We start from the raw sequence: 112,558 nt of genomic DNA on the forward strand, positions 1-112,558 counted from the left end.
GGCCTGCGGAGCTACAACCGCGAGATGCCAGAGGAGGTCAACCGCGAGCTCACCGACCACGTCTCCGACCTGCTGTTCGCGCCGACCCGCCGCGGCGTCGAGAACCTCCGGAAGGAGGGCGTCGGGAACGTCCACCTCACGGGCGACGTGATGTACGACGCCATCCGCTGGGCGCGGTCGCGCGCCGCCGAACACTCCGCGGTGCTCGCGGCGAACGACCTCGCGGACGACGAGTACGTCCTCGCGACCGTCCACCGCGCGGGCAACACCGACGACCCGGACCGATTGGGGGCGATCATGGGCGCGCTCTGTGAGCTCGACCGAGAGGTCGTCTTCCCGATCCACCCGCGGACGATGGAGTATCTCGACGAGTACGGCCTGCGCGAACGGGTCGAGTCGTCGATAACCCTGATCGACCCCGTGGGCTATCTCGACTTCGTCCGGCTGCTCGACGGGGCCGAGCGCGTCGCCACCGACTCCGGTGGCGTCCAGAAGGAGGCGTTCTTCCTCGACACCCACTGTGTGACCCTCCGCGAGGAGACCGAGTGGGTCGAGACCATCGACGCGGGTTGGAACGTCCTCGTCGGGGCCGACCGCGAGGCCATCACCCGCGAGCTCACCGCGCCGGTGTCGTTGCCCGAAAAGCCCGAGCTCTACGGCGACGGCGACGCCGCCGAACGGATGGTCGAGCTGATCGAGCGCGACGCGGGGTCGACGGACGGCGCGGATGGCTGAGTTCGCGCTCTGTCTCACCCACGACGTCGACCGACCGTACAAGACCTATCAGGCCGTCTACGACGCGATCCGCGAACGCGACCCGAGCCGTCTCGGCGCGCTCCGGCCCGGCAACGACCCCTACTGGCAGTTCGAGACGCTGATGGGGATCGAGGAGGACTTCGATGTGCGCTCCGCGTTCTACTTCCTCTCGGAACCCGGTCTCGGAGCGCACGCCCCCTCGAAACGGCTCCGACCCCGCTACTGGCTCGAACACCTCGGCCGGTACGACGTCGAAGCCCCACGGATGGCGAACGTCATCAACGCGCTCGACGAGGGCGGGTGGGAGGTCGGCCTCCACGGCTCCTACGACACCGCCGACGACCGCGAGCGATTGCGAGTGGAAAAGGAGCGTATCGAGGGCGTCGTCGGCCATCCGGTGCGGGGCGGCCGACAGCACTTCCTGCGCCACGGCCCCGACACCTGGGCCCACTACCGTGCGCTCGGGCTGGAGTACGACAGCTCGCTCGGGTCGAGCACCACCTACGGCTTCGACCACGGCTACGACCTCCGCCACCCGTTCGACGACGAGTTCGCCGTCTTCCCGCTGACGGTCATGGAGGTCGCGCTCGTCGAGGGGACCGCGGACTTCGATGCGGCGTGGCGGGAGTGCGAGCGGCTGCTGGAGGAGGCGGCCGCGAACGACGCCGTGATGACGGTGCTCTGGCATCCGCGCTACGTCGGCCCCGACTTCCCGGGTTACCGTGAGCTCTACGAGCGCCTCATCGAGCGCGCCCTGGAGATGGACGCCTGGGTCGGCTCGCCGGGTGCGTATCTCGATCGTGTGAACGGAGCTTCCGACGACACGACACCGGATGACACCGCACCGGAACTCACCGACTGAGCGGCGAAAGGGAAACCCTTTATCGGGCCGCCGGAGTGAAAATTCCACGATGAACAGTAGCTCCCTCGCTCCGATCCGGCCATGAGATTCGAGCGGCTCGACCTCGACAGCTGGGAATCGGGACTCCCCGCCTCGGGCTTCGAGGTCTTTCACACCCCCGACGCCCTCGACGTCCTCGACCGCCACGCCGCGGGCGACCGACTCCTCGTCGGCGGCTACCGCGGCGAACAGCTCGTGGGGATGATCCCCCTGTTCGTTCGCCGCGTCGCGGGACTCCGGGTGGTCTCCTCGCCGCCGCCGGGGATGGCGATCCCGGGTCTCGGCCCGCTGGTGATGCCGACGAGCCCGAAACGACGCAAGCGGGAGAAGGTCAACCGCGAGTTCACCGCCGGTCTGCTCGACGCGATCGAGGCCGACGACCCCCGAACGCTGGTTCGGTTCATCGGCCATCCCGCCTACCCCGACCCACGACCCTACCGCTGGGAGGGGCTCTCGGTCGACCCGAGCTTCACCTACCGGCTCCCGCTCGACGAGCGCTCGTCCGACGAGGTTCTGCAGTCGTTCAGCCGGAGCCTCCGGCGCGAGATCGGGTCGGCGGAGGAGTCGGCCGTCGAAGTCGAGACGGCCGAGCACACCGTCGAGGCGGCACACGAGGTCTACGACGACGTCGCGGCTCGCTACGCCGAACAGGACGAACACTTCGGGCCGAGCTGGGCGTACGTCGAGGACCTCGTGCGGAGCCTCGACGAGCGGTGTCGGGTCTACGTCGCGCGCGAGGACGGTGTCTACGAGGGCGGTATCATCGCGCTCTACTCGAACGACGCGGCCTACTACTGGCTCGGCGGCGCGCGCTCGGGCGGCAACTCCGGGGTCAACAGCCTGCTCCACTGGCGGCTGATCGAGGACATCGTCGCCGACCCGCCCCTGGGGTCGGTCCACGAGTACGACCTGGTGGGGGCGAACACCGAACACCTCTGTCGGTACAAGGCGAAGTTCGGGGCGGACCTCGCGCCGTACTACACCATCGAGTCCGGCGGGGCCGCGATGGCGGCCGCGAAGGAGGGCTATCAGCTGGTGAACGGCGTCGCCGACCGACTGCTCGGCTGAGCACTCCCGACGCTCTTTCTTCCCGGCGGAACGTGGCCGAGTCCCGATGTCCGCCACCCGATCGTCTTCCCCGAGTTTCGGCGGTCAGTGTTCGATCGGACGCGTCTCGCGCCGGTAGGCCGGCGCGTCGTCGCGCGAGAGCCCCTCGACCGCTGAGGGCCCGTCGGGGTTGGTGGCGAGGTCGACGATGACGTCGGTGAGGTTCACCATGTCGGCCATGTAGGCGTCGCGCTTCTCCGCCCACCGCCCCGCGACCGAGTCGTCGTCGAGCAGCGAGCACGCCCGGTCGAGCGCGGCGTCGAACGAGGCGATGTTGTAGATCAGCCCCTCGCGTTCGAGTTCGATGAAGTTGCCCATGTCCGACTCGCCGACGAAGGAGTTCGAGCGGATCGCGGGGGTCCCGAGCAGGGCGGCCTCGGTCACCATCGTCTGGGTGTCGGCGACGAGGAGCGAGGCCTCGGCGAGGGCGTCGTGGAGCAGCCCCGGGTGGAGGTCGAACGGGCGCGCGTCGACGTCGTCGAAGCACATCTTGCCGCCCTCGTCCGAGACGAACACCGTCGCGTGGGGCGCGAGGCGTTCGACCAGCTGGCGACGTTTCTTCGGTCCGATCCCCGACTGGCTCACGTCGTGGTGGGAGCCGAAGGCGTTGAGCCGGCAGATCACGTAGCGCTCGTCCGGCCCGACGCCGAGCTTCTCGCGGATGTCCTCGCGCGGCGTGAAGACGTCCGGGTGGAGGTAGGCCGACTCCTTGAACCCGCGAAAGCGGTAGTGGTTCGGCCCGAGGTCCTTCCCGAAGGCATAGGGGGTGAGGATGGTGTCGGCGAAGGGCCGCGAGACGGCGTGGTCGAGCGAGGTGGGTTCGGAGTCCAAGATCAGCGTCACGGGCGTCCGCGAGAGCGCGCCGGCGTGGGCGGCGTAGGCTCCCATCCCGAAGACCGTGTCCGGGTCGTACTGGCGGGTTTGCCGGACGATCGACCAGTAGTGGGCGGGAAGGTGGCGCACCAGCGACCACTTCGTGGTCGCCAGCCGGCCGTAGAGCCGGTAGGGCAGGTCGTAGTAATCGAGGAGGGGTTTCGTGACGCCGTAATCACGGCCGAGCACCAGGACGTCGTGACCGCGCGATTCGAGGGCGTTGATGGCGTGCTTGTAGAGATGGACGTGAGCGGGGGTGTTCGTAAAAAAGAGGTGGTTCATGTACCGTTGGCTGGAGGGATGACCCCGACGCTTCTAAACACGTCGGTCGAACCTCGTGAAAAGATCGTCGCTGGTTCGTCCCCGACCTGGCGACGAAACCCGGGTCGGGGCGGTACTGCCCGCAGACGATGGGATCGAAGGCTGTGTACGAAAATTACTTTTTGGGATGGGGTGAACACAGGTCGACTCCGAGCCGTCAGTGCTATACCACAGGCCTACGGGGTATCATTCGATACGCCCGACGAACTGGCGGATTCAACACAGATGACAGGAACCAAACGCAGTCTAACGGTAGCGGTGGTGGTAGTGCTTTCGGCGGTAGTCGGGACGGTCGGCTTCGCCGGGTCGGCGGCCGCGCTCGATGCGGGTGCGTCCGCGACGTATCCACGGACGCCGGGGTCGGACACGCTCGGCACGTTCGTCTACGTCGCTCGACCGAACGACACCGTGGCTGACAACGGCATCGACACGGTCACCCTCCGGACCGAGTCCGGGAGCTTCCAGAACGTGACCGACGACGACATCTTCATGGTGATCCGGGGCGGTGAACGCATCGAGATCGCCAACCGGCAGAGCTCGATCGTCGACGTGGCGGGTATTAACACCTCCACGAGCGCCAACGGAAAGGAACTCACGATCCAGCTCCCGCGGCCGGTCCAGCCGAAGTTCGCCTCCGACAGCCCCGGAACGGGTGCCGAGGTGGCGTTCAAGGTCGACAACTTCACCACGCCGAGCCAGCCCGGTGACTACGCGGTCAACGCCACCTTCACCGACCCCTCGGGGGCGAGCGATGGCCCGACCGCGACCGACAGCTACCCGCTGAGCCAGCCCGCGATCTCGCTCTCCAACCAGAGCGTCTCGCAGTTCGACGACGACCAGAGCCTCAACGTCTCGGCGGCGGTGCCGGGCAGCGGCTACGTCGGGCTGTTCACCACGGGTCCGAACGGAGCGCCCGACCAGCTGGTGGGCTCGACCAACGTCTCCGACAACACGACACCGCAGTCGTACACGATAGACGTCGGCAACAACATCTCCGAGAGCCAGGAGATCGTCGCTGTCGCGTACACCGAGTCCCAAGGTCGCTCACAGACCCTCCGTGACGAGGAGACCTTCGACCCGACCCAGGACGACCGGCTCGTCGTCAACGGCAACCTCGTGAACGCGACGGCACAGGTCTCGACGCTCGACGTCGACGCCCAGGTGGCGGCGGGTGACGAGTACGACCAGGGTGCACGTCTCCTGTTCTCCCAGGGCGAACCCTCGACGAGCTACCAGGTCAGCACGGTCGACAACGGGAGCCTCGGGTCGAGCGTGACCAACTTCGAGACCGCGGCCAACGGCACCGCGGTGATCGACACCGCGGACCTCGAACAGGGTCAGTACGCGATCTCGCGGGTCGACGACGGTTCGATCGTGGGCCTCGACAACGACAGCACCACCGGCCCGGGCGACGACAGCTTCGTGATCACCGGCCAGCAGCTCGCCACGACCAGCGACGCGAGCACGGCGGCGACGGCCGGCGGGTCGACGGCCGCCACCAGCGGCGAGTCGACGCAGGCCGGTGCGTCGACCAGCGGGTCGGCCGGCGGTGAAGCGACACAGGCCGGCGGTGACGGCAACGCGAGCAGCGGCAACGAGAGCGGTGGCGGCAGCGGTGCAGGCGGACCCGGCTTCGGCGTCGTGGTTGCAGTGGTCGCGCTCCTCGGCGCGGCCCTCATCGCGACCCGGCGACGCTGAACCGGTCGCTTCGATTTCTTCGCTTCGTTTCGGTCTCGACCCCGCCTTCGGCGGCAGGTATGATGAGGATAACAAAGCCCTTCTGGAGTGAGATCCGGATCGACGACCATCGCGCGGGGTCCATCGGGACCACGCGCGGGTCCCGAACCGTACGACAATGAGGCAGACAAGCGAATATCCATGACGACGCGACGTACCGTACTCATCATCGCAGTGGCGCTGCTCACCGGGCTGGCCGGCGCGGCGACCGTCAGCGGCCCGGCGGCCGCGCTCAACGCGAGCTCCTCCGCTCCGTTCCCGCACTCGCCGGGCACCACCGTCGACTCCTTCCCGGTGTCGGTCACCGTCCAGCAGGGCGACGCCATCGCCCAGAGCGGGATGGGGTCGATGACGCTGAACTACGCGGCGAGCGACGGGTTCGACGGCAACCTCGCCAACGTGAGCCCGAGCGACGTTTCGGTCTACGTCTCGAACGGCACGGGCGTCGAGCCGGTGACCGCGTATCAGGTCTCGAAACAGGGTAACGGGCGGCTGGCGCTCGACTTCCAGCAGCCGGTGGGGGTCCAGCCCGGCGACCGGATCATCGCCGACGTCGGCAACGTGACGACGCCCTCCTCGTCGGATAGCTACGCCATCGGCGTCTCGACGACCGGGGCCGACGGCGGGACCGACGGTCCGGTGCCGGTCGGCTACGAGGTGGTCGCCGCCAACATCTCCTTCCCGAACCAGAGCGCCTCGCAGTTCGCCGCGAACCAGTCGGTGAACATCACCGGCGTAGTGCCGAACGCGGGCTACGTCGCCGTCTTCAAGCAGAACGACGACGGCTCGCGCGGGGAGCTGGTCGGCAACACCCGCCCGATCCTCGCGACGTACAACGAACGCAACTACTCGGTGAACCTCGGTGGTCGGGTCACGCAGAGCCAGCCGCTCGAAGCGGTGGTCTACTACGAGACGAGCGGCACCACCCAGACCGAGCGGCTCAACGGGAGCTTCGACCCGGACCAGGACGCCGTGGTCACGAACAACGGCGTGCCGGCCAACGCCACCGGCTACGTCACGACGCTCGTCGCGAGCGGCCGGCTCACGGCCGGCGAGGAGTACCGCCAGGGTGAGCGGCTCCTGTTCGCCGGGGAGCCCGGCGCGAGCTACCGTGTCAACGCGATCGACAACGGGAGCGTCGGCGGTATCCAGAGCCAGTTCCAGACCGCGGCCAACGGCTCCACGACGATCGACACCGCCGACCTCGGCGAGGGCCAGTACGTCGTCACCCGGATCGACAACGGCTCGGTCGTCGGCCTCGACAACGACAGCACCACCAGCCTCCAGGACGACAGCTTCTTCGTGACGGGCGAGACCGTCTCGACGGCCACCAGCCTCGACGCGAACACGAACGCCAGCGGCGAGGGTAACGCGAGCGACGGCACGGCGGGCGGCGCGTCGACGGAGGCCGCCGGCGGGAACGCCAGCGGCGAGGGTGACGCGAGCAACGGCAACGAGAGCGGTGGCGGCAGCGGTGCGGGCGGACCCGGCTTCGGCGTCGTGGTCGCGGTGGTCGCGCTCCTCGGTGCGGCCCTCATCGCGACCCGGCGCACGCGCTGACCGACCTCTCCCACCCCGGCCGCTTCGCCGACCGAGATCGACCGATCCGGATCCGATGGATGGATTTACCGCGAGCGTGTTCGCCGGAACGACATGAGTGATACGAGCGAGCCCCGAGCCGGTGTCGCGGGGCGAGTGCTCGGCGAAACGCTTCGGTACGCGCGCGAGCGCGACTACACCGGCTGGGACTACGGCGACGGCATGAGCAGCCGGCTGCTCCAGGCCGTCCCGGTCGAGAACAAGTGGCTCAACATCGCGGTCCAGGAGACCATCAAACGCGCGCCGGTCAACGTTCGACCCCTCTTTCTGGTCGAACAGCGCCGGAACTACAAGGGGACGGCCCTCTTCACGATGGCGAACCTCACCGCCGGACGGGTCCTCGGCGAGGGGTCGACGACCGACTACGAGCGCGAAGCCCGCGACCTCGCGGAGTGGCTCGTCGAGCACCGCACGCCGGGCTACGCGGGCTTTTGCGGGGCGCACCGTCACGAGATCCAGCACCTCGACATCCTGGGTCTACCCGAGTACCCCGACATGGTCTCGACCTCCTACGCGGTGCGGGCGCTGCTCGCCGCCCACGACGCCGGCCTCGACGACGGCGAGACGGACTACGCGGCGGTCGTCCGTTCCGTCGCGGACTTCATCGACCAGGACCTCGAATACGAGGAGATCGAGGAAGGGGCCCGGATGAAGTACGTCCCGGCGTGGTCGTCGGACCACGTCACCCTCAACGCGGTCGCGCTCGGCGGGGCCACCCTGCTCGAACTCGACGACCGATTCCCCGAGGAGGGCCACCGCGAGCGGGGCGAGAAGCTCCTCGATTACGTCGTCTCGCGCCAGCGCCCCGAGGGCGGCTGGATGTACCGCGACCCGCCCTCGGCCTCCCACCTCTCGATGGACAGCCACCACAACGGCTTCATCATCGAATCCCTCCTCCGCCACGCCGAACTCACCGGTTCGGACCGATATTCGAAAGCGCTCGACGACGCACTCGCGTTCTATCGCGAGGAGCTCTTCGAGCCGAACGGCGCGCCGAACTGGGACGAGTCGAGCGCCTACCCGCGGGACATCCACGCCGCGGCCCAGGGGATCATCGTCTTCAGCCTCGCGGGCGAGTTCGAGCTGGCCGAGCGCGTCATCGGCTGGGTGCTCGGGGCGCTCTACGTCGGCGACGGCCGCTTCTTCTACCGGCGGGAGCGCTGGTACACGAAGCGGGTCACGCTGATGCGGTGGTGTGAGGCGTGGATGTCGTACGCGGTCGCCACCTACCTCGACCGGCGCGACACCGTCGACCGGTTTCGACAGGTTTGATAAGCGGGCCGGTGAATGGACCGCATGATGCCCTTGATGCCGGGTTCTACGGTTCGCGGCGAGGTCTGTTGCGGCGGTGCGTCCCCGACACGATACCTATGACTCAGTTCACACACCATCGACCGTCGACGGCGGGGAGGGAGGACGTTCGGCGATGAGCGGGACCGCCGTGACGATAGTTCTCGGTACCCGTCCGGAGATCATCAAGCTCGCACCCGTGATCGACGCCTGCGAGGAGCGCGGGGTCGGCTACTCCGTGGTCCACACCGGCCAGCACTACTCCGAGGAGCTCGACGCGGTGTTCTTCGACCAGCTCGAACTCCCCACGCCGGACCACAACCTCGCGGTCGGCTCCGGTTCGCACAGCGCCCAGACCGGCGCGATGATCCGCGAGATCGAATCGGTGTTCCTCGACGAGGAACCCGAGGTCGTGCTGGTCCAGGGCGACACCAACACCGTGCTCGCGGGTTCGATCGCCGCGAGCAAGCTCGACTGCGAACTCGGTCACGTCGAGGCCGGCCTCCGGAGCTTCGACCGCGAGATGCCAGAGGAGGTCAACCGGGTGCTCGCCGACCACGCCGCCGACTACCTCTTCTGTCCGACCGACCAGGCCGCGCGCTACCTCCGCGAGGAGGGCGTCCCCGTCGACCGGATCGAGGTCACCGGCAACACCATCGTGGACTCGGTCATCGGCTACCGCGACCTCGCGGCCGAGAAGAGCGCGGTGCTCGCCGAGAACGACCTCACGGCCGGCGAGTTCTGTCTCCTGACCGCCCACCGCGCCGAGAACGTCGACGACCGGGCTCGGTTTTCGAGCCTCCTCGACGGCGTGGCGGGCTTCGCCAGCGAATCGGATTTCGACGTCGTCTACCCGATCCACCCACGGGCGCGCGAGCGCCTCGACGAGTTCGACATCGACCTCCCGTCGGCGATCACGACGATCGAACCCCAGGACTTCCTGGATTTCCTCCGGCTCGAAAGCACCGCCCGGCTCGTCTTCACGGACTCGGGCGGGGTGCAGGAGGAGGCGTGTATCCTCGGGACGCCGTGTGTCACCCTGCGCGACAACACCGAACGCCCCGAGACGGTCGACGTCGGTGCGAACCGCGTCGTCGGGGTCGGCCCCGACGCCATCGCGGCGGGCGCGCGTGAGGCGCTCGACGCCGGCACCGACTGGGAGAACCCCTTCGGCGACGGCCGCGCCGCCGACCGGATCCTCGACCTCGTGGGGGTCGGACCGGCGGCGTCGGTCGGGGAGGTCTCGGGATGAACTCGGTCTGTGTACACGGCCTCGGCTACATCGGGCTGCCGACCGCCGCGATGCTCGCGGACGCGGGTCACGACGTCACCGGCTACGACGTGAACGCCGAACTGCTCGATCGACTCGCCGCCGGCGACGTACCCGTCGACGAACCCGGTCTCGATACGTTCATCGAGGAGGCGCTCGACGGCTCGCTTTCGGTCTCCGCGGAGGCGGTCGCCGCCGACTACCACCTGATCTGCGTTCCGACCCCGCTCGACGGGGCGCGCGCGGACCTCTCGTACGTCGAGGCGGCCGCCGAAACCGTCGCGGGCGTCCTCCGAGCGGACGACACCGTGGTGCTCGAATCCACCGTGCCGCCGGGCACCACGACCGAGGTCGTCGGCCCGATCCTCGAGAATTCGGGGCTCGACGTGGGCGAGTTCTCGCTCGCGTACTCGCCCGAGACCATGCTGCCGGGCAACGTGGTCGCCGAACTCCGCGGGAACGACCGTGCGGTCGGCGGCGTCGACGAGCGGGCGGTCGAGCGCACGACCGAACTCTACGGCTCGTTCGTGGAGGGCGAACTCCGAACCACGACCAACCCGACCCTCTGTGAGTTCGTCAAGCTGATCCAGAACACGTACCGGGACGTGAACATCGCGCTCGCCAACGAGATCGCGATGGTGGCGGCGGACTACGGGCTCGACTCGCGCGAGGCGATCGCGCTCGCGAACCACCACCCGCGGGTGGACCTCCACCAGCCGGGGCCCGGCGTCGGCGGGCACTGCATCCCGATCGACCCGCTGTTCCTCGGCCAGCACTCCGAGCGCCTCGACCTGATCGAGCGCGCCCGGGCGATCAACGACGGGATGGCCGACTACGTCACCGACCTCGTGGCGGCGGGCGTGGGTTCGCTCGCGGGCTCGACGGTCGCGGTGCTCGGGGTGGCCTACAAGGGCAACGTCGCGGACGCCCGCGAGAGCCCCGGCCTTCGCCTCGCGGAGGTGCTTCAGACGCGGGCACGGGCGGCGACCGCACCCGGGGGCGACGACGAGCCCTCGGTCGACGTCAGACTCACCGACCCACACGTCACCGACCAGCGCTTCGCGCTCTCGCCGCTCGACGACGCGCTGGACGGGGCCGACGCCGTCGTCATCGCCACCGACCACGACGAGTACGCAGCGCTCGACCCGACCGACGTCGCCAGCCGGCTCGCCGGCGACGTCGTCGTGGACACGAAGGGCCTCCTCGACGCCGACGAATGGGAGGCGGCCGGATTGAGGGTCGTCGAACTATGAGCGGACGGACCCGAACCGAGGCCGGAGCCACCGCCCGAACCGAACTCGTTCGGGCGTGGATCGACCTCGTGAGTCCCTCGCACCCGTTCTTCTTCGACGCGCTCGTCGGCGGGCTCGACGGGATCTCGGTGACGACGACCGTCCGCGAGAAGACCGAGACCGTCTCGCTCGCGAAGGAGGTCGGCTTCGACCACCGGGTCGTCGGTCGGGACTTCGACAACGCCCTCGTGCGGAAGTTCGGCATCCCGCTCCGGACCGCCCAGCTCGCGCTGCAAGCCCCCGACTGCGACGTCTCGCTTTCCTCCCGCAACGCGATGTGCATCCTCGCCTCGAAGGCGCGGGGTACCCCTTCGATACACTTCACCGACAACGACATCACCGCGCACATCGACGGGCTCTGGGTCGAGGAGCTCTACAACCGCTTCGAGGCCGCCGCGACCCACAACGTGGTACCGCAAGCGTTCGCCACCGAAGAACTCACCCGATGGGGGGCCGACGCCGACTCCGTGCACACCTACGACGGCTACAAGGAGGACGTCTACGTCGCGGGCTTCGAGCCCGACCCCGACTTCCCCGACCGGCTGCCGTTCGCGCCGGGCGAGTACATCGTGCTCCGCCCGGAGGCGTTGACGGCGGCCTACGTCGACGCCGACTCGATCGTCCCCCAGCTCCTCGCGGCCGCCGTCGACCACGACATCGGCGTGGTCTACCTCCCGCGGGGCCGCGGCGACGAGGGTCACGCCGGCGCGTACCCCGACGACGAGGTGTTCGTCCCGCAGGGCGCGGTCAACGGGCTCCAGCTCGCCTGGCACGCCCGGTGTGTCCTCACCGGCTCGGGCACCATGTCGCGCGAGGCCGCCTGTATGGAGAAACCCGCCGTCTCCTTCTTCCCGAACACGCTGCTCTCGGTCGACCAGGAGCTCGTCGCCGACGGCCGGATCTTCCACTCGCGCGACCCCGAGGCGATCATCGACCACGTCGCGTCGCTCGACGAGTCGGACATCGACCCCGACCGCGAGCGCGCCCACGCGGTGCGCGAGGAGGTCATCGACCTCACGAACGACCTGATAGACTCGTGTTGTGGTCGCCGATGAACCGGACCGACCTCGACGTGGCGGCGGTCGCCGACCGCGCGCTCGACTGGGCGCACGACCGCGAGTACGCCGGCTGGGACCCCTACGACGGGCTCAACAGTCCGTACTCCGACACGCTCGTCGACAACTGGTTCACACGACTGGTCTGGACGCACAGCGTGAACCTCTCGCCGGTCAACCTCCGACCGGCGCTGTCGATCCCGAAGGAACGAAACCCGAAGGGGATGGCGCTGTTCGCGCTCGCCAACCTCCACCGCTACGAGGCCACCGACGACGAGTCGTACCTCGACCGCGCGGAGTGGCTGCTCGACTGGCTCGCCGAGTACCAGTCGACCCGGTTCGACCTCCCGTGCTGGGGTTACAACTTCCCCTGGCAGAACGCCCGGAAGTTCCACCTCCCGGCCTACTGGCCCTCGGTGGTCGTGACGGTGTTCGCCGCCCAGGCGTTCGTGCGACACCACCGGATCACGGGCGACGACCGCTCGTTGACGGTCGCGGAGGGGGCCTGTGAATTCATCCGCACCGAGATCAACACCGTCGAGATCGACGGCTTCGACGCCTACACCTACTCCACCGACGACGAGTTCGTGGTGATAAACGTCAACGCGCTCGCGGCCCGGCTGTTCGCGATGGTGGCGGCCGAGAACGGCTCCGAGGACCTCATGGCGCGTGCCGACGCCCTCGTGACGTTCGTCGAGTCGGCCCAGGAGGACAGCGGCGCGTGGCACTACTCGATGCCGGCCGCCGACTCCCACATCAGCCACGACAACTTCCACACCGGCTTCGTGCTCGAATCCCTCCGACACTACCTCGACTCGGGCGGCGACGTCGCGGGTGCGGAGGCGAGCTACGAGCGCGGGCTCGAGTTCTACCGCGAGCACCTCTTCGAACCCGACGGCGCGCCGAAGTTCGAACACGAGACCTCGAAACCCTACGACGCCCACGCCGCCGCCCAGGCGGTCGTGACCTTCGTCACCGACGGTCGGCCCGAGAGCCGCGAGACGGCTCGCTCGGTCATCGAGTGGTCGATCGAGAACCTCTACGACGAGGACGGCTACTTCTATCGCCGCCGTGGGCGCGTGCTCGACGACGAGACGCCCTACATCCGCTGGAGTCAGGCGTGGATGTGCTTCGCGCTCGCCGCCACGGCAAATCTCGACCCCGAATCGTAGGCGGAGTCAGTCCACGAGGTAGCCGAGGTCCGCGAGCTGGTCGCGCATCGCGTCGCTGAACTTCCCCTCGCGTTCGCCGCTGTAGGCCGGCTGGCCGTCCGTTTCGAGGATCGCATCGAGTTCGTCGTCGAGGTCCGCTGCCACCTCGGGGTGGTCGTCGTCGACGTCCTCGCACTCGTCGGGGAGGGCGAAGAGCTCGGTCCGGTCGTCGCTCTTCTGGTACTTGAACTCGTCCGTGCGGAGCGCGCTCAGGGTCGAAGTGTGGTAGGGCGTGGGGTCGAAGTCGGGGTTGAGCTCCGCGAACCTATCGAGGTTCTTCCGGGTGCGCTTCGCGCCGCGCTGGGTGAGGGTGTGCTCGCGGGTCTCCTCGCGGAGGTCGATCCCGTGGAGGCCCTCGGTCCCGGCGTCCGCGACTTCACAGAGGGTTCGCATCACGTCGGCGTGCTGGACGCTTTCGCCCTCGTGGTCGACGAGTTCGTCGAACCCGTGGGTCACCAGCGGGACGTGGGTCACGGCGTCGTCGGTGACGACGAGGTGGGCCAGCATGCCCTGCTCGCCGAAGAGCTCGCCGTGGTCGGCCGTCACCACGAAGACGGTGTTGTCGAGCCGCGTCACGTGCTCGAAGAGGTCGCCGACGAGTTCGTCGGTGTGGGCGATCTCGGCGTCGTAGAGCGCGTGGAGCGCGTTCCACTCGTCGTCGTCGAGCGGGCAGCCGTCGGCGATCAGCTGGTGGAAGTTGGCGTGGTGGTACTGGCCGAGTTCGAGCGCCTCGTCCACGCTCATCTCGAAGTCGTCGGCGTAGGGTTCGAGGTAGCGCCGCGGCGGCTGGTAGGGGTGGTGGGGGTCGCCGTAGTGGGCGTAGAGGAAGAACGGGTCGTCGTCCTCGGCGGCGGCGTCGACCCGCCGCTTCGCCATCTCGTTCATGATGAAACCGGTGCCGTGCTTTCTGGTGTCGGTGGTGAGACCGGGGCCGTGTCGCCGGCAGTTCCGGAGGTACTTGAACAGGATCCGGGGGCCGGCGGCTTCGAGGAGGGTGTCGGCGCTGAGCCAGACGAACTCGTCGAAGCCGCGGTCGAGCTCCGTCGCCGAGCTCAGGTGGGAGTTCGGCGAGAGACACGCGGTGTGATAGCCAGCCGCCGAGAGGCGTTCGGGCACCGTCTCGACCTCGTCGGGGATCGCGTCGTTCGCCATCCCCGCGCCGTGGTGAGTCGGGACGGTACCGGTGAGTATCGACGCGCTGGAGGCGAGCGTCCAGATCCCGTGGGTGTGACAGTTGTCGAACGCACGCCCGCGCTTCCCGCGGGCGATCCGGTCGATGTTCGGGGTCGTATCGCGCGAGTACCCCCCCATCGTGGTGTGGTCGGCCCGAGTGCTTTCGAGGGTTATCCAGACGACGTTCGGGCGCTGCATACTGAGGTCCCTTCACGATTCCGTGGCTTAGGCATCACGGTCCGTCGAGCCTCGTGCGAACACCTCCCACGACGTTCCCGAACGGAAACCGTTTATAACGACCGCCCGAGAGACCGTGTATCCCACACGCCGCGGCACGGCGTGACCTCCACACACAGATGAGTACGCTCACGAAAGCCGTCCCACGGAATCGCGGCCGGAAGCTCGCGCTCGTGGTCGGCTACCTCGCGCTCGCGGGCGGCGTGCTGTTCGCCTACGACGAGCCCACCACCGGCTACGAGGTTTCGATCTACGGTGCGACACCCTGGGGCTTCTGGCTCGGCGTCGGTATCGCGCTCCTCATCGGCGTGGTCGTCACCCTCTACGTCTCGGAGGGCTACGTCAACCTCGCGGGGCTCTTCCTCGCGGGCGGCTCGATGGTCTCGATCGCGGCGCTCCCGCTGATACGGAGTTACTACTACTACGGCTCCGCCGACGGCATGACCCACCTCGGGTGGACGAAGGACCTCTACAACGGCTCGATGAGCATCTTCGGCGACTTCTACCCCGGCGTCCACACCATCGGATTGTTCGTCAGCGGCGTCCTCGGCACCCCGGTCACCCGGTCACTGCTGATCGGGGTGTTGCTGTTCGTCGTCGCCTACGTCGTGTTCATCCCGCTGTGTATTCGCTCGATGACCTCCCATCGGGGTGCGATGGTGCTCGGCGGCCTCACGGGACTCCTCATCCTGCCGATCAACCACTTCGGGACGAACTACATGACCCCGCACCCGATCAGCGACACCATCCTTCTGACGCCGGTCGTGCTCTATCTCCTGATCAACTACCTCACGAGCCCGACCGACGTCTTCGAGACCCGGCTGCCGGTTTCGGCCGCCGGCGGGGCGTTCGCGCTGATACTCAGTGCGCTCGTGCTCTATCATCCCCAGCAGGCCGCGAACCTCATCATCCTCTTCATCACCATCTCGGGGGTCCAGTTCGTCTATCGAACCCTCCGACCGAACAGCCGGATCGCCGAGCACAAACCGCTCTACGCACCGACGGCCTACCTGATCGGGGCGTCGATGCTGTGGTCACTGGGCCGGAGCCGATTCGAGGGTTCGGTGAACGCGGTGCTCAGAGAGCTGTTCAGCTTCCTCTCCGGTGGAGCGACGAACCTCGGCTCGACGACCGCGAGCCAGGGAAGCTCGCTCACCCAGGCCGGCGGCAGCATCCCCGAACTCTTCCTCAAGCTCTTCGGGGTGAGCATGGTCTTCGCGGCGCTCGCGGGCCTCCTGATGCTCACGAGCCTCTTCGGACGGCTCCGCGACGCCCCCGACACCTCGGCGCTCGTGAAGTACTTCACCATCGGACTGGTGGTCCTCATCCCCTACTCGCTGGTCTTCTACATCGGGAGCGTCTCCGAGCTCTTCTTCCGGAACGTGGGGCTGATCATGGTGATCTCGACGATCCTCGGGACCATCGCCCTCTATCGGTACATCACCGGTCTCTCGGAGGTGGTCCCCGGCGGCGGTGTCCGTGTGGTGACGGTCGTGGTCATCGTGGTCATGCTCGTGCTCTCGATCGCGGTGATATTCCCCTCCCCCTACCTCTTCATTCCGAACGACCAGGTCACCGAGGGTCGGATAGACGGGTACGAGTACACGTTCTCCCACGCCGGACCCAACGCCTCAGTCTATGGGGTGCGAGAGGGTCCCTGGCGCGTGAGCCACGGCCTCTACGGTGTCGAGGGGAACGACGAGGCCGACGACATCCGCTACAGCGGTTCGACGATCAACATCAGCAACGCCAGCACCGTCACCACCCCGAGTTCGGACGTCAGATACCTCGCGGTGACGGGTGCCGCCCGCGAACGCGAGGTCGAGGTGTACAACGGGATCCGCTACAACGAGACGGCCTTCGACCGGCTCGAAGGCACACCTGGCGTCAGCCTCGTCATGAGCAACGGCGAGCTCGACCTCTACCGGCTCGCCAACAGCACGGACTCCCCCGCCGTGACCAACGCGACGGGGCCCACGAACACCACCGCAGGACCCGCAGCCGGGGCCAACGGAACGACATCGGGCGCGAACGCGACGAACGGCTCGGTGTTCGGCAACGCGTCCGCCTCGGTCGCCCCGTCGACGAGCCCCGCCGTTCGGTCGGTCGGCTCCGGCACCGACCCGGGGGGCTTCCCCGCGGGTCGGGGTTCGTGAGCGGGCGAATGAAAACGGTAATGAGCGTCACGACAGGAGTGAGTGCATCGTGATCCAGCCATGACCGACGGCACCACACCCGACCGCGCGCTCGTTCTCGGGCTCGATGGCGTGCCGTTCGAACGTCTCCGCGGATGGGCTGAGGCGGGCGAGCTACCGAACGTCGCGGCGCTGTTCGAGGCGGGCGCGGCCGGCCCGCTCGCGAGCACCAAACCCGCGAACACCGCGCTCGCGTGGCCCTCTATCGCCACCGGCACCTGGCCCGACAAACACGGCGTCTACGCCTTCTACAAGCTCGGCACCAACTACCGCCACCGGGTCAACACCGGGGCCGACGTCTCCCGGCCCGCGCTCTGGGAGATGGTCTCCCCGTCCACGGCGGTCAACGTCCCGATGACCTACCCCGCGAGCGAGATCGACGGCCGGATGGTGACCGGGATGATGACCCCCTCGCGCGACGAGGGGTTCACCTATCCGCCGGAGCTCGCCGACGAGATCGACCGGGTCTCGCCCGACTACGAGATCGGGCTCGACTGGAACGAGTACAAGGACCGACCCGACGAGTTCCCCGCGGCGCTCGAAGCGCTGGTGAACGCCCGCCGCACGTACATGAACCACGCGCTCGACGAGGACTGGCGGTTGTTCTTCTTCGTCTACACCGCCCCCGACCGCCTCCAGCACCTCCTCTGGGAGGAGGACGTCCTGCTCGCTCACTACAAACTCCTCGACGAGGTCATCGGCGACGCCCGCGAGTACGCCCGCGAAAACGACCTCACGCTGTTCGTGGTCTCGGACCACGGCTTCGGCCCCATCGACAAGAACGTCCACGTCAACCGGTTGCTGGCGAACGAGGGCTACCTCACCCCGAAGGACGAGACCGCGAGCCGGAGCACCCTCTCGCGGGTCGGGCTCACCAAGGAGCGCGTCCTCGGCACCCTCGACGACCTCGGCATCGACACCAACCGCCTCGCGAAGCGGCTCCCGCAGCCGCTCGTCGACCGGCTTGCGGCCGGCATCCCGGGCGACAACGTCCGCTACGACGTCGACTACACCCGAACCAAAGCCTTCGTCCACGCCCAGGGGACCCTCTACATCAACGACACCGAGCGCTTCGACCAGGGGGTCGTCGAACCCAGCGAGGTCGACGCGCTCAAAGCCGAACTGGTCGACGTGCTCACGAGTTTCCGTGGCGACGACGGCGAGCAGGTGCTCGACGTCCACGACGGCGACGACCTCTTCCCGACCGACCCGAAATCGCCCGACCTCGTGGTCGAACCCCGCGAGGGCTACTACGTCAAGCCCTCGCTCGCGCCCGAGGTCTTCTCGGACCCCGGTGCTCACGCCGCCGACCACCGCCCCGACGGTATCTTCTTCGCCGACGGGCCGGACGTCGAACCCGGTAGCACACCCGAGAACGCCAGCGTGGTCGACGTCGCGCCGACGGTGCTCCACGCGATGGGCGAGTCGGTGCCCGCCGACACCGACGGGCGGGTGCTCGACGAGCTGTTCGCGTCGGGCTCGCCGACCGCCGAACGGGCCGTCACGACGACGAACTACGCGGGGTCGGGTGGACAGCGGGGCACCGACGACGACGACTTCAGCGACGTCGAGGAGCGACTCCGCGGGCTCGGCTACGTGGAATGAGGGGCCGCGAAACCCGGCTCCTCGTCGTCGGTCGCCACGGTCCCGGCGGGATCGGCCAGTACATCAAGGAGCAGCGTCGCCACCTCGCGGGCGAGGTCCGGATCTCCTCGCACCGGAGCGGCGCGTTCGACACGGCGGGGGTGCTGGCGTTCATCCGCTCGCTCCTCCGGATCGTCTGGAACGCGGTGAGCTACACCGCCCGATCGCCACCCGACGTCGTCCACGTCCACTCCTCGCACCGGTTCTCGTTCTACCGGGCGGGCTTCTACGTGCTGTTCTCGAAACACGTCTGGGGCTGTCCGGTGGTGCTCCACATCCACGGTTCGTCGTTCGACACCTTCGTCGCCACCGAGAACCCGCTCGTCCGGTGGTATCAGTCGATAGTCTACGACGCCGCCGACGAGATAATCGTGCTGTCGGCGTACTGGCGCGAGACCCTCGCGGCCCACACCGACCCCACCAAACTCGTGGTGCTGGCGAACGCCGTCGACTCCGAGAACTACGTCCCGGCGTTCGACGGCGGCAGCCCACACATCGTCGCGATATCGAACCAGCTCCGCCGGAAGGGCATCGCCGAACTCGCCAACGCGATCGACCAGCTCACCGACCGCGACCTCGACTTTCGGGTGTCGCTGGCGGGGAAGGGTGCCCTCTCGAACCACTCCGAACGCCTCGCGGCGGCCAACCCGAACGTCGAGTACTTCGGGTTCGTCTCGGAGGAACGAAAGCACGAGCTCCTCGGGTCGGGGTCGATCTTCGTGCTGCCCTCCCACGCCGAGGGACTGCCGATCGCGATCCTCGAAGCCATGGCGGCGGGCAACGCCATCGTCTCGACCACCGTGGGCGCGATCCCGGAGGTGATCGGGGAGGAGAACGGCGTTCTGGTCGCCCCACGCGACGCAGACGCGCTCGCCGAGGCGCTCGCCGAGCTCATCGCCGACCCCGAACGGACCGCCGCGATGGGACGGACGAACCGCGCCACCGTCGAGGAGCGCTACGAGTGGGCGACCGTCACCGAGGACCTCCTCGGGATCTACGACCGGCTGCTCGCCGACCCCGCCGACCACAAGAGCGAAGCCGAGCGGGTGCGTGAGGACTGACATTAACACCGTCCGCACGCGGGGAGGTCTGTAGCGATGCACGTCTGTCTGCTCACGGCGGGTCGCTACCCGCCGAACGGTCGGGTCCGACGCCACACCGAGGCGCTCCACCGGGCGGGCCACGCCGTGACGGTCTGTGCCCGTGGCGTGGACGAACCGGACCACGAACTCCGCGGCGGGATCGACATCGAGCGGGTCGCCGACGACTCGCTCTACACCGGCGCTCGTGGGGTGCTCGACGGCGTGCGCTACGCGCTCCAGTTCGTCCACCCCGCGTGGATTCGTGCCGCGAGCGCGGTGGACGACGAGGAGGAGATCGACGTCGTCTGTGTCTTCGACCTCTCGCTCGTGAAGACCGGGCTGGCGCTCGGCGAGCGGTTCGACGTCCCCGCCGTCTGTGACCTCCCCGGCCCGACGGCCGCGGTCGCCAGCGACCCGTCCCGCGGCGGGCGGCTTCGCGGGGTCGCGCGCCGTGTCTTCCAGCCGCGGTGGCGACGCGGTCGGCTCGTGAAGCGCCTCACCGACGCCGACTGGCTCGTCACGACCTGCGAGGAGGCCCGTGCGGCGTACGTTCGCGAGCGGGACGTCGACCCTCGGAAGCTATCGGTGGCCCGGGACACCGTCGCGCCGAGCGAGGCCGACCCCGCGACCGTATCCGAAGTCCGGGAGGAGCTGGGATTCGAGGAAGACGCGTTCGTCGTCGCCGCGCTCGCGGAGGGCTCGTCACGGGACTCCCTCGAAACCCTCGTCGAGGCCGCGGCGCGCGCCGCGGACGAGGCGGTCTCGCTTCGCGTGGTGGTCGTCGGCGATCCTGGAGAAGAGACGCTCGACGACCTCGAAACCCTCGCCCGGCGACGCCTCGCCGGGGGTCGGATCCGATTCCGGACGGAGGGTGACCTGACCGACTACGTCGCCGCGAGCGACGCGTGTGTGTTCCCGTCGGCACCGATCGGGCCCGAGACCGCGGTTCCGGCGGCGCTCTACGAGGCGATGGCGGCCGGCGTGCCGGTCGTCGCGCCCGACACGCCGCCGATCCGACGCGTGCTCGCCGAGACCGAGGCCGGCCGCGTCGTCGACGACGGAACGGGCCCGCTCGCCGATGCGCTCGTCGCGCTCGCCGACACCGAAACCCGGGCCGAAATCGGGGCGAACGGTCGGCACGCGGCCGGGACCGCCTACGACCCGGCGATCGATGCGGCGCGGCTCCAGCGGGGTTACGAGTGGGTTCGGGCGCGACCCGAGAGCGACCCCGCGAGCAGGTTCGTGAGCGCCATCACGTACGAGCCGACCTCGTAGGAGCCCTTGTAGTTCTGGTCGGGGACGTCGAGCCGGCCGTCGGTCGTGAGGAACCGAAGGGGAACCCCGATACCGCTCGTCTCCACGAGATCGCCCCGAGCGCTCTCGCCGTAGACCCACGCCATCGCACGGGCGACCGCGTGGTCGAAGTCGCGCTCGCCGCCCGCCGCGGCGTACTCCGCGACCGCGTTGACGAAGAAGGTCTGGTGACAGGAGTAGAGGAAGTCCCAGTGGGGCGGCCGGAAGCCGAGACGTTTGGTGGCGGCTCGGCGGGCGCGCTGGGCGGCCGGCACGTCCTCCCAGACGAACGCGCCGTCCGGGCGCATCCGCTCTTTCACTGTGCGTTCGAGCACCCGTCCGACGTTCTCGACGTAGCCCGTCTGGCCGGCGACGTCGGCCGCGCGGGCGAGCCCCCAGCAGACGTACATCTGGTTCTGGTGGCGGCGGGTGGTGTGGTTCTCGAAGACGAAGACCCCGTGGCCGGTGAGCCGGTCGTTTAGCTCCCAGACCGCGTCCGAGAGCGCCTCGTGTACGGTTGGGTCGTCGTCGCGCTCGGCGAGAAACGACCAGCCGTAGGCCAGCAGACCGTCCTCGGCGTGCGAGAAGTCGAACCGCTCGCGAGCGTGTTCGAAGAGGTCGCGTGCGACCGCGAGCCGGTCCCCGTCGAAGACGTCGTCGGCGAGCGCGAACGCGCAGGTCAGGGGGCCGATCCCGTAACTCGGCATCTCGTCGAGCGCCACCCCGATCTTCTCCTCGAAGTACGCGAGCGCGCGCCGGAGCTGCTCGTCGTAGCGTTCGTCGCCGATGGGTGAGGTGCGCCACTGGAGCGCGCCCATCAGCGCGAACGGCGCGTAGCGCCACTGCACGCCGTCGTCGCGCGACCACGCGAAGTCTCCTGGTCGAACTCCCTCGCCGACGAGGTCGTACTCCAGTCCGCGAACGAACTTCCCTTCCTTCGGGTCCCAGAAGCCGTTCTCCGTCGCGGGCCGAAACAGCGATTCGAGGCCGTCGTCGAGGTATCTCTGATACGTGAGCGGTTCGGCGGTGAGCACGAGGTAGGAGGCCAGGTCCTGACGATCGAGGCGGGTGAGCTCGTCGCTCGCCCGCTCCGCGAACTCGACGAACGGCTCCTGATACTCCTCGGGAAGTCGATTGAGCCCCATGTGGACGTAGTAGGGGTACTGAAAGACCGAATCCGTGGCCGAAAGCCGCCAGTCGGGCGCGACCAGCGAGTGTGCCTCGGCGGGGTCGTAGTAGCGGTTCTCCGTCCAATCGTTGACGGCGTAGGGCGAGCGCGGCGTCGGCACCGAGAAGGTGAACCGGCCATCAGGACGGAGCACGCGGTGGACCTCGGCGGTGAGGCCCTCGACGTCGAGAAACCGCCAGTCGTACGGTCCGATCGATATCGCGGCGTCGAACGCGTCGCGCTCGAACGGGAGGTCTGGGTTCTCGGGGTCCGCGGTGTGGAACTCGACGTCGTCCTCGACGACCTCCCTCGCGTACTCGCTCGCGGCGGGCGAGAAATCGACGCGCGCGACCGACTCGGCCTCGATCCCGCCGGTGACGCGTGCCTCGCTCGCGAGGTCGAGTACCCGCGCCCCGTCGAGGCGGGCGAGGGCGCGCCGGCGCTCCTCGTCGCGGAGGGACTGCATGATCGGGCTGGTCGGGGGCTGTGACACCCACTTCCGGAGGGTGGCGTCGCGGGGCATGGCCGTGGTGCTCTCCCGGCACACATTTACCTACTCCTTCGCTCCTCCCGGTATGACCGCCGCGGACCGACTGGTTTCGGTCGTGATACCCACCTACTTCCGCAACGACCGGCTCTCGGGAGCCATCGAGAGCGTCGCCGACCAGGACCACCCCACCGAGACCATCGTGGTCGACGACTCCGGCGAGGGCCACGCCGCGGAGGTGGTCGAAGCCCACGACGTGACCTCCGTCGAACTCGACGAGAACCTCGGGTCGAACCCCGCTCGGAGCGTCGGCGCGGACCGTGCTTCCGGCGAATTCGTCCAGTTCCTCGACGACGACGACCGCGTGTTGCCCGGGAAGTTCGCCCGGCAGGTCGACCTCCTCGAACGCACGGGCGCGGGCGTGGCCTACTGCGGGATGACCTACGAGACTGGTACTACTATCCTCCCGGATCCCGCCGTCCGCGGCGACGTCCTCCACCGCGCGCTCGAATTCGACGTCTCGCCGTGTCTGACTTCGACGATGCTCGTTTCTCGGGACGCGCTCGACGACGTGCTCCCGTTCCCCGACCGGCCGGGCGGCGACGACCTCGGGTTCATGATCGACCTCGCGCGCGAGCACGACTTCGAGTTCGTCGACGACTCGCTGGTGCGGCGGGGCGTCATCGAGGGCTCCAGGGGGAAATCCGACGGTCTCATCCGCGGCCGGAAGGAGATAATTCGGGAGTACGACGACCTCTATCGCGCCGCCCCGCCGTCCGTCCGCGCCAACGCGCTCGCCAACACTTATCGACTTCAGGGCCGGACGGAACTTCGAGAAGCCGAGTGGTCGGCGGCGACGGTCAAGGCGTTCGCGCTGGCGTGCTATCACGCACCATCGGTCCGAACCGCTATCCCACTGGGCGCGTCGCTGTTCGGTCGCCCGGGGATGGACGCCATGCAACGGGTCTACTCGCTCCTCGGATGAGCTTCGGGGCTATCGTGCCACGACGAACCCTTTTGCCCGTGCCTTGAAATCGCGAGTCATGGAACGAACGTCGATTCGGGACGTCGAGGCCTCACGTACCGAAACCGGTGTCGACCGGCGGCGGATCGGGGACACACTCGAAACGACCGACGTCGCGGTCAATCGCTACGTTCTCGAACCGGGCGAGCGGTTCGCCGAGTCGCTCCACGCCCACATGGACCAAGAGGAGGTGTTCGTGGTCCTCGACGGCACGGCCACCTTCGAGACGCGGCGGTCCGGGGCCGGAACGAGTCGAGCGGTAACCGTGAGCGCGGGCGAGGTGATCCGATTCGAACCCGGCGAGTTTCAGTCCGGACGAAACGATTCGAGGGACCGAGTCACGGCGCTCGCGCTCGGTGCGCCACGCGAAACCGATGATATCCGGATCGCGCGGATCCCCGGTGTCGGCGAGATAGCCTGTCCCGACTGTGGCCGCGGTGATATGCGAATCCCGGATACTGGCACCGACCTCGTCTGTCCTGACTGCGGCGGCGAACTCGTGGTCGAAGAAGAGACCTAATCGATCCCCATCGAATCACTCGTCTGCGGACGCCCGCCAGTTCATGGCGAGGTCGCGCGCCTTCCGCGCGGTCCCGAGCGCGCGCTGGCCCAGGACCGCGAAGAGGATGATGAAGGCGCTCTCGCTCGAAAACTCGTAGCCGAGCGCCCGGCGGGCGAACCCGACGGCGTGGCGGCGTTCGCCGCGCGAGAGCGCGACGCGGGCGCGTGCCCGACACTGCTTCTCGCGGAGCCGCCGTTCGACGTCCGGATACTTCTCGATCTCGTCGTGGTACTTCTCCCAGATCAGTCGGTTGACTTCGACACCGTGGGTCGGCTGCTGGGAGATGTTGTCGGTGTGGAAGATCCGCTCGACGAGGCGTTCGTCGACGTACTCGAATTCGTATTCTTTGGCAAGTCGGATGCAGTGGTCCCAGTCCACCCCACGAGGGAAGTCCGGATCGAACCCCCCGAGATCGAAACACTCGGCCCGGAGCATGTGGCTCGAATGAGGGTGGAGGCCGAAGCGCGCGATCACGTCGGGGTAGATGTCCCCGCGCCGCTCGGGGTCGTAGACCTTGACCACCGAGTCGCCCTGGCGGACGACCCCGCCGGTGTAGACGACCCCGCAGCGGTCGCTCGCGCGCTCGAATCGTGCCAGTTGTTTCTCGACCTTCGTCTCGTGCCAGCGGTCGTCGTCGTTGAGCACGCAGACGAACTCGCCGTCGGCGACCTCGGCGGCGCGGTTCATGCTCGCGGAGATCCCCCGGTTCGCCTCGTTGTGGCGGACCCGCACCCGGTCGTCGTCGGCGTAGGCCGCGAGCCGTTCCCTCGTCCCGTCGGTCGAGCCGTCGTCGACGATCACGACCTCACACTCCTCGTGGGTCTGCTCCAGCACCGTCTCGATCGCGCCGTCGAGGTAGCCCGCACGGTTGTACGTGGGGAGGATCGCGGAGACGAGCGTCATATCCGACCCACTCCACCGGCCCGGATAAATGACGCCATGGGCGATGCGGATCACAAAGCGCATGACGGGTGGTCGAGAACGCCCCGTGTGACGAGCCGACAACCCGCCATGCCGCGACCGTCGAGGTAGTCGTGCACATCTGTATGCTCCTCCCGGAACGGTTTCCGCCCGATATCCGCGTCGAGAAGGAAGCCGCCGCGTTGACCCGCGCCGGCCACTCGATCACCCTGTTGTGTCGTGGCGACGCGAGCCAGCCGACCTTCGACCGCGTCGACGGTATCGACGTCGAACGCCTCCCCGCGAACGGGCTGTTCGACGGGATGTCGGGGCTGTTCGACGGCGTACGCTACGTCTCCACGCAGGTCCACCCGGCGTGGAAGCGGGCGGTGCTGGCCGTCGACGCCGGTCGCCCGATCGACGCCATCCACGTCCACGACCTGCCGCTGGTTCGAACCGGCCTCGTCTGTGGCGAACGCCTGGACGTGCCGGTGGTCGCGGACCTCCACGAGAACTACCCCGAGGCCGCCCGCCAGATCCAGCGGATGCGCGGCTGGCGCGAGATCGCCCGCGACCACGAGGCACTCTTCCAGCGCGTGTTCCTCTCGCCGTGGCGGCTGAAACGCGCCGAGCGCCACGCCGTCGAGAACGCCGACCGGGTGCTCACCGTCTGTGAGGAGGCCCGTGCCCACTACCTCCGGGACTGCGGCGGGGACCCCGAACGGGTCGACGTGGTCTCGAACACCGTCGACCGCACTGCCTTCGACCCCGAGACCGCGACCGTCCCGGACCTGCCGTTCGACCCGGACGAGTCGTTCGTGGTCTCCTACATCGGGAACTTCACCGAACACCGCGGGCTCGACAGCCTGATCGAGGGGTTCGCGCGGCTGGTCGAAACCACGCCCGACGCCGAACTCCTGCTCGTCGGGACGGGCAACGCACGCTACGTCGCGCGGCTGAAATCGCTCGCCGCCTCGCTCGGCGTTCGCGACCGGGTTCGGTTCACCGGCTGGGTCCCGTTCGACGACGTCCCGGGCTACGTCGCCGCGAGCGACGTCTGTGTCGTGCCCCACGCCTCGACGCCACACACCGAAACCACGGTGCCCCACAAGCTCTTCCAGGCGATGGCGATGGGGGTTCCGGTGCTGGTGAGCGACGTCGCGCCGCTCGCGCGGGTCGTCACCCGAACCGAGAGCGGGCTGGTCGCCCCTGCCGGCGACGGCCCGGCGATGGGCGAGGCGCTGGTCGACCTCACCGATGTCGACCTCGCACACGAACTCGGGGCGAACGGACGGCGGGCCACCGAGCACGAGTACAACTGGGAGCGTGACGGCGCGCATCTCCGGTCGGTCTACGACGAGCTTCGACCGTCGGCGGAAGAATAGGGCTGCGGCGGTTAGACCTGCGGTTCGACGAGTTCGGCGTTTTCGAGGCTCCGATTCCGGAGCGCCCGTCCGGTGTCGGAATCGAAGAGGTGGATCGCCTCCTCGGGGATCCGTGCGACCGCGGGCTGGCCCGCCTCGACGTGGCGAAGCCCGCCGATGGTGGCCACGAAGGTTCGGGATTCGCCCTCGATGTCGGCTTCGTCGAGGTCGAGTTCGGTTGTGTCGCCCTCCGTCCCCTCGAACGCGAGGTAGACGTTGTTCCCGCTGCCGACCGGTTCGACGACGTCCACCACGGTTCGGAAGTCGTGGTCGCCGTCGACTGTGTCGACGAGTTCGATGTCCTCGGGGCGGATCCCGAGCGTGACGTGGCCGGTGCCGCCGAGTTTCTCCTGCACGTCCTCGGTGAGCGGGTACTCGAAGTTGTCGTGGACGAGCCGGTCGTTCTGGAACTCGGTCTCGAAGAAGTTCATCGAGGGCTCGCCGACGAAGCTCGCCACGAACTGGTTCGCGGGCTCGTGGTAGGCTTCGAGGGGCGTCGCGACCTGCTGGAGCTTCCCGTCGTTCAGGATCGCGACCCGGTCGCCCATCGTCATCGCCTCGGTCTGGTCGTGGGTGACGTAGACGGTCGTCACGCCGAGGTCCTCTTGGATACGCTGGAGTTCGGTCCGCATTTGGGCGCGGAGTTTGGCGTCGAGGTTCGAGAGCGGCTCGTCCATCAGGAAGACGGAGGGGTCGCGAACGATCGCGCGCCCGAGCGCGACGCGCTGTTGCTGGCCGCCCGAAAGTTCGCCGGGTTTGCGGTCGAGGAGGTCGCCGATACCCATCATGTGGGCGGCGTCCTCGACGCGCTCCCTGATCTCGTCGTCCGGGAGGTCGGTCGACTCCTCCAGCCCGAAGCTCATGTTCTCCCGCACGGTCATGTGGGGGTAGAGCGCGTAGGACTGGAACACCATCGCGATGTCGCGGTCGGCCGGCTTTCGGTTGTTGATGGCCGCGCCATCGAGGCTGATGGTTCCCTCGGTCACCGATTCGAGCCCCGCGATCATCCGGAGGGTCGTGCTCTTCCCACAGCCCGAGGGGCCGACGAGGACGATGAACTCGCCGTCGTCGATGTCTATCGAGGCCTCGTCGACCGCGACGATGTCGTCGCCGCCGTCGTTGAAGCGTTTCGTCACGTCCGTAAGCGTCAGTTTCGCCATCTGTGTTCTCCTTGGTGGTCGTTTATCGGTGGTCGTCTTGTGTGTGTGGTCGTCTCCACGGTCATGTTTGCCCCGCGACGCCCTGTGCGAACTGGTCGCCGAAGACGATGAACACCAGCAGCGTCGGGAGCGCGGTGAGGAACGCACCGGCCATCCGGAGGCCGAAGTTGATGCTCTCCATGCTCGCGCCGATACCCACAAGCGAGAGCGTGACGGGCGCGGAGGGCCCGCCCGCCCCGCCGATCAGGATCAGCGCGAACAGGAGGTCGTTCCAGATCTGGGTGAACTGGAAGATCAACACCACGGCGAACATCGGCCCCGACAGCGGCATCACCACGCGCCGGTAGATCCGGGAGACGCTCGCGCCGTCGAGCCGCGCGGCCTCTATCATCTCGTTGGAGAGGCCCATGTAGTATCCCCGGAACAGGACCGTGCAGATCGGGACGCCGTAGGCCGCGTGGGTCACGATCAGCTCGATGATGTCGGCGTGGTACGGTTCGAGCAACGGTAGCGCCCACAGTGGCGAGAGCAGGCTCTCCAAATCGACCATCGACCAGAACTGCGACAGCGGTACGAGGACGGCCTGGTAGGGGATGAACACGCCCGCCACGAACAACATCAGGATCGGGAGCTGGCCGCGCCAGCTCAACTGCGTGAGGCCGTAGGCTGCGATCGACCCGAGCGCCGCACACAGGATCGTCGCGGGGATGGTCAACAGCGCGCTGTTGACCATGCTCGGGCCGAGCAGGTCAATGGCGTTGCGCCAGTTCTCGAGCGTGAACCCGTCAGCCCCCGGTGGGAGGTACGGTGCGGTGTTCGCGACTGATTCGGTGGTCTTGAACGAGGTCACGATACCCGCCTCGATCGGAACGAGGAAGTAGATCGTAATCACCGCGAGTACGGCGTAGAGCGCGATCCGCCACCCATCGAGGTCGCCGAAGGAGCCGCCCGAACTGGAATCTCCGTTCGAGCCCGACTCCGCGGTGGCGACGCCGCCGTCGGTCATCACCTGGTCGTCAGTCATCGATACACCCTACCTGCGATATCGTGAATTCAAACGTCATAGCTCACCATTTCGGTACTGACCGTAGAGATACGGTGCGATCACGACGAGCGCGAGCGCGAACAACACGATCGCGACCGCCGAGCCGTACGCCCAGTTCTGACTTGAGTACGCCTCGCGAACCATCAGGGTCGCGAGGATGTCGGCTCCCGCGGCGGGCCGATAGTTGCCGAACAGGGCATAGAGGAAGTCGAACGCCTTCAGCGCCGCGATCATCAGGACCACGAGCGCACTGATCAGTGAACCCCGAAGCTGGGGGATGATCACGCGCCAGTACATCTTGAGACTGCTCGCGCCGTCGATCCGGGCGGCCTCGAAGTGTTCGTCGGGGATCGTCTGAAGTCCCGCGAGGAAGACGACCATGGCGTAGCCGCTGAACTGCCAGATCATCGCGAATATCACCGCGCCCAGCACCAGTTGTGGGGTGCCGATCCAGTCGGGTCGGAGTCCGACCACCCCGAGGATCGAGTTGATGATCCCGTTGTCGATGTTGTACATCCAGAGCCAGAGCTGGGCGGTCACGACGAACGAGAGGCTGAACGGCAACAGGTAGAGCGTCCGGAAGCCGTCGCGAAAGCGCCACGCTCGGTCGAGCAGGATGGCGAGCACTAATCCGACCGCCACACTGATGGTGGTGAAACCGACCAGCAACACGATGGTGTTTCGGGTGGCGTCGATGAAGGCGGGGTCCTGAATCAGCTCGGCGTACTGCTGGAGGTTCAAAACCGTGTATTCGGGGTCGCCGTAGCCCTCGGCGTCGGTCAGCGAGATCAGGAAGTTCCAGGCGATCGCGCCGTAGACGAACAGCCCCATCAGCAGGAAGGGCGGGAGCCAGAACGGCAACGAGCCGAGGAAGTCGCTGCGACCTCGCGACCGGAGCCAGCCGCCGAACCCGCTCGACGATCGCTCGACGGTACCGCCGTCGGTGACGACGTCGTCGCCGCGCCATCGTTCGCTGCGGTGGCGAGCGGCCTCGATCATGTCGTTGAGTCGAGACACGTCAGTTCGAGACGGCGTCGAGCATCCCCTGGGTCGAGCTGTCGAGGTCGCCGGAACCGAGGAAGTCGTTGGTGATCACGCCGTCGATGTCGCTGTGGACGTCGGGGGTGACCGCCAGCCCGTGGGCGATCGTCGGGGGCTTGTTCTCGACGTTCCCGTAGTCCTCGATCGTCTCGGTGAGGTACTCGTCGAACTGGTCGGTGGGGGCGTCCGTCCGTGGCGGGATCGATCCCTTGTACTGGTTGAACGCGACCTGGGCCTTGTTGGTGCCCACGAACGAGAGCCACGTCTTGGCGACGTCGGAGCCACCGGCCGGGAACGGGAACGAGTCGAGGTGCATCCCGTACATGTTGTCGGTACCCGGGAAGGAGACGTTGTCCCAGTCGTCACCGTAGTTGAAGTTCTGTTTGTTCCGGTAGGCTCCGGCCACCCAGTTGCCGTTGTGCATGAAGGCGGCGTCGCCGCTCATGACGAGTTCGTTCGCCTCGGTGAAGCTGATCGAGGAGGCGTCGTCGTTGATGTAGTTGTAGTACTGCTGGACCGTTTCGAGAGCGGAGCGGACCGCGCTCTCATCGCCCTCGCCGTTGACGTAGTCCATGAACGGCTGGTAGCCCGCCTGCCCCTGCATCACGACCTCCCAGAGCTGGAGGGTGGTGAAGGGTGCCTGAAGGCCCTTCGCGAACGGCACGGCGTCGGTGTTGTTCTGGATCTTCTTGAACGCCGGGATGAGGTCCTGTGGTTTCGAGAACGAACTCGGGTCGACCCCGGCCTCCTCGACCACCGAGACGTTGTAGAAGAGGTCGTTCATCCGGTGGGTACCGAGCGGGACCGCCACGTAGGGACCGTCACCGATCGAATCTGGGTCCTCACCGACCTGGGAGTAGGTCTTGGCCTCCGACGAGAAGTTCTGTCGGAGGTCCTTGGTCCAGACGTCGCTTCCGATGTCCCCCAGCAGGCCCGCCTCGGTGAACTGGATGAGGTTCTTGCCGGGCCAGTCCGCCCAGGAACTCGGGAGGTTCTCGTTCTGTGCCCGGTTCGAGATCGTCGTATCGAGGTTGGTGTTCCCCCCGCCGCCGATCGCCTGAAAGTCGGTGTTGACGTTGGGGTGTTCGTCCTTGAACGCCTTGATGAGGCTGTTGACGGCTTTCTTGCCGTCACCCCCGGTCCAGCCGTGAAGAACGGTCAGCGTTCCACCGCCGCTGCCGCCGCTGCTCCCGCTGCCGTTGTTCCCGCCGCTACCGCCGCTGCCGTTGTTCCCCCCACTCCCGCCGCTTCCGTTGCTCCCGTTACCGCTTCCGCTGTTGTCGCTTCCACCGGTACAGCCGGCGACGCCCGCCATGCCGACGACGCTCGCTGCGGCTGCCCGCTTCAGATACGTCCGTCGCGAATAGTCAGAGTCTGCCATGATTCATCTTCTATTTGATAGTATGTCCTAAATGTCTTTCGTGATCATGTTTCCTTTCGTCGACGAACCTATGATATCAAGCATCTCGGTGGCTCGGAATTATTATTTCCGCGAATAGCACGAGCAATTCTCAGTACCGCTCGTCTGCTTGGTACTGTCTCCGTACATCCAGTCGAATCGAATCTACGGGTGCGTGTGCGCTATCGTTCGCTGTCGGGAACCACGACCACCTTCCCGAATCCCTCGCGCTCTTCGAGGAGTTCGTGGGCACGCGCGGCCTCGCTCATCGGCAGGGTCTCCCGGATCCGGGGTTCGAAGGTGCCGTCCCAGACCAGCGAGAGCACGTCGTCGACCTCGCCCAGCGTGGCCATCGTCGAGCCCAGGATGTCGATCTGCTTCCAGAACACCCGGTTGATGTTGGTCTCGGCGATCGGACCGGTAGTGGCCCCGCAGGTCACGAGTCGGCCGCCCTTCGCGAGACACTTCGTGGAGTCGTCCCAGGTCTCGGGCCCGACGTAGTCGACCACGACGTCGACGCCGCGGCCCCCAGTCATATCGCGCATCTCGCTCGCGAAGTCGGTCTCGGCGTAGTTGATGACGTGGTCGGCCCCGCACTCCTTCGCGTACTCCAACTTCTCGTCGGTGCTCGCGGTTGCGTAGACCTCTGCACCCGCGTAGTCGGCGATCTGCACCGCGGCCTGGCCGACGCCGCCCGATGCCCCGAGCACGAGGATCGATTCGCCGGCCTCGATCTCGGCGCGGCTCATCAGCATTCGCCACGCGGTCTGGAAGACCAGCGGCGAGGCCGCGGCGGTCTCCCAGTCGACGTGGTCCGGTATCGGGACGAGGTTCGCGGCGGGCACGGCGGCGTACTCGGCGTGTACCCCGCGGACGTGCTCGCCGATGATGTGGTAGGACTCACACAGCGAGTGCTCGCCGTGGCGGCAGAACTCACACTCGCCACAGGAGACCCCCGCCGTGACGGCCACTCTATCGCCGGGGTCGACGCGGGTGACGCTCTCGCCGACTTCCCGTACCACGCCGGCCGCGTCGCTTCCCGGGATGTGTGGCATCTCCAAGTCGACGCCCGGCAGCCCGCGGCGGGTGAAGACGTCGAGGTGGTTCAGCGCGCCCGCCTTCACCTCGATGACCGCTTCGTCCGGCCCGGGGTCGGGGTCCGGGAACTCGCCGTACTCGATGACGTCGCGGTCGCCGTGTTCCGTGAACTGGACTGCCTGCATGGCGCGCCGTTGGGTTCGACGTGGGGTAGTGGTTTCGGTAGCGTGTGTTACTGTGTCATGGGGAGTGTACGGACGCCACAGCAAGGACGGTCGGGAGCCACGCTCCACGTGCGCACGAGGAACCCACCATGACATCCTGTCCGATCTGTAAGACGAGCGAGAACGTCCAGTTGAGTTGGATGACGGGCTACCAGCGCCGTTGTGGGGAGTGTGGCGTGTTGTTCAACGAGGACGGCGTCGGCGCGACGTTGTGAGCCACACAGTCACGTCCGAACGCCACGGGCGCTCACGCAACCGATGAACGACGCCGTACGTGGCGAGGGGCTGGTGCTCGCACGATTCGCGCGCCCGACCGCCCGGTCGACCACGCTCGCCGTCGTCGCCGACCCGCACGTCACCCCCGTGGCCGAGGGGACCTGGAAGGTCTTCCACCGGACCGAGGCCCGCCTTCGGGGCGCGGTCGCGAGCGCCAACTGGCTCGGTGTGGACGCGGTCGTCTCGACCGGCGACCTCACGAAGGACGGCGCGCCCGCGGAGTTCGACCGGGTGGACTCGATCCTCGACGACCTCGACGCCCCGTTCGTCGCGGTTCCCGGCAACCACGACGTCCCGAAGGCGATGGACGACCACGAGACGCCGCCGGTCGAACGGTTCGCGAAGCGGTACGGCGTGGGCACGTTGCCGTACGTCATCGGTGTCGGCGGGGTCGATCTCGTGGGGATCGACACGGCCGCCGACGAGTCGCTGTTCGAGACCCACGAAGGCGCGGTCTCGGCGGACCAGCTGGCGTGGCTCGATTCGGTGCTCGACGGCTGCGAGACGCCGGTCGTGGTCTGTCACCATCCCGTGGGACGGGTGGCCGAACGCGTCGACGCGCTCGCACCGAGTTCGCACTACCGGCTCCGAAACGCCGACGCGCTCGTCGAGGTTCTGGCCGACCACGACGTCGGCCTCGTGCTCTCGGGGCACGTCCACTGGCCGGCGGTCGACCGGGTGGAAGGGGTTCGCCAGGTCATCGCGCCGGCGGCGTGTTCGTTCCCGCCCGCCGCGCTGCTCGTCCACGTCGAACCCCGCGGGACGACGGTCTCGCTGTTGCCGCTCGTCGGCCGGCGAGGGCTCGAAGAGGCTTACCGTCACGTCGGCGACCAGGGCCGTGGGGCGGCGTTCGTCGCCGCCGCGGAGGACGGCTACTTCCGAAGCTTCCCACAGGTCGACGAATCCGACGACGGCACAGCGCTCCGCCCCCGGGACCCACCGGGTGCGCCGGCCCGCTCGCCGTCGCGCGGGTTATAGCGTCACGAGGACCGCCGCGACGAGCGCGGCCGCGAGCAGCACCCCGCTCCAGACCGCGACCCGGGTGGCGAACCGCCGGTTCGGGCTGGCGATCGTGAGGGCGACCTTGACCAGCACGCTCGACGCCGTCGCGAGCAGGACGGCGATCACCGCGGTCTCGTAGCCGAGGCTGCCGGTACGATAGAGCGACACGGTCGAGGCGGTCGCGCCGGCGCTCGAAACCACGCCCGAGAGGACGGCGGTGACGTAGAAACCGATCCGGCCGAACTCCGATTGGGCGATCCCGCCCGCGACCACCACCACCGCGAACATCACGCCGAAGGCGAGTGCGTTTCGGAGGGAGAACGGGCTGTCGAGGTTCATCTCGACGGACTCGCTCCAGTCGGCGGTGAGCGCGGCGACGGCGACGCTCCCGACCACGATGACGACCAGTGGGATCAGCGCGCCGACGAGCACCGTCGGGAAGGTGAACGCGAGCACGATGGCGAGGTTCCGGAGCGCCATCGCGGCGTCGGCGAGCAACACGGCGGCGACGGCGTAGGAGGCCGCCGAGGGGCGCTGGCGAACCGCGTCGAGCATCGACCCCACGACGGCGGTCGAGGAGGCGAGCCCACCGAAGAAGCCCGTGACGGCGATGCCCCGCCCCCCGTAGTTCTTCACGATGGCGTAGTTCACGATACCGATGGCGGCGACCGCGACCACCATCAGCCAGACCACCCGGGGTTCGATCTCGACCGCGAGCGGGCCCGACCCGAGGGTGACGTCGCCACCGGGGAGCAGCGGGTAGACCACGAACGCGAGGATAGCGAACTCGGTGGTCGAGCGGAGCTCCGCCCGCGAGAGCCCGCCGGCGAAGCTGTGGAGTTCGCGTTTGAGGACGAGGAGCAACGACGAAACCACCGCGACCGTCACGCCCTCGATGACGTAGCCCGCGGCGACCAGCGCGCCGACGCCGTAGGCCACCAGCATCGAGACCGAGGTGGTGAGCGAGAGCCCGAAATCCACGTCACGCAGTCCCCTGATGGCGAGCACGGTTCCCAGAACGATGACCAGCAGCCCGCCGACCGCGACGAGCGCGGGGTAGTCGAGGATGGTGAAGACCGCTCCGAGGAGGCTGATCAGCGAGAACGTCCGGATGCCCGCGGGTTTGTCCGACCACTCGCGTTCGAGCCCGAGGAAGAGCCCGAGCGCCGCCGCGAGGACGAGATGCGCGACGGGGTTCGAGAGCGGGACCGCGAACTGCGCGACGGGAGTCACTGTTGGTGTGATCGAACCTCGGTGGGATATAAACCTCCGTCGACGCTCCGTCGTCCTATCCCGTCGGGTCCCGCCCTCCCCGTCCCCGCCGTCACCGCTCGGCTCGCTTCCCGGGGGGCACGTTCGTCGCGACCAATTCGTCGACCTCGTCCCGATTGTCGGCGTCGCTGTTGATCGCGCGCGTCGCACCCACGAGCGCCACGTCGAACCCCCGTCGTTCGTACCGCTCGGCCAGCACGCCGCTGTTGCTCAGGACGACGTGCACACCGCGCTCGTCGAGCGCCGCCGCGGTGTCGAGGAGCCGGTCCTGGTCGTCCCGCCCGAACCCGCTCGCGCTGTAGTCGGTGAACGACGCGGTTGGGCTCATCGGTTCGTAGGGAGGATCGAAGTAGACCAGATCGCCCGGCTCGGCCGCGTCGAGCACGTACTCGAAGTCCTCGTTTCGAACCTCGGTGTCGGCGAGCACGCGACTCGCCGCGTGGATCGCCTCGCGCCGCACCCAGTCGGGGTTGGCGTACCGCCCGATCGGGACGTTGAACCTCCCACTACGGTTCTCCCGGTAGAGCCCGTTGTAGCCCGTTCGGTTGAGATAACACAGCAGGGCGGCCTCCTCCAGCGGGTCGAACGCCTCGCCCGCCGGCCGGCGGTTGAACTGCGCGCGTTTCTGGTAGTAGTAGTTCTCGATCGCCTTTCCTTTTCGATCGGTCTCCGCGAACGGTTCGTCCGGGACGGGGTCGGCCTCCGGATCGTCGAACGATTCGAGCCGCGCGACGAGCCCGTCCGGTCTGTCCCGGACCTGCCGATAGAAGTTGACGAGCCGGGGGTTGGTGTCGTTGACCGTTCCGCCCTCGGGCGTGAGGTCGAAGAAGAGCGCGCCACCGCCGAGGAACGGCTCGTGGTAGCGGTCGTAGCCCCGCGGGAACCGGTCGTAGATCGCATCGAGGAGCTGCCGTTTCCCGCCGGCCCACTTCAGGATCGGTCTCGCCATTCGATGTCGGATCTGCTCCGCTCCGCCTCATAAACGACCCGCTCGACCGCGCCGAACGGATCCGGGTCTCAGGGCTCGTCCTCGTCGACGAACCCGAGCCCCGCGGGTGCGGCGGGGGCGACGAGCGGGCTCTCGGGCAGCCCCGTCTGGGGTTCCGGCGCGTTGTAACCGCCGGGCGCGACGTCGTTCGGGCCGTCGGGGTAGAACAGCGACGCCATCGTCTGGATGTGCTCGCGGCCCACGTCGAGCTCGAACTGGCCGCCGCCGTAACACTGGATGTCGCGTTCGAGGGCGTACTCGATGCTGTCGAACAGCGACTCCACGGTGCCGAACCGGGACGGTTTAACGTTGAGCCAGCGCGGCTCGAACGGCAGCGACTCGATGGACGCCACACCCGTGATGGGATGGTCCCAGCTCACCCTGCCCTCCTCGCCGTCGAAGAGCTCGCGGGTCTCCTCGGTGAGTCGCGGATCCTCGATCACCCCCTCGGGGAAGCCGTCGAGCACGCGCCGGTAGTTCTCGCGGTCGACCGGGTTGTCCACCGCCGTCCCCTCGTAGTCGCCTTTCAGGTCGAGGATGCGGACCGCGCCGGTGGCCGCGAGGCTCTCGATCAGGTCGTCGGTCCAGTCCGGTGTCGGATCGAGTTTGAACTCCGCGTCGGGCTGGATCTCGAGCCACCGTTCGACGCGCTCGGTGGTCGGTGGATCGCTGAGCCGGGTGCTGATGACGAACCGAACGGGGTTGTACCGCCGGTCGAGCGCGCTCCCGAGGTCCGTTTCGGCCTGGCGGAGCGCCAAGTCGAGCGCGGCGCTTTCGAGCCCCCACCGGCGGTAGTACTGGAAGTCCGCCCGCTCGGGCTCGCGACCGACGAACAGGTCGCGCTCGTCGAGCGCGTCCGAGAACGAATCCAGCGTGTACTCGCCGGCGAGGTTCCAGGTGGGATTGGCCTCGGCCAGCGCGTCGTGTTCGTCGGTCTCGTAGGTCACGTCCTCGCCGCGACCCACGTGACCGTCGCCGGCGAGCGAGAACACCGTCGTCGCGCGGGCGAACCCGCTCGACGTTTCGCGCTCGCGGCGCTCGAACGAACTCTCCTCGACCGACAGCGGGAGGTCGGCGACCCGGTCGTAGAACGACATGGGAGTGGGTTCGCGGTACCGAAGCATGACGGTTCCGGCGGCTTCAGGCCCTCGTCACGACCACCGCCCTCCGGGTCGAACCGGTTCAGGAGCGCTCCCGACTCACACCGGCCAGGATTCTCGGGTGTAGGCCATCTCCCAGAAGGCGGCTTCGAGCCGGGCACTCCGCTCGAACGCCGTCCGCATCGCGTCGCGTTCGCCCGGGTACTCCTCGGCACACTCGTTCACGAACGCCCGCATCCACGCGACCGTCTCGCGGAACTCGTCGCTCGTGTACTTCTCGATGAAGGGCGTGTAGCGGTGGTCGTCGGTCGCGATCGTGGCCATGTGGTCGGCGATATCGAGGTAGCCCTGGCCGCAGGGGTAGACCGCCGCGCTGATCTCGGCGAACGAACCCTGGTGGGCGACCCGGAGGAGGTAGTTCGTGTACGCGACGCAGGTCGGCGTCTTCTCGACCGTTTCGAGGTCACCGGGAGCGAGTCCGTAGTCGGCGGCGAACTCCCGGTGGAGGTCGAGTTCGGTCGCGAGAGTGGTGTGTGCGATCCCGAGCAGTCGGGTCATCGTCGTCTCGTCGCGGGCCCGGACACCCGCGATGGCGAACGTACGGGCGTAGTCGAGGAGGTACCGGTAGTCCTGTTCGACCCAGTGTCGGAAGGCGGCCTCGTCGAGGCTCCCCTCGGCGAGTTCGCCCACGAACGGATGGGCCTTCTGTGCGTCCCAGAGCGCCGCGTGCGAATCGAGGAGGTCGTCGCTGAACGCCATACGCGCACCTCGTTGTCGACCCACATATGCTTTGATGGTACCACCAGATAATAACAGCTTGAAGTGTCGCGATATGCCTGAAAGTACGTGATCCTCGGCACGTGCCGGCGAAATCTTTAGTAGTTGGCGGGGGACAACTGTGGTGTCATGACGGACTCATCTGAGACGGCGGACGAGACCGATCCGGTCACGATCGACGTCGAGACGGGCGAGAGCGAGCACGACGAGCCGGTCGCCGAGGAATCCGAAGGAGAATCGGAGGAGGGACCGCGAGCGATCGCCTTCGAGAAGGCGGTCGAAAAACTGGCACCCGACTTCGAGATCGACGGTCGGAAGGGCGAGACCATCACGGACCTCGAAACCACCGAAACCGAGGACGGTCGCCAGGTCGTCGCCACGGTCGAGACGTCGCGCTCGACCATGCTGAGCCACCGGGTGGCGAGCGCGAAACGAACGGGCCGACGCGTCGGCATCCGTGCCGCCTTCCTCGGGGCGCTGGCCGCGGTCGTGTACGCCGTGTTCGCCGGCCGACGGCGGGTCGGCGGGAGCGACACCGACGACGCCCCGTTCGACGACCCGGTGGACGACGACGACGTCTCCATCGAGTAATCGAACGGTCTCGATCGACCGAGTACGCCTCTTTTCGAGCGGGACAACGAACGACGGGAAGTGAGTAACACGGACCGGGTGACTGGATCAGCCTCACTCCCCACCGAACCTCCACTGTTCTTCATAATAAAACCATCGTGGATACGGTAGCAATCAAGTCCGGCCGTCGCCCGCCGGGGTCGGCCGAGATATAAGTCGTCGTCGACCGTGGGTGGGGTATGCCGATCTATACGGGCCGTGGCGACGAGGGGCTGACCGACCTCCGAACCATGGACCGCGTCCCGAAGACGAGCCCTCGGATCGAGAGCTACGGCACCGTTGACGAGGTGAACGCCCTCGTCGGGCGGGTGCGCCCGACGGCCTACGAGGACGTCGACGACCACCTTCGCGCGGTCCAGAACCACCTCCACGTCGTCCAGGCCGACTTCGCGAACCCCGACCCCGACGACGGCGACCCGCAGATGGACGGGGACCGGGTCGAGGCGCTGGAGATCTGGATGGACGCCTACGACGACGAACTCGAACCGCTCCGGTCGTTCATCCTCCCCGGCGGCGGGGACAACGGCGCGCGACTCCACCACGCCCGGGCGGTCTGCCGGCGGGCCGAACGCCGCGCGGTCGCGCTCGCCGAGGAGGAACCCGTCAACGAGCACGCGCTGGTCTACCTCAACCGGCTCTCGGACCTCCTGTTCACCCTCGCGCGCGTCGTGAACCAGCGCGACGGGGTGAGCGAGGAAGCGCCCGACTACTGAAGACAACGCTTATGATTCGCGGTCGGAAAGGGCGGGTGAAGGGTCGGTGATCTAGGCTGGTTATGATACCTCCTTCACACGGAGGAAGTCGGCGGTTCAAATCCGCCCCGACCCATGAGCATTTTCGCGGTGCGCAGCGGAGCGAAAACGCGCAACGGGGAGGAAGGATTTGAACCTAGGAGCGGGAGGTAAGCGAAGCGAACGGGAGCGACTGTGGTTCAAATCCGCCCCGACCGGTCCTGCACTGTCTCCGCGGTATTGTGGATAGGTTCCTCGATAAGAGTCAGCGGTCGCCGCTCCTTGACAATAACTGGTTCAAAAGTTTTCCTCTCGCGATTGCGCCACGCTCTCTCGAATTCATCCACTCGATCACCCGGCACCACTGATTTTGTATCGCAACAAAACGTTTATCGATCGCTCGCTAGTGGCGGTCGCATGGACGAAACGCACGGCTACGCCCACCTCTCGGAGGTCGTCCTCCACTACGTCGAGGCGGGCGACCCCACGGACCCGCTCGTCGTCCTCCTCCACGGCTTTCCGGAGTTCTGGTACGCTTGGCGACACCAGATCGACCACCTCGCCGCCGCGGGCTATCACGTCCTCGCGCCCGACATGCGGGGCTACAACCGCTCGTCGAAACCACCCGGCATCGAGCCGTATCGCCTGACCCACCTCACGCGGGACGTGGTCGAACTGATCCGAGGTACGGAGCACGAGCGCGCCACGGTGGTCGGGCACGACTGGGGCGGTGTCGTAGCCTGGGAACTCGCCCATCGCCATCCCGACGTTCTCGACCGGCTCGCCGTCTGCAACGCGCCGCACCTCGATGCCCTCGCGCGCGAACTCCGCTCGCCGCGACAGATCCGGCGCTCGTGGTACGCCGGGGCCTTCCAGATCCCGAAGCTTCCCGAACTCTTCCTCGAACGAGGCGAGTACGGCTGGCTCCGGCGGCTCCTCGAAACCGGCCCGACGAACCCCGAGGCGTTCTCGACGGGCGACGTCCAGCGCTATCGCCGCGCGATAGCCCGACCGGGGGCGCTCCGGGCGGCGCTCAACTACTACCGCGCGCTCGTCCGAACGCGACTTCGCCGTCGTCTCGGCCGGCTCGACCCGCCCGACCGGACCACGCGAACGGACGTGCCGACGCTACTGATCTGGGGCGACCGCGACGCCGCGCTCGGGGTCGGTCTGACGCGCGGGCTCGACCGCTGGGTCTCGAACCTCCGCATCGAGCACCTCCCGGACGCGAGCCACTGGGTCCAGAACGACGCGCCGGACCGGGTGAACGAGCTCTTGTGCGAGTTCCTCGAAGAGGACGTATGAGCGACGAGGACGGCGATCCGCAGGCGTGGGAGACGTTGAGCACCGAGACGGCCTACGACTGCCCGGCGTTCGAGGTCGTCCACGAGTCGGTCCGACTGCCGGACGGCACCGAGACGGGGTTCGACACCGTTCGTGAACCCGAGGCGGTCGTGATGCTGGCGTTCACGCCGGCGGGCGAGGTCGTCGTCATCGAGGAGTGGCGGCAGGCGGTCGGACGAATCAATCGCGGTCTGCCGGCGGGCACCGTCGAACCCGGTGAGGACCCCGAGGTCGCGGCGCAACGCGAACTCGAAGAGGAGACGGGCTACGTCGCCGAGCGTGTCGAACGGCTCACCACCGTCGAGCCGCTGAACGGGCTCGCGAACTCCGTCCACCACCACTTCGTCGCCCACGACTGTCGGTCGACGGGCGAGCGAAACCTCGACGACGACGAATCGATCCGGGTCGAGACCGCCGACTACGACGACCTGCTGTCGGCGCTCGCGACCGACGACCTCCGGGACGGCCGGAGCGCGCTCTGTTTGCTCTACTACAACCGGTTCGACGAATCAGAGCGGTAGCCTTAGACCGCGCGGCGGTCGAACCCGGGCATGAACGACGTTTTCGAACTCCGACGCACCGACGTCGGGGGGCGCATCGGCGAACTCCGGGTTCCCCGGTCGGATACAACCGTCGAGACGCCCGCGCTGATGCCGGTCATCAACCCCAACCTCCAGACCGTCTCCCCCAACCGACTCGAAACCGAGTTCGGCGCGGAGATATGTATCACTAACGGCTATATCATTTCGAAGAACGACGACCTCCGCGAGGCCGCTCTCGACGTCGGGCTCCACGAACTCCTCGATTTTTCTGGCGCGATCATGACCGATTCGGGCTCGTTTCAGCTGGCGGAATACGGCGAGATAGACACCACCAGCACCGAGATCCTCGACTTCCAGCACCGGATCGGATCAGACATCGGAACTCCGGTGGACCTCCCGACGCCGCCCGACGCCGACCGCGAGCGCGCCGAGGCCGACCTCGCGACGACCCAGTCGCGGCTCGAATCCGTTGGCGAAGTCGACACCGGCGAGATGTTGGTGAACGCGCCCGTTCAGGGCTCGACCTATCCGGACCTCCGCGAGGCGGCGGGTCGCGACGCCGTCGCGACCGGTCTCGACCTGTTTCCGGTGGGAGCCGTGGTCCCCCTCCTGAACGGCTACCGTTACGACGACATGGTGGACGTGGTCGCGGCCGCGAAGCGCGGGCTCTGTGCGGACTCCCCCGTCCACCTCTTCGGCGCGGGCCACCCAATGATGTTCGCGCTCGCGGTCGCGCTCGGCTGTGACCTCTTCGATTCGGCAGCCTACGCGCTCTACGCACGCGACGACCGCTACCTGACCGTGCGGGGCACCGAACGGCTCGCCGACCTCGACTACCTCCCGTGTGAGTGCCCGGTGTGCGTCGAACACACTGCCGACGAGATCGAGGAACTGGACGACGACGAACGCGAGACCCGCCTCGCCGAGCACAACCTCCACGTGAGCTTCGGCGAACTCCGGCGGATCAAGCAGGCGATCCGCCGTGGGAACCTCCTCGAACTCGTCGAGACCCGCGCGCGCGGTCACCCCGCGATGCTCGACGGCTACCGCGCGCTGCTCGACCACGCCGACCAGCTCGAAGCGTCCGATCCGGCCTCGAAGGACGCCTTCTTCTACCTCTCGGGCGAGAGCGCCCGCCGGCCCGAAGTTCGCCGCCACCACGACCGCCTCTCGCGGCTCTCGGTCGAGGGGTCAGTCTTACTGACCGAGGGTGACGAGAACGACGCGTTCGACGACTCCTGGCGGGTGGTGCCGCCGTTCGGCCCGTTCCCCCGCGCGCTCTCGGAGAGCTACCCGCTCACCGCCGAGGTCCCCGAGCGGCTCGACGACGCGGCCTACGAGCAGGCGGCGCGCGGAGTCGCGAAACTCGTCGCGGCGAATCCGGCGGTCGAGTTCACGCTCGCCCACCACGGCTGGCCGGCGCGTGCGCTCTCACGGGTTCCGGACCGCGTCGCGGTCGAGCGGCTGGGATCGACGGACGAATACGACGCGGAGGGTGAGACGGAATTATGACTACCTTCTTCGAGGTTCACGAGCGCGACGGCGCGGCCCGGATCGGCGAACTCCGGCTCACCGAGCCGCTGACGACGCCCGCGCTCTGTGACGAGGTCGTGGCGGATGCGGGGAGCCTCTGGTCGACGGAGCGCGACGCTCCCGAAGGCGACCCAGGCGAGCTCACGGTACTTCCCCACCGGGCCGCGCCAGCTGGCACCCCCGAGGAGGTCGAAACGGCCTTCGACACGGACCCGACCGACGTCGACGGGCCGAGCGCCGCGGTGGTCTCGACCCACACTGCGAGCGACCGCGGCACCGACGCCTACGTCCTCTCGGACGCGCCGGGTCTCGTCGGCCACGCGCGCGCGTTCGTCGAGGGGATCGTCGGGGTAAAGGACGCGACCCCCGCCGACACGGCGCTCTACTGCTCGGGGGTGGCGACGCCCGCGAACGCCGCGCTGCTGGCCTACGCCGGCGTCGACCTCCTTGACACCACGCGCGCCGAAGTGAAGGGAACCGAAGGAAAATATCTCACCCGCGAGGGCGAACACTTCCTCGAAGACCTCACCGAACTCCCGTGTGCGTGCCCGGCGTGTCGGGGTCCGAGAGACGAGTTCGACCGGGCCGACTGTGCCGCGCACAACGTCAACGCCCTCCGGGCCGAGCTCGGGGTGGTCCGCGAGCGGATCCGCCGCGGGCGGCTCCGGGACTATCTGGAGGGACAGGCGCGCCACGCGGCGTGGCTCACCGCCGCGTTCAGACGCCTCGACCAGCAGTACGCCTACCTCGAGGAGCGCACGCCGGTGATCCGTCGTGCCGACCTGCTGGCGGCCTCGGAGGAGAGCCTCCGGCGGGTCGAGATCCAGCGTTTCGCCGACCGGGTGACGACCCGCTACGAGAATCGCTTCTCGAACCCCCTCGTTCTCGTGCCGTGTTCGGCGACGAAACCCTACTCCGAGTCCCAGAGCCACGGTCAGTTCCACGACGCGACGCAGTTTCGTGCCCACACCGTCTCGATGACCTCGCCCATCGGGGTGGTGCCCCAGGAGCTCGAAACCACCTACCCCGCCCAGCACTACGACTCGGTGGTCACGGGCGAGTGGACCGCGGGCGAGGTCGAGTTCGTGGCCTCGGTGCTCGAAGCCTACCTCGCTCGCAACGACTATCCCCGCGTCATCGCCCACGTCCCCGACGACTACCGTCAGATCACCGAGAAAGTCGAAGAATCCCTGAATACCGAGTTCGAGTACACCGTCGAGGCCCATCCCACGACGGCCGACTCGCTCGCGAACCTCGCGAGCACGTTGGAGGGCGAGCCCAAGTTCGGCAAGCGCGAACGCGAGCACAACACCGTGCGCGCGCTCGCGGACTACCAGTTCGGCGCGGGGGCGGGCGACGCGCTCTTTGGTGAGATAACCACCGAAGGCCGCTACCCGAAACTCCGCGTCAGCGAGGACGACCACCTCGCCACGATGGTGCCCCAGTACGGCGTGCTCGCGCTCACGCTCGCCGGTGGCCGCCGCTGGGTCGAGAGCGAGGTCGAGACGCGAACCGTCGAGATCGACGGCTTCGTCCCGCACGGCAGCGTGCTCGCGCCGGGTATCGTCGACGCCAGCGACGCGATTCGCGTCGGCGACGAGGTGGTGGTCTCGGGCCCGAAGGCGTTCGCGGTCGGGCGCGCGGAGATGAGCGGCCCCGAGATGGCCGAGAGCACGCGGGGAATCGCCGTCGAGGTGCGCCACGTCGAGGAGCGCTGACGCGACCCGCGTCCGCCGCCGCTTAGTTGGTCCCCTCGCGGACGGTCGCGTCGGTCGAGGCGCGCGAGATCGAGTAGAGGACGAGCCCGAAGATCGCCCAGACCAGCACGATCGCCCAGTCCTTCGGCCAGACCAGCGCGGAGGGTGCACCCGGGAGGTAGAGCGCGAAGAAGGCGACCGACCCGACCAGCGCGAGGCCGCCGAACAGGTAACCGGCGGGGAGTTCGAACGGTCGGTCCATCCCGGGTTCGTTGTAGCGCAAGTAGAGGAAGGAGGCGCTGACGAGGATCCACGCGAAGACGATCCCGAGCGAGTTGGCGTTGATGATCGAGGAGATCATCTGGGACCCGAGCCACGGCGCAAGCGCGGTGACCCCGCCGATGAGGAGCACCGCACGCGACGGGGTGTTGTACTCCGGGTGGATAGTCGCGAGCGAGGTGGGAAGCATCCCCGAGTCGGCCATCGCGAAGATCACTCGGCTCGCACCGATCAGGAACGCGCTCCAGCTCGTCAGGAGGGCGGCGATGCCCGCGAGCGTCATGAGCTTCCCGGCGAGCGGGTTGTCGAACACCGCGGTCATCGCGGCGGCGGCGGGGACCGGACTCTCGCCGAGCACGGCCGCCGGGAGGACCTGCCCCGCCGACCAGATGCTGACGATGTAGAACACGCCGACCGTGACCACCGTGAGCAACACCACGATGGCGAGCGAGCGCGGCGAGGTGTCGGCCTCCTCGGCGGCCTGTGGGATCACGTCGAAGCCGACGAACAGCCCCGGGACCTGGATCGCCACCACCGAGGCTCCGGCGAGCCCGACGCCCGCGAAGGGCGGGTTCGAGACCTGTGGCGCGATCGTGAGCGAGCCGGTGACGAGCACCAGTCCGGCGAACGCGACGACCGCCGCGAGTACGAGCTGGAGCTGGGCGGTCGGCCGGACGCCTCGGTAGTTGAGGGCGGTGACGCCGACGACCCCGAGCAGTCCGACCGCGACCACGCTGCCGTAGACCGGCTGACCGAGGATCGTCCAGAGTTCGAACATCCGAAAGTCCGGGATCAGATACGAGACCGCGACGCCGAGGGCGATCGATTGGAAGGCGACGACCCCGACGTAGCCGAGGAGCAGCCCCCAGCTACACGCGAACGAGACCTTCGGGCCGAACGCCCGGAGGCTGTAGTGGTGTTCGCCGCCCGCGTACGGCATCGCCGAGACCAGCTCCGCGTAGACGAGGCTCACGAACACGACGAGCAGACCGCCGCCGGCGAACGCCAGCGTCGCACCCACCGGTCCGGCCGCGTCGATCCAGTAGCCCATCTGGATGATCCAACCCCACCCGACGATAGCTCCGAACCCGATGGCGAACAGCTGCCATCGGGAGAGAACACCCTGCAAAACGTCTTCCGTGAGTTCGTCCGACACGAACGTCGATTCGCCCGACAGTCGCTTAGTCTTTCGCCGACGAAACGGTCGTCGAAGTCACGCGTAGAGGAACTGGGACGGTTCCTGGGACGCGTTCGGTCGCATCCCTCGTAAGCAGTCTCCGACGGCACACTGGAAATACCCTCGAAAGAGTGGCGGGTTGTGCTAGCTCTCTGCAGACCTGTAGTAGAAACGGTCCTCGTCCTCTATATATCGAGCTTCGATATCTCCACTGTTCAACAACAGCTCGACTCTGACCGTGATATACTCCCGCTCGGGAAAGTCGCTGTTCTTCTCCTTGAACTCCACCATTATGTCACTGATGCTATGCGCTCTCGGGTGATCGTTTTCCAAGAATCCCAAGATCTTTCCGACGATGGAGTTTCTTTTCACTCCGTCCTCCTCCCAATCTTGTCCACTGACCGGCATATCGGTGATACTATTACGATAGCTAAAAGTCTACCTTTCGGAGCGTGGTTCCGCTGCGCTTCCACGGGGTGAACCCGGCCGATCGAAGAGAGAGAGGACGAGGAAACGGGTTGAGACGATAGTTAGGCTGCAGTGTATCGATACTCGAATCCTCGAACTCGTGGAACGCACGACAACGACGAAGGGGCCGTTCTGCTACGGGTCCGAATCTATGTTCGGGCTACTGGTAGATTCATCGGTACCCCTGCACCGTCCGGTGAATCCGAAGTGACTCGCAGGATCATGGGCGCTGCAGGATTTGAACCGGAGCCGGACGGTCGCCTCGCTTCGCTCGGCGCTGCGACCGGCAGGATGCAAATCCCTCGCGGTTCAGTTGCCACTCCTCACTGTCGTTCGGAGGACAACTGGGCGCTGCAGGATTTGAACCCGCGACAGCTTGGTCCGAAGCCAAGTACTCTGTCCAAACTGAGCTAAGCGCCCTCACCAGCCGTATCCACGAGCCGTAGTTAAATCCCGCGGTCGGCGCGTTCCGGGTGGTTTATTCGGCCACCGGCGGGACTCCTCGTATGACCGGCGAGCGGGTTCGTGGCTTCGTCGAGATCACGCGTCCGATCAACGCCGTCGCGGCGGGCGCGCTGACGTTCGTCGGTGCGTTCGTCGCGAGCGGGCTCGGAACCTGGGGGGCAGTCGGGGCGGCGGCCGGCGCGACCGTGCTCGCCACCGCCGCGGGCAACACCATCAACGACTACTTCGACCGGGAGATCGACCGGATCAACCAGCCCGACAGACCGATCCCCCGCGGTGCGGTCACGGCCCGCGAAGCGCTCGGGTTCAGTCTCCTCCTGTTCGTCGGCGCGGTCGTCCTCGCGCTCACGCTCCCGCCGCTCGCCATCGCCATCGCGGTGATCAACCTCGTCGCGCTCGTCGCGTACACGGAGTTCTTCAAGGGATTACCGGGGGTCGGCAACGTCGTCGTCGGCTACCTCGGCGGGAGCACCTTCCTGTTCGGCGCGGCGGCGGTCGGACGGGTCACGAGCGCGGTCGTCGTGCTGTTCGCGCTCGCGGCGCTTTCAACTGTGGCCCGCGAGATAATCAAGGACGTCGAGGACGTCGCGGGCGACCGCCGCGAGGGGCTCAACACCCTCCCGATCGCAGTGGGCGAACGACCGGCGCTCTGGGTCGCCGTCCTCCTGCTCGCGGTCGCGCTCCTCGCCAGTCCCCTGCCCTACCTCCAGGGCACCCTCGGCTGGCCGTATCTCGCGGTGGTCGCGGTCGCGGACCTCGTGATGGCTATCGCCGCCGTCAACAGCTTCACCGACCCGACGACGGGTCAAGAACGGCTGAGCTACGCGATGTTCCTCGCGGGCGGCGCGTTCGTAGTCGGGCGGCTCGCGGTGGCGTTGTAGGGGGTCTTTTTGTCGTCGCCGCGCGTAGGGAAGGGTATGCCAATCACGGACGACGACGAACTCGCGGCGATCCTCGACCTCGACACCGTGGCGGTCGTCGGCTGCTCGTCGACGCCCGGCAAGGACGCCCACGAGATCCCACGGTATCTCCTCGACCACGGCTACGACGTGATCCCCGTCAATCCCACCGCCGACGAGGTACTCGACCGTCGGGCCTACGACTCGCTCGCGGACGTCGAGGAGGCGATCGACATCGTGAACGTGTTTCGGCCGAGCGACGAGGTGAGCGGGATCGTGGACGACGCGCTCGACCGCGACGACGCGGGCGTCATCTGGACCCAGCTCGGCATCCGCGACCCCGAGGCCACCCAGCGCGCCGAGGACGCGGGTCGGCAAGTGGTCGAGGACAAGTGCATGAAGGTCGAACACCAGCGGCTCGGCTAAGGAAAACTACTCGGCGGTGGCGGTGTCGTCGGACGTCGGTGCGTCGTCGGTCGTGCCGTCCGTCGCTTCGGCGTCGGCCACCGTCTTTCCGGGTTCGGCCTCCTCGATCGCCGCCGAGGCCGCGACCGCGTCGACGTCGATCCCCTGTTCGCGTGCGAGGGCGTCGAGCACCGCGCGCTGGTCGTCGAGGTCGCGTTCGATCCGCTCGACGCGCTGGCTCGTGGCCTCGACGTGCTCTCTGACCTCGTTGACCTGGCTCCGGAGTTCGTCGATCTTCTGATAGAGCGTCTCGGCCATGTCGACGACGCGCTGGAGTTTCTTCGCGGTGTTTCCGAGTCCCATGCCCCTTTCTTGGGGTGGAGTTACCTGTGTGTTGTGTTCGCCCGTCGAACGCGCCGATTAAGACGCCGCCCGCCGGAATCGACCCCATGAATGCCTCGCGGGTCGCCCCGGTCGTCGGGATCGTCGGCTGTCTCACGGTGCTGGTCGCGCTCGTCGTCCCGTACCTCACCACCGAGGCGGGGGCCGCCGGCACCTACTACGCCACGGGTGCGATAAACCCGCTCATCGGCGGGCTCTTCGCCGCCGTCGCCGTGGTCGTCTTCGCCGCCGGTCGGGCCGGTCGAACCGACCCCGCGACCGCCGCCGGCGTGGCACTCGTCTTCGGTATCGTGGTCGCGCTCGTCTCGCTGGTCTGGGCGCTCACGGTCCCGGAGGCCGTCGTCTTCCAACTCTCGACCGACTCCGCCCTCGAATATCACCGCTGGGTGCTGGCGCTGTGTTCGTCGATGATCCCCGTGAGCGGGGCGTGGTATGCCCGTGGACTCGGCCTGGTGTAGTCGGGTGGTGCGGTCGCCGCCAGGCGGCTGCGGTGCGGGGGTGGGTGCGGGCCTGGCGTCTCGGTGAGCGCCGCAGGCGCGAACCGAGGCTCAGGAGGGCTGTGCTCTCCTGGTGGATGAAGGGCGAAGCCCGCGAACGGAGTGAGTGGGCTGAGGGCTTCGGCGGAGGCGGTGCTGTGCGGGGCGGTTGCGGTCGCAGAGGTTTTTGTGATCTCACCGCGAGCGAACGGAGTGAGCGAGCGGGTGCGAGGGTGACTGCAAGGAACCCGACGCGCTTTTGATCCACATTTTGCGAGCGTCATCAGAACTGCTCCGCAGTTCTGATTGGCACACAAAATCGCTACGCGATTTTGGGACGAAGGAGCGAGCGCTAGCGATGCGACTGAACGTAGCAAAAGGTGGGTATGTAGAAGGTGGGAAGTGGACGGGCCGGGATTGCCCGGCGTTCCGGCGCGGGGAAGCCCGCGTGCCTCCTCCACCCCGCGATCCGGCGAGCGACGGCTGTCCGGCGGTCCGCTGCTCACTTCCGTGCCTGACGGGCTGCCGCCGATTAACCGCGGCGGGTCGTCCCTGCAGACGAACAGCCGCGGACCGCCGCCCCCGACGGACGAGGCTTCGACGTTGGCTTGCGGGGCCCGCGCCGGTCGGCGCGGACGCACCCGGAATTCGGCCCCCGCTGAAGACCGTAGTGCGGGTTGCGAGCAGGGCCTAACTGCCCGACCTAGTCCGATTTCAGGATAGCCGAGTCGACCATAAGGACCTTTCGAAACCCGCCTTTTGCGTCCCCACCTTTTGCTGCGCTCGTTCGCTCGCGATGCTCACTCACTCGCTGGCAAAATGTGGATCAAAAGCCAGCGTCACCCCCTGCGGGGGTTCCTCGGCCCGCTCACTCGCCTTCGGCTCGTTCGCGGTAGGATCACAAAGGCCCCCGCGACCGTCGTCGCAACCGCCCCGCACAGCACCGCTTCCGCCGAAGCCCTCAGCCCACTCACTCCGTTCGCGGGCTTCGCCCTTCATCCGCCAGGCACCGCACCGCTGCCGCGGACCGCACCGCGGCCGCAACGCGGCGTGACTCACTCCCGTACCGGATTACGACGGCGCGACCGTGACCTGGCGATTCCGGTCGATGGCGGCTTCGAGCTCCTCCGCGATGGCGCTCCCCCGGGAGACCTGCACCTCGCCACCGCGCGAGACGGTCGCGGTGAAGAGGTACTCGCCGTCGGCCTGGACTTCGACGGTGTTGCCCGCGTGGCCCTCCATCGGAATCACGACGTGGCGGCCGGTGATCTCGGGGGTGACGATCTCACCCGACGCGCTGCCGTTGGCGTTGCCATCACTACTGCTCCCGCCACCGGAGCCGCCCGATCCTCCCGACCGTCCGCCGGGGCGCTCGTCGAAGGTCCGAACGTCGATGTCGATCCCCAACCGATTCTCGATGTCGGTGATCCGACCGCCACCCTTGCCGATCACGGTCGCGATGTCCGACTCCTCGACGTAGACCACGGCGGTGTTCGACCCACGGAGTTCGACCTCGCAGTTCCCGCGCGCCGCCGACCGGATCTCCCGTTCGATCTCCTGTTTCGCGATCCGGTCCACTCCGGAGTCGTCGGTCTCCTCGCCGACCGGCACCGTGACGACCTGCCGGTTGAAGCTGTAGATCTCGTAGGCCGGCTCGCCGGTCTCGGCGTCCGTCACCCGGATCACGGGTCGCGCGAGGTCCTCCTCGACCAGCCCCTCGGGGACCTTGACCTCGGTCTCGATGTCGTAGATCGTGGCGATCTCCCCGGCCTCGACGTAGACGACCGTGTCGACGACCTGCGGGATCATCCCCAACTCGACCCGCCCCACGAGTCGCCCGACGGCGTCGATCGCGCGCGTGGCGTGGACCACGCCGACCATCCCGACGCCCGCGAGCCGCATGTCCGCGAAGACCGAGAAGTCCTCGGTCTTCCGGACCTCGTCGTAGATGGTGTAGTCGGGCCGGACCATCAGCAGTGCATCCGCCGTATTCTCCATCCGGCCGTCGAGCGCGGTGTACTGCGTCACGTCGGGGCCAACTTGCAGGTCCCGGGGCTTCTCCATCGTCTTCACCGAGAAGTCCGAGTCGGCGAGGAAGCCCGCGACGGCCCCGGCGAGCGTGGACTTCCCCGCACCGGGCGCACCCGCGACGAGCACGCCGCGCTGGTGGTCGAGCAGGCGCTCGCGGAGGTCGTCGGCGTACTGGTAGTCGTCGAGTTCGGTCGCCGCGATCGGCCGGACGGTGGTGATCTCGATCCCGTCGGCGAACGGCGGTCGCGCCACCGCGATCCGGTAGTCGCGGTACTGCACGATCGTCATGCCGTGTCTGTCGAGTTCGGTGAACCCCTCGCTCGACGTTCGCGCCGCGAGTTCGATCTCCTCGACCCACTCGGACAGCTGGGCTTCGGAAAGCGGCTCCTCGCCCACGGCCTCGAAGCGCATCCCGCCGATCGACCCTCGCTTCGCCATCGGCACCACCCCCGTCTTGAGGTGGACGCTCATCGTCTCGTCGTCGAAGAAGCGCTCGATGTCGAGGCCCTCCACCGTCCGAACCTCGGGTTCGAGGTACTCGACGGTCAGCCCCTTCGCCCGCGCGACCTCGCTCTGGACGCGGTCGCTCGTGAGCAGCGTGGCGTCGTGCTCGGCGGCGAGGTCGCGGATCAGCGCGTCGACGGCCCCCTCGCCGGCGCTCGCGCGCTCGGTCTCGGCGGGCCGCCGACCGACGTATTCGAGCTCGATCCGGTCGTCGGCCGCGAGCTCGACGAGGGCTTCGAGCTCCGCGAGGCCGTTCCACCCCGTCTCGATCCCGTCGTTCGCCTGGGATTCGAGTTCGGCCACGACCGCCTCGGGGACCAGCACCGTCGCGCCGTCGGCCGCCCCGCTCTCGACGCGGTCGGACACGCGGCCGTCGATGACCGCGCTCGTGTCCGGGACGATAGTCATGCCCGCACATCGGCCCGCAGAACGGATAAGGATGTTCAACCACTTTTTTCCTCCTCGGGTTGGCTCACTCCGTTCGCCAACCTCTCGTCGCAAAAACCTGGACTAAAAACGGCCGCTCACTCGCGCTTCGCGCTCGTTCGCGGTACAATCACTACCGGCCACCGCCCCGCGCACCCGCCACACGCCTCCCCAGCCGATTCACTCCGTTCGCTTCACTCACTTCGCTCATCCCTCGCACAGTGTTCGCGGTCGGCGTTCGCTATCGCTCACGCACGACCGCGAGCGCGCGCCAACCGCTTACGGCCGCAACCGCGACCGCACCACCTCCGACCGCAATCGCGACCGCACCCGCCGCGGCGGATGAACGGGGTCGCTTCGCTCGACAGTAGCCTTATCACGTCGCTCGCCGACTCTCGACGGGATGGACGTCGCCGCCCTCACCCGCGATTTGGTCTCGATCCCGAGCCACGACGACGAGACCGCTGCGGGCGATTTCGTCGAGGACTGGCTCCGCGCGGAAACCGATGCCGACGTGCGGCGGGACGCGGTCGGGAACGTCATCGCCCGCTACGGCGAGGCAGATGCCCTCGCGCTCGTCGGCCACCACGACGTCGTTCCGCCGGACGAATCCCAGGTCGACGGCGACGAGTACGTCCTCGAAACCACCGACGACCGACTCTACGGCCGCGGCGCGGCGGACATGAAGGGTGCGGTCGCGGCGGCGATGCTGGCCTTCCGCGATACCCCGGAGGACGGACTCGTCTTCGCGAGCTTCGTCGGCGAGGAACTCGGTGGCGTCGGCGCGCGCCACGCCATCGACGAGGGATTCGCGCCCGACTGCGCGGTGGTCGGCGAGGGCTCGACGGGCTACACCACCCCCGGCGTGACGGACGTCGTGGTCGCCCACAAGGGTCGGCGCGCGAGCACCGTCACCGCCCACGGCACCGCCGCTCACGCCAGCGAACCCCACATGGGTGAAAACGCGGTCTACCGGGCCTGCGACGCCGTCGACCTCATCAGAGATATCGACCCGCCGAGCGCGACGGTGCTCGACGAACGCGTCACCGGCAGCCTCGCCGTCACCGGGATCGACGGCGGCTCGGCCTGGAACGTCGTCCCCGAATCGTGCGCCATCACCGTCGACGAGCGCACGGTCCCTGGCGAGCGCGCAGCCCTCGGGACCGTCGAGGAGGTCGAGGGAGTCGAGTGGACGGTCGACCAGGACCTCCCGCCGATGGCGTGCGACGACGAGGACTTCGCCGAGACGGTTCGAACGGTAGCCGACGAGTGCCAGAACGGAAATCCGGAACTCGTGACGAAGCCCGCCGCGACCGACGGCGGCTGGCTCGCGGCGGCGGGCGTGACCTGCGTGGTCTGCGGACCGTCGGAGCTCGGCGAGGCCCACACCAAGGACGAGAGTGTCTCGCTCGCCGCCCTCGAGCGCTGCTATCGGATCTACTCCGAGCTGGCCGACACCGTAGGGGAGAATTGATAGGTCGGCGACCCGGGTTTTCGGTATGGCAGCCGACGCCACGGACGACGCCTACGACGACCTCACGCGACGCTACGAACGCATCACCAACGTCGGAAACGCGGCGGGCATCCTCAGCTGGGACCAGGAGGTCATGATGCCCGAGGGCGGCACACCGGCCCGCTCCGGGCAGCTCTCGGCGCTCTCGGCGGTGAGCCACGACCTCCTCACCGACGAGGGGATGGGCGAAGCGCTCGACGCGCTCGAAAGCAACGACCTCGACGACCGCGAGGCGGCCGTCGTTCGCGAGATCCGCCGGCAGTACGAGCGCTCGACACGCGTCCCCACCGAACTGGTCGAGGAGATCTCGCGGACGACCAGCGAGGCGCTCCCGGTCTGGAAGGAGGCGAGGGCGGAAGACGACTTCTCGACGTTCGCTCCGGTCGTCGAGGAGCTCGTCGACCTCAAACGCGAGTACGCCGAACACATCGACCCCGACAGACCCGCCTACGAGGTGCTCTTCGAGGACTACGAACCCTACCTCGGGCTCGACACCACCGAGCGGGTCCTCGAACGCCTCCGCGAGGAACTCGTCCCGCTCATCGACGAGATCCGCGAGAGCGACGTCGACCTCGCCACGCCCTTCTCGGGAACCTTCGACACCGACACCCAGGAGGAACTTTCACGCGACGCGCTCGATACCCTCGGTTACGACTGGGACCGTGGCCGGCTCGACGTCGCGCCGCATCCCTTCTCGATGGGGACGACGTTCGATGCGCGGGTCACGACGCGCTACGACGAGGCGGACATGTTGGGGGCACTCACGAGCACCGTCCACGAGTTCGGCCACGCGACCTACACCCTCGGCCTGCCGGACGAGGAGTACGGGACGCCGCTTGGCGAGAATCGAAACCTCTCGGTCCACGAGTCCCAGTCGAGACTCTGGGAGAACCACGTCGCCCGCTCGCAGCCGTTCTGGGAGCTGTTCCTCCCCCAGGTCAAAGAGCGCTTTTCGAGCCTCGACGACGTGACCCCGCGGGACGCCTACGAGGCCGCGAACACCGTCCACGAGGACAACCTCATTCGCGTCGAGGCGGACGAGCTCACCTACCACATGCACATCGTGATCCGCTTCGAGATCGAGCGCGAACTCATCGAGGGCGACCTCGACGTCGCGGAGATCCCACGGGTCTGGAACGACAAGATGGAGGAGTACCTCGGCGTGCGACCGGAGACGGACGCCGAGGGCTGTCTCCAGGACATCCACTGGTCGCACGGCACGTTCGGCTACTTCCCGACCTATTCGTTGGGAAGCGTGCTCGCCGCCCAGCTCTACGCCAGCGCCGACGAGGCGATCGACGACCTCGATGGATCGATCGAGTCCGGGGACTTCGACCCGCTCCACGACTGGCTCACCGAGCACGTCCACCGCCACGGCAAGCGCTACACCACCCCCGACCTGGTCGAGGAAGCCACCGGCAAACCGTTCGCCGCCGACGACTTCCTCGACTACGTCACCGCGAAGTACGGCGCGCTCTACGACCTCTGAGCCGGCCGAAGAAGTTCTGTTCATAATATCAAGACTGTACTAATCGGCGATTCCTGTAACCACCAATAGACCTATGTCGTGGCGTGCCATACCGTGGCACGTATGGCAACCACACCGACCGAACCCGACATCGACGAGTTCCTCGCAGAACGCGGTCACGAGACGGAGTCACCGGGGTGGGAAGCAAGTTACAACAAGAAGCAGTGTCCCGACTGCGGCGCGCTGCACGCGACCGACGCCAGCATCTGCTCGGTGTGTGGCTGGTCGCCACGGCCATAGGTCGGGCGAGCGAAGCGAGTAAGTGAACGCGCGCTCCAGACAGCCCGTGGGCATCCTCAACACGCTCGGGCTCGTGGCGACGCTGGCGCTCGCGCTCCCGGTAGCGCTGCTCGGGGTCAACCTCCTCGTTACCGGGCGCACCACGATGGGCGCAGCACTGTGTGTCGTCGCCGGGCTGATGATCCTGCTCAAGCAGTACGTCACGACCCCCGACGACGTGCCGACGGCGGCGGCCGAGAAGGCGGTCGGTGCGGTGGCGAAAGAGGAGGAGAAGGACTAGTCGGCGGCGGGGACTTCGGCCTCGGCGAGGACGTCCTCGACGGTGGTCCCCGAGGATTCGTTATCGAGGAGGACGTCGACCGGGAGCGTCGGCGCGCCGCTCACGAGGTTTTCGAGTATCACGAGCCGTTCGCGCGCCCGGCTCATCCCGACGTAGAACACCCGGCGCTCGTTGTCCGTCAGCAGGGGGACCGGGTCGGTGGTCTCTTCGAACGCCGCGGCGTCGGCCGAGCCCTCCTCGACGGAGGCGGCCATCTGTTCGACCACCTTCTCGGTGTGGTCGGTCGCCACGAAGACGTGGTCGGCCTCGCGCCCCTTCGCGGAGTGGATCGTCCCCACTCGAACCCGGTCGCGGTCGACGTCCTGGTAGTCGCCCCCGAAGTAGGCCTTCACCGACTTCTTCTGGAACTGCGAGGTCTTTCTGAGCATGTCCTCGGCGGAGGCGGGGCCGGGCATGAACGGTGCGTGCTCCTTGACGAGGTCGGGTTCGATCGTGAGGTCGACGAACTCCTCGGCCCCAGCCTCCTCCTTCAGGTCGTCGAGCGTCTCGTAGAGCGCGTCGCGGCTGTTGGTCCCGAAGGCGGTGTTCATCAGCATGTCCGCGAGCCGGCGGGCTTCGAGCCCGGTGATGGACTCGCCGGCGGCGACCTTCTCGACGGCGTTGACGTAGTCGTTGAGCCGGTCGGTCCACATCCGTTGGTCGGTGAGCGCCTGGAACGGGATCCCCTCGCCGATGAACTCGTCCATGAACTGGAAGAGCTGGTAGCGCGCCCGGAAGAGCACCATCACGGTCTCGTCGGTGTTCTCGACCGTGGCCCGGACGTTGCGCACGAGGTCGAGCATCGTGGGGCTCTCGACGGCCTCGACGCTCCCGCCCTCGGTCCGGGGTCGGAGGTTCTTCTCCTGGCGTTTCTCGATGTGGCGAACCTCCCGATTCACGACCGAGAGCACTCGCGATGGCAGCCGGTAGGACGTGTCGAGGATCACGTCCTCGCCGCCCTCGTCGAGGAGGAGCTGTGGGTCGGCCCCCTGCCAGGCGTAGACCACCTGGTCGTCGTCGCCCGCGATCAGGACGCGTTCGACGTGGGGTTTCCACTCCTCGTAGACGCGGTACTGGAGCGTGGTGATGTCCTGAAACTCGTCGATCACGAGGTAGTCGACGCTCGGGATCAGCGAGCGCTGCTCGACGCGTTCGAGCATGTCCGCGAAGCCCACGAGCCCCTCGTCGCCCTTGTAGGCCCGCCAGGCCCGGATCGCCTCGGGGATGTCGAGGCGGTCGTCGTCGCTCGGCCACGTCGGGGTGTACTTGTTGCCCTGCTGGGCGTTGTCGTCGATCTCGGGCGGCAACCGGACCTCCTCGTCGTTCCACTGGAAGGGGACGTCGTACCAGTCAGCCACGTCCCTGGTGGTGCGCTGGAGCCACTGGCTCGTCGCGATGACCTTGTTGCCGATGGTGGTCGAGCGGGCGCTCCGGCGGCGCGACCCCTCGTACTCGTCCTCGAACTCGAGGCCGAAGTCCTCGCAGAACCCCTCCTTGTCGCGTTCGCCGACGACGTCGCCACGCGAGAGGTCGAGGAGTTCGTAGGCCTTCGCGTGCATCGTGGCGACGTTCCCGCGGAGCGAGCGCGGACTGACGTCGAGACGCTCGGCCAGTCGTTCGCGGATCTCGGTGGCCGCCGCCCGGGTGTACGAGACGACGAGGACGTCGTTGACGTCGACGCCCGGCTGGTCGAGGATCTCCTCGACCCGGTCGAGCAGCGCCGTCGTCTTCCCGCTTCCCGGGCCGCCGAACAGCCGCGTCACGTGGGAATCCGTGGACATTGCCCACAGCAGGGACCGGTCCACTATAAACGACGTGGCTCCCGGGCGCGAACGCCAGCCTCATTCGACGAGCCCTCGTATTCGGCTCATGTTCACCGGCATCGTCGAGACCACGGGGGAAGTCACGACCGTTCGCGACGAGGAGGGCGGGCGGCGGATCGTCGTCGAGTGCGACCTCGAAGGGCTCACTCACGGCGCGAGTATCGCGGTCGACGGCGCGTGTCTCACCGTCGAGGAAGTCCGAGAAACGGGTTTCGAGCTGTTCTGCTCGACCGAGACGCTCGACCGGACGACGCTCTCGGAGATCGAGGACGGTTTCGAAGTGAACCTCGAACGCGCGCTCCCCGCCGACGGCCGGCTCGACGGCCACTTCGTGCAGGGCCACGTCGATGCCACGGCGGAGGTCGTGGGAGTCGAGCAGGTGGACGACGACTGGGAGTTCGAGTTCTCGGTGCCCGAGAGCGTCGCGCGCTACGTGGTCGAGAAGGGGTCGATAGCCCTCGATGGGGTGAGCCTCACGGTCGCCGAACGGCGGGAGGACACGATCACCGTGGCGGTGATCCCGACGACCTACGAGCTGACGACGATGCACGACCTCGACCCCGGTGACGAGGTGAACGTCGAGGTCGACGTGATCGCGAAGTACGTCGAACGGCTGCTCGACGGCCACCGCTGACGACAAACGGGAAGTGGGTGGGGCGGTTGCGGTCGTGGCCGTGCAGTGCGGTTGCGGTCGGAGTGGTCGGAGCGGTTGGCGCGCGCTGGCGAGCGGTGACGAGCGACAGCGAGCACCGCTCGCGAACATTGTGCGAGGGATGAGCACCGGAGTGAGCCGAAGGCGAACGAGGAGCGCAGTCGGTTGGGGAGGCGTGTGGCGGTTGCGGGATGGAGGCGGTAGCCAGTAGTGGCTGTACTGCGAGCGACCGCAGGGAGCGAGCAGCCCTTTTTAGTCCAGGTTTTTGGGCGGGGGTTGAGCGCGAGCGAAGCGAGCGCGATTCCCCCGTCTAAAAAAGTGGGTTAGCAAGATTCTTAGACGAACGCCCATAGGATACCCCAATGTACGATTTCGTCGTCAGCGGCGCGGGCCCCGCGGGCTGTCGGTTCTCCCGGCGCGCCGCGGAGGCGGGTCACGACGTGCTGGTGCTCGAACGCGGCGAGGTCGGCACGCCGCTCGCGTGCTCGGGCCACGTCAGCACCGACATCTGGCAGTTCACGCCCGAGGGCGCGCGCGAGGAGCTGCTCCAGAACGAGATCTCGGGCGCGCGATTCCACGTCGGCGGGCCGGGCGGCGACGGCCACCTGTTCTACAAGGACGAGACCATCTCGAACGTCATCAATCGGGTCGAGCTCGACCGGACGCTCGCCCGCGCCGCGCGCGAGGCCGGGGCGGATATTCGGGAGAATCACAGCGTGACCGGCGTCGAGGAGGGCGCGCGCTCGGCGACGGTGACCGCCCGAACACCCGAGGGAACCGAGACGTTCGAGACCCGGCTGGTGGCGGGCTGTGACGGGCCTGTTTCACGAGTTCGGCGCGAACTCGGGATACCGGAGCCGGGCGAGAAGCTCCAGGGCGTGCTCGGCTTCTCGACGGAGGACGACCCCGGTGACCACGTCGACGTCCACCTGACGGTTCCGGAGTTCTTCGCGTGGCGCATCCCTCGGGGGTCGGCGGGCGTCGAGTACGGACTCGCGGCCGCACCGGGCGAGAACGCGACCCAACTCTTCGACGAGTTCGTCGCTGACTACGGGGTCGAGACCGGCGAGACCCACGCCGGGATGATCCCGATCGGGCCGGCCGACCGCGTCACGAGCTACCGTGGCTTCCTCGTGGGGGATGCGGCCGCCCAGACCAAGCCGTTCACCGGCGGCGGGCTCGTCTACGGGATGACCGCCGCCGACCACGCCGCTCGCGAGATCGACCCCCACGACCCGGGGACGCTGAAGAACTACGAGAAGGCGTGGCGGGCTGACCTCGCGCGCGACATCCAGCTGGGTCACTGGGTCCGCCGGGCGTACTCGCTGCCCGAACCCGTCAAGCAGGCCGGCCTCGCGGCGTTTTCGGGCGAGATCGGGGTTCACATGGACAAACCCACCACGCTGTTCTCGCCGGAGAGCCTGAAGACGCTCCTCTCGCGCTCCTGAACGGACTTACTCGTAGGTCGGCAGTCGGGCCGACCGGTCGCTGCCCTCGACGAACGGGAGCGACTCGACACGCGCCGCCCGTTCCTCGCCGTCGATCCTGACCATCAGGTCGTCGGTATCGAGACCGAACTCCACGAGTGCGAGCGCGAGTGGTTCGTCGCGGGTCGGGCTCTCGACCGCGCGGGTGACCTCACCGACCGTCGAATCGCCGGCGAAGACCGCCGCGCCGGCGTCGGGGAGCGCCTCACAGGCGAGTCCCACTAACCGGCGGCTCGGCTGCCCTCGGTTCTCGACGCGCGAGACGACCTCCTGGCCGACGTAACAGCCCTTCTCGAAGTCCAGCGCGTTCCGGAGCCCGAGGACGTTCGGGATCTCGTCGCGGAGTTCGGAATCGAACAGCGGCGTCCCAGCCTCCAGGGTGAGGCTCTCCCAGGTTCGCACGCCGAAGGGGGCGGCGTTGAGCCCGTTGTTGATCAGGGCGTCGAACACCGACTCGGCCACGTCCGCAGCGCAGACCACCTCGTAGCCCTCCTCGCCGGTCAATCCGTCGCCTCGGATCACGGTGACGCCGGCCTCGTCGATCGAGCCCCGGACGAACGAGAGGTGGGCCTCGGACGGCGTCGCGTTCGTGAGCACGCTCGCGACCTTCTCGGTCGCCTGCGCACCGTGGACGCCGAAGACGCCGAACGACTCGGTCGCGTTCTCGATCTGGACGTCCTGGATGAACGTCTTCTCGGACCACTCGCTCGCGACCGCCGCGGCGCGGTCCGGTGGGGTGAACACCAGCAAGCGGTCGGTGGTCGTGTAGATGTAGAGGTCGGTCTCCACCCGGCCCTGGGGGTCGAGGAGGAGCGCGTAGCAGCCCCGGCCGTCCTCGGCGGGTACCCGGTTGGTGACGGCGTTGTCGACGAAGTCTATCCTGTCCTCGCCGGTGATCGTGAGTACGCCGTAGGCCATCTCGGTGACGCCGGCGACGTTCCTGACCGCCCGGTGGGCGGTCTCGGGGCGGCCGTAGTGGTCGGCGACGCGCGTGCCGCCGCGCTCTGCGAACGTCGCGCCGTGGGTCTCGTGGACGGCTTCGACCAACGTCATTGTGGAATTTCGGGTGCGGCGGCGGATAAAGCGTGTCCTCTACGGATACCGTTCCGGAACCAAACCCGAGAACCACTCGAAAAACGTCCTCTCATGGCTGCTCTTCCGCGACCCGTTCATCGAATCGCCACCGCCCCGCTCCACACGACTGGTTTTTATCCCGACAGCTTATTTCTTGAGATATGCCCTCCAACGAGTACGACGTCGCGGTCGTCGGTGGCGGCATCGGCGGGATGTGTACCGCGGCGCTGGCGGAGTCCGAGGGGTTCTCGACGGTGGTGCTCGAACAGCACCACCAGGTCGGCGGTTGTGCAGGATTCTACCATCGGAACGGGTTCACGTTCGACGTCGGCGCGACGACGCTCGTCGACTTTCACCCGGAGGGTATCGGCGGGCAGTTGCTGGACCGACTCGGGTTCGATCCGCCACCGATCGACGTGCAGGACGCCTACCAGGTGTGGCTCCCCGACCGAACGGTGACCCTCTATCACGACCAGCACCGCTGGCGGGACGAACTCCGGCGAACGTTCGGCGACGACGAAACCCATCGACGGTTCTACGCGTTCCTCGAACGCACGGCCGCGGCGCTTTGGGAGGTCACTCGGAGCGACGTGAGACTCCCGATGCAGAACGTTAGAGACGTCTTGCGGAACGCGAAAACGGTCGGACTGGGAGACATTCGACTGGTCAGATATCTCCGGTGGACGATGAAGGACGCGCTCGTGCATTTCGACGTGTTCGACGACGTCGCCCTTCGGACGATGATCGCTATGTTGGTCGAGGACACCGTCCACTCGACGCTCGCGGAGGCACCCCTTCTCAACGCGATTCTCGGGATATCCATCAGACGGGCGGGGATCGGGCGAGCGACCGGCGGCATGTATAGGTTCTGGAAGACCTTCGAGCGCCAGTACGCCGACATGGGCGGGACGGTCGAGACGAGCGAAACGGTACGAGAGATAACCGGTTCGAAGGGTGCGTTCCGACTCGCCACCGACCGGGGCCAGTATCGAAGCGATCAGGTCGTGAGTGCGGTCCCGATCGACCTGACGAAGCGGATCGCTCCCGCCGTCATCGGTGATCGGCTCGACGACGAGACCGAACGGCTCCGTGAACACACGGGTGGTGCGGCCGTCGTCTTTCTCGGCGTACCGGAGGAGCGCGTTGCGGATCGGAAGGTGACGCACCATCAGGTCCTGCGTGGATACGACGACCCGCTCGGCGACGGCAACAACATGTTCGTCTCGGTTTCGGCACCGGAGGATACGATCAGCGCACCGGCCGGTCACCGTGCGGTCATCCTCTCCACACACTGTGACCTCTCACCGTGGCAGGACCTCGACGAGGCGATGTATCGGCGAAAAAAGAACGCGATCGGAAACCGACTGGTCGACGGTGCCCGAACGGTCTACCCCGAACTCGGTACGGACCCGCTGGTCTACGAGGTCGGGACACCCAAAACATACGAAGAGTTCACCAATAGACCGAACGGCGCGGTCGGGGGCTATCGACAGACGGTGGGGAACGCGAACCAGAACGCGGTACCGCAGGACATCGGGATCGATGGGTTCTACCTCGCCGGGGATACGACGTGGCCAGGACTCGGCACCGTCGCCTGCGTGAAGGGAAGTTCGATCGCGGCCGAGCACGTCGTGCGGACGGGGTGATGGTGCGAGCTTCGACTGCCCGCTTCCCCTTTCGACATCGGTTCCGCTCGCTGTGCGTCACTGTACCGGCTACCGTTTCGGCGAATTCCAATCGTCGTCGCTTTCTTTCCCTTCTACCGTCCGAATCGGTCACGGAGACGCTCGAAGAACGACTCGTCGGTCTCGTTCTCGGGTTCGTCGGGGACGACACGGTCGTCGGGGAGGATATGCAGTCGTCCGCTCTCGGTCTCGGTTTCGATGAGGTCGTCCTCCTTGAGCGCTGCGAGGGCGTCTTCGAGGGCGTCGATGCCGATGTCGGCGTGGGTCCGGAGTTCGAACACCGTCATCCCGTCAGGATGCTCCACCAGCGCGTCGAGCACCGCCACCTCCGTGGGGTTGCGGTCCCGGAACGCCCGCTTCGCTTTCATGTTTGCCCGTTCGCTCGGATCGGTCTTATACTGTCGGTCGGGGTCCGTGGTACCTGGCCGTTCGGGCAAGTATCGCCGCTCGAACACGGACGTTTATATCGACCGCTATAGAAGTACGTCCCGATGGGAGTCATGTGTTCGTTGCTCGGGCACGATTACGACGACCCCGAGGTCGAGCGCGAGCGCGTCGAGAACGGCGACGAAGTGGTGTTGACCGCCAAACGCGTCGAGCGGTGTCGGAGCTGCGGACACGAACGCGTCATCTCCGAGAACACCGAGGTCACGGCGCTCTCGGCCGCCGCCGGCGTGGTTCGCGAACCCGACGGCACCGTCGTCATCGCGCCGGACGGCTCGGAGGCGGGGACCGACGACACCGCCGACGACCCGGACCGAACGGTGACGGCCGTCGAAACGATGGAGGACGACCCCGCCGACGCGGAGCCCGAACCGACCGTGCGAAACGGTGGCCCGCGGGGGGTCGTCGAGGCCGAGCCCGACGAAACCGAGCCAACCGACGCCACGGAACCGACGGACGGGACCGAGCGAGCGATCCGTGACGACGGGGCCGCCGACGACGACCCCGCACCCGACCCGGCCGGGTCGGGAAGCGTCGAGATCGCGGAGTCGGTGGTGGCCACGAGCGCGCTCGACCGGTCGACGGGCGGGGGCGAACCGGCGGACGACCAAGGCGACGATACCGGATCGATCGACCGCATCGGCGACGAGCCGACGCGCCGCGACCCCTCGGAGCGCGCGCCCGGCGAGTGGCCGTCCGAGCCGTCCGGCCCGGTGACCACCGAGGCGGCACGGTCGGACGGGAGCGCCGCCTCGACGGCTCAGTGGCCCGACGGTTCCGGTCGCGACGGCGAATCGGCGGATGAGGGGTCGGATGAGGAGCCCGACCAGCCCGACCGGCTCACCGGTGGCTCGTTCGTCTGCACGTCGTGTGGGTTCGACGCCGCGGTGATCGACTCGCCCCACCGGGCGGGTGACATCTGTCCGAACTGTCACCGCGGCTATCTGGCGTGGGAAACGCGAAAGGGCTAACCCTCCGGCTCGCAAACGAGCGCCCCATGCGCGAATACAAGATGCGCCGTGGAGAGCACTTGGAGGACCGGATCCCCGACATGGAGGGCACCATCGAGTCCTACTTCGGGTCGCCGACCGCGACCGAGAGCTACAACGGGAGCGACCTCTACGTGGTCGAGGAACCCGAGAACCCGGTCTTCGAGCGCGTGGTCGCCGGCGCGGTCGACTACGGGTCGAAGAAGGACACCTTAGCGGTGGACTTCACCGAGCGCCCCGCCGAGGAGGTCATCGCCGAGGGCAACGCCGACGCCGCCGCCGACGCGGTCGACGCGAAGAACGAGTTCCTGCTCGAAGCCACGGGCCGCGACGCCAAGAGCCGTCGTGAATCGATGAAGCGCACTGTCGAAGACGACGCCGAAACGCCCGACGGCGTCTGAGAACTACTGCCCGAGTTTGGTGCGGCTGATGCCGACCGAACCGGGGGTGATGATGAGCTGGTCGTCGGCCTTCTGAACGATGTCCCCACCGACCTCGCGGACGATCCCCTGGAGGTCCTGGGTGATGCGATCCATCGTGCGGTCGGTCGTCGAGTGGCGGGTGATATCGGCGACCACGATGTCGCCGTCGTAGATCGCGTTCTTGATGTCTATCACGTCGCGCTGGCCCTCGATCTGGGCGATATGTACCTTCGTCGCCGGCTCGTCCGCCGAGGCCTCGATGTCGTCGGGGCCGAGTTCGACGTAGTCGCCGCCGGGCCCCGGTCGGCGGCTGCGCGACCCGCCACCGCCGAGGATGTCGTCCATCAATCCCATGCGGCCACGCCGGTCGGACCCGGTATATCTCTTACGGCAAGGCCGTCCGTCGAGTTCCGGGTACTGATTTTTACTTGGCGTTCACCGGGAGTAGTAGGGTAGTTCTCTTACCGACTCCGAGAACCAAGACAATCCCAGAGCGCACGGCACGCCGACCACGATGCCAATGAGTGAATTGATGATCGAAAGCACTGCACCGAGGGTGAGGAACGTGGTCGGGACTTGTGTTGGGAGAAGAACGAGTATCACGCCGAGTAGTATCGATACCTCGATGACGATGCATAAGACTGGAAAAAACAGCACGGACCACCAGAACTGTCGTTCGAGCTTTCGCCGATACGTGTCGTGACTGAAGTGGCGGTCGGCTACCGGTCCGCCAAACACCGGATAGAGCGCGACGATGATCAACCCGGACGAGACGGGCCCCAACCAAACCGGAAGGTAGACGTGGTATTGTTCCGCGATCGGAGTGCGCGCTGCTTGAAGGACCACGAGCGTTGCCGCTGAACCCACTACGTAGAGAACGACGCCAGTGAGGAGCCACAGCGGACCGCTCCGTTTCCGAACCGCTCCACTGCCCATACGGGACTACACAGTCCGATCGTGAAATAAACTCGCTAACTCGCTTTCGGTCGTGGGGTGACTTTTTCCGCTCACCGCCCGATGTGGGGACATGGCAGACGACGTACTCATCTACGGGTCGTACGGTTACACCGGCGCGCTGATCACCGAACGCGCCGCCGAGGAAGGACTGTCGCCGACGCTCGCGGGTCGACGCGCCGAACCGCTCGAACGCCAGGCCACCGACCGCGACCTCGACTATCGCGTCTTCACCCTCGACCATCCCTCGGTCGTCGCGAACCGGATCGCAGAGTTCGACGCGGTGTTGAACTGCGCGGGGCCGTTCTCCGCGACCGCCGACGCGCTGGTGGCGGCCTGCCTCGAGACGGGGACCGACTACCTCGACATCACCGGCGAGATCGACGCCTTCGAGGCGACCGCCGAGCGCGACCGCGACGCCGAGAAGGCCGACGTGACCCTCTTACCGGGGGTGGGATTCGACGTGGTTCCCACCGACTGTCTCGCGGCGCACCTCGCCGGGAAACTCCACGACCCGACCCACCTCCGGCTCGCGATCGACGGGCTCAGCACGTTCTCGCCGGGTACGCTGAAGTCGATGGTCGAGGGGCTCTCAGGGGGTGGAGCGGCCCGGATCGATGGTCAGATCGAGGCTGTACCGCCGGCGTGGAAGACCCGCCGGATCGACCTCGGGACGGGCCCGAAACCCGCGGTGACGATCCCGTGGGGTGACGTCTCGACCGCCTACTACTCGACGGGGATCGGGAACATCGAGACCTACGCCGCCGTGCCGGGGTTCGCGGCGCGGATGATGCGCCGGACCGACCGTCTCGCGCCGCTGCTCGGGACCCAACCGATTCAGACCCTCCTGAAGGAGCTCGTGGACGCGACCGTCACCGGACCCACCGCCGCCCAGCGCGCCCTGAGCACCACTCGGGTCTGGGGCGAAGTGGAGAACGACGACGGCGAGCGGGCTGCGGCACGGCTCGAACTCCCCGACACCTACGGCTTCACCGCGCGGACGGCCTGTGAAGTCGTCCGGCGGGTGCTCGACGGCGACGTCGAGTCGGGATTCCAGACGCCGGCGTCGGCCTTCGGGCCGGATTTCGTGCTCGACTTCGACGGGGTCCTCCGGACGGATATCGACGGCTGACGAAGCCGGCGGCCAGTCAAAAGACCCATGCTCCTCCTCCGAAAAGTCCGAGGAGATCATCGATGGCTTCGCGTTCCGGCAGCCGACCGAACACCGACAGACGGTCGTTTCTGGTGGCCACCGGCGCGGCGCTCGCCGGCGGCGCGCTCGCGACCGGCACGGCCAGCGCGGTGGAGTCGGCTCCGTACCACCTCTCACAGGGCGACCAGTGCGTTCCGCTCCAGCCGCTCCAGGGCGACGACCCGGTGGAGGCCTTCTACGACTACCGGCGGGACCGCGATAGCTCGTACGGGACCCGCTCGCTCCAGCAGCCGAACACCAGCGTTCTGTTCCTCTACGAGGGTCCTGACGGCGTGAGCCTCGTGGCCGTCCACGGCGCGCTCGGCGGCAACGGCGACGGCGGCTCGATCACCTTCGATATCTCGGGGCTGCCCTCGTCGGGCGACTGGATCGTCCGGGACGACAGCTACGACGGCCCGAACCGCTACGACCGGTGGGAGATCGACGGGGACTCGGCCACGGTGGACTGGACCTGGGACGGCCGGCGGGCCGACGGCGCGGTCTACGGCCCGCTCGGCGACGACGTCTCGGTCGAGATCGACCCGGCGTTCAACGAACGGGCGGCGCTCTACGGCGACCACTACGAGGGCAACGTTTCGAACTGGCAGGCGCTCTCGGGCGACCTCGACGACCCGACGCGGACCTCGCTCGACCGCTCGACGCCCCTCCGGATCGAGTCCGGGTCGTGCCCGACGACGAGCACTATGGCGACGTCCAGCACCACCAGCGAGACCACGACGGCGCGCCCGTCGTCGGGGGAGTCGACGACCGCCACGGGGATGGAAACGACGGGGGGCGAGAGTTCGGGGAACGAAGACGACCTTCAGCGGATCCTCGACGGCCTCTCGCGGTTCTTCGACTGGCTGTCACAGCTCTTCGACCGATTCGCGCGATTCGCCGAACGCTACCTCTGACGGCCGTCTCGGACGGATTCGAGCGGCGACGCGGCCCGCCGCGTGCCGCGTAGTTTTATGCCCTTGGTCACGTATCAGGTGTATGGATTTCGACCTGCCGGACGAGCACCGGATGATGCGCGAGACGGTGCGGGAGTTCTGTGAGGCGGAGATCGCGCCGCTCGCCCAGGATATCGAGGACGAGCACCGCTACCCCGCCGAGGTCTTCGACCAGCTCGCCGGCCTCGATATGATGGGTGTGCCGGTGACGGAGGAGTACGGGGGACTGGGCGGGGATCAGTTGCTCTACGCGCTCGTTACCGAGGAGCTCGGCCGGGTCTCGGGATCGATCGGGCTCTCGTACGCCGCCCACATCAGCCTCGCCTCGAAACCCATCGAGAACTTCGGCACCCACGAACAGAAGGAGGAGTGGCTCCGGCCCCTCGCGGAGGGTGAACACATCGGGGCGTGGGCGCTCACGGAGCCCGGCAGCGGCTCTGACGCCTCGCACATGGACACCACAGCCGAGAAGGACGGCGACGAGTGGGTGCTCAACGGGACGAAGCAGTTCATCACCAACGCCAGCGAGGCGGGGTCGGTGCTCGTGAAGGCCGTCACGGACCCGGACGCGGGCTACGGCGGGATCTCGACCTTCATCGTCGACCCCGCGGACGACGGCTTCGAGATCTCAACGATCTGGGAGAAGATGGGGCTCAACGCCTCGCCGACGTGTGAGATCCAGCTCGACGACGTTCGACTATCCGAGGACCGACTGCTCGGCAACGAGGGTGAGGGCTGGGAGCAGACCAAGAAGACGCTCGACGGGGGTCGGATCTCGATCGCGGCGCTCTCGGTCGGGCTCGGACAGGGGGCCTACGAGGCCGCCAAATCCTACGCGACCGAGCGCGAGCAGTTCGGCCAGCCCATCTCGGAGTTCGACGCGGTGCGGAACAAGATCGTCGACATGGACCGGAAGTTGGAGCGGGCCCGCCTCCTGACCCACAAGGCCGCGACGACCTACGACGCGGGCGAGGACGTCACTCGACTGAGCGCGCTCGCGAAGCTCGACGCCAGCGAGGCCAGCCGCGAGATCGCAGAGGACGCGGTGCAGGTCTTGGGTGGCTACGGCTACACCACGGACTTCGCGCCCCAGCGGTTCTACCGCGACGCGAAGCTGATGGAGATCGGTGAGGGAACGAGTGAAATTCAGCACCTCGTGATCGGGCGGGAACTAGGCTTGTAATTCACGCCACTCGTCTTCGAGCAGGCCGTAGCGGTGGACGTCGACGTACTCGCCGTCGACGAACGCTTCCTCGCGGTCGACGCCTTCCCCGGTGAAGCCAACTTTTTCGAGCACGCGCTGTGAGCCCGTGTTGTAGTCGAAGACCTTCGCGCTGACCTTGTGGAGGCGGCGCTGGTCGAAGGCGTGCCCCACGAGGAGTCGCGTCGCCGCGGTGGCGTAGCCCTCGCCCCACGCGTCGGGCGCTATCCAGTAGCCGAGCTCGCCGAAGCCGTGGTCCGCGTTGATATCCATGAGGCTGATGGTCCCCACGGTATCGCCGTCGGCACAGACCAGGAGCGAGACGTCGTCGCCCTCGCTCATCGACTCGAACCACTCGCGTTCGTCGGTCGCGTTGACCGGGGTCGTCGCGCCGATCGGTGTGCGGACGGCCGGGTCGTTGATGTGGCGCTGGAGGAAGTCGAGGTCCTCCTCTTCGATGGTTCTGAGCGTGACGTCTTCGCCGTCGAGGAAGACTGAACCGGGCATGAAACGACCAATTCCACGCGCCGTAATCAGGATTGTGCCACGGGGGCTGCGGTGCGGCGCGGCCGCCGCGCGGTTGCGGTACGGATGTGGGGCGGTGGCGGTAGCAGTGTAGTCCTGGTGGATGAAGGGCGAGGCCCGAACGGAGTGGGTGGCCGAGGGCTTCAGCGGAGGCGGTGCTGTGCGGGGCGGTAGAGGTAGTGATGTACCGTGAGCGAGGCGGGGCCGAGCGAGCGGGCCAAGGAACCCCCGAGCGAAGCGAGTGGGGTGACGCAGGCTTTTGATCCACATTTTGCCAGGGAGCGAACGAAGTGAGCGACCGCAGCAAAAGGTGGGGCCTTAGTACTGATACCGCCGGACGTCGTCCTGGTTTGCCTGGGGCTGGTAGCTCCCACCGGTCATCTCGTCGTAGGTCATCCCCGAGAGGTACTCGTCGTAGGTCACGTCGTAGCCGCTCCGGAGGTGGAAGTCCAGTCGACCGGTCTCGACAGTGGTCTGGAAGAACTGGTGGAGCGCCCGCCGGAGGATCTCACCTGTTTCGTCGGGGTCGAGCGCGCTCCGGAGGAGCGCGAGCTCGTTGCGGGTCTCGCGGTCGAGCGCGAGGGTGAGCTCGTCGCCGAGGTCGGCGTAGCGCGCGTCGACGTCGTCCGAGAGGTCGTCGAGGCTCATGGCGCGGGGTCTGGGACGTGCGCGCAAACCCCTTTCGGCTCCGCGACCGCCACGCGTATGGTCCGCAGGCGGTTCCCTCCGGCAATGAGTTCCTCCGAGTCTGATGCCGAGTTCTCGCTCTCCGAAGATCTCGATACTGAGGCGGTTCGTCGGGCGCTCGTCGAGTGGTACGAGGCCGACCATCGCGCCTATCCGTGGCGCGAGACCACCGACCCCTACGCGATCTGGGTCTCGGAGGTGATGAGCCAGCAGACCCAGCTCGACCGGGTGGTCCGGGCGTTCGAGGCGTTCGTCGAACGCTGGCCCGACGTCCACGCGCTCGCGGCGGCCGACCGCTCGGATGTGGTGGGGTTCTGGAGTTCTCACAGTCTGGGCTACAACAACCGCGCGCGCTACCTCCACGAGGCGGCGGGGCAGGTCGTCGAGGAGTTCGACGGAAGCTTTCCCGAAACCCCCGACGAGCTTCAGGAACTCCAGGGCGTCGGGCCGTACACCGCGAACGCGGTGGCGAGCTTCGCGTTCAACAACGGCGACGCGGTCGTGGACACCAACGTCAAGCGCGTGCTCTATCGCGCCTTCTCGGTGCCCGACGACGACGCGGCCTTCGAGGAGATAGCAGGTACACTCATGCCGGATGGCGAGTCGCGGGTCTGGAACAACGCGGTGATGGAACTCGGCGGCGTGGCCTGCGAGAAGACGCCCGCGTGCGATACGGCCGAGTGCCCGTGGCGCGAGTGGTGTGACGCCTACGCGACCGGCGACTTCAGCGCGCCCGACGTCCCAGCCCAGTCGGCCTTCGAGGGCAGTCGCCGGCAGTTCCGGGGTCGCGTGGTCCGGGTACTCGGCGAGTACGACTCCCTCCCGCTCTCGGAGCTCGGCCCCCGGATCCGTGTGGATTACACCCCCGACGGCGAGCACGGCCGCGAGTGGCTCTCGGGCCTCCTGTCGGACCTCGCGGACGACGGCCTCGTGGCGCTCGACACCGACGGCGAGACCACCGCTCGGCTCCAGCGGTAGTCCGCTTTTCCGGACACCGAACCAGCGCGACTTTAGTTTCCGGGCGTCTCCGGGTCACCAATGACCGATCCTCCACACGTCGTCGCGCTCTGTGGCAGCCTCCGGGAGGCGAGCTACACCCGGATCGCGCTCGAACACGCGCTCGCGGAGGCCGAACGGCTCGGCGCGACCACGGACCTCGTCGACCTCCGAGCACTCGATCTCCCGATCTTCGACGCCGACGACCGTGAGGCCGGCGACGCGCTCGCGATGAAGGAACGGATCCGCCGGGCCGACACCGTGCTCCTCGGCACGCCCTCCTACCACGGCTCGTACTCCTCGGTGCTGAAGGCCGCCCTCGATTACTGTGGCTTCGACGAGTTCGAACACACAACGGTAGGATTGCTGAGCGTCGCCGGCGGCGCGTTCCCGATCACGCCGCTCGACCACCTCCGGTCGGTCGCCCGGGCGCTCAACGCGTGGGTGATCCCCCATCACGCCGCGGTGCCGAAGGCCCGCACCAAGTTCGAGAACGGCGAACTCGTCGACGAGGCCTCGTGCGAGCGCGTGGCGACGCTCGGCCGGCGGGCGGTGGAGTACGCGACCATCGAACCCGACCCGCCGAGCATCGAGAGCACCGAGAACCCCGGCGCGGACGACTAGCTCGCCCATCGAAACCCGGATACCGACGGGTGCGCAACTCCCGTGGATGACGCAGTGGGTCGAGAACCCGACCGGCGGGCGCGACAGGGGGCCGGGAGCGATCGCGCGCGCGTGGCTCGAAGTCCTCGTCCGTCCTCGGCGGTTCTTCGCCACGGGGGTTGCGCCCGGTGACCAGGCCCCCGGACTCGTCTTCGTCGGCGCGGTCGTCGCGGTCGAAGAACTTTCGCGATTCCTCCTCGTTCCCGGTGCGCTCCCGGTGATAGCGGACCAGCGTGTCGCCTCGCTCGTGCTCGTCCTCGTGCTCGCGGTGGGTCTGATCGCGCCGCTCGCCCTCCACTTCGCGGCCGCGCTCTGTACCCTCGGGCTCGCGCTCCTCGTCTCCGAGCGCGGCGGGATCAGCGAGACGGTGCAGGTCATCGCCTACGCCACTGCCCCCTGTCTCCTCGCGGGGCCACCGATCCCTGCCCTCAGAGTCGTCTGTGCGGTCTACGGCGCGGTGTTGCTCGTCGTCGGCATCAGTGAGATCCACGACACCGGTCTCCCGCGGGCCGCGCTCGCCGCGGCGGTCCCTGCGGCCTTCGTCTTCGGCTACGCCTTCCGCGGCTTCGCGGCCGCTGGAGCCCTGCTCGGACTCAGTTGATAGAAATCAGTCGAGCGCGCTGCCGACCGCGCCGCCGGACTGGGCACGCCAGAGCCGGGCGTACGACCCCTCGGCGTCGAGGAGGTCGTCGTGACTCCCACGTTCTTCGATCTGCCCGTCACGGAGCACGAACACCCGGTCGGCGTCCGTCACGGTCGAGAGCCGGTGGGCGATCACGAACGTCGTGCGGTCCTCGGTGAGACGTTCGAGCGAGCGCTGGATCGCGGCCTCCGTCTCGGTGTCGACGTCAGAGGTCGCCTCGTCGAGCACGAGTACCGGCGGGTCCTGGAGCATCGCCCGTGCGATCGCGAGGCGTTGGCGCTGTCCACCCGAGAGTTTGACCCCGCGCTCGCCCACGCGTGTGTCGTAACCCTCCGGGAGCGCGGTGATGAACGCGTGTGACTCGGCGGCTTTGGCGGCCTCGACCATCTCTTCCTCGGTCGCGTCGAACGCGCCATATCGGAGGTTCTCGGCGATGGTGCCATCGAAGAGGTAGGTATCCTGGGCGACGTACCCGATCGCCTCGCGGAGCGATTCGAGGGTCAGGCCCCGAATATCGTGGCCGTCGAGCGCTATCGAGCCCTCGTCCACGTCGTAGAGCCGCAGCAGGAGTTTGAGCAGGGTGGACTTGCCCGCACCCGTCGGCCCGACGAGCGCGATGGTCTCGCCGGGGTCGGCACTGAACGAGACGTCGTCGATCACGACCTCCTCGTCGTAGCCGAAGGTGACGTCCTCGTAGCTCACTTCGCCCGCCGGGTCGCGGAGGGTGATCGCATCGTCGGCGTCGGTGATGCTCGCGGGGATGCGCATGAGACCGAAGACGCGCTCGCTCGACGCCCGCGCGTTCTCGTACTGGTCGATGATCGTCGAGACCTCGGAGAGAGGGGTGACGAACCGCTGGCTCATCAGGAGGAAAGTTACGAAGGTCCCGGTCGTCAGACTTCCCGTGAGGAAGAGGGGCGCTTCGCCCGTGGCGAGCCACCATCCCCCGACGACGAACGTCGCGCCGAAGGAGAGGCCGGCGAGGAGCTCCATTCCCGGGCGGTAGAGGTAGTTGAGCCGGAGCATCGCCATCGTCCGCTTGAAGTAGGTGTAGGAGGCGTCGGTGACGCGCTCGGTCTCGTAGTCCTCGGTGCCTGTGGTCTTGACGAGGCCGATCCCACTGAGACTGTTTTCGAGCCTCGTGTTGAGCGCGCCGACGGCCTTTCGCTGGGCGACGTAGCGGGGCTCGACCGCGCGCATGAACCACCGGGTGAGCAGCGCCATCGCGGGCACCGCCACGAGGGTGACGAGCGCGAGCTGGGGGTTCATCCAGACCAATATCGCGGCGATACCGCCGATCATCACTACCAATCGAGCCGAATCGTGGAGCGCGTCGTCAAGGAACCGTTCGAGGTTGGTGGCGTCGTTGTTGAGTATCGCCATCACCTCGCCCGTCTGCTTGTCGTCGAAGAAGGGCATGTCGAGGTTCTGCATCTTCGCGTAGCAGTCGGTCCGGACGTCGTGCATCACGCGGTGGGCGAAGTTGTTCGCGGTCACACCGTAGACCCAGGTGAACACCGCCGTCACGAGGAAGGCCCCGACGATCAGGCCGACCGAGAGCGCGAACTGGCCGCCGTCGGTGGTCGGCAGCCACGTCTGGGGCACGAACGGGAGTTCGTAGGGCGCGCCGGAGCCCGCGGTCGGGAACACCGCGTCGATGGCGACCCCGAGAACCAGTGGGGGCAGGAGGCTCGCACCGCGGGCGATCACGTTCGCGGTCATGCCCGTGGCAAACCAGCGACGGTGGTCGAGACCGTAGTCGGCGAACAACCGGTAGATCGGCCGGTCGACGGCCTCGCGATACTCGTCGAAGACGCTCTCCCCACCCGTCGACATTCGTCGGTCCCTACCCGCCGAACGAGCAAAAACACCCGACATTCACCCCGTTCGGCCGACCCCTCGAAACGGGACGCACGGACGTCTATGTAGCACAATATATAGTCGAGAGGAAGAATTGATAGTCCCCCGTGAATTCCGAGCCGGTATGGAACGCGGTCCCGCCGAGCGAGTCCCTCCGACGACGCAGCGCTCGGACGACCTCCTCTCGATCGCCCACCGAGGCTTCGCGGGCGTCGCCCCGGAGAACACCCTCGCCGCGATGCGGGCGGCCTGTGAGAACCCGGGGACCGACATGGTCGAGATCGACGTCCAGCCAGCGGCGAACGGCGAGCCGGTGGTCTTCCACGACCTCACGCTGGGCCGACTCACCAACGTCCCGCCCGCCGAACGACGCCGACGGGTGTCGGAGACCTCCCTCGAAACCCTCCGAAACTGCTCGGTGCTCGGGAGCGACGAGCGGGTGGCGACGTTCGCCGAGGTGCTCGACGCGCTTCCCGCGGATGTCGGGGTGAACGTCGAGCTCAAGCACCCGGGAACCGGTCAGCCGCGCCGTGAACTCGACCCCCGCGACCGGAGCCGGGGCCGCGATCGCTGGAGCCCGCTCGTCGAACGGGTCGTTCGGGCGCTCGACGACCAGGGCAACAGGGCGCTCGTCTCGTCGTCCTACGAGGGCGCGCTCGTGGCGATGCGGGAGGTCGCCCCGGAGATCCCGCTCGCCTACCTCTTCTGGAACTCGATCGAGGGCGGGCTCGAAGTAACCGACCGCTACGACTGCGAGGCCGTCCACCCCTCGCTGGACATGGTTCGGGGGGCGGACCTCTTCAACTCGGGTTACGTCCCGACCGGGCCGTTCGCCGACATCGACCTCGTCGAGCGGGCGCACGAGACCGGCCGGCCGGTCAACGTTTGGACCGTCACGGACTGGCACCAGGCCAGCCAGCTCCGCGCCGCCGGCGTCGACGGTCTCATCGCCGACTACCCGGGGCTCGCGCGGGTCACGCCACCCCGAACCGCGGCCGACGCCGGCCCGTCGACCGCCGACGCGTCGGCGGCGGTGTCGGACGACTGATCACAGGAAGTCATCGAGGTCGGCGACGCTTTCGGCCACCAGCGTCGGTGAAAGCGGACTCTCCTCGACCGCCTCCCGCGTGGCGTCGCCGGTGAGCACGCAGACCGACTCGCAGCCGAGGCGGTCGGCGAGGCGGATCTCGGTTTCGAGCCGGTCGCCGACCACCGCGACGTCGGCGGGTGTGAGGTCGTGTTCGTCGAGCACGTGGTCGAGCATTCTCGGGTCGGGTTTCCCGAACACCCGGTCGGGCTCCTCGCCGGTCGCGGCGGCGACGAACGCGCCGATCGAGCCGCAGTCGGGGATCGGGCCGTCCGGCGTCGGACAGACCATGTCCGGGTGGGCGAGCAGGAACTCCGCGCCGTCCTGGATCGCGAGCGAGGCGCGCTCCGCCTTCTCGTAGGTGAGTTCGGTGTCGAAGCCCACCACTACCGCGTCCGGGTCGTCGGCCTCGGTCGCGAGACCGGCATCGGTCATCGCGCCGCGCATCGCGCGCGTGCCGACGACGTAGGCGTTCGCGTCCTCCTCGTCGAGGTACTCGATCACGCCGTCGGTCGAGAGCACGATGTCGGCCTCGTCGGCGGGGATCCCGAGCCGGTCCAGTTTCTCGGCGTAGGCGGTCTTCCAGCCCGAGGAGTTGTTCGAGAGGAAGTAGACGGCGACACCGGCCTCGCGTAGCGACTCGACGACCGCTTTCGCACCCGGAAGGAGGTCGTCGCCGAGGTAGAGCGTACCATCGAGGTCGAAGAAGACCGCGCCCTTCTCGGAGAGCGACGACAAGGGCGAGAACACCCGATCGGCCCGGTGGAGGTCGTCGAAGTCGTCGACCTCGACCCACCGCGCGCCCGCGATGTCGAGGGGTTCGACGTCGTGGTCGCCGGGCCCGAGCAGCGCGTCGATGGCGACCTCGGTCCAGTCGCCGGTCTCGGCCGCGAGTCGGTCCTCGATCTCCGCGAAGAGCCGGGTCGAGAAGTCGGCGGAGAACCGGTAGACGTCGATGCTCGTGGCATCGGCCTCGGCCGCGGCGACGTCCTTCGAGAGGTGTTCGACCCGATCCCGACCGTCGAGGGTGAGCTTCATCGACTCTTCGTCGTAGGTCTCCATGTCGCACGCGATAGCGCTGCCGGAGCCCGTGGCGAGCTCGGCGGCGACGCGCGGGTCGAACACCACGTCGCCGTTCGAGAGGCAGAACGCCTCGCCGTCGACCGCCTCGCGGGCGAGCGACAGCGAGTACATGTTGTTGGTGGTGTCGTAGTCCTCGTTCTCGATCACCGTGATCTCGAGTTCGGGGCGCTCCGCCGCGACCGCCGAACACAGTTCGCGGACGTCGTCGGCGAGGTAGCCCGCGACGACGACTATCTCGACGATGCCGGCGTCGGCGTAGGCGTGGAGCTGGTGGGCGAGGATCGGTCGCGGGCCGACCGTCACGCAGGGTTTCGGTTGGTCGGCGGTCACGGGGCGGAGTCGGGAACCGACCCCGGCCGCGAGCACCACTGCCGTGCCTATCGGGGTGGATACTGCAGCAGTCATACCGACGATTTCGGGTCATTCGTTGTAGCTGTTCGCCCTGAGAGTGAAAGCAATGGATTTTTCGACCGTTCTATGGAGATTTTCGAACCTTTTTGTTTTCGTGGTCTCGGATGGTTCGGAAAACCCGTTCCGCGCGGTCGGGGCGGGTATCACAGAACCGTTCGCGGACCCGGGCGCGCTCGGCGGCGAACCCGTCCGCCTCGGGCCCGAGGATCCGGTCGAGGGCCGTGATGAGTTCCGGGTTCGTTCGGGCGATCGGGCCGGGCGTGACCTCGTCGTAGTCGAAGTAGAAACCCCGCTCGGCTCGGTAGCGTTCGAGGTCGGGTGCATAGAACACGACGGGTCTATCGAGCAGGAGGTAATCGAAGAACACCGAGGAGTAGTCGGTGAGCAGCGCGTCGGCGAGCGGCAACAGCGCGTGGCTGTCGACGGACGCGGGGAGCCCGCGGATCCGGTCGCCGGCGAGCGTACCGGGTTCGAGCGGTTCGTTCGGGTGGGGTTTGACGAGGAGGTACGCGTCGTGACGTTCGAGGAGTTCGTCGAGGGCGGCGGTGTCGAGCATTTCGAGCGCGCTCTCACCCGCGTCCCGAAAGGTCGGGAGCGAGAGAACGAGCCGGTGGTCGTCGGCGAGCTCCTCGACCGCCCGGAGGCTGGCACCGTCGAGACCGATGTCGCCGTCGGCTATCGACCCGACCAGTGCGTCGTTGCGCGGATAGCCCGTGATGGCGAGGACGTCGGGATCGACGCGGAGCCCCGAGACGAAGGCAGGGGTCATGGCCTCCGCGGGGATCGTGATGTGGTCGAGCACGTCGTGGGCGTAGGCGTGGGCGAGGCGAACGGGGAGGGGTTCCCCGGGGAAGTGCGAATCCCACGAGATGTGCTTCAGCGGCGTGCCGTGCCAGAGCAACACCGCACGCGCACCGCCCGAGAGCCAGAGGTTCACGTCCCGGAGGCCGTGGGTGAAGAGCACGACGCCCGCCCGGAGATTCAAGTGGAGGCCGCGCGGCGAACGGGCGTGGTGGGCCTCGTAGCCCCGGGCGCGAAGTGTGTCGACGACCTCGGGGTCGGTCGAGAGCCAGACCGCCCGGACCTCGGGGTGGTTCGCCGCGACGTGGAGGAAGAGGTACTTCGCGTTGTCCGCGAACCCCTGACCGCTCCGGGTGCCGAACACCCACAGGTCCGGGTCGCGGGCGAGCGGGAGGCGTGCGACGAGCCAGTGGAGGAGACAGCCGACGACGAGAAACGCGCGGTCGAGAACCGCACGGAGACGTTGCTGCATCGTGTAAATCCGTGGCGGTCCAGCCCAAAGCCCCACCGATCGGGGCTTGCGGGCGGTCCGTTCGGCGCGGCGCTTCTCAGGCGATCCGGGATCCGCCGTCGACCCAGACCTGCTCGCCGGTGACGTAGTCGGCTCCCTCGCTCGCGAGGTAGAGATACGCGCCCGCCAGGTCCGCCGGGCGGCCCGCCCGCGTCGGTGGGGACCGACCGTCGCCGCCCACCGACTCCTCGGCGCGCTCGGACCAGCCCTCGGTGATCTCGGTGGCGACCGGGCCCGGCGCGACGCTGTTGACCCTGATATCGTACTGGGCGAGCTCGAGCGCCGCGCTGCGGGTGATCATCCGGATCGCGCCCTTCGTCGCGGCGTAGTGGGCGTGTTCCCAGTCGGGCATGGTCGACGTCGAGGAGGCGGTGTTGACGATACTTCCCTGTGCGCCGCGCTCGATCATGTCGTTCGCGGCGGCCTGGGTCCCGAAGAAGGTCCCCACGGTGTTGACCTGATGGACCTTCTCGAGATCCTCGGGGCTGACCTCCCGGAAGAGGCGGCTGACGTGGACCCCGGCGTTGTTGACCATCACGTCCACACCGCCGAACTCGTGGGCGGCCTCGACGACCGACTCGATCTCGTCGGGGTCCGAGACGTCCGTCTCGACGTATTCACTCTCGCCGCCGGCCTCGCGGATCGCCTCGTGGGTCGGCCGTTCGGCGTCGCGGTCCTTCGGCTCCGCTCGAACGTCGGCGTTGACGACGGTCGCGCCGGCCTCGCCGAACGCGAGCGCCACCGCGCGGCCGATGCCCGAACTCGCGCCGGTGACGATGACCGTCTCGTCGGTGAAGTCGCCGGTGATGGTACCCATATCTGAACCAGCGGGTCCGACGGGTTAAGCGGCCGCGTTGGGGCTGGTGGGTCGGCGTGGGTGTCGAGTTGCCGGTAGCTTGGGGCTTTTAGCCCGGGGTCCATCACTCCGCGGTGATGCACGCAGCAATCTACCACGGGCCGGGCGACATCCGTGTCGAGGAGGTCGACGACCCCGAGATCGAGGAACCGACGGACGCCGTGGTCCGGATCACTCATACGGCAGTTTGTGGCTCGGACCTCTGGTTCTACCGTGGCCACCGCGAGGAGATGCCCGAGGGCGCGGGGGTCGGCCACGAACCGATGGGGATCGTCGAGGAAGTCGGCGACGCTGTTCGGAACGTCGAACCCGGCGACCGGGTGCTCTCGCCGTTCTCGATCTCCTGCGGCGAGTGCGAGTTCTGCCGGAAGGGCCTCCAGACCTCGTGTGTCAACGGCTACGGCTGGGGTGGTGACCTGACTGGGGCGCAGGGCGAGAAGGTCCGCGCGCCGCACGCCAACGGCACGCTCGTGAAAGTCCCCGAACGCTACGCCGACGACGAGGACGTCCTCGAATCGCTCCTCCCACTGACGGACGTGATGTGTACGGGCCACCACGCGGCCGTCAGCGCGGGCGTCGAGGCGGGCGAGACGGCCATCGTCGTTGGCGACGGCGCGGTCGGGCTGTGTGGCGTGCTCGCCGCGAAACGCCTCGGGGCCGAGCGCGTCATCGCGATGGGCCACCACGAGGATCGGTTGGAAATCGCCGAGGAGTTCGGTGCAACGGAGGTCATCTCCTCGGAGGGCGAGGAGGCCATCGAAGAAGCCACGGAGACGACCTACGGCGGGGCGAACCACGTTCTCGAATGTGTGGGGATGGAGTCCTCGATGGAGACCGCGGCGGAGGTCGCGCGTCCGGGGGGCACCATCGGCTACGTCGGCGTGCCGGCCGGTGTGGAGACCACCGACTTCGTCGCCACCATGTTCGGGAAGAACGTGGGCCTCGAAGGCGGCGTCGCGCCGGTGCGCCACTACGTCGACGACCTGATGGCCGACGTGCTCCAGGGCACCCTCGACCCCTCGCCGGTCTTTACGAAGACCGTCGACATCGAGAGCGTGCCCGAGGGCTACGAGGCGATGGACGAGCGCGAGGCGGTGAAGGTGCTGGTCAAGAACGAATAGAGCCAGAAAGTCGTTTATCTATCTCCAGACCTTGATTTATTGATGTTAGCACAGCATGAACCTTCAGCGGATAGCCGACGAAGTTATCTCGTGGCTCATCGCCCACGGTTTTCAGCCTAACAATCGAGAGTGGGTGGGGCTAATCCTACTCGTGGCGTTTGCAGCATTCATTATCTGGAACACTCAATCACGTTCAGCACTGCTTTCGGCAATTAAGACGGCCACTGGCCGCAAATTGCTCGCCCTTTGGGCGATCTACACTCTGTGGATAGTATTGTTCGTGCTGGTAGCAGATGTGGTTGGTATCTGGGATCCAGTATTGACAAAGGATACCTTTGTCTGGGGAGTGTCCTCTGGTCTTGTACTACTGGGGAGTTTTACCGACGCTACAAAGGTTAGCTATCTCAAGGCCAAAGCCACGGAAATTGTCGGAGGAATCGTGGTAATCGAATATTTCATGAATTTGTCGCCCTTCTCGATTCCGATCGAGCTTGTTCTGCAAGTTGTACTGCTAATCGCCATTGCTCTTCCGGCCGGTGCAAGCAATTCTCAGGAAGAAGAGATCGCATCTAAAGTAAGACTATGGACTTTGACCATCGTATCGGCTGTCGTGGTGATCCATACCTTACGAACTGCCGACGTGTCGTGGGGTGCGGTAGATTGGCAGCTATCTGTCGTCAAGATGGTTCTGCCTATGTTGTTGGGTCTGTGGATCTTGATACTCACATTTCCACTCTCGATCTACGCAGCCTACGAAGAAGTATTTCTTCGGATAGATATCTGTAGGAGTGATAACTCAAAAGCGTGGAGAGCAAAAATTGGCGTCGTGTTAGCGTTAGGTATCCGGCTCGGACTAATACGAGAAGCAGCGAAGGGAGGGGGTATGGCGTACGATGTAGCTCACACGAACTCCGTTGGCGCTGCTTACGAGGAGGCTAAACGCCACAGGTTAGAAAATGAGCGCTGAGCAAAATTCACTCGAAGAAGTAACTATTCTGGTCAGTCAGCGTGCCCGTCGAGCGCCTCGTCGACCAGCGCGGTGACTTCCTCAACGACATCTTCGTCCGCGGGCTGATGCGGAAAGCGAACGTGCCCGGCCGGCACGCCGCGGTGGGCCATCGCGGCCTTGAGACCCGGAACCCCGTGCTTCGCGGTGATCGCCTGATTGAGCGCGACCAACTCAGAATTGAGCGCGCGGGCGGCGGCGCTGTCGTCGGCTCGCTGGTGATACACTTCCACGAGGAGGTCCGGGACCACGTTGGCGAGCGCCATGACGCCGCCGTCGCCCCCGGCGTCGAGCGCCGGTGCGAGGAGCGCGCCAGTTCCAACGAGAAGGTCGAAGTCCGACCCAGCTAAACGGCGCTCGCGCTGGAACGCGATCATGTCGCCGGTCGAGTCCTTCATCCCGGCGACGTTCTCGTGGTCGGCCACCGCCCCGACCGTCTCCGGGTCGAGCGAGACGCCCGTCTTCGCCGGCACGTTGTAGAGGTAGATCGGGGGCGGGCTCTCGTCCGCGAGCCGACCGTAGTACGCCGCCAGCGCCGCCTGGTCGTGGTCGAAGTAGTAGGGTGTGACGACCAGCGCGGCGTCGGCTCCAGCCTCGGCCGCCCGCCGTGTCTGTTCGCGCGTCTCCTCGAGGCCCGGATGGCCGGTCCCGGCGAGCACGGGCACCGAGACCTCGTCGACGACGATCTCGGTCACTTCCGCCCGCTCGTCGAGGGTCATGAGCTCCGATTCGCCGTTCGAGCCACACGGCACGACGAAGTCCACGCCGCACTCGACCACCCACGACGCGACCGCTCGAAGTTTCGATTCGTCGATCCCTCCGTCCTCGTCGAACGGCGTCACCAGCGGGACACCTACACCTTCCATATTTCACCCCTCGTCCGCCCCCGCTATAGCACTCGTGGCTGATCCTCCCTCGAAATCACTCCCCGTCGTCGTCGTTCTGCTCTACGGCCGGATCGTGCTTCTCGTACCACTCGGTGAGCTGTTCGAGCCGGTGGAGCGCGCGGTCCGGGTGGGTGACGTTGTGGTGTTCGTCGGGATAGACCACGAGCTTCGCCTCGACGCCCTGCTTGCGGGCGCTGACGTAGAGCTGTTCGGACTGGCTGGGCGGACACCGCCAGTCCTGCCCGCCGGCCATCACCAGCAGGGGTGTGTCGATGTTTCCGGCGTCCCGGATGGCGGAGGCGGCGTCGTAGGTCTCCTTGGCCTCCCACGGCAGCCCGAACTCGTTGACGAGCCCGACCTGGGTGTCGTCGGTCCCGAAGACCGACCGGAGGTCGTAGATACCGTGTTCCGGCGCGGCGGCGGTCAGGCAGTCGGTCTGGGTCACGAGGAACCCCTGTGCGATGCCCCCGTAGGAGACCCCGCGGCCGAACACCCTGTCCGGATCGGCCCAGCCCCGCTCGCAGAGCGCCTCGATACCGGCGGCGATGTCCTCGACCTCGACGGTGCCCCACTGCCCACGGAGCTCCTCGGCGAACGCCCGCCCGTAGGAGGCCCCGCCGCGGTAGTTCGGACAGACCACGACGTAGCCCCGGCTCGTCCACGCCGCGTACTCGAAGCTGAACTCCGGCGTGTCGTAGTGGACCGGTCCACCGTGGATCGAGACGACCAGCGGATGGGGCTCGGGGTCCTCGGGATCGAAATCCGATGGCAGGTAGGTGATCGCGTCGATGTCGTGCCCGGCGCTCTCGTAGCGAACCCGCTCGCAGTCGGGGAGCGGGTGTTCGTCGAGCAGCTCCTCGTTCACCGCGGTGAGCGCCTCGAAGGCGTCCCTACCATCGTTTTCGAGGGCCGAGAGGCTCGCGGCGTGGAGATCCGCGCCCTGGGAGGGATGTGTCGACAGCGCGACCAGCGTTCCCGCGGCGAGGTCGAACGTCTGGAGGGTCCGGTGCTCGACCGAGTCGGGGAAGACCCGTTCGGCGGGCGTACCGTCGGGGTGGGCTCGAACGAACCGGACGTCGGCCTCGTCGGCGATGGCCGCCAGCACCGTCCCGTCGTCCCACCGGAGCGGCGCTTGCCGGGTGGGTCGCCGGTCCAGGTCGGTGGTCAGCGAGTCGTAGTCGTCGCCGTCCCACACGTAGATCTGACCGGGAACGGCGCTGTTCTCGGGGTCGCCCCCGACGAACGCGAGCCGGTCGCCGTCGGGGTGCCACTCCGCGCCGCCGACGACCAGGTCGCGCTCGGTGAGACGGCCGAGGTCGGTGCCGTCGGGCGCGACGGTGTAGAGGTCCAGCACCGCGTTGTCGTCGGGCCGTTCGGTCCGATTCGAGAGGAAGGCGATCCGGTCGCCCGCGGGGCTCCACGTCGGCTGGAGGCCGCTCATGGGTTCGTAGGCCCCACCGCCGTAGGCGTCGTCGAGGCGCGTCGACTCGCGGGTCTCGACGTCGACCACGAAGAGGTAGCTCGTCACCGAATCCAGCCAGCCCGCGCCGTCGGCCTTGTGCTGGAGGCGGTCGGTCTCGATCGGTCCGTCCCCTTCCCGGCGGGCGTCGAGATACTCGCGTTCCTCGTCGGTCGGGTCGCGCGCCGAGACCACGACCCGCTCGCCGTCGGGCCCCCAGTCGAACTCCCGAACCCCCTCGTCGCGGTCGGTGACCTGCCGCGCGTCGCCACCGAGTTCGAGGTCGAAGACCCAGACCTGGGACTTCGGTTCGTCGCCGTCCCCGTTCGACTCGACCTCGTCATCGTCTTCGTCCGAATCGCCTGCCGCGACCGTCAGTCCGACGTCGCGCTCGCGCGCCGCGAGCACACCGAGTTTCGCGCCGTCGGGGCTCCACTGCGGCGACCCGGCACCCGAGGCGCGGGTCAGTCGGTGGGGCGGTCGGCTCCCGTCGGTCGGCACCACGAAGACCGAGCTGTGACGTTCGTCGTCGGCCCGACTCGACTCGTGGGCGACGAACGCGACCCGGTCGCCGTCGGGCGAGAGCGCGACTCCCGTGATCGTCGTCACGTCGTAGACCGCATCGAGCGGTATCGGGTCCGTCATCGTGGATCGTCACCACACCACGGATATCACGCTGTCCCTTCGCCGACACCCTCCGGCGACACGCCACGACGATTCGACGTCGATCCCGCGACATCTCGGCAACCGCTCCGGAGCCGACCCGAGTCCACAGTAGCCCTCCCGAGAGAAGGGAGCGTAGCTTCAAGTCGCGGGCATCGAACGGTCGGCTGTAATGGCCCAGTCCTTCCACCCACGGGTCCGTCGACCCGTCACTCGCGCTCTCGCTCCCCATGTCTCGGTCTGAACCCTCCCCATCGGCCGACGGCGAATCGCTCCACCGGGCGTACATTCTGGGTGTTCGGATCGTCGAGTGTCACCCGACCGACGCCGACGGGGTCCGATACCGGTTCGAGGCTCCACACCACACGGGGATCACCTTCGAGAACCCGGAGACGGCCGAACTCTACGCCGACGTCTACTTCGACGTCAACGGCTTCGAGGAGGCCGGCACCGGTGACCGAGGTGTTCCGCCCGAGATCATCCAGGCCGGCCGCGACACCCTCGTGGCGTACTTCCTGACCCAGCCCGGCGTCGACGTCAACTGGGTAGCGTCGTTCTACGGGGTGAAACCGGAGAAGGTCCGGCGGTACGCCTCCCGGGTCGAAAAGCGCGCGGCTGGGATCCGGGAGGGTGCGAAAGAGCACGGTATGGAGTAGTCGACGGCCGGTTTTCGTTCTCGACGTACTGATTCACGTGCTCGTCGTCCGATGCCGAGTCTCGACCGTCGCACTCGCGAGCGAACGGACCACTATGTAGCCCTCATAGCCGTTCGTTCGGAGAGGTATGTCTCCGGTGTTTATGCCGCGAAGCTACTTCCCTCGGGCCTTTGCGTGGTCATCTGCATGGTCGAATTCACGCGACGGAAGCTGATGGCGACGTCAGTCGCGGCCACGCTCGGTGCCAGTGTGGTCGGCACGGCGAGCGCCGCGCACTCTGAAGAAGTGGAGGAGACGGATACGCCGGGGGCCCCGAGCGTCAAGGGCGAACTCAAGCGTTTCTCGACGACCGCCTTCGGGGCCGAGGTGACGGGTCCGTTCGTCTTCGACGACGGTGGATTGCTCTATAGCCTCCAGCACCCGAGCGAGGAGAACCCCGAGCCGTTCAACCGGTCGGGTGTCGGCTACTTCAGCGGTTTCACCTTCGACCTCGACGGCGACAACGACGACTTCGAGGAGGTCTCGACACCCCAAACCGAGGACGAGCAGGGGCGCGTCCGGTCGGGTAACGGCGAGTACACGCTGCTCGCACAGGGCCGCGAGCCGATCAACGGCGGCACGGAACGCCTCGGCGTGACTCAGACGCCCGATGGCACCGACATCGTTCGAGCGGACACCGCCGACGCCGAATCCAACCGAGAGAACCAACCCTACTTCGCGGGCACCCAGTACGGCCTGGCCGCGAGCAACCCCGACTGTAACCAGTTCGTCCCCACGGACGACGGCACTGCAGGATATCTCTTCACCAACTGGGAGAACAGCCCCGGGAACATCTCCCGGATCCCGATCAGCCAGAACGACGACGGCGAGTGGGAGGCCGACCTGGAGAACGCGATCAACCTCGCGAACACCGACGCGCTTCGTGACCTCGGCGGCACGCGCATCAACTGCTACGGCGACCTCAGTCCGTGGAACACGATGCTCTCCTCCGAGGAGAACTACGCCCACCCGCGCGTCTCGCTCACCCACACGGTGGGCGACATCGTCGAGGCCGGCAGCGGGAAGGACCTCATCGGTGGCTGCCAGTTCTGGAACCGGCCGAACCCCAACGGGATCGGCGAGGCGATCGTCGAGTACTACGGCGAGGACGAGGCGTTCGAGCCGCAGGGCTACTGGGCGCTGACGGGCGTCGAGTTCCTCGCGTACTACCTGGGTGCCGAGCAGGTCGACCAGCCCGACGCCGACCAGCCCGACGAGGAGACGCTCAGCGACACGACGCCGATCGGCGACGTCTACCCCAACCCGTACCGCTACGGCTACCACGTCGACGTCCGCGAGCCGACGGCCGACGAACCCCAGCCGGTCAAGTACCACGTGATGGGCCGGGCGGCGTGGGAATCGCCGAACGTGCAGGCCGACGAACGAACCGTCTACGGCTGTTCCGACGGCGACAGCAAGGGTATCTACAAGTTCGTCGCCGACGAGCCGATCCCGAGCTACGAGGACCCGATGGACGTCGCGGGCACCCTGTACGCCCCGAAGATCACCAACGACGCCGCCTCCGCGGCCGAGGCCGGCACGCGCAACTCCCCGGCGAACACCAATCTCGAAGTCGAGTGGATCGAACTCGGGCACGCGACCAACGCCGAGGCCGAGGCGTGGATCGCCGAGTACGACGACGTGACCCAGGAGGACTACCTCGCGCACGCCGAGACCGACTGGCAGGACGACCCCGAAGCGGCGCTCGAAGAGGCCGACAAGGAAGTCATCGAGAACGGGAACCGGAACTACATCACCAACGAGGAGATCGTCGAGTGGGCCGCCCAGTACGAGGCGAACGGCCCGAACGGGGTCGACGAGGACCTCCGGAAGGTCCCCTTCCTCGAGATGCGAGCGGCCGCCAAGGAGATCGGGGCGTCCATCGAGTTCAACAAGGCCGAGGGCGTCGACAGCGTCGACGGGGCGCAACCGGGCGACTACGTCTACTTCGGGATCTCCGAGTTCAACGACGACATGGCCGACAACACCGGCGACATCCGGATGGACCGCGTCGACGGCGGCGTGGTCTACCGCGCGGAACTCGAGGACGACTACAACGTCTCGACGCTCGAACCGGTCATCGTCGGTCCCGACTTCACCGACCCGCCCGCGGACGCCGACGACGCGCTCCGCAACGTCGACAACGTCTACGCGATGGACGACGGCCGGCTGATCTGCTGTGAGGACGGCTTCGGCGGTCCCGCCCGCTCGTACCCCAACGACGGGCTCTACGTCTACGACCCCGACCCCGATGGTGAGAGCGGTGACGGGGACGACGCGGGCTTCCACACCCCGCCGGCGGACGACCCGCTGAACGCCCGCTTCCGGGATTGCTGTGCCAACACCGTCGACACGCCGCCGGAGAACGGGATCCTCAACCTCGACCTCGTCTACGGGGCGTACAAAGGGCCGTACGACGTCGAGATCACCTCGCCGGAGCTCTCCGCCGCGGAGCTCGACGAGATCGTCTTCGACAACGCCGACGACGACCGGCACGACCTCACCCGCGACGACATCGTCGGGATGGACTTCTCCGACGTGTCGGCCGGCGAGTACGAGTTCACCATCAGCGTCGTCGACGCGGACGCGACGGCCACGGTCTCCCTCGAAATCGCCGAGGACTGAGCACCAGCCCGTCGACGCGCCTCGAAACTCTCACTTTTTGTGTTCACGAGTGGGACCGAGCGCGGCGACGTCCATCGATCCGTCGGCCATACCTCGACGAACCCCCCGGGTATCGGATAACGTCGGGGGCGAACCGATGCCGTCAGGAACCGCTCCCGTCAGCGGCCGCTGGGCGGACCCGACGCTTCGATCCTACGCGATGGATTCCGACAACCGTTTTAGTCACCGGCCGTTGCCTCCGGTAATGGGTAGCTGTATCATCTGCGGCACCTCCACGGATGGCCACATCTGCGAGAGCCACCAGGAGGACGTCGTCTTTGACTTCGAAGGATCGCACGCCAACCAACTCACCGCCGGCCGCTTCTACCGCGGCTCCGTCGACGGCTTCGCCGACTTCGGCGTCTTCGTCGACATCGGCGACAGCGTCACCGGGCTCCTCCACCGGAGCGAACTCGACAGTCGGCTCGAAAGCCTCGACTGGGACTCCGGCGACGAGGTCTACGTCCAAGTTACGGATGTTCACGACAACGGCAACGTCGACCTCACGTGGTCGATCCGCCAGTCCGACCGCGAGTTCCGGGGCGCGCTCGTCGACACCCCGGAGGGCGACGAACTCCCCGCGGAGGCTGACGACCCAAATGAAGACGCGGCTGCCGGGCGTCCGGTAGCCGACACCGCCGACGAAACCACGGAGACGTCGACCGCCGACGCGGAATCGACGACCACCGAGACGGAACCGACGACCGACCGGACCCGCGCCGACGGCGACAGCCCGGTCGAGACGACGTCGACCACCGATACAGTCGGTTCGACGGCCGATGCCGACGGTTCGACTGCCGATGCGGGCGGCGCGCAGCTCGTCGACCCCGAACCGGAATCGACCTCCGAGACCGACTACGAGACCGTTCGCACCGACGACCTCGACGAGCACGTCGACGACCCGGTTCGTATCGAGGGCGAAGTCGCGAGCGTTCGCCAGACGGGCGGTCCGACGGTGTTCACCCTCCGCGACGAGGCCGGAACCGTCGAGTGTGCAGCCTTCGAGGAGGCGGGCGTTCGAGCGTACCCCGGCATCGAGGCCGGCGCGTTCGTCGCGGTCGAGGGCCACGTCGAGCGCCACCGGGGCGGTCTGCAGGTCGAATCCGACGACCTCTCGGTGCTCGACGAGTCGGGGCGCGAGGCGGTCGAGACGCGGATGGCGGACGCGCTCGCCGCGGAAGCCGAGGTCGAGTCGGTCGACCTCCTCGCCGAGGACGGCGTGGTGGCGGACCTCGCGGACGAGATCCGCGACCTCGCGGGGACGATCCGACGTGCGGTGTTGGAGTCCCGACCCGTCGTGGTGCGCCACGACGCGAGCGCCGACGGCTACCTCGCCGCGGCGGCCATCGAGCGCGCGACGTTGCCGCTCGTGGAAGCCGAACACGCCCGGAGCGACGCCGCCTACCACTACTTCGACCGGCGGCCGCTCGCCGAGGGCGTCTACGACATGGATTCGGCGACGCGCGACGTCACCACGATGCTCGACGCCCGCGAGCGCCACGACGAAGCGATCCCGCTGTTCGTCTTCTGCGGCGTCGGCGGGACGAGCGCCTCGGCCGACGGCCTCTCGCTGCTCTCGGTTTACGACGCCGAGCGCGCGGTGCTCGACGTCGGTGTCGAGAAACGGGCGGACGTAGACGCGTTCGTCGGGACGGACGGGGACGGGACCACGACGGCCGCGCTCGCGGCGAACGTCGCGGTCCACATCGACCCCGAGGTCCGCGAGGACCTCGCGCACCTGCCGGCGGTGAGCTTCTGGGAGCACACCCCGGCGGCCTACGCCGACCTCGCGAACGAGGCGGGCTACGACGCCGAGCGCGCGCGGGAGGTCCGCGAGGCGGTCGCGCTGGTCGCGAACTACCAGTCCTACGAGGACAAACGCGAACTCGTTCGCGATCTCGTCTTCGAGGGTGGCGAGGCGCTCGCGGCGGCCTTCGCCTCGCGCTTCCGAACCAAGCGCGACGCCGCCATCGAGACCGCGCGCGCTCACCTCGACTACCGCGAGACCGACGCGGGGACGATCGGCGTGCTCGACACCGACGCGTTCACCCACCGTTACGACTTCCCGCCGACCGCGCTGCTCTGTGACGAACTCTATCGTCGAACTCGCGAGGCGGCTTCGGTCCTGGTCGGTGTCGGCGAGGACGAGCTGTTCGTCCGCGGCGACGTGGACATCCACGCCATCGCCGAGGAAACCGCCGAGCGCGTCCCCGACGCCGACGTCTCCGTTGGCGCGGCGCGCGACGACCGGTTGGAGTTCCTGCTCGGCGAGCGCGATGCGGTGCAGGAAGCGGTCATCGACGTCGTCGCCGAGCAGATCTGATCCGAGGCAGTTCTTCCGAACACACTGCTTTCGACGGCGATCCGTTCGAGGGCTCGATTCTCGTGCTTAGACCGAATACGGATCGGTATCGGTGTTCAACCGGTCGACTCCATCGACGCTATCGAACCCATCGTCGAACGAGTAGATGTATTCGGTCTCTGTTGTTCGAGCGTACGCGACGAGGACCGAATCCACGAACGAGAGATGGGCCTGCGCCTCGTACACACCGAGGCCAGCGGTCCAGACGTCGTCATCCGTTCGCCGGATCTCGAATCCGGCACTCGCTCGAAGCATCGAGAGTGCCTCGATCGTCTCGTCGTGGGCGATATCTAACGTCAACGCGTTCATCGTCTCGGCGAGGACGAAATCGAGCACGACGCAGACGGGAAGCGCCCGACTGTCGGCACCCCTGACGATCGCCAGACCCTCGTCGTGAAACTGATCACGTCTCTGAAACGCGCCGTACAGCACGTTGGTGTCGACGAGCGCGTGCTGGGCCATACTACTCCTCGCCGGCGTCGAATTCGCCCGCGGGTTCGAGACCCGCGTGGTCGTGGTCGAGGGATTCGTGTTCGCCCTCGAAGCCGTCGAAATCCGCGAAGACCCCGGTTCGCTGACGAACGACCTCCACGGAGAGTTCACCGTTCTGCCACCGCCAGCGGATCGTATCGCCGTCCTCGATGTCGGCCCGTTCGCGGATCGACGCCGGGATCGCGGCGCGGTCACCGGAGACAGCGCTTTCGCCGACCGCCTCGGTACCCGCGTCCGATTCGCTCATACGGGAACGTTGTCGATGCAGGTATCTATCTTTTGTCGTGGCTGTCGTCCGTGCTGTGTTCCTGCTCGGTGAACGCGATGCGGTCCAGGAAGCCGTCGTCGAGATCGTGGCCGAGCAGGCGTAAGGCTCGACCGACCGCAATTTTGCCTGCGAGAAGACATATTTCACTTACACCGGGCTAGCATTCGATTTATACCGGCAATTATCGTACATCCACCTATGTCCGTGAGATGACTCGAACCGGGTCACATATCTCAGAAGGATACGGGAGGTGAAATCAAAATGGCATCAGTCAAATCACAGATGCGTCGCGAAATGAAGAAAGAGGGGCGGCGACAAATCCGAGAGTACAAAAAACAACTCCGGAAACGGGGTGTTCCGTCTAAAGAACGAAATCGGTTGGTTCGAGAGTTCAAGAAACAGCTCCGAAAGCAGCGGCGGAAAGTGCTCAGAAACGTCTGAGCATTAACTCGGGATTCTCGGAATAAACGAACTACGAAACTTCGAAAACACGCAACGTATCGCGTTTCGTACGTTCGGAAAACCGCTGGACGAGTCCGAGGTCGGTGAATATCCCCTTCCAGTTCCGGTAGTAGAGCGGGAAGTCGTCGTTGACGTAGTTCACGTCGCCGTGGTCGTCTGAATCGTCCCCCTCGTTCTCGACGGTGACGAGCAGGTCCGCCGTGACGCGGGCCACCTCCTCGAAGACACCAGTGTTCTCCGGCGGGACGTGCTGGAGGGTCTCGACCGAGTAGACCACGTCGAAGGCGTCGTCGGGGAACTCGGGGAGGACGTCTTCGATCGCGCCGGTGTGGAACGTGCCCGCCGCGGCCAAGTCGGGGTACCCGTCGGCCATCGCCGCGAAGGACTCGTCGTTGATGTCGATGCCCGCGAGGTTCGAAAAGCCCGCCTCCTGGAGGTGGGCGAGGTGTCGACCGGCGCTACAGCCGAGTTCGAGGATCGTCGCGTCCTCGGGGACGGCAGCCGTACAGACTTCGGCGAGGCGTTCGCTCGTCGCGTTCGGGCCCAGGTGTGCGTAGTACGCGGGTGAGAACTCCCCGGAACGGCCGGCCCAGCAACGGTGGTTCTCGGCCGGATCCATACCCCGCCCTTCGGCGAGGGTAGTTAAATACTCGTCAGGATCGAGTGGTGTCGGCGGCGGTCGAGATTACCAGAACTTCAGGTTGTCCTTCACGGCCTCGCGCTTCAGCTCCTGGATGTGCTCGGTCAGCGGGATGTCCTTCGGGCAGACCTCCGTACACGAGAACTGGGTCTGGCACCGCCAGACACCGTGTTCCTGTTCGAGGATGTTGAGGCGGTGTTCCTTCAGGTCGTCCTCCTCGCGCTCGTCCATCGCGAAGCGGTAGGCTTTGTTGATCGCCGCCGGGCCGAGGTACTTGTTGTCGCCCGCCGCGATGTTGCACGAGGACTGGCAGGCACCACACCAGATACAGCGCGTGCTCATCTTGATCTTCTCGCGGTTCTCGCGGCTCTGGAGCTGCTCCTCGCCGTCGGGGGTCTCGCCCTGGAAGTAGGGTTCGACCGCGTGCATCTGGTCGTAGAAGTGCTCCATGTCCACGACTAGGTCCTTCTCGACGTCCTGGTGGGGCAGGGGTTCGACCCGGACGGTGTCGGCGTCGAGGTCCGCGATCTGGGTCTGACAGCCGAGGCGCTGCGAACCGTTGATGAACAGCGCGTCGGAGCCACAGACGGCCTGGCGACAGGAGTGCCGGAAGGTCAGCGTCGAGTCGTAGTGGTCGCGGGCGTAGATCAGGGCGTCGAGCACCGTCATGCCCTGCTTGAGCGGCACCTGGAACTCGTCGAACCGGGGTTTCGTCTTGCCCTCGACCTCGGGGTCGTAGCGGTAGACGACGAGGCTGACGTGCTCACCTTCCTCGTCGGCGGCCGACTCCGCGCGCGCCTCGCGCTCCTCGGCGTCGACCCGCTTGCGTTCGAGCCGGCGTTCCTGCGGGGAGTCGCCCTGTTCGCTCTCGGCGTCCGATTGCTGTATCTGTGTACTCATTGGTTGTGTCGGTTAGCTCATTCCCGTCATCGCGAGCGCGAGCCGAACGCCCTGGATTATCAGTGCCGCGCTGGCGACCACCAGCACGCCGGCGACGACCTTCTTCTGGGTTCCGTCGAGGCCCTGGTTCACGAGCGCGTTGTAGACCCCGTTGACACCGTGGAAGGTCGCGGTGATCAAGAACAGGATCATCGTCGCGAAGTAGCCCACCTGGCTCATCCGGGCGCTCGACCCCATGAGGGTGATCTCGTAGGCGTGGTTCACGAAGTGGAGGAGCATGAAGTGGAAGGCGAGCACGACGATCAGGAACGCCGCCGTGACCCGCTGGAGGAACCACCGCCAGCCCCGTCGGTCGAACGAGGAGTACTGTTCGGCCATCTAGAAGGCCCCCGAGAGGAAGGTTGGGACGCTGGCTACGGCGATGATCCCGGTCAGGACCAGCGACGCGTAGAAGCTCTTGTCCTGGGATTCGAGCCCGACCCCCAGGTCGACGAACAGTAGTCGAATGCCGTTCAGGATGTGGAAGGCGGCCACCGCAAGCAGGCCGACCTCGAGGATGCGAACCAACAACAGCCCCTCCAGACTCTGGAGGGTCGTGTTGTAGGTGTTCGCCCCCGACATCGCCGTGCTCAGAACCGAGATGTGGACGAAGAGATAGCCGATCAGCACCCAGCCCGTAAACTTATGAAAAACCCAGGCCCACATCCCGGCGGAGAACTCCCGCCACCGGCCGAAGTCCTCCACGAGGCCCCGTTTGTACGACTGACTCATGCGTTCGGACTCTCGTACCCGCCGGGTTTAGTCGTTACGTACCCGGCACACGTTCCGTCGGGATCGCGTTCGCAACCACTAAACCCGACTCGATCCTGATCCACGCAATGGACTGGACCGAGACGTACCGCCCGTCGACCCTCTCCGAAGTCCGGGGCAACAACAAGGCCCGCGACGCCCTCCGGGAGTGGGCCGAGACCTGGGAGGACCACCGCGAGGCGGTCATCGTCCACGGCGCGCCGGGCGTCGGCAAGACCAGCGCGGCCCACGCACTCGCGAACGACATGGGCTGGCCGACCATCGAGCTCAACGCCTCGAATCAACGGATGAAAGCCATCATCGAGCGGGTCGCGGGCGAGGCCGCCAAATCCGGCACCCTCTCGGGCGGCAGTGCGGGCCGGCGGCTCGTCGTGATGGACGAGGCCGACAACCTCCACGGGAACGTCGACCGCGGCGGCTCGCGCGCGATCACGAGCCTCGTGAAGGAGGCGGGCCAGCCGATGATACTCATCGCCAACGAGTTCTACGAGATGTCGAACGCGCTCCGGAACGCCTGCGAGACCATCGAGTTCCGCGACGTCTCGGCGCGCTCGATCCTCCCCGTGCTCCGGGACATCTGCCGTCAGGAGGGCGTCGAGTACGAGGACGACGCCCTCGAAGCCATCGCCGAACAGAACTCGGGGGATCTTCGTGGCGCAGTCAACGACCTCCAAGCGCTCGCCGAATCCACCGAGAGACTCACCGTCGACGACGTGGTGACCAGCGACCGCGACCAGACGACGGGGATCTTCGACTTCCTCGACGCGCTGATCAAGGAGGAGGACGCCGAGGGCGCGCTCCGGATGTCCTACGACGTCGACGAGACGCCCGACGACCTCATCAACTGGATCGAGGACAACGTCCCGAAGGACTTCCATGGAGCGGAACTCGCCGACGCCTACGACAACCTCGCGAACGCCGACCGCTGGCTCGGTCGGGTGCGCGCGACCCAGAACTACTCCTACTGGCGCTACGCGGGCGACGCGATGACCGCCGGCGTGGCCGCCTCGCGCCGCGAGCCGAAAGGTGGCTGGACGCGCTACGGCCCGCCGAGCTACTGGTCGAAGCTCGGGCGCTCGCGCGGCACGCGCGACAAGCGCGACTACATCGCCCAGCGGATCGCCGAGACCGCCGGCGTGAGTATGGCGAGCGCGCGCCGCGAGGTCATGCCCTACCTCGCGACGATGACCCACCACTGCACCAACCGGGAGCTGACCGTGGCGATGACGGCCCGCTACGACCTGGAGGCGAAACACGTCTCGTTCATCACCGGCAGCGGCGAGAGCACCAACAAGGTCCAGTCGATCGTCGAGGACGCGGCCCGGCTCCGCGAGGAGGCCGCCGTCGAGGGCTCACAGGGCGCGTTCGAGGGCGCGACCAGAACGGACGACGACCCGCTCGCCGACGACCCGAACGAGGGTGACGAACCGGACGACGTCGACGAGCCGGAAGCCGAGGACCCCGCCGAGACCGAAGCGGACGACTCTCAATCCGGCCTCGCGGATTTCTACTGACCCCGCCACCTGCGAGCTTTTCCCCCACCCACGCGAGATCCGGCCATGCGTGCCGCAGTCCTCACCGAGTACGGCGAACCGCTCGACATCCAGGAGATAGACGACCCCGAACCCGCGAGCCACGGGGTCGTCGTTGACGTCGAGGCCTGCGGGATCTGCCGGAGCGACTGGCACGCCTGGCACGGCCACGGCGAGTGGGCCGACGACCGGGTCCCGCTGGGGCAGGTCCTCGGCCACGAACCAGCAGGCGAAATCGTCGCGGTCGGCGACGAGGTCACGGCGCGCGCGGTCGGCGAGCGGGTCGCGGTGCCGTTCAGCCTCGGCTGTGGCTCGTGTCCCACCTGCCACAACGGTCACGGCAACGTCTGTGCGAACGACCGTGCGCTCGGGTTCGAAGCCGACGCTCCGGGGGCGTTCGCCGAGCGGGTCCACGTCCCGAACGCCGAGTACAACGTCACGCCGCTCCCCGACGGTGTTTCACCGGTGGCGATGGCGGCGCTCGGCTGTCGGTACGTCACCGCCTACAACGCGCTCGCGCGCCGCGCCGACCTGCAGGCCGGCGAGTGGCTCGCGGTCGTGGGCTGTGGCGGGGTCGGTCTCTCGGCGGTCCAGTTGGGCGCGGCGCTGGGCGCGCGGGTGATCGCCGTCGACCTCGACGAGGCCGCACTCGCCCTCGCGACGGACCTCGGCGCGCGGGCGGCGGTCGACGCGACCGACGATCCAGTGAGAGCGATCCGCGACCTGACGGACGGCGGCGCACACGTCGCGCTCGACGCCCTCGGGAGCGCCGAGACCTTCCGCACCACCATCGACTGCCTCCGGCGGCGCGGCCGGCACGTCCAGGTCGGGCTCACGGGTGAGGCCGAACGCGGTGAAGTCTCACTCCCGGTCGACGAACTCACGCGCAACGAGATCGATCTCCTCGGAGCCCGCGGCCTCTCGCCGACGCGCTACGGCGACCTCTTCGACCTGCTCGCAGGTGGTGAGATCGACCCCGGCGAACTCGTCACTCGTGAGGTGAGTCTCGACGAGGTTTCGGACCGACTGGCGGCGATGGACGAGTATGGAGTGACGGGGATCGAGGTCGTCACCGACTTCTAGAGGATCTTCGAGAGGAACTGCTGGGCGCGGTCGGTGTCGGGGTCGGCGAAGAAGCGTTCGGGCTGGGCGGTCTCGACCACGCGACCTTCGGACATCAACACGACCCGGTCCCCGACCTCGCGGGCGAACCCCATCTGGTGGGTCACCACCAGCATCGTCATCCCCTCCTCGGCGAGCCCGCCCATGACGTCGAGTACTTCCCCGACCAACTCGGGGTCGAGCGCGCTCGTCACCTCGTCGAACAGCATGACGTCGGGCTCCATCGCGAGCGCGCGGGCGATGGCGACGCGCTGTTGCTGGCCGCCCGAGAGCTGGCTCGGATACGAACCGGTCTGGTCCGAGAGCCCGACGCTGGCGAGGAGCTCCTCGGCGCGCTCGGTGGCCTCTCCCTTCGAGATCCCCTTCACCTTCCGCGGCCCGAGCGTGACGTTTTCGAGCGCGGTCTTGTGCGGGAAGAGGTTGAAGCTCTGGAAGACCATCCCGATGCGCTGGCGGAGCCGGTTGATGTCGGCGTCCGGGGCCGAGATCGCCTCGCCCTCCAATCTGATCTCGCCCGACTGGATCTCCTCCAGTCTGTTGGCACACCGCAGCAACGTCGACTTCCCGCTGCCGCTCGGGCCGATCACCACACAGACCTCCCGGTCCTCGACGTCGAGGTCGACGTCCCGCAGGACGTGGGCGTCGCCGAAGTACTTGTTCACGCCGTCGAACTCGAGGATCGGCGTCGACGGGGTGCTCACGAGTTCCCTCCGGCGGGGTCGGCACGGCGTTCGAGGTAGCTCACGACCCGGCCGAGCGGGATGGTGATCATGAGGTAGGCGACCGCGACGATCACGATCGGGGTCCAGGGGTCGAACGTGTTGCTGTTGACGTTCCGGAAGGCGCTGATGAGTTCGGGGACCGCGAGCACCGTCAGGAGGGAGGTGTCCTTCACGAGGATGACCTGGTCGTTGCCGATGGCGGCGAGCGCGTTGCGCCAGGCCTGCGGCAGGACCACCTCGCGCATCGACTGGATGTACGAGAGCCCGAGCGACCGCGCGGCCTCCATCTGTCCGCCGGGCACCGACTCGATCCCGCCGCGGATCGCCTCCCCGATGTAGGCCGCGTGGTTCAGCGTCAGCCCGATGATGGCGGCCGGAACCGAGAAGTCGGAGAAGGGGAACTGGCCGGCCGGCCAGAGCGTCGGCACCCCGAAGTAGATCACGAACAGCTGGAACAGGAGGGGCGTGCCGCGGAAGAACTCGATGTACCCCCGCGCGACGTTCCGCGTGAAGCCGGTCCGCGAGACCCGCCCGAGACCGACGAAGACGCCGGCGACCACCGACAGCACCGAACTGATGACCACGATCTTGAGCACCGTGATGAAGGCGTCCGTGAACTGCGGGTAGACCACCTCGATCAGGAGTCCGAGGTCGACCTGGAAGACGACGATGTAGCCGATGAACACCGCGATCAGGAGCGTGAACAGCCCCGTGACCACCATCCCGACCCACTTCAGGGTCGTGTCGTTGAACAGCCGGCTCTCGGCGGCCCCGTGCGTCGCGTTCGTTTGCGTGTCGGCCATTGCGGGGAGTTAGCAGGAGGCAGTGATAGGTGTAGGTGGTTTAACTGTCGAAGTACTCGTTGTAGATCTCGTCGTAGGTGCCGTCGTCGCGGATGGTCGAGAGCGCCTCGTTCACCCGCTTTCGGAGCTCGTCGTCGTTCTGCCGGAACGCGATGCCGTACTCCTCGACGGTGAGGGTGAGGTACGACGGCGCGTTCTTGCCCTGGTTCGCGGCCTCGCCGTCGCCCTCGACGAACCGGACCGCGTCGGAGTTCTCGTTGACGAACCCGGCGTTGACGGTGTTGTCGTTGATGACCGCGGCGACCTGGTTGTTCATCAGCGCGCTGAACGCGTCGGGGATCTGGTCGTAGCTCTCGATCGAGAGGTCGCCGCCGAACTCCTCCTTCAGCTCCGCGGCGGCGTCGGCCCCGGTCGTCCCCTTCTGGACGCCGACCGTCTGCCCCTTGAGGTCGGACTTCCCCGAGATATCGCTGTTCTGGAGGGTGATGATCGTCTGGTAGGCCGTGAAGTAGGGGTCCGAGAAGTCCACCTTCTTCGCGCGGTCGTCGTTGATCGTCATCGCGCTCATGATCACCCGGAAGTTGTTGTTGTTGAGCGAGGGGATGATGCTGTCGAACGAGGTGGCCTGGAACTGCGGGGTCATCCCCAGCTGCTCGCCGAACACCGCCTTCGCGATGTCGACGTCGAACCCGACGAGCTCGTCGTCGTTCGTCCGGTACTCGAACGGTTTGTAGGGGATGTCCGAGCCGATGGCGATGCGCTGTTGGTTGTTCGACCCGCCGCTCTCGTTGCCGCTCGCCGCGCCGCCGGACCCGTTCCCCGCCGCGCCGCTGCCGTTCCCGGCGCTGCCACTTCCGTTTCCACCACCGCTGCCGCCGCTCCCGCCCTCGCTGCTGTTGTTTCCGCCGTCGCCACCACCGATACACCCCGCAAGGGAGAGCGCCGCGACCCCCGCACCGGTCGCCTTCAGATAGCCGCGCCGCGTCGCCGAGCGATCCTTTACCATACCCCGTCTGGGGAGATGAGGCTTTTCACTCTTTCGTCACGGACCGGCATTCGGGCCGGGTTCCTCGTGTTCCCCGCCGAAAGAACGAACGAACCCGCACGGCGGGCGGGTCTTTCCGGATGAACGGTCGGTCGGGCGTCGGCGGACGACTCGGATCGGGGGTCGGGTCGCGCGAAGCGTCGCTCGGCGGTCGAGCGTCGATGGCGGGTCGATGAAAAGCGGAGGTGTCTACGCGACCGTGTAGCCCTTCTCGCGAAGGAACTCCTCGATCCGGCCGGTGTGGTTGCCCTGAAGTTCGATGGCGTCGTCCTCGATGGTGCCGCCACAGGCGAACTTGGATTTCAGGTCCGAGGACAGACTCGACATGTCGACGTCCTGTGGGTCGAACCCTTCAACTATCGTTACCTCCTTTCCGTATCTGCGCTCGTCGATGCGGATGGTGATCTGCTGGGACTCTCGCGCCACGTCTTCGCAGACGCAGAGTTCCTGAGGCAGGCCGCACGTCGAGCAGACTTCCGACATTACACTGGGAAATATGAAGTCATCGTATTAAATACTGTCGGGACCTCGCTCGCGCCGATTCCGGCGGAACCGACCCACCACCGGGGTGCGCTCGGCCACGAGCTGGTCGACCAGCCCGGCGGCCTCGTCGGCGTCGGCCCGGCTCACCTCGCCGGCGTAGTGGGCGCGCTCGAAGATCTCGCCGACCCGCTCGACCCGCTCGTCGGTGCTCACGACCGCGAGGTACTCCCGCGGGGTCTCGCCGGCCCGCCGGGGTCGGTGGTCGCGCGCGAGGAGGTATTCGAGCCGGTCGAACGACCGCTCGACCGCCGCCGCCGGCGTGCCACTCGGGTGGACCCGGAGCCAAAGTTCGCGGTAGAGCCGTTCGAGCACGCCGGTCCGGTGGGCGGCGGCCGCCAGCCCGACGAGCACGACCAGCACGAAGAGGAGTTCGCGCGGCGACGGCGAGGGGAGTTCCAGGTCGAAGCTCGCTGCCCCGTCGCCGGAATCGGCCGCACCGCCCGTGGTCGTGGTGTTCGTCGCGTTCGTCCCGTCCGGCCCGTCCCGGTTCGCGGCCTGTTGGAGCTGGTCGTCGACCCCGGCTGGAGCGCCGTCGGTCGTGTTCGAGTCGTTCGGGGTGGTCGTCTCCGTCGGCGTCGCGCCGACCGGTGTTGGTGTCGGCGTCGGCGTCCACTCGCCCGCTTCGGAGCCGTTGACGTCGACGTTCGAGTCGTTCCCCGCACGGGCGTCCTCGAGGTTCGACTGTTCGACGGCGCTTCGCGGCGCGGCCGGCGTCGGGTCGAACTTGACCCAGCCGGTCTCGGGGAAGTAGACCTCGACCCAGGCGTGGCTGTCGTAGCCACGGACCACCCACTCGTCCTCGGCGACCCGCTGGCCCTCGGTGTAGCCCGTCACGAACCGCGCCGGGATGTCCTGACTCCGGAGCATCGTCACCATCGTGGTGGCGAAGTACGTACAGTAGCCCGCGTCCATCTCGAAGAGGAACGCGTCCGCGATGTCGCCGTCGGGCCGGTCGACGTCGAGCGAGTAGTTCTTGGTGGTCTCCAGCCACCGCTCGACCGTCCGGGCGGTGTCGTAGGGGTTGTCGGCGTTCGCGGTGACGCGGTCCGTTCGGGTCGCGACCCGGTCGGGCGTGCTCTCGGGGAGCTGGGTGTACTGGCTCGCGACCTCGTTCGGGTAGGCCGTCCCGGCCGCCCGGAGCTGGGCCGGCGTCGCGTTCGGGCGCTGGCTCTCGACCGCGTAGGTCGTCCCGTTCCCGAGCTCGCCGTCGGGCTGGAGCCCGCCGAGCGCGGTCACGCTGGCGTCGTCGGCGACGTCGCCCGAGAGCTCGGTCGGCTTCCACGCCGCCGGCAACACACCGACCTCGGACCTGAGCTCGTAGGTCTGGTCCACCTCGGTGGTGTTGCCCGGCGGGCCGGCGAGCGAGCCGTCGTAGGGGTCGCTGCTCCCTGTCTTGACCCACCCCTGTCCGGTATAGCGGTCGTAGCCCGCGACGCGCCAGTAGTCCTCCCGGTCGCTCTCGACGGTGAAGCGGACCTTCGGCGAGAGGGTGATCGCGCCCTGGACGTTCACCTCGTCGCCCGCCGAGAGCAGCCCACCCTCGATGGTCGAGGCCCCGCTCCCGTCGCCGGCCCCGGAGGTGACGAGCGGCTGGGAGGTCCCACCGGGGACCACGCTCAGGAACGGCGCGACCACGACCATCGCCGCGAGCACCACCACGAGCGTCTCGGCCTGTCGCGCGCTCCCGCCGTTGCGGTCGAGTTCGCCGAAGCCGACCACACCGGCCGCGCCGGCGGTCCCCGCGAGCACTGCCCCGATGCCCGCGTCGCCGGTCAGGACGAAGAAGCCGAGCGCCGCGCTCCCCACGGCCGCCGCGCTCACGTAGTGCCGCCGGAGCGAGAGATACCAGACGAGGAACGTCGGCGTGGGCGCGAAGCCGACCGCCCACGTCCCGGCCGCCATGATCCGGAGCACCGAGAGCCCGGTCAGCAGCGCGAGGATGTCGGTCTTCACCGCGTCGAGCGACTGGAGCAGGAGCGCGCCGTTCGGCACCGCCTGGATGTAGCTCCAGATCCCGGCCCCGAACAGCACGGCCGCGAGCACGACCGCGCCGGCCGCCGGCAGGAAGCGAGCCAGCACCGTCGCCGCCACCAGACTCCCGGCGACGAACAACCAGAGCGTGTCGGTGCCGCCGGCGACGTCGGTGACGGCCGTGAGCACCCGGAGGATCGACCCGATGAGGACGAGGGTCGCGGCGAGCGCGAGCGCGCGACGCGAGCGCGGCCCGAACCCGACCGACAGCCGCCGATCCGAGCGCTCGTCGTCTCGGTTCTCGAGCGTGCTCACGAGACCACCCCGGCGTCGGCCGTGGGTTCGATCCGGGGGCCGGCGAGGTCACTGAAGGCTATCTCGCGGTTCTCGACGGTCACGCGCGTGCCACCGGCGTCGGCGACCACCCGGACGTCGGCGTCGCGCTCGACCCGTCCCGGCCCGGTCCTGGCGAGCGCGGCGAGGACGCGTTCGCGCTGGGATTCGCCGCCGTCGCGTTCGACCTCGGTCCCGGGGAGCGCGAGGCCGACCGCGAGCCCCGCGTCGAGCAGCGCGGTGACGACGCTCGCGGTCGCCGCCGCCATCTCGTCGTCGTAGCCCGCGACCGCCTCGGCCGCGACCGTCAGCCCCGTGACGTCGCTCGCGGTGTCGAACTCCATCACCACGAGGTCGTCGCGTTTCGCGCTCGACGCCCAGTGGATGTCACGCAGGCTGTCGCCCGGGACGTACTCCCGGAGTTCGTCGAACTCGTCGCGCTGGTCGACGGGGTCGGGCGCGCCGAGCGCACCGCCGGCCCCCGCGACCTCGAAGAGCGGTGGATACACCAGGAGGGGCGTCCGTTTCGGGTAGTCGTACGTCGTCGTCCAGAGCCCGAGCACGTCCGTCACTTTCAGTGTCGCCGGCCCGAGCCGCCGTTCGCCACGGGAGCCGAGCCGGACGTCGTACTCGACGGTGGCCGGCAGCCCGCGCTTCGCGCTCGAAAACGAGCTCTCGAGCCCGTCGCCGACGGTTTCGGTGATCCGCCCCGACAGCGCGTCGCCCCCCTCGACGGTGAGTTCGACGGCTCGAATCTCGTCCGGAAACCCGGGTGCGGGTCGGCTCCGGCGGACCGTCGGCCGGTCGGCGAGAACTAACTGTATCGCCCCCGCGACGAGCGCGACCAGCGCCGGTACCACCACCGCGTTGAGCGAGCGCGCGCCGAAGCGGACCGCGAGCCAGACCGCGAGGCCGCACAGCCCCGCCACCGCGACCGCCCGGCGGGTGGGTCTCATTCGACGCGAACCGTCGAGAGCGCCGTCCGAACGACCTCGCGACCGGTCTCGTCGGTGCTGGAGACCGGTCGGATCCGATGGGCGAGCGTGACCTCGGCCTCGCGCTGGACGTCGTCGGGCGTGACGTACTCCCGACCGTCGAGCGCCGCCCGGGCCTGGCCGGCGCGCAACAGCGCCAGCGACCCGCGGGGGCTCACCCCGAGCTGGGCGTGTTCGCGGGTGTAGTTCGCCAGCCGCGTGACGTACTGTCTGACGGGGGCTTCGACGGTGATCTCAGCGACCGTGGCGCGCGCCCCGCGGAGCTGGTCGAGGCTGGCGACGGGGTCGAGGGTCTCGATCGGGTGGGTGCCGGCGACCCGCCCGAGCATCGCGGCCTCGGCGTCGGGCGAGGGGTAGCCGAGCCGGAGGCGCTTCATGAACCGGTCGACCTCGGCGATCGGGAGCTCGTAGGTCCGGTTCCGCTCGACGGAGTTCTGCGTGGCGATCACCGTGAAGGGCTCGTCGAGCTGGTGGGTGGTGCCGTCGACCGTGACCTGGGTCTCCTCCATCACTTCGAGGAGCGCGCTCTGGGTCTTCGGCGGGGCACGGTTGATCTCGTCGGCGAGCACGACGTTCGCGAACACCGGCCCGGGCCGGAACTCGAACTCGCGCGACTGCTGGTTGAAGACGTTCACTCCCGTGACGTCGGCGGGCAGGAGGTCGGGCGTGAACTGCACCCGGGAGAAGGAGGACTCGAACGAGCGGGCGACCGCACGCGCGAGCATCGTCTTGCCGACTCCGGGGACGTCCTCCAGCAGGACGTGCCCGCGCGCGAGCATCGTGGTCACGATGTGTTCGATCGCGTCGTGGCTCCCGACGATCACGTCCTCGACGTTCTCGATCACGGTCCGAGCGAGGTCGCCGACCTCCTCGACCGAGAGCTGGCGGGTCGGTTCGGCGCGGGCGGTTCGCGGGCGGCTGGTATCGGTGTCGATGTTCGCGTCCGTCATGGATTGAGAGAGCGGGCCGAGGACGGGCGTTCGCGCCGACCCATTGACACGTTTGTGGGGTTGAGCGCTTGTAACGTTACTGTTTCCGTGTGTCACTGCCGCATGGAGGGCTATAGAGCGCTCCCGAGTCGGCGTCGGTGTCGACCGCGCCGTGAGGTCCCGCGGCCGGTCGATCGATTCCAGAAGGTCGATATAGCCGGTTTCCCTACCGCCGCGCGATGGCCCTCTCCGACGAGGCGACCGAGCGCCTCGCAGACGTGGTCGCCCTCCAACCGACCAAGAACAGCGAACTCGAGGACCGATGGGACATGGACAGCGGCAGCGAGGTCCACCAGTACCTCGAAGCCGAACTCAAGGAGTACTACTACCGCGACGAGAACAGCCTGATCCGCGCGACCGCCGACGCCGCCGAACTCGTCGGGGCCGAACCCGACGACGACGGCCCGCGGACCGTCCGCGTGCCCGCACTCGAAGTCTCGGTGTTCGACGTCGTCGCCGGTCAGGACGACGACCCCGAGAGCGTGGTCTCCGTGCTCCACAAACTCCGCGAGACCCACGACCTCGACCCCGAGCCCGACGACGTCCGGTCGGCGCTCCGCGGGCTCGAACGCCGCGGCGTGGTCGAGGTCGTTCAACGAACCGTCCCGGTCTTCCGGCTCGCGGTCGAGCGCGATTCGGTGGTCGTCGAGTCGATCGACGAGGACTAATCGAGATCGGGTCGATTGCGTTCGCGCTGGTCGGCGAGCAGCCGCTTGATGGCCTTTCCCGGCCCGCCCTCGATCGGCCAGCCCCGCGAGCGCCAGGCGGGCGGCTCGGGTTCGAACGACCCGCACGACCACGCGCACTCGGTGGCGCTCTGGTGGTATCCCTTCGCCGCACACCAGGGGAGGGTGGTTCCGTTCTCAACACGGAGCTCGAAGTGCCGGCAGTCGGGTCGCATCGTGTCGACGTACGACCGCCAGCCGCGTTCGTAGGCGCGCTCGGCTATCCCGAGGCGTTTCTCGGCCTTCCACTCCCGGCTCGCGTACTCGAACTCGGCGGCGTTCCCGCTCGTCGCGCGCTCGGTGATCCGGGTTCCGGGTTCGCGGGCCGCGAGGGTTCGCGGGTGCCAGACGACCTCGGCGTCCGTTCCGCTCTCTCCATCGGTGTCGACCACCAGCACGCCCGCCTCGACCGGGAAGTCCCGGAGGAGAACGGGTTCGACGGCGTCGTCGGTGCGGGCGGTGGCGACCCAGACCTCGTCACAGAGCCCGAGCGCGACGTCGCGTTCGATCTGGCCGGCGAGGGCGCGGGCGGCGCTCGCGGTGAGGTCGGGTTTGTTCTCGATCGCGACCACCCGCTCGACCCAGTCGGGGTAGGCCCACTTCCGACGGAGCTCGATCCGGTTGTTCCGGCGGCGGGTTTCGACGATCCCACGGCCCGCCGCGCGGTGGACCGCCTCCCGGACGTATCTCCAAGGATAGTCGGGCTCGGGGAGGCACTCCCGGTACCACGCCCACTCGGCCGGCGCGTTTCGAACCACACCGAGCAGGTCGCTATCGAGCCGCTTCGTGCCGAACCGCGCCCGCTCGGCGAGCTTTCGGGTGTTCGCCTCCACGACCACCGTGTCCCACCGCCGGTACTTCGTCCCGAGCTGGCGCGCGACGATGGCGGTGGTGCCGGGCGGCAGCGTCCCCTCGGGCGGCCAGTTGCGCTCGGCCCACGCGCACACCCCGAGTTCGAAGACGAACTCGCTGTCGACGTTCACGTTCTGCGTCCCCCTTCGACCGGCTAATCGGTTCGGTTTTTGGGTGATTCCACCCGACGAGCCTTTATCTGAACCCCAACCCACGCTCCACCCGATGGTCGTTCTCGAAGCGTTAGTCGTCGGCGCGGTCACCGCGCTCGTCGTCCGTCACTTCACCCACGACGGCCCTGACGACCGGGGAGACGGTTTCAGCCTCCTGAAGTTCTGGTTCTTCTGGCCTCTACAGCTCGTCGAACTGGCTGGCAAAGCCCTCGTGTGGTTCGTTCGCGGGTCGGTGCGGCTCGTCCGACGGTGGCGGTCCGATTCGGAGACGGAGTGAATCGACCGTCGACCGCCATCGGTCTCGGTCGCGACGACCGTGCCGGAACCCGGCCGGTTTAGTATCGACTGCCCGACCGTTCGGTCATGCAGGCCGACGAGATCCACCCTCAGGCGAAGGCGGCGGTCGAACGGCAGGACCGATTCTCGCTTCCGCACAGTCGCCGTGCGACGACGGTCCTCCGCTTCGTCTCGCGCGTGACGATGCGGATTCAGAACCGGCACAACCCGCGCGTCGGGACGGTCACGGACCTCACGATCCCCGGTCCCGCGGGCGACCTCGACGCCCGCCTCTACCGACCGGACGCGGACGGTCCGTTCCCCACGGTCGTCTTCTTCCACGGCGGCGGGTTCGTCTTCGGCGACATCACCACCCACGACTGGCTCTGTCGCCACCTGGTTCGCGAGAGCGGCTGTGCCGTCCTCTCGGTCGACTACCGGCTCGCGCCCGAACACCCCTTCCCGGCGGCGGTCGAGGACGCCTACGCCGCGACGGAGTGGGCGGCCGCGAACCCCGAGGCGCTCGACGGCACCGGCGACCTCGCGGTGGCGGGCGATTCGGCCGGCGGGAACCTCGCGGCCGTCGTCGCCCTCCTCGCCGCCGACCGTGACGGCCCCGAGATCGACCATCAGACCCTCCTCTACCCCGGCGTCGGGTTCGCCGACGACCATCCCTCGATGCGGGACCACGCCGGCATCGTGCTCTCAGAGGCAGACATGGCGTGGTTCAACGAGTGTTACTTCGTGAACGACATCCACATGCGGAACCCCTATGCCGACCCGATCAACGCCGCCGACCTCTCCGGGGTCGCGCCCGCGACGGTCGTCACCGCGGGCTTCGACCCGCTTCGGGATGGCGGGCGGGCCTACGCCGAGAAACTCGTTCACGACGGGGTCTCGACACGCTACGAGAACTATCCGGACATGGTCCACGGCTTCATGACGATGCGCGAGGTCGACCGGGCTCGCGAGGCCATCGCCGCCGTCGCCGACGACCTCGCGGGCGCGCTCACCGGGAACTGATCCGTCCCTCGAGCCGCCGACTCAGTAGCCCTTCTCGTTGAGGAAGTCGTGGGCCTCGACGAAGATGTCGCGCGGGCCGTCCTGGGTGATGGTGTTCACCGCCTGTTCGTAGTCGCGCCACTGGTGGTCGTGGTGTTCGTTCGAGAGCTCGGCACTGGCCTCGTTCGACTCCGCGACGAACAGGTGGACGGTCTTGTGGATGGTGTCGCCACCGGCCTGGAAGACGTAGTCGTACTCGCGCCGAAACCCGTCGATCAATCTGAAATCCTGAATCCCGGATTCCTCCGTTACCTCTCGAATCGCCGTCTGCTGGAGTTCCTCGTCCCCCTCGACGCCGCCTTTGGGGAACTCCCAGTCCCCGGGACGGCTCTTCAGGAGGAGGTACTCGCGGCGGCCCCTCGTATCGCGAAAGAGGATAGCCCCCGCACTCGTCGCTTCGACTGCCATTACCCGGTTTATTCGGGCCGCCTTTAATTGGGTGTTGTTTCAACTCCCACCTTTTGCTGCGGTCGCTCGCTAGCGCTCGCTCCCTAGCAAAATGTGGATCAAAAGCCCGCGTCACCCCACTCGCTCCGCTCGGGGGTTCCTCGGCCCGCTCGCTCCTTTCAGTCGCTCGCGGCACAATCACTACCGACTCCCGCTCCGCCCCGCGGCGGCCACATGCCTCCCCAGCCGATTCGTTCGCTCCCTCCAGTCGCTCACTCATCCCTCGCACAGTGTCCGCAACCGGCCCTCACTGTCGTTCGGACCGGTCGCAAGCGCGCGCCACAGCATCCGTACCGCTACCCCACCCGCACCGCCACACCATCCGCATCACTCGCACCGCCCTCACAACCGAGCCACCCGTGCTCGACACACACACCGACTCCACACGGGTGCGTTTTTGGTGCGTGGCCTCCCAGACCGGACACCAATGCCTTTCGTCACGACACTCGAACTCACGAGCGGCGACCGGGGCGCGCTCGACCGCGTTGTCGAGGACATCAAGGAGAGCGCCTCGCGGAAGGGCGTCGAGTTCGGCGGCCCGCACCCGGGCCAGCCCCACGAACAACACGCCCCGCAGTCCAAACGCCTCTCGGCGACCGGCGACCGGTTCGCCGACTGGACCTACACCGTCTACTCGCGCACCATCGAGATCGTAGGCCACGACGAGTTCGCCCGGAGCGTCGCCGGCGGGGCGTTCCCTGCGGGCGTCCACGTCGAGGTCGAGATCGACCAGGTCCGACAGGCCGGTCACTGACCGAAAGGTTACGTCACCGGCGGTCGCCACACCCCTCATGCAACGGACCCGCCACGACCGACTCGTCGACCTCCGCCGCGACCTCCACCGTCACCCCGAACCCGCCTGGCGCGAGTTCTACACCACCAGCCGGATCGTCGAGGAGTGCGAACGCATCGGCGTCGACGACCTCCTCGTCGGACCCGCGATCCTCGCCGACGGCGAACGCACCGCCGTCCCGGACGACGAGGAACTCGCGACGTGGTACGAGCGGGCCCGCGCCGCCGGCGCGCGTGAGGACGTCCTCGGAAAATTGGAGGGGGGCTACACCGGCGCGATAGCGGTCCTCGAACGCGGCGAGGGTCCGACCGTCGCGCTCCGGGTCGACATCGACGGCCTGCTCCGCGAGGAATCGGATTCCGAGGCGCACGTCCCCGCGAAGGAGGGCTTTCGCTCGGAGACCGGCGCGATGCACGCCTGCGGCCACGACTCACACGCAACCATAGGCATCGGCGTGCTCGAAGCGGTTGCCGAGAGCGACTTCCAGGGGACGTTCAAGGTCGTCTTCCAGCCCGGCGAGGAGATGGTCGCGGGCGCGAAGCCGATCGCCGAGAGCGGCCACCTCGACGACGTGGACTATCTTTTAGCTACCCACATCGGCCTCGATCATCCCACCGGCGAGGTCGTCGCGGGCATCGACGACTTCCTCGCGGTGCACCACTTCCGAGCCGACTTCTCGGGCGAACCCGCCCACGCCGGGGCCGACCCCCAGGAGGGGAAGAACGCCGTCCAGGCGATGGCGGCGGCGATCCAGAACCTCTACGCCATCCCGCGTCACGACGACGGCCCGACCCGGATCAACGCCGGGATGGTCGGCGGCGGGAGCGCGACCAACATCATCCCCGAGGCGGCGTTCATCGAGGGCGAAGTCCGGGGTCAGACGACGGCGCTCATGGAGTACATGCGCGAACGCGCCGAGCAGGTGGTCGAGTCCGCCGCCGAGATGCACGGCTGCTCGGTCGACCTCTCGACGGTGGGCGGCGCGCCGAGCGCGACCAGCGACGCCGAACTCGTCGAGATCGTTCACGAGGTGTCGACCGAAGTGGAGGGGGTCGACACCCCCACCGAACGCGACGGCCTCGGCGGGAGCGAGGACGCGACCTACCTGATGCACCGGGTTCAGGAGCGCGGCGGGCACGCGGCCTACGTCTGCATCGGCACCGACCACCCCGGCGGCCACCACACCGCGACCTTCGACGTCGACGAACGCTCGATCGACATCGGCGTCGACGTGCTGACCGAATCGGTGCTCCGGATCGCCCAGGAGACGCCGTAGCCACCGACCCCACGTCGTCTGCCGGCGAACATCGAAGACGCGTTTCGTATCGCCTACCGGCCGAAACGCTTGGCGACCGTCTCGCCGATCCGTTCGCCCACGTAGAAGCCGTAGAGGCGGGACAGTCCGAGCCAGATCAGAATCACGCCCAGCACGAGCCCGACGAGCCCGGTCCGAGCCACGATGTCGAATATTCCCACGAGGATGAACAGTATCGAGACCGTGAGATACACGATGTCCCGCTGGAAGAACGCCCGCACGCTGTCGAGTGTGCCCATCGTTCGGGCTTACACCCCCTCCCTCATAAGGAATGCACAAACGACCGGTCGAGGGGTGGTCCCGACCGGAACGGAGCCCGGACCCTACTCGGACTTCGACGTCTCGAACTCCTCCTCGCAGTCGAGGCACTCGTAGTGCGACTCGTCGGCGTCGGCGGTGGTGTCGGCTATCTGGACGTTGTTGGACTCACAGCTCGGACAGGTGACGTCGCTCGATGTCGGTGTGGAGCTCACGTTCGCCCGTGTTCGTCGTCGTCTATAAGCTCCCACCACGCTGCTGCCTGCTCGTCCGCTCGGACGGACCGGTGTGTCGGCGTGCTCGAAGGGCGTGCAGTCCTCGCCCCCTCCCTCGACTACGGCGAGACACCGGCGGGGAGCGTACACTCCGTCCCACACCGCGAACACCGCCAGCGCATCCGGAGCGGATAGCGGTCGTCGCCGAGGCCGATCGCGTCCATCCTGACGACGTACTGGGGTTCGTAGTCGTGGTGGCCGAACCGACAGAGGGGGACGAGGAGCGACCCGAGGAGTTCCGTTCCCGTCTTATTCATGCGACACCACTGTTGGTTTCACCTCGGCACGCGTTCGCAAAAGCGTTCGTACCCCACTCCCGGTGTGACCTGACCGATTCCGGTCCGACCACGACCGTCTCGGGCGCGTGCGACGGGTTTATGGGTGGCGGTTGCCGTGTTGGAACCGTATGCGTATTAACGAATCTTCGTCTTTTGTTAATTCCGGGAGGCCGCCGTGGGTCGGAGTCGGGGCGACGGCCGCGTTCGTCGTGTTGAGCGGGCTCGGGGCGGTCGCGGGGCTGTGGAAGGTGCTCGTGATCGGCTGGGTCGCCTTCGTCGCGATGGCGGGTGCGGCAGTCGTGGCACGGGTTACGGTCGCCGACCCGCATCCCCGTCGGGTGGTCTGGAGCTACGGGCTCGCGAGCGGCGCGATGGTGACGAGCGCCGCGGTGTTTCTGGTTCCACAGGCGGTCGGCTACGACCCGCAGGTCGGCGGGTTCGGGGTGGCGGCGGGGCTGCTGGCGGGCTACGCCGGCCACGTCATCGGCCACCGGTTCAGCCACCGCGACCTCCCGATCGAGACCACGACCGCCCAGCTCACCGCACACGCGCTCACGGCGGGGCTCGTCATCGGCGCGGTCTACTCGCTGCTCCCCGACCTCGGGTTGCTCCTGGGACTCGGGATCGTCTCGCACAAGGGGCCCGCGGGCTACGCCGCCGCACGCCGGCTTCGGACGAAGGGCCGCTCGGTCGGTTCGCTGTTGCTCCCGGCGGCGGGGGTCGGGATCACGGCCACCGCCGTCGGCCTCCTCGACCCGTCCACCTCGATGGTGGCGAACGCCGCGGTGTTCGGGTTCGCCGCCGGTATCTTCCTCCACATCGCGATGGACTTCCTGCCCGAGTGCGAGGTCGGCAGCGAGGTCGCGGCCCTCGTCGGCAAGGGCGAGGACGACCACGCGCTGCTCGACCGCCTCCGGATCCACGGCGTCGCGAGCACCGCGGTCGGGGCGGGCGCGGTCTTCCTCGCGTGGCTCGTCGTTGGCTGAACGGATGTGGGTTGTGAGCACGTCTCTGTGAGGAGCCGTGGGTTCTTGTGGGCCGACCCCCAAACGCGCGCATGGTATCCGAAGGCGATTCCGCGCCCGACTTCACCGTCACGCTCGCCGGCGACGACCCCGAGGCGTTCACGCTCTCGGAGCACCTCGACGAGGCTCCGATCGTGCTCGCGTTCTTCCCCGGGGCGTACACGCCGCCGTGCACCAACGAGATGGTCGCCTTCCAGGAGGAGTACGACGGCTTCGACGGGGTCGGCGGCACCCTCTACGGTGTGAGCGCCGACTCGGCGTTCAGCCAGGCCTCCTTCGCCGACGAGTACGGTTTCGAGTTCTCGCTCCTCAGCGACATGGACCGCGAGGCGATCGGTGCCTACGACCTCGAGATCGACATCGGCGACCTCGGCCTCTACGGCGTCTCCCAGCGCGCGGTGTTCGTGGTCGATTCGGATGGCGAGGTCACCTACGCGTGGGTCGCCGACGACCCGACCAACGAGCCGGACTACGACGAGGTTCAAGAGGCGGTCGAGGCGGCGGCCTGAGAAGCCAACTCACACCGATTTTCGCACACTATCCTGAGTAGCCCCGGCTACGGCTCGATCGCGGTCTCGGGGTTCGCGATCGACCAGAGCCGTTCGGGCAGGAAGTCGTCGAGGTGGTCGATCACCCGGCGCTCACTCACGTCGAGGCCCTCGCAGTGGTCGTGGGCCTCCTCGCGGATCGAGATGTGGAGGTCGTCGTCTTCGAGTTCGACGGAGAGCGGAAACACCGAACAGCGGACTGGCTTCCAGTCGTGTTCGGCGTGGAGCGCACAGAGGCCGTCGTCGCGGAGGAAGAAGCAGGCCGCGCCGTCGAGGGCCACGTCGTTCTCTCGGTCCTTCGGCTCGCGTTTGACGGCCTGCTGGCCCCGAAAGTCCACGGTGGCCTCGTTGACGTTCGCGCGTTTCGCGAGCCCCACGAGGTCGGGGTCCGAGAGTAGTACGCCGTGTTGACAGCACCAGGTACACGAATCGATGCACTCGAAGGTGAGGTCGGGGTCGAGCTCCACGACCGCCTCACAGCCGGGATGCACCTCGATCCGCTGTCCGTCGGTCACGAGGGCTCTCCGCGACGCGCCCGCCAAAACCTTCCGGTTGATGGCGATTACTGTGCTATTCTGGTGAATTATTGGGAAAGAATTTTGATAGCGTGACACGCCTGTTAACAATATGGGGCTATTCGACCGAGGAAATTCTAATGACGAACTCCTCGTCGTAACGGAACTTCTCGAAAATGGAGAGGGCAACTCCGTTACGAAGAAAAATCTCACTGGTAGAGAGGTCGGAGGAGAATCGCTTCTATCCTACATTCGAAATGGCGAACAGCCACACTACATTCTCAACAACCGAAACAAGGGACTCACCTACAATGAACGAGGGACAAAGGATACCACTCAACCTTCTAGTAGTGGCTGGGCGTTTTGTCTGTTCACTGACCAGCGCGTTCTATTCATAATCGATACCGACTCTGGGATTGACCAGCGAAGTATCGAATATGATGATGTCGAAAGTGTCGAAGCATCCACAGGCTTTCTGAAAAATCAGATCACGATCAAAACCCTCTATGCGAATTACCGATTCTACGTGAGTGGTTCTATCTCTTCGGATGAATTCGAGAATTCTATCGCGTTCGTTCGACGTCAGGCGGGTCTCGAAAAACCAGCGGTAATGAACACACCAACTACCACGCCCACACAATCGGCAACTCCCTCTCTGTCGGAAGATCGGGACAAAAAGACAGTACTACAACGACTCAGGAGTATGGACCCGTACGAGTTTGAACATTTCGTCGCGGATCTCTGGGAGGCTCAGGGATGGGAGGCCGCGGTTTCGCAGGCGTCTGTTGACCAAGGGGTGGATATCGTTGCGACGAAGCAGAATCCGTTTCCGCAAAAGCAAGTGATCCAAGCGAAGCGATACGCAGCGAATAATACGATCGGTAGTCCGAAGATACAACAGTACTCTAGCCTTCGACAACAAGAACCTGGAGCGGACGTTTCTGTAGTCGTTACGACCAGTGGTTTCAGTCGCCAAGCCGAAGAACTAGCGCAGAACCTGA

At 67.4% G+C, this 112,558-nt stretch carries 108 protein-coding genes, 2 tRNA genes and 1 other RNA gene (2 of these 111 only partly in view); 60 read left to right on the forward strand and 51 right to left on the reverse strand.

Annotated features, from left to right (window positions below; genetic code table 11):
- The 3 genes from wecB (GT355_RS00890) to GT355_RS00900 all read left to right on the forward strand — a co-directional run.
- Positions 1–735, forward strand: the 3' portion of a protein-coding gene (gene wecB / locus GT355_RS00890; RefSeq protein WP_160132755.1) for a non-hydrolyzing UDP-N-acetylglucosamine 2-epimerase. The gene continues 351 nt to the left of window position 1, outside the view; the window shows 735 of its 1,086 coding nt (coding positions 352–1,086); its start codon lies beyond the left edge, outside the window; its stop codon occupies positions 733–735.
- Entirely contained in the window at positions 728–1,618 is an 891-nt protein-coding gene (locus tag GT355_RS00895) for a polysaccharide deacetylase family protein (RefSeq protein ID WP_160132756.1), read from the forward strand. The genes wecB (GT355_RS00890) and GT355_RS00895 overlap by 8 nt, the downstream gene beginning before the upstream one ends.
- Positions 1,619–1,699: 81 nt before the next feature.
- The gene (locus GT355_RS00900) at positions 1,700–2,725 is read left to right on the forward strand and encodes a GNAT family N-acetyltransferase (RefSeq protein ID WP_160132757.1); all 1,026 of its coding nucleotides are present in this window, start codon (positions 1,700–1,702) and stop codon (positions 2,723–2,725) included.
- Between the two features lie 84 nt (positions 2,726–2,809).
- Here the strand turns inward: GT355_RS00900 and GT355_RS00905 are convergent, their stop codons facing one another.
- Complete coding sequence (locus GT355_RS00905; protein ID WP_160132758.1) at positions 2,810–3,919, reverse strand: DUF354 domain-containing protein; 1,110 nt, start codon at positions 3,917–3,919, stop codon at positions 2,810–2,812.
- A gap of 306 nt (positions 3,920–4,225) precedes the next feature.
- Between GT355_RS00905 and GT355_RS00910 the strand changes: the two genes are divergently transcribed.
- From GT355_RS00910 to GT355_RS00940, 7 genes are all read left to right on the forward strand, one after another.
- Positions 4,226–5,656 (forward strand): PGF-CTERM sorting domain-containing protein, encoded by a 1,431-nt coding sequence (locus tag GT355_RS00910; protein WP_192927937.1) that lies wholly within the window; start codon positions 4,226–4,228, stop codon positions 5,654–5,656.
- A 180-nt stretch (positions 5,657–5,836) separates the two neighbouring features.
- On the forward strand, positions 5,837–7,255 hold the full coding sequence (locus GT355_RS00915) for a PGF-CTERM sorting domain-containing protein (protein ID WP_160132760.1): 1,419 nt from the start codon (positions 5,837–5,839) through the stop codon (positions 7,253–7,255).
- Between the two features lie 93 nt (positions 7,256–7,348).
- A complete protein-coding gene (locus GT355_RS00920; protein WP_160132761.1) occupies positions 7,349–8,566 on the forward strand; it encodes a prenyltransferase/squalene oxidase repeat-containing protein in 1,218 nt (405 codons plus the stop codon).
- A gap of 154 nt (positions 8,567–8,720) precedes the next feature.
- Positions 8,721–9,836, forward strand: coding sequence for a non-hydrolyzing UDP-N-acetylglucosamine 2-epimerase (gene wecB / locus GT355_RS00925; RefSeq protein ID WP_160132762.1), 1,116 nt, complete (start codon positions 8,721–8,723; stop codon positions 9,834–9,836).
- Positions 9,833–11,107: a nucleotide sugar dehydrogenase gene (locus GT355_RS00930; protein WP_160132763.1), complete on the forward strand. Its 1,275-nt coding sequence runs from the start codon at positions 9,833–9,835 to the stop codon at positions 11,105–11,107. The genes wecB (GT355_RS00925) and GT355_RS00930 overlap by 4 nt, the downstream gene beginning before the upstream one ends.
- A complete protein-coding gene (locus tag GT355_RS00935; protein ID WP_160132764.1) occupies positions 11,104–12,201 on the forward strand; it encodes a DUF354 domain-containing protein in 1,098 nt (365 codons plus the stop codon). The genes GT355_RS00930 and GT355_RS00935 overlap by 4 nt, the downstream gene beginning before the upstream one ends.
- Complete coding sequence (locus GT355_RS00940) at positions 12,198–13,373, forward strand: prenyltransferase/squalene oxidase repeat-containing protein (protein WP_160132765.1); 1,176 nt, start codon at positions 12,198–12,200, stop codon at positions 13,371–13,373. The genes GT355_RS00935 and GT355_RS00940 overlap by 4 nt, the downstream gene beginning before the upstream one ends.
- Positions 13,374–13,379: 6 nt before the next feature.
- Here the strand turns inward: GT355_RS00940 and GT355_RS00945 are convergent, their stop codons facing one another.
- On the reverse strand, positions 13,380–14,783 hold the full coding sequence (locus tag GT355_RS00945) for a sulfatase (RefSeq protein WP_160132766.1): 1,404 nt from the start codon (positions 14,781–14,783) through the stop codon (positions 13,380–13,382).
- Positions 14,784–14,941: 158 nt separating this feature from the next.
- Between GT355_RS00945 and GT355_RS00950 the strand changes: the two genes are divergently transcribed.
- Genes GT355_RS00950 through GT355_RS00965 form a run of 4 tightly spaced genes read left to right on the forward strand, consistent with a single transcriptional unit; the run spans position 14,942 to position 21,018 of the window.
- Positions 14,942–16,978 (forward strand): hypothetical protein, encoded by a 2,037-nt coding sequence (locus tag GT355_RS00950; protein WP_160132767.1) that lies wholly within the window; start codon positions 14,942–14,944, stop codon positions 16,976–16,978.
- Positions 16,979–17,038: 60 nt separating this feature from the next.
- Positions 17,039–18,622, forward strand: coding sequence for an alkaline phosphatase family protein (locus tag GT355_RS00955; RefSeq protein ID WP_160132768.1), 1,584 nt, complete (start codon positions 17,039–17,041; stop codon positions 18,620–18,622).
- Positions 18,619–19,722: a glycosyltransferase family 4 protein gene (locus GT355_RS00960; RefSeq protein WP_160132769.1), complete on the forward strand. Its 1,104-nt coding sequence runs from the start codon at positions 18,619–18,621 to the stop codon at positions 19,720–19,722. Before GT355_RS00955 ends, GT355_RS00960 begins: the two co-directional genes overlap by 4 nt.
- Positions 19,723–19,758: 36 nt before the next feature.
- The gene (locus GT355_RS00965) at positions 19,759–21,018 is read left to right on the forward strand and encodes a glycosyltransferase family 4 protein (protein ID WP_160132770.1); all 1,260 of its coding nucleotides are present in this window, start codon (positions 19,759–19,761) and stop codon (positions 21,016–21,018) included.
- Here GT355_RS00965 and GT355_RS00970 read toward each other — a convergent pair.
- The gene (locus GT355_RS00970) at positions 20,937–22,727 is read right to left on the reverse strand and encodes a class I SAM-dependent methyltransferase (protein WP_160132771.1); all 1,791 of its coding nucleotides are present in this window, start codon (positions 22,725–22,727) and stop codon (positions 20,937–20,939) included. The genes GT355_RS00965 and GT355_RS00970 overlap by 82 nt on opposite strands.
- A 52-nt stretch (positions 22,728–22,779) precedes the next feature.
- On the opposite strand from GT355_RS00970, the gene GT355_RS00975 reads away from it, so the two are divergent.
- Positions 22,780–23,676 (forward strand): glycosyltransferase family 2 protein, encoded by an 897-nt coding sequence (locus tag GT355_RS00975; RefSeq protein ID WP_160132772.1) that lies wholly within the window; start codon positions 22,780–22,782, stop codon positions 23,674–23,676.
- Between the two features lie 58 nt (positions 23,677–23,734).
- Positions 23,735–24,235, forward strand: coding sequence for a cupin domain-containing protein (locus GT355_RS00980; protein ID WP_160132773.1), 501 nt, complete (start codon positions 23,735–23,737; stop codon positions 24,233–24,235).
- A gap of 15 nt (positions 24,236–24,250) precedes the next feature.
- Here GT355_RS00980 and GT355_RS00985 read toward each other — a convergent pair whose 3' ends face one another.
- Positions 24,251–25,180, reverse strand: a complete 930-nt coding sequence (locus GT355_RS00985; protein ID WP_160132774.1) for a glycosyltransferase family 2 protein — start codon at positions 25,178–25,180, stop codon at positions 24,251–24,253.
- A gap of 131 nt (positions 25,181–25,311) precedes the next feature.
- On the opposite strand from GT355_RS00985, the gene GT355_RS00990 reads away from it, so the two are divergent.
- The gene (locus tag GT355_RS00990) at positions 25,312–26,562 is read left to right on the forward strand and encodes a glycosyltransferase family 4 protein (protein ID WP_192927938.1); all 1,251 of its coding nucleotides are present in this window, start codon (positions 25,312–25,314) and stop codon (positions 26,560–26,562) included.
- Positions 26,563–26,573: 11 nt separating this feature from the next.
- Here GT355_RS00990 and GT355_RS00995 read toward each other — a convergent pair whose 3' ends face one another.
- The 5 genes from GT355_RS00995 to GT355_RS01015 form a co-directional block, all read right to left on the reverse strand.
- The gene (locus GT355_RS00995) at positions 26,574–27,761 is read right to left on the reverse strand and encodes an ABC transporter ATP-binding protein (RefSeq protein WP_160132776.1); all 1,188 of its coding nucleotides are present in this window, start codon (positions 27,759–27,761) and stop codon (positions 26,574–26,576) included.
- Between the two features lie 61 nt (positions 27,762–27,822).
- Positions 27,823–28,785, reverse strand: coding sequence for a carbohydrate ABC transporter permease (locus tag GT355_RS01000; RefSeq protein WP_160132777.1), 963 nt, complete (start codon positions 28,783–28,785; stop codon positions 27,823–27,825).
- A 36-nt stretch (positions 28,786–28,821) separates the two neighbouring features.
- Complete coding sequence (locus GT355_RS01005; RefSeq protein ID WP_160133967.1) at positions 28,822–29,805, reverse strand: carbohydrate ABC transporter permease; 984 nt, start codon at positions 29,803–29,805, stop codon at positions 28,822–28,824.
- Positions 29,806–29,824: 19 nt separating this feature from the next.
- Positions 29,825–31,228 carry an ABC transporter substrate-binding protein gene (locus GT355_RS01010; RefSeq protein ID WP_160132778.1) on the reverse strand — a complete coding sequence of 468 codons (1,404 nt, stop codon included), beginning with the start codon at positions 31,226–31,228 and terminating at the stop codon, positions 29,825–29,827.
- A 200-nt stretch (positions 31,229–31,428) separates the two neighbouring features.
- Entirely contained in the window at positions 31,429–32,469 is a 1,041-nt protein-coding gene (locus tag GT355_RS01015; RefSeq protein WP_160132779.1) for a zinc-binding dehydrogenase, read from the reverse strand.
- 128 nt (positions 32,470–32,597) lie between these two features.
- On the opposite strand from GT355_RS01015, the gene GT355_RS18430 reads away from it, so the two are divergent.
- Both GT355_RS18430 and GT355_RS01020 read left to right on the forward strand, forming a co-directional pair.
- Positions 32,598–32,723: a hypothetical protein gene (locus tag GT355_RS18430; RefSeq protein WP_255409212.1), complete on the forward strand. Its 126-nt coding sequence runs from the start codon at positions 32,598–32,600 to the stop codon at positions 32,721–32,723.
- Between the two features lie 43 nt (positions 32,724–32,766).
- Entirely contained in the window at positions 32,767–33,762 is a 996-nt protein-coding gene (locus GT355_RS01020; protein ID WP_160132780.1) for a metallophosphoesterase family protein, read from the forward strand.
- Here the strand turns inward: GT355_RS01020 and GT355_RS01025 are convergent.
- From GT355_RS01025 to tenA, 4 genes are all read right to left on the reverse strand, one after another.
- Entirely contained in the window at positions 33,757–35,019 is a 1,263-nt protein-coding gene (locus tag GT355_RS01025) for an MgtC/SapB family protein (protein WP_160132781.1), read from the reverse strand. The genes GT355_RS01020 and GT355_RS01025 overlap by 6 nt on opposite strands.
- 91 nt (positions 35,020–35,110) lie before the next feature.
- The gene (locus GT355_RS01030; protein WP_160132782.1) at positions 35,111–36,007 is read right to left on the reverse strand and encodes a DNA adenine methylase; all 897 of its coding nucleotides are present in this window, start codon (positions 36,005–36,007) and stop codon (positions 35,111–35,113) included.
- Between the two features lie 68 nt (positions 36,008–36,075).
- On the reverse strand, positions 36,076–37,143 hold the full coding sequence (locus tag GT355_RS01035; protein ID WP_160132783.1) for an enolase-like domain-containing protein: 1,068 nt from the start codon (positions 37,141–37,143) through the stop codon (positions 36,076–36,078).
- A gap of 102 nt (positions 37,144–37,245) precedes the next feature.
- Positions 37,246–37,905 (reverse strand): thiaminase II, encoded by a 660-nt coding sequence (gene tenA / locus GT355_RS01040; protein WP_160132784.1) that lies wholly within the window; start codon positions 37,903–37,905, stop codon positions 37,246–37,248.
- 147 nt (positions 37,906–38,052) lie between these two features.
- Here tenA and GT355_RS01045 point away from each other — a divergent pair, with 147 nt between their 5' ends.
- The 7 genes from GT355_RS01045 (at position 38,053) to arcS (ending at position 44,421) form a co-directional block, all read left to right on the forward strand.
- The gene (locus GT355_RS01045; RefSeq protein ID WP_160132785.1) at positions 38,053–38,514 is read left to right on the forward strand and encodes a hypothetical protein; all 462 of its coding nucleotides are present in this window, start codon (positions 38,053–38,055) and stop codon (positions 38,512–38,514) included.
- 218 nt (positions 38,515–38,732) lie between these two features.
- A complete protein-coding gene (locus GT355_RS01050) occupies positions 38,733–39,266 on the forward strand; it encodes a cob(I)yrinic acid a,c-diamide adenosyltransferase (protein ID WP_160132786.1) in 534 nt (177 codons plus the stop codon).
- Positions 39,267–39,306: 40 nt separating this feature from the next.
- Positions 39,307–39,381: transfer RNA gene (locus GT355_RS01055), tRNA-Val, on the forward strand.
- A gap of 320 nt (positions 39,382–39,701) precedes the next feature.
- The gene (locus GT355_RS01060; protein WP_160132787.1) at positions 39,702–40,589 is read left to right on the forward strand and encodes an alpha/beta fold hydrolase; all 888 of its coding nucleotides are present in this window, start codon (positions 39,702–39,704) and stop codon (positions 40,587–40,589) included.
- On the forward strand, positions 40,586–41,149 hold the full coding sequence (locus GT355_RS01065; RefSeq protein WP_160132788.1) for an NUDIX hydrolase: 564 nt from the start codon (positions 40,586–40,588) through the stop codon (positions 41,147–41,149). The genes GT355_RS01060 and GT355_RS01065 overlap by 4 nt, the downstream gene beginning before the upstream one ends.
- 30 nt (positions 41,150–41,179) lie before the next feature.
- Entirely contained in the window at positions 41,180–42,682 is a 1,503-nt protein-coding gene (gene tgtA / locus GT355_RS01070; RefSeq protein WP_160132789.1) for a tRNA guanosine(15) transglycosylase TgtA, read from the forward strand.
- Complete coding sequence (gene arcS / locus GT355_RS01075; RefSeq protein WP_160132790.1) at positions 42,679–44,421, forward strand: archaeosine synthase subunit alpha; 1,743 nt, start codon at positions 42,679–42,681, stop codon at positions 44,419–44,421. The genes tgtA and arcS overlap by 4 nt, the downstream gene beginning before the upstream one ends.
- A 22-nt stretch (positions 44,422–44,443) precedes the next feature.
- Here arcS and GT355_RS01080 read toward each other — a convergent pair whose 3' ends face one another.
- The 3 genes from GT355_RS01080 to GT355_RS01090 form a co-directional block, all read right to left on the reverse strand.
- Complete coding sequence (locus GT355_RS01080; protein ID WP_240145683.1) at positions 44,444–45,835, reverse strand: APC family permease; 1,392 nt, start codon at positions 45,833–45,835, stop codon at positions 44,444–44,446.
- Positions 45,836–46,000: 165 nt separating this feature from the next.
- Positions 46,001–46,264, reverse strand: coding sequence for a hypothetical protein (locus tag GT355_RS01085; RefSeq protein ID WP_160132791.1), 264 nt, complete (start codon positions 46,262–46,264; stop codon positions 46,001–46,003).
- 405 nt (positions 46,265–46,669) lie between these two features.
- Positions 46,670–46,744: transfer RNA gene (locus tag GT355_RS01090), tRNA-Arg, on the reverse strand.
- Positions 46,745–46,830: 86 nt separating this feature from the next.
- On the opposite strand from GT355_RS01090, the gene GT355_RS01095 reads away from it, so the two are divergent.
- Together GT355_RS01095 and GT355_RS01100 are read left to right on the forward strand one after the other, a co-directional pair.
- Positions 46,831–47,670 (forward strand): geranylgeranylglycerol-phosphate geranylgeranyltransferase, encoded by an 840-nt coding sequence (locus tag GT355_RS01095; RefSeq protein WP_160132792.1) that lies wholly within the window; start codon positions 46,831–46,833, stop codon positions 47,668–47,670.
- Positions 47,671–47,706: 36 nt separating this feature from the next.
- Positions 47,707–48,114 carry a CoA-binding protein gene (locus tag GT355_RS01100; RefSeq protein WP_160132793.1) on the forward strand — a complete coding sequence of 136 codons (408 nt, stop codon included), beginning with the start codon at positions 47,707–47,709 and terminating at the stop codon, positions 48,112–48,114.
- A 6-nt stretch (positions 48,115–48,120) separates the two neighbouring features.
- On the opposite strand, the gene GT355_RS01105 is transcribed toward GT355_RS01100, so the two are convergent.
- Positions 48,121–48,456 (reverse strand): DUF5798 family protein, encoded by a 336-nt coding sequence (locus tag GT355_RS01105; protein ID WP_160132794.1) that lies wholly within the window; start codon positions 48,454–48,456, stop codon positions 48,121–48,123.
- Between the two features lie 86 nt (positions 48,457–48,542).
- On the opposite strand from GT355_RS01105, the gene GT355_RS01110 reads away from it, so the two are divergent.
- Positions 48,543–48,953: a DUF7548 family protein gene (locus tag GT355_RS01110; protein WP_160132795.1), complete on the forward strand. Its 411-nt coding sequence runs from the start codon at positions 48,543–48,545 to the stop codon at positions 48,951–48,953.
- 418 nt (positions 48,954–49,371) lie between these two features.
- Here GT355_RS01110 and ffs read toward each other — a convergent pair.
- Positions 49,372–49,685: signal recognition particle sRNA (gene ffs, locus GT355_RS01115), an RNA gene on the reverse strand.
- Between the two features lie 357 nt (positions 49,686–50,042).
- On the reverse strand, positions 50,043–51,914 hold the full coding sequence (locus GT355_RS01120) for a PINc/VapC family ATPase (protein WP_160132796.1): 1,872 nt from the start codon (positions 51,912–51,914) through the stop codon (positions 50,043–50,045).
- A gap of 421 nt (positions 51,915–52,335) precedes the next feature.
- Between GT355_RS01120 and GT355_RS01125 the strand changes: the two genes are divergently transcribed.
- The 4 genes from GT355_RS01125 (at position 52,336) to GT355_RS01135 (ending at position 55,493) form a co-directional block, all read left to right on the forward strand.
- Positions 52,336–53,406, forward strand: a complete 1,071-nt coding sequence (locus GT355_RS01125; protein WP_160132797.1) for a M20 family metallopeptidase — start codon at positions 52,336–52,338, stop codon at positions 53,404–53,406.
- A 25-nt stretch (positions 53,407–53,431) separates the two neighbouring features.
- The gene (locus GT355_RS01130; protein ID WP_160132798.1) at positions 53,432–54,934 is read left to right on the forward strand and encodes a carboxypeptidase M32; all 1,503 of its coding nucleotides are present in this window, start codon (positions 53,432–53,434) and stop codon (positions 54,932–54,934) included.
- 102 nt (positions 54,935–55,036) lie between these two features.
- Positions 55,037–55,213, forward strand: a complete 177-nt coding sequence (locus tag GT355_RS17895) for an HVO_0416 family zinc finger protein (RefSeq protein WP_192927939.1) — start codon at positions 55,037–55,039, stop codon at positions 55,211–55,213.
- 46 nt (positions 55,214–55,259) lie between these two features.
- Positions 55,260–55,493 carry a DUF7533 family protein gene (locus GT355_RS01135; RefSeq protein ID WP_120071371.1) on the forward strand — a complete coding sequence of 78 codons (234 nt, stop codon included), beginning with the start codon at positions 55,260–55,262 and terminating at the stop codon, positions 55,491–55,493.
- Here GT355_RS01135 and GT355_RS01140 read toward each other — a convergent pair.
- Entirely contained in the window at positions 55,490–57,313 is a 1,824-nt protein-coding gene (locus GT355_RS01140; protein ID WP_160132799.1) for a UvrD-helicase domain-containing protein, read from the reverse strand. The two genes, GT355_RS01135 and GT355_RS01140, sit on opposite strands and share 4 nt — an antisense overlap.
- An 88-nt stretch (positions 57,314–57,401) precedes the next feature.
- Between GT355_RS01140 and GT355_RS01145 the strand changes: the two genes are divergently transcribed.
- The gene (locus tag GT355_RS01145) at positions 57,402–57,989 is read left to right on the forward strand and encodes a riboflavin synthase (protein ID WP_160132800.1); all 588 of its coding nucleotides are present in this window, start codon (positions 57,402–57,404) and stop codon (positions 57,987–57,989) included.
- 380 nt (positions 57,990–58,369) lie between these two features.
- Positions 58,370–59,455 (forward strand): geranylgeranyl reductase family protein, encoded by a 1,086-nt coding sequence (locus GT355_RS01150; protein WP_160132801.1) that lies wholly within the window; start codon positions 58,370–58,372, stop codon positions 59,453–59,455.
- 6 nt (positions 59,456–59,461) lie between these two features.
- On the opposite strand, the gene ygfZ is transcribed toward GT355_RS01150, so the two are convergent.
- Positions 59,462–60,547 (reverse strand): CAF17-like 4Fe-4S cluster assembly/insertion protein YgfZ, encoded by a 1,086-nt coding sequence (gene ygfZ, locus GT355_RS01155; RefSeq protein WP_160132802.1) that lies wholly within the window; start codon positions 60,545–60,547, stop codon positions 59,462–59,464.
- Positions 60,548–60,729: 182 nt separating this feature from the next.
- On the opposite strand from ygfZ, the gene GT355_RS01160 reads away from it, so the two are divergent.
- Positions 60,730–62,214: a phytoene desaturase family protein gene (locus GT355_RS01160; RefSeq protein ID WP_160132803.1), complete on the forward strand. Its 1,485-nt coding sequence runs from the start codon at positions 60,730–60,732 to the stop codon at positions 62,212–62,214.
- A gap of 113 nt (positions 62,215–62,327) precedes the next feature.
- Here the strand turns inward: GT355_RS01160 and GT355_RS01165 are convergent, their stop codons facing one another.
- A complete protein-coding gene (locus tag GT355_RS01165; RefSeq protein WP_160132804.1) occupies positions 62,328–62,621 on the reverse strand; it encodes a DUF6432 family protein in 294 nt (97 codons plus the stop codon).
- Positions 62,622–62,744: 123 nt separating this feature from the next.
- On the opposite strand from GT355_RS01165, the gene GT355_RS01170 reads away from it, so the two are divergent.
- Positions 62,745–63,668 (forward strand): DUF7093 family protein, encoded by a 924-nt coding sequence (locus GT355_RS01170; protein WP_160132805.1) that lies wholly within the window; start codon positions 62,745–62,747, stop codon positions 63,666–63,668.
- Positions 63,669–63,694: 26 nt separating this feature from the next.
- A complete protein-coding gene (locus tag GT355_RS01175) occupies positions 63,695–64,087 on the forward strand; it encodes a DUF5611 family protein (RefSeq protein WP_120071357.1) in 393 nt (130 codons plus the stop codon).
- A gap of 3 nt (positions 64,088–64,090) precedes the next feature.
- On the opposite strand, the gene GT355_RS01180 is transcribed toward GT355_RS01175, so the two are convergent.
- Positions 64,091–64,462 (reverse strand): cell division protein SepF, encoded by a 372-nt coding sequence (locus tag GT355_RS01180; RefSeq protein ID WP_160132806.1) that lies wholly within the window; start codon positions 64,460–64,462, stop codon positions 64,091–64,093.
- An 81-nt stretch (positions 64,463–64,543) separates the two neighbouring features.
- Entirely contained in the window at positions 64,544–65,044 is a 501-nt protein-coding gene (locus tag GT355_RS01185; RefSeq protein WP_160132807.1) for a hypothetical protein, read from the reverse strand.
- A 91-nt stretch (positions 65,045–65,135) separates the two neighbouring features.
- Between GT355_RS01185 and GT355_RS01190 the strand changes: the two genes are divergently transcribed.
- The 3 genes from GT355_RS01190 to GT355_RS01200 all read left to right on the forward strand — a co-directional run bounded on the left by GT355_RS01190 (position 65,136) and on the right by GT355_RS01200 (position 68,390).
- Positions 65,136–66,194, forward strand: a complete 1,059-nt coding sequence (locus GT355_RS01190; RefSeq protein ID WP_160132808.1) for a saccharopine dehydrogenase family protein — start codon at positions 65,136–65,138, stop codon at positions 66,192–66,194.
- A 62-nt stretch (positions 66,195–66,256) separates the two neighbouring features.
- Entirely contained in the window at positions 66,257–67,168 is a 912-nt protein-coding gene (locus GT355_RS01195) for a hypothetical protein (RefSeq protein WP_160132809.1), read from the forward strand.
- Between the two features lie 82 nt (positions 67,169–67,250).
- Positions 67,251–68,390, forward strand: a complete 1,140-nt coding sequence (locus GT355_RS01200) for an acyl-CoA dehydrogenase family protein (RefSeq protein ID WP_120071350.1) — start codon at positions 67,251–67,253, stop codon at positions 68,388–68,390.
- Here the strand turns inward: GT355_RS01200 and GT355_RS01205 are convergent.
- Both GT355_RS01205 and GT355_RS01210 read right to left on the reverse strand, forming a co-directional pair.
- Complete coding sequence (locus GT355_RS01205) at positions 68,379–68,915, reverse strand: GNAT family N-acetyltransferase (RefSeq protein ID WP_160132810.1); 537 nt, start codon at positions 68,913–68,915, stop codon at positions 68,379–68,381. The genes GT355_RS01200 and GT355_RS01205 overlap by 12 nt on opposite strands.
- Before the next feature lie 336 nt (positions 68,916–69,251).
- Positions 69,252–69,581: a ribbon-helix-helix protein gene (locus GT355_RS01210; protein WP_160132811.1), complete on the reverse strand. Its 330-nt coding sequence runs from the start codon at positions 69,579–69,581 to the stop codon at positions 69,252–69,254.
- A gap of 84 nt (positions 69,582–69,665) precedes the next feature.
- On the opposite strand from GT355_RS01210, the gene GT355_RS01215 reads away from it, so the two are divergent.
- From GT355_RS01215 to GT355_RS01225, 3 genes are read left to right on the forward strand one after another with little or no spacing between them, the layout of a single operon-like run.
- Entirely contained in the window at positions 69,666–70,598 is a 933-nt protein-coding gene (locus GT355_RS01215; protein WP_160132812.1) for an HhH-GPD family protein, read from the forward strand.
- A 60-nt stretch (positions 70,599–70,658) separates the two neighbouring features.
- Entirely contained in the window at positions 70,659–71,240 is a 582-nt protein-coding gene (locus tag GT355_RS01220; protein ID WP_160132813.1) for an NADPH-dependent FMN reductase, read from the forward strand.
- 46 nt (positions 71,241–71,286) lie between these two features.
- The gene (locus tag GT355_RS01225; protein ID WP_160132814.1) at positions 71,287–71,880 is read left to right on the forward strand and encodes a YIP1 family protein; all 594 of its coding nucleotides are present in this window, start codon (positions 71,287–71,289) and stop codon (positions 71,878–71,880) included.
- Positions 71,881–71,886: 6 nt separating this feature from the next.
- Here the strand turns inward: GT355_RS01225 and GT355_RS01230 are convergent, their stop codons facing one another.
- Positions 71,887–73,758 carry an ABC transporter ATP-binding protein gene (locus GT355_RS01230; RefSeq protein ID WP_160132815.1) on the reverse strand — a complete coding sequence of 624 codons (1,872 nt, stop codon included), beginning with the start codon at positions 73,756–73,758 and terminating at the stop codon, positions 71,887–71,889.
- Between the two features lie 148 nt (positions 73,759–73,906).
- Between GT355_RS01230 and GT355_RS01235 the strand changes: the two genes are divergently transcribed.
- Positions 73,907–74,830: a glycerophosphodiester phosphodiesterase gene (locus GT355_RS01235; protein ID WP_160132816.1), complete on the forward strand. Its 924-nt coding sequence runs from the start codon at positions 73,907–73,909 to the stop codon at positions 74,828–74,830.
- Here GT355_RS01235 and GT355_RS01240 read toward each other — a convergent pair whose 3' ends face one another.
- From GT355_RS01240 to GT355_RS01250, 3 genes are all read right to left on the reverse strand, one after another.
- Entirely contained in the window at positions 74,831–76,357 is a 1,527-nt protein-coding gene (locus tag GT355_RS01240) for an HAD-IIA family hydrolase (RefSeq protein WP_275690145.1), read from the reverse strand. It lies immediately after the preceding gene.
- A gap of 70 nt (positions 76,358–76,427) precedes the next feature.
- Positions 76,428–77,636 (reverse strand): CDP-glycerol glycerophosphotransferase family protein, encoded by a 1,209-nt coding sequence (locus tag GT355_RS01245; RefSeq protein ID WP_160132817.1) that lies wholly within the window; start codon positions 77,634–77,636, stop codon positions 76,428–76,430.
- Between the two features lie 76 nt (positions 77,637–77,712).
- Positions 77,713–78,492, reverse strand: coding sequence for an SDR family NAD(P)-dependent oxidoreductase (locus tag GT355_RS01250; protein WP_160132818.1), 780 nt, complete (start codon positions 78,490–78,492; stop codon positions 77,713–77,715).
- A 116-nt stretch (positions 78,493–78,608) separates the two neighbouring features.
- On the opposite strand from GT355_RS01250, the gene GT355_RS01255 reads away from it, so the two are divergent.
- Together GT355_RS01255 and GT355_RS01260 are read left to right on the forward strand one after the other, a co-directional pair.
- Positions 78,609–79,652, forward strand: coding sequence for a zinc-dependent alcohol dehydrogenase family protein (locus GT355_RS01255; protein ID WP_160132819.1), 1,044 nt, complete (start codon positions 78,609–78,611; stop codon positions 79,650–79,652).
- Between the two features lie 55 nt (positions 79,653–79,707).
- Entirely contained in the window at positions 79,708–80,619 is a 912-nt protein-coding gene (locus tag GT355_RS01260; protein WP_160132820.1) for a hypothetical protein, read from the forward strand.
- A 32-nt stretch (positions 80,620–80,651) separates the two neighbouring features.
- On the opposite strand, the gene GT355_RS01265 is transcribed toward GT355_RS01260, so the two are convergent.
- Together GT355_RS01265 and GT355_RS01270 are read right to left on the reverse strand one after the other, a co-directional pair.
- Positions 80,652–81,524, reverse strand: a complete 873-nt coding sequence (locus tag GT355_RS01265) for a dihydrodipicolinate synthase family protein (protein ID WP_160132821.1) — start codon at positions 81,522–81,524, stop codon at positions 80,652–80,654.
- Positions 81,525–81,579: 55 nt separating this feature from the next.
- Positions 81,580–83,649, reverse strand: coding sequence for a S9 family peptidase (locus GT355_RS01270; protein ID WP_160132822.1), 2,070 nt, complete (start codon positions 83,647–83,649; stop codon positions 81,580–81,582).
- A gap of 248 nt (positions 83,650–83,897) precedes the next feature.
- On the opposite strand from GT355_RS01270, the gene GT355_RS01275 reads away from it, so the two are divergent.
- The 3 genes from GT355_RS01275 (at position 83,898) to GT355_RS01285 (ending at position 89,349) form a co-directional block, all read left to right on the forward strand.
- Positions 83,898–84,323, forward strand: coding sequence for a hypothetical protein (locus GT355_RS01275; RefSeq protein ID WP_192927940.1), 426 nt, complete (start codon positions 83,898–83,900; stop codon positions 84,321–84,323).
- Between the two features lie 186 nt (positions 84,324–84,509).
- Positions 84,510–86,987, forward strand: coding sequence for an alkaline phosphatase PhoX (locus GT355_RS01280; protein ID WP_192927941.1), 2,478 nt, complete (start codon positions 84,510–84,512; stop codon positions 86,985–86,987).
- Positions 86,988–87,231: 244 nt separating this feature from the next.
- The gene (locus tag GT355_RS01285; protein WP_160132824.1) at positions 87,232–89,349 is read left to right on the forward strand and encodes an OB-fold nucleic acid binding domain-containing protein; all 2,118 of its coding nucleotides are present in this window, start codon (positions 87,232–87,234) and stop codon (positions 89,347–89,349) included.
- A gap of 66 nt (positions 89,350–89,415) precedes the next feature.
- Here the strand turns inward: GT355_RS01285 and GT355_RS01290 are convergent, their stop codons facing one another.
- The 6 genes from GT355_RS01290 to sdhC form a co-directional block, all read right to left on the reverse strand.
- A complete protein-coding gene (locus GT355_RS01290; protein WP_160132825.1) occupies positions 89,416–89,850 on the reverse strand; it encodes a type II toxin-antitoxin system VapC family toxin in 435 nt (144 codons plus the stop codon).
- Between the two features lies 1 nt (position 89,851).
- Positions 89,852–90,127, reverse strand: a complete 276-nt coding sequence (locus GT355_RS01295; RefSeq protein WP_160132826.1) for an AbrB/MazE/SpoVT family DNA-binding domain-containing protein — start codon at positions 90,125–90,127, stop codon at positions 89,852–89,854.
- 493 nt (positions 90,128–90,620) lie between these two features.
- Positions 90,621–91,229 (reverse strand): class I SAM-dependent methyltransferase, encoded by a 609-nt coding sequence (locus GT355_RS01300; protein ID WP_160132827.1) that lies wholly within the window; start codon positions 91,227–91,229, stop codon positions 90,621–90,623.
- 66 nt (positions 91,230–91,295) lie between these two features.
- The gene (locus GT355_RS01305) at positions 91,296–92,150 is read right to left on the reverse strand and encodes a succinate dehydrogenase/fumarate reductase iron-sulfur subunit (RefSeq protein ID WP_160132828.1); all 855 of its coding nucleotides are present in this window, start codon (positions 92,148–92,150) and stop codon (positions 91,296–91,298) included.
- A gap of 12 nt (positions 92,151–92,162) precedes the next feature.
- Complete coding sequence (locus GT355_RS01310; RefSeq protein ID WP_120071312.1) at positions 92,163–92,528, reverse strand: succinate dehydrogenase hydrophobic membrane anchor subunit; 366 nt, start codon at positions 92,526–92,528, stop codon at positions 92,163–92,165.
- Positions 92,529–92,921 carry a succinate dehydrogenase, cytochrome b556 subunit gene (gene sdhC, locus GT355_RS01315; RefSeq protein ID WP_120071311.1) on the reverse strand — a complete coding sequence of 131 codons (393 nt, stop codon included), beginning with the start codon at positions 92,919–92,921 and terminating at the stop codon, positions 92,529–92,531.
- Between the two features lie 107 nt (positions 92,922–93,028).
- On the opposite strand from sdhC, the gene GT355_RS01320 reads away from it, so the two are divergent.
- Together GT355_RS01320 and GT355_RS01325 are read left to right on the forward strand one after the other, a co-directional pair.
- Positions 93,029–94,474, forward strand: a complete 1,446-nt coding sequence (locus GT355_RS01320) for a replication factor C large subunit (RefSeq protein WP_160132829.1) — start codon at positions 93,029–93,031, stop codon at positions 94,472–94,474.
- A 45-nt stretch (positions 94,475–94,519) separates the two neighbouring features.
- A complete protein-coding gene (locus GT355_RS01325) occupies positions 94,520–95,575 on the forward strand; it encodes a zinc-binding dehydrogenase (protein ID WP_160132830.1) in 1,056 nt (351 codons plus the stop codon).
- Here GT355_RS01325 and GT355_RS01330 read toward each other — a convergent pair.
- From GT355_RS01330 to GT355_RS01360, 7 genes are all read right to left on the reverse strand, one after another.
- Entirely contained in the window at positions 95,572–96,315 is a 744-nt protein-coding gene (locus GT355_RS01330) for an amino acid ABC transporter ATP-binding protein (RefSeq protein WP_160132831.1), read from the reverse strand. The two genes, GT355_RS01325 and GT355_RS01330, sit on opposite strands and share 4 nt — an antisense overlap.
- A complete protein-coding gene (locus GT355_RS01335) occupies positions 96,312–97,139 on the reverse strand; it encodes an amino acid ABC transporter permease (protein WP_160132832.1) in 828 nt (275 codons plus the stop codon). Before GT355_RS01335 ends, GT355_RS01330 begins: the two co-directional genes overlap by 4 nt.
- 40 nt (positions 97,140–97,179) lie before the next feature.
- Positions 97,180–98,145, reverse strand: coding sequence for a basic amino acid ABC transporter substrate-binding protein (locus tag GT355_RS01340; protein WP_160132833.1), 966 nt, complete (start codon positions 98,143–98,145; stop codon positions 97,180–97,182).
- Positions 98,146–98,373: 228 nt separating this feature from the next.
- Positions 98,374–98,667: a stress response translation initiation inhibitor YciH gene (gene yciH / locus GT355_RS01345; protein WP_007691839.1), complete on the reverse strand. Its 294-nt coding sequence runs from the start codon at positions 98,665–98,667 to the stop codon at positions 98,374–98,376.
- Between the two features lie 27 nt (positions 98,668–98,694).
- Positions 98,695–101,013 carry a transglutaminase TgpA family protein gene (locus tag GT355_RS01350; protein ID WP_240145684.1) on the reverse strand — a complete coding sequence of 773 codons (2,319 nt, stop codon included), beginning with the start codon at positions 101,011–101,013 and terminating at the stop codon, positions 98,695–98,697.
- Positions 101,010–101,987 (reverse strand): DUF58 domain-containing protein, encoded by a 978-nt coding sequence (locus GT355_RS01355; protein WP_160132834.1) that lies wholly within the window; start codon positions 101,985–101,987, stop codon positions 101,010–101,012. The genes GT355_RS01350 and GT355_RS01355 overlap by 4 nt, the downstream gene beginning before the upstream one ends.
- Positions 101,984–102,976, reverse strand: coding sequence for an AAA family ATPase (locus tag GT355_RS01360; protein WP_160132835.1), 993 nt, complete (start codon positions 102,974–102,976; stop codon positions 101,984–101,986). Before GT355_RS01360 ends, GT355_RS01355 begins: the two co-directional genes overlap by 4 nt.
- 218 nt (positions 102,977–103,194) lie before the next feature.
- On the opposite strand from GT355_RS01360, the gene GT355_RS01365 reads away from it, so the two are divergent.
- Complete coding sequence (locus GT355_RS01365) at positions 103,195–103,683, forward strand: DUF5797 family protein (RefSeq protein ID WP_160132836.1); 489 nt, start codon at positions 103,195–103,197, stop codon at positions 103,681–103,683.
- Here the strand turns inward: GT355_RS01365 and GT355_RS01370 are convergent.
- Positions 103,680–104,723, reverse strand: coding sequence for a DUF5787 family protein (locus GT355_RS01370; RefSeq protein ID WP_160132837.1), 1,044 nt, complete (start codon positions 104,721–104,723; stop codon positions 103,680–103,682). The genes GT355_RS01365 and GT355_RS01370 overlap by 4 nt on opposite strands.
- Before the next feature lie 94 nt (positions 104,724–104,817).
- On the opposite strand from GT355_RS01370, the gene GT355_RS01375 reads away from it, so the two are divergent.
- Both GT355_RS01375 and GT355_RS01380 read left to right on the forward strand, forming a co-directional pair.
- The gene (locus GT355_RS01375) at positions 104,818–105,042 is read left to right on the forward strand and encodes a hypothetical protein (protein WP_160132838.1); all 225 of its coding nucleotides are present in this window, start codon (positions 104,818–104,820) and stop codon (positions 105,040–105,042) included.
- Between the two features lie 86 nt (positions 105,043–105,128).
- A complete protein-coding gene (locus GT355_RS01380; RefSeq protein WP_160132839.1) occupies positions 105,129–106,064 on the forward strand; it encodes an alpha/beta hydrolase in 936 nt (311 codons plus the stop codon).
- 21 nt (positions 106,065–106,085) lie between these two features.
- Here GT355_RS01380 and GT355_RS01385 read toward each other — a convergent pair whose 3' ends face one another.
- On the reverse strand, positions 106,086–106,511 hold the full coding sequence (locus GT355_RS01385; protein ID WP_120071288.1) for a bis(5'-nucleosyl)-tetraphosphatase: 426 nt from the start codon (positions 106,509–106,511) through the stop codon (positions 106,086–106,088).
- A 466-nt stretch (positions 106,512–106,977) separates the two neighbouring features.
- On the opposite strand from GT355_RS01385, the gene GT355_RS01390 reads away from it, so the two are divergent.
- Positions 106,978–107,304, forward strand: coding sequence for an uS10/mL48 family ribosomal protein (locus GT355_RS01390; protein WP_160132841.1), 327 nt, complete (start codon positions 106,978–106,980; stop codon positions 107,302–107,304).
- A gap of 37 nt (positions 107,305–107,341) precedes the next feature.
- Positions 107,342–108,619: an amidohydrolase gene (locus tag GT355_RS01395; protein WP_160132843.1), complete on the forward strand. Its 1,278-nt coding sequence runs from the start codon at positions 107,342–107,344 to the stop codon at positions 108,617–108,619.
- A 53-nt stretch (positions 108,620–108,672) separates the two neighbouring features.
- On the opposite strand, the gene GT355_RS01400 is transcribed toward GT355_RS01395, so the two are convergent.
- The 3 genes from GT355_RS01400 to GT355_RS01410 form a co-directional block, all read right to left on the reverse strand.
- A complete protein-coding gene (locus GT355_RS01400; RefSeq protein WP_160132845.1) occupies positions 108,673–108,897 on the reverse strand; it encodes a hypothetical protein in 225 nt (74 codons plus the stop codon).
- An 84-nt stretch (positions 108,898–108,981) separates the two neighbouring features.
- Positions 108,982–109,131: a hypothetical protein gene (locus tag GT355_RS01405; RefSeq protein ID WP_160132847.1), complete on the reverse strand. Its 150-nt coding sequence runs from the start codon at positions 109,129–109,131 to the stop codon at positions 108,982–108,984.
- 119 nt (positions 109,132–109,250) lie between these two features.
- A complete protein-coding gene (locus tag GT355_RS01410) occupies positions 109,251–109,448 on the reverse strand; it encodes a hypothetical protein (RefSeq protein WP_120071280.1) in 198 nt (65 codons plus the stop codon).
- Positions 109,449–109,597: 149 nt separating this feature from the next.
- Between GT355_RS01410 and GT355_RS01415 the strand changes: the two genes are divergently transcribed.
- Both GT355_RS01415 and GT355_RS01420 read left to right on the forward strand, forming a co-directional pair.
- The gene (locus tag GT355_RS01415) at positions 109,598–110,455 is read left to right on the forward strand and encodes a ZIP family metal transporter (protein ID WP_192927942.1); all 858 of its coding nucleotides are present in this window, start codon (positions 109,598–109,600) and stop codon (positions 110,453–110,455) included.
- Between the two features lie 71 nt (positions 110,456–110,526).
- Positions 110,527–111,003: a redoxin domain-containing protein gene (locus GT355_RS01420; RefSeq protein WP_160132849.1), complete on the forward strand. Its 477-nt coding sequence runs from the start codon at positions 110,527–110,529 to the stop codon at positions 111,001–111,003.
- Between the two features lie 47 nt (positions 111,004–111,050).
- On the opposite strand, the gene GT355_RS01425 is transcribed toward GT355_RS01420, so the two are convergent.
- A complete protein-coding gene (locus tag GT355_RS01425) occupies positions 111,051–111,557 on the reverse strand; it encodes a YkgJ family cysteine cluster protein (RefSeq protein ID WP_240145685.1) in 507 nt (168 codons plus the stop codon).
- 112 nt (positions 111,558–111,669) lie between these two features.
- Between GT355_RS01425 and GT355_RS01430 the strand changes: the two genes are divergently transcribed.
- A protein-coding gene (locus GT355_RS01430; protein ID WP_160132852.1) for a restriction endonuclease crosses the window boundary here: on the forward strand, positions 111,670–112,558 show its 5' portion. The gene runs 749 nt beyond the window's last position; the window shows 889 of its 1,638 coding nt (coding positions 1–889); it begins with the start codon at positions 111,670–111,672; its stop codon lies off the right edge, out of view.

The sequence above is a fragment of the Halococcus salsus genome (assembly GCF_009900715.1).
Classification (GTDB): Archaea; Halobacteriota; Halobacteria; order Halobacteriales; family Halococcaceae; genus Halococcus; species Halococcus salsus.

Bases quoted from the DNA above. Each gene is read 5' to 3' on its own strand.
- GT355_RS01150 (WP_160132801.1), top strand. From the start codon at position 58,370: ATGTACGATTTCGTCGTCAGCGGCGCGGGCCCCGCGGGCTGTCGGTTC.
- GT355_RS01195 (WP_160132809.1), top strand. From the start codon at position 66,257: ATGGCTTCGCGTTCCGGCAGCCGACCGAACACCGACAGACGGTCGTTT.
- GT355_RS01410 (WP_120071280.1), bottom strand. From the start codon at position 109,448: ATGAATAAGACGGGAACGGAACTCCTCGGGTCGCTCCTCGTCCCCCTC.
- GT355_RS01265 (WP_160132821.1), bottom strand. From the start codon at position 81,524: ATGGAAGGTGTAGGTGTCCCGCTGGTGACGCCGTTCGACGAGGACGGA.
- GT355_RS01000 (WP_160132777.1), bottom strand. From the start codon at position 28,785: ATGACTGACGACCAGGTGATGACCGACGGCGGCGTCGCCACCGCGGAG.
- GT355_RS01200 (WP_120071350.1), top strand. From the start codon at position 67,251: ATGGATTTCGACCTGCCGGACGAGCACCGGATGATGCGCGAGACGGTG.
- GT355_RS01060 (WP_160132787.1), top strand. From the start codon at position 39,702: ATGGACGAAACGCACGGCTACGCCCACCTCTCGGAGGTCGTCCTCCAC.
- GT355_RS01045 (WP_160132785.1), top strand. From the start codon at position 38,053: ATGACGGACTCATCTGAGACGGCGGACGAGACCGATCCGGTCACGATC.
- GT355_RS01110 (WP_160132795.1), top strand. From the start codon at position 48,543: ATGAATGCCTCGCGGGTCGCCCCGGTCGTCGGGATCGTCGGCTGTCTC.
- ygfZ (WP_160132802.1), bottom strand. From the start codon at position 60,547: ATGACGTTGGTCGAAGCCGTCCACGAGACCCACGGCGCGACGTTCGCA.
- GT355_RS01340 (WP_160132833.1), bottom strand. From the start codon at position 98,145: ATGGTAAAGGATCGCTCGGCGACGCGGCGCGGCTATCTGAAGGCGACC.
- GT355_RS01190 (WP_160132808.1), top strand. From the start codon at position 65,136: ATGGCAGACGACGTACTCATCTACGGGTCGTACGGTTACACCGGCGCG.
- GT355_RS01325 (WP_160132830.1), top strand. From the start codon at position 94,520: ATGCGTGCCGCAGTCCTCACCGAGTACGGCGAACCGCTCGACATCCAG.
- GT355_RS00920 (WP_160132761.1), top strand. From the start codon at position 7,349: ATGAGTGATACGAGCGAGCCCCGAGCCGGTGTCGCGGGGCGAGTGCTC.
- GT355_RS01035 (WP_160132783.1), bottom strand. From the start codon at position 37,143: ATGTCGTTCTACGACCGGGTCGCCGACCTCCCGCTGTCGGTCGAGGAG.
- GT355_RS01120 (WP_160132796.1), bottom strand. From the start codon at position 51,914: ATGACTATCGTCCCGGACACGAGCGCGGTCATCGACGGCCGCGTGTCC.
- GT355_RS01145 (WP_160132800.1), top strand. From the start codon at position 57,402: ATGTTCACCGGCATCGTCGAGACCACGGGGGAAGTCACGACCGTTCGC.
- GT355_RS01240 (WP_275690145.1), bottom strand. From the start codon at position 76,357: ATGACTGCTGCAGTATCCACCCCGATAGGCACGGCAGTGGTGCTCGCG.
- GT355_RS01210 (WP_160132811.1), bottom strand. From the start codon at position 69,581: ATGAGCCTCGACGACCTCTCGGACGACGTCGACGCGCGCTACGCCGAC.
- GT355_RS01305 (WP_160132828.1), bottom strand. From the start codon at position 92,150: ATGAGTACACAGATACAGCAATCGGACGCCGAGAGCGAACAGGGCGAC.
- GT355_RS00935 (WP_160132764.1), top strand. From the start codon at position 11,104: ATGAGCGGACGGACCCGAACCGAGGCCGGAGCCACCGCCCGAACCGAA.
- GT355_RS00985 (WP_160132774.1), bottom strand. From the start codon at position 25,180: ATGACGCTCGTCTCCGCGATCCTCCCCACGTACAACCGTGCGGGCTAC.
- GT355_RS00940 (WP_160132765.1), top strand. From the start codon at position 12,198: ATGAACCGGACCGACCTCGACGTGGCGGCGGTCGCCGACCGCGCGCTC.
- GT355_RS01285 (WP_160132824.1), top strand. From the start codon at position 87,232: ATGGGTAGCTGTATCATCTGCGGCACCTCCACGGATGGCCACATCTGC.
- GT355_RS01295 (WP_160132826.1), bottom strand. From the start codon at position 90,127: ATGAGCGAATCGGACGCGGGTACCGAGGCGGTCGGCGAAAGCGCTGTC.
- GT355_RS01095 (WP_160132792.1), top strand. From the start codon at position 46,831: ATGACCGGCGAGCGGGTTCGTGGCTTCGTCGAGATCACGCGTCCGATC.
- GT355_RS01185 (WP_160132807.1), bottom strand. From the start codon at position 65,044: ATGGGCAGTGGAGCGGTTCGGAAACGGAGCGGTCCGCTGTGGCTCCTC.
- GT355_RS01320 (WP_160132829.1), top strand. From the start codon at position 93,029: ATGGACTGGACCGAGACGTACCGCCCGTCGACCCTCTCCGAAGTCCGG.
- GT355_RS01290 (WP_160132825.1), bottom strand. From the start codon at position 89,850: ATGGCCCAGCACGCGCTCGTCGACACCAACGTGCTGTACGGCGCGTTT.
- GT355_RS01230 (WP_160132815.1), bottom strand. From the start codon at position 73,758: ATGTCGACGGGTGGGGAGAGCGTCTTCGACGAGTATCGCGAGGCCGTC.
- tgtA (WP_160132789.1), top strand. From the start codon at position 41,180: ATGAACGACGTTTTCGAACTCCGACGCACCGACGTCGGGGGGCGCATC.
- GT355_RS01180 (WP_160132806.1), bottom strand. From the start codon at position 64,462: ATGGGATTGATGGACGACATCCTCGGCGGTGGCGGGTCGCGCAGCCGC.
- GT355_RS01050 (WP_160132786.1), top strand. From the start codon at position 38,733: ATGCCGATCTATACGGGCCGTGGCGACGAGGGGCTGACCGACCTCCGA.
- GT355_RS00950 (WP_160132767.1), top strand. From the start codon at position 14,942: ATGAGTACGCTCACGAAAGCCGTCCCACGGAATCGCGGCCGGAAGCTC.
- GT355_RS01020 (WP_160132780.1), top strand. From the start codon at position 32,767: ATGAACGACGCCGTACGTGGCGAGGGGCTGGTGCTCGCACGATTCGCG.
- GT355_RS01015 (WP_160132779.1), bottom strand. From the start codon at position 32,469: ATGCAGGCAGTCCAGTTCACGGAACACGGCGACCGCGACGTCATCGAG.
- GT355_RS01030 (WP_160132782.1), bottom strand. From the start codon at position 36,007: ATGGCGAGACCGATCCTGAAGTGGGCCGGCGGGAAACGGCAGCTCCTC.
- GT355_RS01160 (WP_160132803.1), top strand. From the start codon at position 60,730: ATGCCCTCCAACGAGTACGACGTCGCGGTCGTCGGTGGCGGCATCGGC.
- GT355_RS01010 (WP_160132778.1), bottom strand. From the start codon at position 31,228: ATGGCAGACTCTGACTATTCGCGACGGACGTATCTGAAGCGGGCAGCC.
- GT355_RS01170 (WP_160132805.1), top strand. From the start codon at position 62,745: ATGGGAGTCATGTGTTCGTTGCTCGGGCACGATTACGACGACCCCGAG.
- sdhC (WP_120071311.1), bottom strand. From the start codon at position 92,921: ATGAGTCAGTCGTACAAACGGGGCCTCGTGGAGGACTTCGGCCGGTGG.
- GT355_RS01400 (WP_160132845.1), bottom strand. From the start codon at position 108,897: ATGGGCACACTCGACAGCGTGCGGGCGTTCTTCCAGCGGGACATCGTG.
- GT355_RS01235 (WP_160132816.1), top strand. From the start codon at position 73,907: ATGGAACGCGGTCCCGCCGAGCGAGTCCCTCCGACGACGCAGCGCTCG.
- GT355_RS00960 (WP_160132769.1), top strand. From the start codon at position 18,619: ATGAGGGGCCGCGAAACCCGGCTCCTCGTCGTCGGTCGCCACGGTCCC.
- GT355_RS18430 (WP_255409212.1), top strand. From the start codon at position 32,598: ATGACATCCTGTCCGATCTGTAAGACGAGCGAGAACGTCCAGTTGAGT.
- GT355_RS00980 (WP_160132773.1), top strand. From the start codon at position 23,735: ATGGAACGAACGTCGATTCGGGACGTCGAGGCCTCACGTACCGAAACC.
- GT355_RS01220 (WP_160132813.1), top strand. From the start codon at position 70,659: ATGACCGATCCTCCACACGTCGTCGCGCTCTGTGGCAGCCTCCGGGAG.
- GT355_RS00900 (WP_160132757.1), top strand. From the start codon at position 1,700: ATGAGATTCGAGCGGCTCGACCTCGACAGCTGGGAATCGGGACTCCCC.
- wecB (WP_160132762.1), top strand. From the start codon at position 8,721: ATGAGCGGGACCGCCGTGACGATAGTTCTCGGTACCCGTCCGGAGATC.
- GT355_RS01205 (WP_160132810.1), bottom strand. From the start codon at position 68,915: ATGCCCGGTTCAGTCTTCCTCGACGGCGAAGACGTCACGCTCAGAACC.
- GT355_RS01280 (WP_192927941.1), top strand. From the start codon at position 84,510: ATGGTCGAATTCACGCGACGGAAGCTGATGGCGACGTCAGTCGCGGCC.
- GT355_RS01100 (WP_160132793.1), top strand. From the start codon at position 47,707: ATGCCAATCACGGACGACGACGAACTCGCGGCGATCCTCGACCTCGAC.
- GT355_RS01335 (WP_160132832.1), bottom strand. From the start codon at position 97,139: ATGGCCGACACGCAAACGAACGCGACGCACGGGGCCGCCGAGAGCCGG.
- GT355_RS01215 (WP_160132812.1), top strand. From the start codon at position 69,666: ATGAGTTCCTCCGAGTCTGATGCCGAGTTCTCGCTCTCCGAAGATCTC.
- GT355_RS01250 (WP_160132818.1), bottom strand. From the start codon at position 78,492: ATGGGTACCATCACCGGCGACTTCACCGACGAGACGGTCATCGTCACC.
- GT355_RS01275 (WP_192927940.1), top strand. From the start codon at position 83,898: ATGTCTCGGTCTGAACCCTCCCCATCGGCCGACGGCGAATCGCTCCAC.
- GT355_RS00945 (WP_160132766.1), bottom strand. From the start codon at position 14,783: ATGCAGCGCCCGAACGTCGTCTGGATAACCCTCGAAAGCACTCGGGCC.
- GT355_RS01255 (WP_160132819.1), top strand. From the start codon at position 78,609: ATGCACGCAGCAATCTACCACGGGCCGGGCGACATCCGTGTCGAGGAG.
- GT355_RS00915 (WP_160132760.1), top strand. From the start codon at position 5,837: ATGACGACGCGACGTACCGTACTCATCATCGCAGTGGCGCTGCTCACC.
- GT355_RS01065 (WP_160132788.1), top strand. From the start codon at position 40,586: ATGAGCGACGAGGACGGCGATCCGCAGGCGTGGGAGACGTTGAGCACC.
- GT355_RS01390 (WP_160132841.1), top strand. From the start codon at position 106,978: ATGCCTTTCGTCACGACACTCGAACTCACGAGCGGCGACCGGGGCGCG.
- GT355_RS01085 (WP_160132791.1), bottom strand. From the start codon at position 46,264: ATGCCGGTCAGTGGACAAGATTGGGAGGAGGACGGAGTGAAAAGAAAC.
- GT355_RS01270 (WP_160132822.1), bottom strand. From the start codon at position 83,649: ATGACGGACCCGATACCGCTCGATGCGGTCTACGACGTGACGACGATC.
- GT355_RS01175 (WP_120071357.1), top strand. From the start codon at position 63,695: ATGCGCGAATACAAGATGCGCCGTGGAGAGCACTTGGAGGACCGGATC.
- GT355_RS01165 (WP_160132804.1), bottom strand. From the start codon at position 62,621: ATGAAAGCGAAGCGGGCGTTCCGGGACCGCAACCCCACGGAGGTGGCG.
- GT355_RS01380 (WP_160132839.1), top strand. From the start codon at position 105,129: ATGCAGGCCGACGAGATCCACCCTCAGGCGAAGGCGGCGGTCGAACGG.
- GT355_RS01005 (WP_160133967.1), bottom strand. From the start codon at position 29,805: ATGATCGAGGCCGCTCGCCACCGCAGCGAACGATGGCGCGGCGACGAC.
- GT355_RS01375 (WP_160132838.1), top strand. From the start codon at position 104,818: ATGGTCGTTCTCGAAGCGTTAGTCGTCGGCGCGGTCACCGCGCTCGTC.
- GT355_RS00995 (WP_160132776.1), bottom strand. From the start codon at position 27,761: ATGGCGAAACTGACGCTTACGGACGTGACGAAACGCTTCAACGACGGC.
- GT355_RS01385 (WP_120071288.1), bottom strand. From the start codon at position 106,511: ATGGCAGTCGAAGCGACGAGTGCGGGGGCTATCCTCTTTCGCGATACG.
- GT355_RS01365 (WP_160132836.1), top strand. From the start codon at position 103,195: ATGGCCCTCTCCGACGAGGCGACCGAGCGCCTCGCAGACGTGGTCGCC.
- GT355_RS01105 (WP_160132794.1), bottom strand. From the start codon at position 48,456: ATGGGACTCGGAAACACCGCGAAGAAACTCCAGCGCGTCGTCGACATG.
- GT355_RS01395 (WP_160132843.1), top strand. From the start codon at position 107,342: ATGCAACGGACCCGCCACGACCGACTCGTCGACCTCCGCCGCGACCTC.
- GT355_RS01355 (WP_160132834.1), bottom strand. From the start codon at position 101,987: ATGAGACCCACCCGCCGGGCGGTCGCGGTGGCGGGGCTGTGCGGCCTC.
- GT355_RS17895 (WP_192927939.1), top strand. From the start codon at position 55,037: ATGGCAACCACACCGACCGAACCCGACATCGACGAGTTCCTCGCAGAA.
- GT355_RS01415 (WP_192927942.1), top strand. From the start codon at position 109,598: ATGCGTATTAACGAATCTTCGTCTTTTGTTAATTCCGGGAGGCCGCCG.
- GT355_RS01245 (WP_160132817.1), bottom strand. From the start codon at position 77,636: ATGCAGCAACGTCTCCGTGCGGTTCTCGACCGCGCGTTTCTCGTCGTC.
- GT355_RS00970 (WP_160132771.1), bottom strand. From the start codon at position 22,727: ATGCCCCGCGACGCCACCCTCCGGAAGTGGGTGTCACAGCCCCCGACC.
- GT355_RS01225 (WP_160132814.1), top strand. From the start codon at position 71,287: ATGACGCAGTGGGTCGAGAACCCGACCGGCGGGCGCGACAGGGGGCCG.
- GT355_RS01300 (WP_160132827.1), bottom strand. From the start codon at position 91,229: ATGGATCCGGCCGAGAACCACCGTTGCTGGGCCGGCCGTTCCGGGGAG.
- yciH (WP_007691839.1), bottom strand. From the start codon at position 98,667: ATGTCGGAAGTCTGCTCGACGTGCGGCCTGCCTCAGGAACTCTGCGTC.
- GT355_RS00955 (WP_160132768.1), top strand. From the start codon at position 17,039: ATGACCGACGGCACCACACCCGACCGCGCGCTCGTTCTCGGGCTCGAT.
- GT355_RS01360 (WP_160132835.1), bottom strand. From the start codon at position 102,976: ATGACGGACGCGAACATCGACACCGATACCAGCCGCCCGCGAACCGCC.
- GT355_RS01260 (WP_160132820.1), top strand. From the start codon at position 79,708: ATGAACCTTCAGCGGATAGCCGACGAAGTTATCTCGTGGCTCATCGCC.
- GT355_RS00895 (WP_160132756.1), top strand. From the start codon at position 728: ATGGCTGAGTTCGCGCTCTGTCTCACCCACGACGTCGACCGACCGTAC.
- arcS (WP_160132790.1), top strand. From the start codon at position 42,679: ATGACTACCTTCTTCGAGGTTCACGAGCGCGACGGCGCGGCCCGGATC.
- GT355_RS00975 (WP_160132772.1), top strand. From the start codon at position 22,780: ATGACCGCCGCGGACCGACTGGTTTCGGTCGTGATACCCACCTACTTC.
- tenA (WP_160132784.1), bottom strand. From the start codon at position 37,905: ATGGCGTTCAGCGACGACCTCCTCGATTCGCACGCGGCGCTCTGGGAC.
- GT355_RS00965 (WP_160132770.1), top strand. From the start codon at position 19,759: ATGCACGTCTGTCTGCTCACGGCGGGTCGCTACCCGCCGAACGGTCGG.
- GT355_RS01125 (WP_160132797.1), top strand. From the start codon at position 52,336: ATGGACGTCGCCGCCCTCACCCGCGATTTGGTCTCGATCCCGAGCCAC.
- GT355_RS00930 (WP_160132763.1), top strand. From the start codon at position 9,833: ATGAACTCGGTCTGTGTACACGGCCTCGGCTACATCGGGCTGCCGACC.
- GT355_RS01140 (WP_160132799.1), bottom strand. From the start codon at position 57,313: ATGTCCACGGATTCCCACGTGACGCGGCTGTTCGGCGGCCCGGGAAGC.
- GT355_RS01130 (WP_160132798.1), top strand. From the start codon at position 53,432: ATGGCAGCCGACGCCACGGACGACGCCTACGACGACCTCACGCGACGC.
- GT355_RS01420 (WP_160132849.1), top strand. From the start codon at position 110,527: ATGGTATCCGAAGGCGATTCCGCGCCCGACTTCACCGTCACGCTCGCC.
- GT355_RS00905 (WP_160132758.1), bottom strand. From the start codon at position 3,919: ATGAACCACCTCTTTTTTACGAACACCCCCGCTCACGTCCATCTCTAC.
- GT355_RS01310 (WP_120071312.1), bottom strand. From the start codon at position 92,528: ATGGCCGAACAGTACTCCTCGTTCGACCGACGGGGCTGGCGGTGGTTC.